Origin of the sequence: Phaeodactylibacter luteus, assembly GCF_007993045.1 — a bacterium.
GTDB lineage: Bacteria > Bacteroidota > Bacteroidia > Chitinophagales > Saprospiraceae > Phaeodactylibacter > Phaeodactylibacter luteus.
Genome location: NZ_VOOR01000005.1, coordinates 1 through 115,343, shown reverse-complemented (window position 1 = coordinate 115,343; position 115,343 = coordinate 1). Strand labels below are relative to the sequence as shown.

The 115,343-nt window shown below is 54.3% G+C and carries 79 protein-coding genes (1 of these 79 running past the window's edge); 40 read left to right on the top strand and 39 right to left on the bottom strand.

Translation table 11 applies throughout. The features are described 5' to 3' along the window. Positions 1-587 carry the beginning of a flotillin family protein gene (locus FRY97_RS03695; RefSeq protein WP_147166081.1) on the bottom strand. Its footprint begins 1,534 nt before the window's first position, so the window shows 587 of its 2,121 coding nt (coding positions 1-587); it begins with the start codon at positions 585-587; its stop codon lies beyond the left edge, outside the window. A 49-nt stretch (positions 588-636) separates the two neighbouring features. After that, the gene (locus FRY97_RS03690) at positions 637-1,275 is read right to left on the bottom strand and encodes an OB-fold-containig protein (protein WP_147166080.1); all 639 of its coding nucleotides are present in this window, start codon (positions 1,273-1,275) and stop codon (positions 637-639) included. A 524-nt stretch (positions 1,276-1,799) separates the two neighbouring features. Here FRY97_RS03690 and FRY97_RS03680 point away from each other — a divergent pair. The 16 genes from FRY97_RS03680 to FRY97_RS03600 all read left to right on the top strand — a co-directional run bounded on the left by FRY97_RS03680 (position 1,800) and on the right by FRY97_RS03600 (position 33,312). Continuing rightward, positions 1,800-3,362, top strand: a complete 1,563-nt coding sequence (locus FRY97_RS03680) for an ATP-binding protein (RefSeq protein WP_170254489.1) — start codon at positions 1,800-1,802, stop codon at positions 3,360-3,362. Between the two features lie 23 nt (positions 3,363-3,385). Next, positions 3,386-5,869 (top strand): DEAD/DEAH box helicase, encoded by a 2,484-nt coding sequence (locus FRY97_RS03675; RefSeq protein WP_147166077.1) that lies wholly within the window; start codon positions 3,386-3,388, stop codon positions 5,867-5,869. 11 nt (positions 5,870-5,880) lie between these two features. Then, complete coding sequence (locus FRY97_RS03670; RefSeq protein ID WP_147166076.1) at positions 5,881-7,341, top strand: DUF3375 domain-containing protein; 1,461 nt, start codon at positions 5,881-5,883, stop codon at positions 7,339-7,341. Continuing rightward, on the top strand, positions 7,338-7,922 hold the full coding sequence (locus FRY97_RS03665; RefSeq protein ID WP_170254488.1) for a DUF4194 domain-containing protein: 585 nt from the start codon (positions 7,338-7,340) through the stop codon (positions 7,920-7,922). Before FRY97_RS03670 ends, FRY97_RS03665 begins: the two co-directional genes overlap by 4 nt. After that, complete coding sequence (locus FRY97_RS03660; RefSeq protein WP_147166074.1) at positions 7,922-11,404, top strand: ATP-binding protein; 3,483 nt, start codon at positions 7,922-7,924, stop codon at positions 11,402-11,404. Before FRY97_RS03665 ends, FRY97_RS03660 begins: the two co-directional genes overlap by 1 nt. Further along, a complete protein-coding gene (locus FRY97_RS03655; RefSeq protein ID WP_147166073.1) occupies positions 11,401-12,594 on the top strand; it encodes a Wadjet anti-phage system protein JetD domain-containing protein in 1,194 nt (397 codons plus the stop codon). The genes FRY97_RS03660 and FRY97_RS03655 overlap by 4 nt, the downstream gene beginning before the upstream one ends. 90 nt (positions 12,595-12,684) lie before the next feature. Beyond that, on the top strand, positions 12,685-14,694 hold the full coding sequence (locus FRY97_RS03650) for a sensor histidine kinase (RefSeq protein WP_147166072.1): 2,010 nt from the start codon (positions 12,685-12,687) through the stop codon (positions 14,692-14,694). Positions 14,695-14,774: 80 nt separating this feature from the next. Continuing rightward, the gene (locus FRY97_RS03645; protein ID WP_147166071.1) at positions 14,775-15,542 is read left to right on the top strand and encodes a LytR/AlgR family response regulator transcription factor; all 768 of its coding nucleotides are present in this window, start codon (positions 14,775-14,777) and stop codon (positions 15,540-15,542) included. A gap of 559 nt (positions 15,543-16,101) precedes the next feature. Further along, complete coding sequence (locus FRY97_RS03635; protein WP_147166069.1) at positions 16,102-18,021, top strand: histidine kinase dimerization/phosphoacceptor domain -containing protein; 1,920 nt, start codon at positions 16,102-16,104, stop codon at positions 18,019-18,021. Between the two features lie 12 nt (positions 18,022-18,033). Beyond that, on the top strand, positions 18,034-18,807 hold the full coding sequence (locus FRY97_RS03630; RefSeq protein WP_147166068.1) for a LytR/AlgR family response regulator transcription factor: 774 nt from the start codon (positions 18,034-18,036) through the stop codon (positions 18,805-18,807). 441 nt (positions 18,808-19,248) lie between these two features. Further along, on the top strand, positions 19,249-25,863 hold the full coding sequence (locus tag FRY97_RS03625) for a T9SS type A sorting domain-containing protein (protein ID WP_147166067.1): 6,615 nt from the start codon (positions 19,249-19,251) through the stop codon (positions 25,861-25,863). Positions 25,864-25,875: 12 nt separating this feature from the next. Beyond that, entirely contained in the window at positions 25,876-28,686 is a 2,811-nt protein-coding gene (locus tag FRY97_RS03620; protein ID WP_147166066.1) for a T9SS type B sorting domain-containing protein, read from the top strand. Beyond that, complete coding sequence (locus FRY97_RS03615) at positions 28,686-29,630, top strand: PorP/SprF family type IX secretion system membrane protein (RefSeq protein WP_147166065.1); 945 nt, start codon at positions 28,686-28,688, stop codon at positions 29,628-29,630. Before FRY97_RS03620 ends, FRY97_RS03615 begins: the two co-directional genes overlap by 1 nt. A 387-nt stretch (positions 29,631-30,017) precedes the next feature. Then, on the top strand, positions 30,018-30,254 hold the full coding sequence (locus FRY97_RS03610; RefSeq protein WP_147166064.1) for a hypothetical protein: 237 nt from the start codon (positions 30,018-30,020) through the stop codon (positions 30,252-30,254). A gap of 10 nt (positions 30,255-30,264) precedes the next feature. After that, positions 30,265-31,113 (top strand): hypothetical protein, encoded by an 849-nt coding sequence (locus FRY97_RS03605; protein ID WP_147166063.1) that lies wholly within the window; start codon positions 30,265-30,267, stop codon positions 31,111-31,113. Positions 31,114-31,380: 267 nt separating this feature from the next. Beyond that, positions 31,381-33,312 carry an OmpA family protein gene (locus tag FRY97_RS03600; protein ID WP_147166062.1) on the top strand — a complete coding sequence of 644 codons (1,932 nt, stop codon included), beginning with the start codon at positions 31,381-31,383 and terminating at the stop codon, positions 33,310-33,312. Between the two features lie 76 nt (positions 33,313-33,388). Here FRY97_RS03600 and FRY97_RS03595 read toward each other — a convergent pair whose 3' ends face one another. Continuing rightward, the gene (locus tag FRY97_RS03595; protein ID WP_147166061.1) at positions 33,389-33,811 is read right to left on the bottom strand and encodes a hypothetical protein; all 423 of its coding nucleotides are present in this window, start codon (positions 33,809-33,811) and stop codon (positions 33,389-33,391) included. 15 nt (positions 33,812-33,826) lie between these two features. Continuing rightward, entirely contained in the window at positions 33,827-36,337 is a 2,511-nt protein-coding gene (locus FRY97_RS03590) for a DUF5686 and carboxypeptidase-like regulatory domain-containing protein (protein WP_147166060.1), read from the bottom strand. A 271-nt stretch (positions 36,338-36,608) separates the two neighbouring features. Between FRY97_RS03590 and FRY97_RS03585 the strand changes: the two genes are divergently transcribed. The 4 genes from FRY97_RS03585 to FRY97_RS03570 all read left to right on the top strand — a co-directional run bounded on the left by FRY97_RS03585 (position 36,609) and on the right by FRY97_RS03570 (position 40,904). Then, positions 36,609-37,211: a ribonuclease HII gene (locus FRY97_RS03585; protein WP_147166059.1), complete on the top strand. Its 603-nt coding sequence runs from the start codon at positions 36,609-36,611 to the stop codon at positions 37,209-37,211. 224 nt (positions 37,212-37,435) lie between these two features. Continuing rightward, positions 37,436-38,338, top strand: coding sequence for a DMT family transporter (locus FRY97_RS03580; RefSeq protein WP_147166058.1), 903 nt, complete (start codon positions 37,436-37,438; stop codon positions 38,336-38,338). Positions 38,339-38,430: 92 nt separating this feature from the next. After that, positions 38,431-39,510 carry an App1 family protein gene (locus tag FRY97_RS03575; RefSeq protein ID WP_170254487.1) on the top strand — a complete coding sequence of 360 codons (1,080 nt, stop codon included), beginning with the start codon at positions 38,431-38,433 and terminating at the stop codon, positions 39,508-39,510. A gap of 65 nt (positions 39,511-39,575) precedes the next feature. Continuing rightward, positions 39,576-40,904 carry an MGH1-like glycoside hydrolase domain-containing protein gene (locus tag FRY97_RS03570; RefSeq protein WP_147166056.1) on the top strand — a complete coding sequence of 443 codons (1,329 nt, stop codon included), beginning with the start codon at positions 39,576-39,578 and terminating at the stop codon, positions 40,902-40,904. A gap of 737 nt (positions 40,905-41,641) precedes the next feature. Here FRY97_RS03570 and polA read toward each other — a convergent pair. From polA to FRY97_RS03550, 4 genes are all read right to left on the bottom strand, one after another. Then, positions 41,642-44,440: a DNA polymerase I gene (gene polA / locus FRY97_RS03565; protein WP_147166055.1), complete on the bottom strand. Its 2,799-nt coding sequence runs from the start codon at positions 44,438-44,440 to the stop codon at positions 41,642-41,644. A gap of 32 nt (positions 44,441-44,472) precedes the next feature. Continuing rightward, positions 44,473-47,574, bottom strand: coding sequence for an efflux RND transporter permease subunit (locus tag FRY97_RS03560; RefSeq protein WP_147166054.1), 3,102 nt, complete (start codon positions 47,572-47,574; stop codon positions 44,473-44,475). Between the two features lie 2 nt (positions 47,575-47,576). Next, a complete protein-coding gene (locus FRY97_RS03555; protein WP_170254486.1) occupies positions 47,577-48,719 on the bottom strand; it encodes an efflux RND transporter periplasmic adaptor subunit in 1,143 nt (380 codons plus the stop codon). 137 nt (positions 48,720-48,856) lie between these two features. Next, positions 48,857-51,283, bottom strand: coding sequence for a PAS domain-containing protein (locus tag FRY97_RS03550; protein ID WP_147166052.1), 2,427 nt, complete (start codon positions 51,281-51,283; stop codon positions 48,857-48,859). A gap of 254 nt (positions 51,284-51,537) precedes the next feature. On the opposite strand from FRY97_RS03550, the gene FRY97_RS03545 reads away from it, so the two are divergent. Beyond that, positions 51,538-51,960, top strand: coding sequence for a molybdenum cofactor biosynthesis protein MoaE (locus tag FRY97_RS03545; protein WP_147166051.1), 423 nt, complete (start codon positions 51,538-51,540; stop codon positions 51,958-51,960). A 167-nt stretch (positions 51,961-52,127) separates the two neighbouring features. Here the strand turns inward: FRY97_RS03545 and FRY97_RS03540 are convergent, their stop codons facing one another. The 10 genes from FRY97_RS03540 to FRY97_RS03495 all read right to left on the bottom strand — a co-directional run bounded on the left by FRY97_RS03540 (position 52,128) and on the right by FRY97_RS03495 (position 62,811). Then, positions 52,128-52,475 (bottom strand): hypothetical protein, encoded by a 348-nt coding sequence (locus tag FRY97_RS03540; RefSeq protein WP_147166050.1) that lies wholly within the window; start codon positions 52,473-52,475, stop codon positions 52,128-52,130. A gap of 13 nt (positions 52,476-52,488) precedes the next feature. Continuing rightward, positions 52,489-53,289: a DUF481 domain-containing protein gene (locus FRY97_RS03535; protein WP_147166049.1), complete on the bottom strand. Its 801-nt coding sequence runs from the start codon at positions 53,287-53,289 to the stop codon at positions 52,489-52,491. Between the two features lie 134 nt (positions 53,290-53,423). Beyond that, complete coding sequence (locus tag FRY97_RS03530) at positions 53,424-54,689, bottom strand: hemolysin family protein (protein ID WP_246141535.1); 1,266 nt, start codon at positions 54,687-54,689, stop codon at positions 53,424-53,426. Positions 54,690-54,724: 35 nt separating this feature from the next. Continuing rightward, on the bottom strand, positions 54,725-55,300 hold the full coding sequence (gene lptC, locus FRY97_RS03525) for an LPS export ABC transporter periplasmic protein LptC (protein ID WP_147166048.1): 576 nt from the start codon (positions 55,298-55,300) through the stop codon (positions 54,725-54,727). Between the two features lie 112 nt (positions 55,301-55,412). Next, positions 55,413-55,721 (bottom strand): DUF4286 family protein, encoded by a 309-nt coding sequence (locus FRY97_RS03520; RefSeq protein ID WP_147166047.1) that lies wholly within the window; start codon positions 55,719-55,721, stop codon positions 55,413-55,415. A gap of 29 nt (positions 55,722-55,750) precedes the next feature. Then, complete coding sequence (gene murA, locus FRY97_RS03515; RefSeq protein WP_147166046.1) at positions 55,751-57,067, bottom strand: UDP-N-acetylglucosamine 1-carboxyvinyltransferase; 1,317 nt, start codon at positions 57,065-57,067, stop codon at positions 55,751-55,753. 133 nt (positions 57,068-57,200) lie between these two features. Then, positions 57,201-57,911 (bottom strand): DUF4290 domain-containing protein, encoded by a 711-nt coding sequence (locus tag FRY97_RS03510; protein ID WP_246141533.1) that lies wholly within the window; start codon positions 57,909-57,911, stop codon positions 57,201-57,203. Between the two features lie 48 nt (positions 57,912-57,959). Then, positions 57,960-59,798: a glutamine--fructose-6-phosphate transaminase (isomerizing) gene (gene glmS / locus FRY97_RS03505; protein WP_147166045.1), complete on the bottom strand. Its 1,839-nt coding sequence runs from the start codon at positions 59,796-59,798 to the stop codon at positions 57,960-57,962. A gap of 387 nt (positions 59,799-60,185) precedes the next feature. Next, positions 60,186-61,562, bottom strand: a complete 1,377-nt coding sequence (locus FRY97_RS03500) for a DUF4270 family protein (RefSeq protein WP_147166044.1) — start codon at positions 61,560-61,562, stop codon at positions 60,186-60,188. A gap of 424 nt (positions 61,563-61,986) precedes the next feature. Continuing rightward, on the bottom strand, positions 61,987-62,811 hold the full coding sequence (locus tag FRY97_RS03495; RefSeq protein WP_147166043.1) for a glycogen/starch synthase: 825 nt from the start codon (positions 62,809-62,811) through the stop codon (positions 61,987-61,989). A 233-nt stretch (positions 62,812-63,044) separates the two neighbouring features. Here FRY97_RS03495 and panC point away from each other — a divergent pair, with 233 nt between their 5' ends. Together panC and panD are read left to right on the top strand one after the other, a co-directional pair. Continuing rightward, positions 63,045-63,899 (top strand): pantoate--beta-alanine ligase, encoded by an 855-nt coding sequence (gene panC / locus FRY97_RS03490; RefSeq protein WP_147166042.1) that lies wholly within the window; start codon positions 63,045-63,047, stop codon positions 63,897-63,899. 203 nt (positions 63,900-64,102) lie between these two features. Beyond that, positions 64,103-64,453, top strand: coding sequence for an aspartate 1-decarboxylase (gene panD, locus FRY97_RS03485; RefSeq protein WP_147166041.1), 351 nt, complete (start codon positions 64,103-64,105; stop codon positions 64,451-64,453). A gap of 31 nt (positions 64,454-64,484) precedes the next feature. Here panD and FRY97_RS03480 read toward each other — a convergent pair whose 3' ends face one another. From FRY97_RS03480 to FRY97_RS03470, 3 genes are all read right to left on the bottom strand, one after another. Next, positions 64,485-66,872 carry an alpha-ketoacid dehydrogenase subunit alpha/beta gene (locus FRY97_RS03480; RefSeq protein ID WP_147166040.1) on the bottom strand — a complete coding sequence of 796 codons (2,388 nt, stop codon included), beginning with the start codon at positions 66,870-66,872 and terminating at the stop codon, positions 64,485-64,487. A gap of 510 nt (positions 66,873-67,382) precedes the next feature. Beyond that, entirely contained in the window at positions 67,383-68,279 is an 897-nt protein-coding gene (locus tag FRY97_RS03475) for a mevalonate kinase family protein (protein ID WP_147166039.1), read from the bottom strand. Next, the gene (locus FRY97_RS03470; RefSeq protein WP_147166038.1) at positions 68,276-69,094 is read right to left on the bottom strand and encodes an inositol monophosphatase family protein; all 819 of its coding nucleotides are present in this window, start codon (positions 69,092-69,094) and stop codon (positions 68,276-68,278) included. The genes FRY97_RS03475 and FRY97_RS03470 overlap by 4 nt, the downstream gene beginning before the upstream one ends. A gap of 525 nt (positions 69,095-69,619) precedes the next feature. On the opposite strand from FRY97_RS03470, the gene FRY97_RS03465 reads away from it, so the two are divergent. From FRY97_RS03465 to argJ, 7 genes are all read left to right on the top strand, one after another. Next, the gene (locus FRY97_RS03465; RefSeq protein WP_147166037.1) at positions 69,620-70,843 is read left to right on the top strand and encodes an ATP-grasp domain-containing protein; all 1,224 of its coding nucleotides are present in this window, start codon (positions 69,620-69,622) and stop codon (positions 70,841-70,843) included. Positions 70,844-70,915: 72 nt separating this feature from the next. Continuing rightward, the gene (locus tag FRY97_RS03460) at positions 70,916-72,877 is read left to right on the top strand and encodes a hypothetical protein (protein WP_147166036.1); all 1,962 of its coding nucleotides are present in this window, start codon (positions 70,916-70,918) and stop codon (positions 72,875-72,877) included. Between the two features lie 23 nt (positions 72,878-72,900). After that, the gene (gene alr / locus FRY97_RS03455; RefSeq protein ID WP_147166035.1) at positions 72,901-74,100 is read left to right on the top strand and encodes an alanine racemase; all 1,200 of its coding nucleotides are present in this window, start codon (positions 72,901-72,903) and stop codon (positions 74,098-74,100) included. 65 nt (positions 74,101-74,165) lie between these two features. Continuing rightward, on the top strand, positions 74,166-74,999 hold the full coding sequence (argB, locus tag FRY97_RS03450) for an acetylglutamate kinase (protein WP_147166034.1): 834 nt from the start codon (positions 74,166-74,168) through the stop codon (positions 74,997-74,999). Further along, complete coding sequence (locus FRY97_RS03445; protein ID WP_147166033.1) at positions 74,990-76,207, top strand: aspartate aminotransferase family protein; 1,218 nt, start codon at positions 74,990-74,992, stop codon at positions 76,205-76,207. The genes argB and FRY97_RS03445 overlap by 10 nt, the downstream gene beginning before the upstream one ends. Before the next feature lie 134 nt (positions 76,208-76,341). Continuing rightward, on the top strand, positions 76,342-77,373 hold the full coding sequence (gene argC, locus FRY97_RS03440; protein ID WP_147166032.1) for an N-acetyl-gamma-glutamyl-phosphate reductase: 1,032 nt from the start codon (positions 76,342-76,344) through the stop codon (positions 77,371-77,373). Positions 77,374-77,463: 90 nt separating this feature from the next. Further along, positions 77,464-78,675, top strand: a complete 1,212-nt coding sequence (gene argJ / locus FRY97_RS03435) for a bifunctional glutamate N-acetyltransferase/amino-acid acetyltransferase ArgJ (protein WP_147166031.1) — start codon at positions 77,464-77,466, stop codon at positions 78,673-78,675. Between the two features lie 508 nt (positions 78,676-79,183). Here argJ and FRY97_RS03430 read toward each other — a convergent pair. Continuing rightward, entirely contained in the window at positions 79,184-79,780 is a 597-nt protein-coding gene (locus FRY97_RS03430) for a DUF1287 domain-containing protein (protein WP_211356802.1), read from the bottom strand. Positions 79,781-80,184: 404 nt separating this feature from the next. Here FRY97_RS03430 and FRY97_RS03425 point away from each other — a divergent pair, with 404 nt between their 5' ends. The 5 genes from FRY97_RS03425 (at position 80,185) to FRY97_RS03405 (ending at position 88,620) form a co-directional block, all read left to right on the top strand. Next, positions 80,185-80,811 carry a sugar-binding protein gene (locus FRY97_RS03425; RefSeq protein ID WP_147166030.1) on the top strand — a complete coding sequence of 209 codons (627 nt, stop codon included), beginning with the start codon at positions 80,185-80,187 and terminating at the stop codon, positions 80,809-80,811. A gap of 125 nt (positions 80,812-80,936) precedes the next feature. Next, on the top strand, positions 80,937-83,183 hold the full coding sequence (locus FRY97_RS03420; RefSeq protein ID WP_147166029.1) for an efflux RND transporter permease subunit: 2,247 nt from the start codon (positions 80,937-80,939) through the stop codon (positions 83,181-83,183). 83 nt (positions 83,184-83,266) lie between these two features. Further along, positions 83,267-85,066 carry an AMP-dependent synthetase/ligase gene (locus tag FRY97_RS03415; RefSeq protein WP_147166028.1) on the top strand — a complete coding sequence of 600 codons (1,800 nt, stop codon included), beginning with the start codon at positions 83,267-83,269 and terminating at the stop codon, positions 85,064-85,066. A 129-nt stretch (positions 85,067-85,195) separates the two neighbouring features. Beyond that, complete coding sequence (locus FRY97_RS03410) at positions 85,196-87,025, top strand: AMP-dependent synthetase/ligase (RefSeq protein WP_147166027.1); 1,830 nt, start codon at positions 85,196-85,198, stop codon at positions 87,023-87,025. 173 nt (positions 87,026-87,198) lie between these two features. Further along, complete coding sequence (locus tag FRY97_RS03405) at positions 87,199-88,620, top strand: MBL fold metallo-hydrolase (protein ID WP_147166026.1); 1,422 nt, start codon at positions 87,199-87,201, stop codon at positions 88,618-88,620. A 101-nt stretch (positions 88,621-88,721) separates the two neighbouring features. On the opposite strand, the gene FRY97_RS03400 is transcribed toward FRY97_RS03405, so the two are convergent. Together FRY97_RS03400 and FRY97_RS03395 are read right to left on the bottom strand one after the other, a co-directional pair. After that, positions 88,722-90,248, bottom strand: a complete 1,527-nt coding sequence (locus tag FRY97_RS03400; RefSeq protein ID WP_147166025.1) for a PorV/PorQ family protein — start codon at positions 90,246-90,248, stop codon at positions 88,722-88,724. Between the two features lie 275 nt (positions 90,249-90,523). After that, entirely contained in the window at positions 90,524-91,843 is a 1,320-nt protein-coding gene (locus tag FRY97_RS03395; RefSeq protein ID WP_147166024.1) for a hypothetical protein, read from the bottom strand. Positions 91,844-92,062: 219 nt separating this feature from the next. Here FRY97_RS03395 and proS point away from each other — a divergent pair, with 219 nt between their 5' ends. Further along, positions 92,063-93,556: a proline--tRNA ligase gene (gene proS / locus FRY97_RS03390; protein WP_147166023.1), complete on the top strand. Its 1,494-nt coding sequence runs from the start codon at positions 92,063-92,065 to the stop codon at positions 93,554-93,556. 60 nt (positions 93,557-93,616) lie between these two features. Here the strand turns inward: proS and FRY97_RS03385 are convergent, their stop codons facing one another. From FRY97_RS03385 to FRY97_RS03340, 10 genes are all read right to left on the bottom strand, one after another. After that, positions 93,617-94,747 carry a site-2 protease family protein gene (locus tag FRY97_RS03385; RefSeq protein ID WP_147166022.1) on the bottom strand — a complete coding sequence of 377 codons (1,131 nt, stop codon included), beginning with the start codon at positions 94,745-94,747 and terminating at the stop codon, positions 93,617-93,619. A 162-nt stretch (positions 94,748-94,909) separates the two neighbouring features. Beyond that, positions 94,910-96,100, bottom strand: coding sequence for an acyl-CoA dehydrogenase (locus FRY97_RS03380; protein WP_147166021.1), 1,191 nt, complete (start codon positions 96,098-96,100; stop codon positions 94,910-94,912). Positions 96,101-96,233: 133 nt separating this feature from the next. Next, positions 96,234-97,154 carry a hypothetical protein gene (locus FRY97_RS03375; RefSeq protein ID WP_147166020.1) on the bottom strand — a complete coding sequence of 307 codons (921 nt, stop codon included), beginning with the start codon at positions 97,152-97,154 and terminating at the stop codon, positions 96,234-96,236. Positions 97,155-97,502: 348 nt separating this feature from the next. Continuing rightward, positions 97,503-98,540, bottom strand: a complete 1,038-nt coding sequence (locus FRY97_RS03370) for a hypothetical protein (RefSeq protein WP_147166019.1) — start codon at positions 98,538-98,540, stop codon at positions 97,503-97,505. Between the two features lie 2 nt (positions 98,541-98,542). Continuing rightward, on the bottom strand, positions 98,543-100,816 hold the full coding sequence (locus FRY97_RS03365; RefSeq protein ID WP_170254485.1) for a T9SS type B sorting domain-containing protein: 2,274 nt from the start codon (positions 100,814-100,816) through the stop codon (positions 98,543-98,545). Between the two features lie 375 nt (positions 100,817-101,191). Then, entirely contained in the window at positions 101,192-101,563 is a 372-nt protein-coding gene (locus FRY97_RS03360; RefSeq protein WP_147166017.1) for a DUF3127 domain-containing protein, read from the bottom strand. A gap of 90 nt (positions 101,564-101,653) precedes the next feature. Then, the gene (gene rsmG / locus FRY97_RS03355) at positions 101,654-102,280 is read right to left on the bottom strand and encodes a 16S rRNA (guanine(527)-N(7))-methyltransferase RsmG (protein ID WP_147166016.1); all 627 of its coding nucleotides are present in this window, start codon (positions 102,278-102,280) and stop codon (positions 101,654-101,656) included. Between the two features lie 21 nt (positions 102,281-102,301). After that, positions 102,302-102,976, bottom strand: a complete 675-nt coding sequence (locus FRY97_RS03350) for an RluA family pseudouridine synthase (RefSeq protein WP_147166015.1) — start codon at positions 102,974-102,976, stop codon at positions 102,302-102,304. Beyond that, entirely contained in the window at positions 102,969-103,934 is a 966-nt protein-coding gene (locus FRY97_RS03345) for a glycosyltransferase family 2 protein (protein WP_147166014.1), read from the bottom strand. The genes FRY97_RS03350 and FRY97_RS03345 overlap by 8 nt, the downstream gene beginning before the upstream one ends. 37 nt (positions 103,935-103,971) lie before the next feature. Next, positions 103,972-105,603: an ArnT family glycosyltransferase gene (locus tag FRY97_RS03340; protein WP_170254484.1), complete on the bottom strand. Its 1,632-nt coding sequence runs from the start codon at positions 105,601-105,603 to the stop codon at positions 103,972-103,974. A 517-nt stretch (positions 105,604-106,120) separates the two neighbouring features. Between FRY97_RS03340 and FRY97_RS03335 the strand changes: the two genes are divergently transcribed. Continuing rightward, positions 106,121-106,342, top strand: coding sequence for a hypothetical protein (locus FRY97_RS03335; RefSeq protein ID WP_147166012.1), 222 nt, complete (start codon positions 106,121-106,123; stop codon positions 106,340-106,342). Between the two features lie 24 nt (positions 106,343-106,366). On the opposite strand, the gene FRY97_RS03330 is transcribed toward FRY97_RS03335, so the two are convergent. The 5 genes from FRY97_RS03330 to FRY97_RS03310 all read right to left on the bottom strand — a co-directional run bounded on the left by FRY97_RS03330 (position 106,367) and on the right by FRY97_RS03310 (position 112,115). Next, complete coding sequence (locus FRY97_RS03330) at positions 106,367-107,161, bottom strand: hypothetical protein (RefSeq protein WP_147166011.1); 795 nt, start codon at positions 107,159-107,161, stop codon at positions 106,367-106,369. Positions 107,162-107,188: 27 nt separating this feature from the next. After that, complete coding sequence (locus FRY97_RS03325) at positions 107,189-107,899, bottom strand: hypothetical protein (RefSeq protein ID WP_147166010.1); 711 nt, start codon at positions 107,897-107,899, stop codon at positions 107,189-107,191. Between the two features lie 1,126 nt (positions 107,900-109,025). Further along, a complete protein-coding gene (locus FRY97_RS03320; protein WP_147166009.1) occupies positions 109,026-109,784 on the bottom strand; it encodes a cyclase family protein in 759 nt (252 codons plus the stop codon). Positions 109,785-109,805: 21 nt separating this feature from the next. Beyond that, on the bottom strand, positions 109,806-110,690 hold the full coding sequence (locus FRY97_RS03315) for an NAD kinase (RefSeq protein WP_147166008.1): 885 nt from the start codon (positions 110,688-110,690) through the stop codon (positions 109,806-109,808). Positions 110,691-110,702: 12 nt separating this feature from the next. Then, positions 110,703-112,115: a POTRA domain-containing protein gene (locus FRY97_RS03310; protein WP_170254483.1), complete on the bottom strand. Its 1,413-nt coding sequence runs from the start codon at positions 112,113-112,115 to the stop codon at positions 110,703-110,705. 376 nt (positions 112,116-112,491) lie between these two features. Between FRY97_RS03310 and FRY97_RS03305 the strand changes: the two genes are divergently transcribed. The 3 genes from FRY97_RS03305 to FRY97_RS03295 all read left to right on the top strand — a co-directional run bounded on the left by FRY97_RS03305 (position 112,492) and on the right by FRY97_RS03295 (position 115,330). Continuing rightward, a complete protein-coding gene (locus FRY97_RS03305) occupies positions 112,492-113,046 on the top strand; it encodes a class I SAM-dependent methyltransferase (RefSeq protein ID WP_147166006.1) in 555 nt (184 codons plus the stop codon). Between the two features lies 1 nt (position 113,047). Then, on the top strand, positions 113,048-113,800 hold the full coding sequence (locus FRY97_RS03300) for a DUF6503 family protein (RefSeq protein ID WP_147166005.1): 753 nt from the start codon (positions 113,048-113,050) through the stop codon (positions 113,798-113,800). A gap of 693 nt (positions 113,801-114,493) precedes the next feature. Beyond that, the gene (locus FRY97_RS03295; RefSeq protein WP_147166004.1) at positions 114,494-115,330 is read left to right on the top strand and encodes an Rpn family recombination-promoting nuclease/putative transposase; all 837 of its coding nucleotides are present in this window, start codon (positions 114,494-114,496) and stop codon (positions 115,328-115,330) included. Positions 115,331-115,343: the final 13 nt, after the last annotated feature.

Sequence of the window (115,343 nt, the reverse complement as noted above, 5' to 3'; positions counted from 1 at the left end):
TTGAGGTAAGAGATATCGGTCTGCTCCAGGTAGTCGATAGAAGCATCTTCGAGTATGTAGCCATTGAGGTTCAGCCCGATGGCATTTTGGATTTCAGAGTTGAATTTTTCCCGGCTGTCGTAGAGCTCTACAAAATCGAACCTTTTGCCCACAGTTTTGATGGCCTCCGAGAATTTAGCTTCGAACAGTTCGCGCAGTGTAGCGATATCGGAAGCCCTTTGACAGCCGATAGACTGCGCGACCTTTTTAATGTCGGCTACCTCCTTGTTGATGCGCACGAAGAAGACCACCTTGGTATCGGCACGGATGTTATCCTTGCAGATGAGGCCGTCCTCTTTCATCCGGCTGATTTCTATGGTCCGTACGGAGAGGTCCATGACCTCGTACATCTGAATGCCGGGTATGACGATGATGCCATTTTCGATAGCGACTTTGGTACCGCCCACACCGGTGCGGATGATGGCTTTGCCCTGCGGCACTTTCTTATACCAGCTGATGAGCATAACGGCGAGCCCGAGGATTACGAGCAGGCTGATGCCGAGTATGGCGAGCCCCACAGGGGCTGCCAGGCTTTGGAGTAAGATCATGTGGAATACATTTTGAGGTTTATTAATGGAGCGGTGCAGCCCGCTTGTTTTAATTCAGAGGCCTGATGAGGTAGTGGCTGCCATCGGCAGCGGCACGGCTGACGATGCCCTTGCTGCCCGCCGGCAGCAGAGGGCTTCCTTCTACCGGTTTGACGTAGATCAGCAGCTCATCTTCTTCAACGATAACTTTGGCCTGCCCCATCTGAGCAGGAGAGGCCGGCAGCAGCAGCTGACACTCCATGCCGGCATAGTCTACAGGCTGTGCCTCCTTCATCAGCTGCTCAAAAAAAGGCAGGAAGGGGGCGGTCAGTACTTTGGCGGCCAGCAGCCCAATAAAGAGGATGGGCAGAGCGGTGGCTAGGGCAAAACCTACCTGATAGCCTCCGATATAGTGGTTGCCGAGTACGGCCAATGCCCATGCAGTAGCTAGTACAATGCTCATGATGAGCATGAAAGGCGCTTTTCCAAAGTTGAAAAAGTGCAGGGCCCCGGCAAACCAGCCGCTCATGCCATCGGCAGAGGCATCGGCGTCGAGGTCGGCGTCCACATCGGCATCCAAGTCTAGGTCAAATGCGCTAAAATCCAGTGCGCCGAGTATGACGGATAGCCAGTAGAGGAGCACCAGGGCCAAGCCAATAGTGTAAGGCAGATTGACGCCTGCCAATGCAGCGTGGAGCAAGTCTTGCATAGGCATAAAATTTTCAGGCTTGTAGGGGCACTATGGCCGCTGCAAGCGAAGTGATGTAATGGTGATGTTGTTGGTGTCGGGGAGGCGCTAGCTGAGCAGCTTTGCTCTTTCCTAACCCTCAATATAAAATTTCGGATAATCCGGTTTCTTACCTCAGTTCCTCCGGATACAGTCTTAAAATGTGTTAAAAACCAGAGATGCTTCGATTTTCCTCGCCGAATCTGGATAAAATTCCGACGAAAAGGCCCCGAAAAGGGCTATCTTTTCTGGCTTTAGGCTGGCATTGGCCTAGCGCTGCGAAGGGGTGGCCGAAGGCCAGACCCAACGCCTGCAGGGCGTGGGGCCGAGCGGATAGCGAGCCCCGCAGCATAGCGGCACCTGCCCACTGGCAGGGGCAGGCCCCATCACGCGAAGCAAGCTGGGCAGGCTCCATCACATTGTGCAGAGGCAGGCAAAAAAACGACAATCTGGTTTGCGCCCGTGCAAATATGTGGTGCTGGATAAGATTGTTTAACTTTACTTTTATGAAGCGATTTTTCAATACGACGGGCTTGTGCAATCCGGAGGATCACTATATGGTGGAGCCTTTCCGGGGAATGTTTAATGAGATTTACCATCTTATAGAAGCCAAGCAATACTTCCTGATCCATGCGCCCCGGCAAACGGGCAAGACGACTTTTCTGCATCAGTTGGCGCACCGGCTGAACCGGGAAGGTAAATACACCGCTGCGGTTTGCTCTCTGGAATCAGCAGGTTATCCCAGTATTTCCGTTTCAGATGCTAATGAGGTTTTTATACAGTCTCTTTATCAAACTGCTCAGGTCTTCCTGAATGGGGCTAAATTGCCACCTAACCCCACTCATTATAAAGCTGGACCGCAGTTATTCCGGCAGTATCTCAGCGATTGGAGTAAAGCTCTTGATCAGCCTTTGGTTTTGTTGGTGGACGAAGTGGACGCACTTTATGATGATGTCCTGATTGCAGTGCTGCGGCAGTTCAGGGACGGTTTTCAGACCCGTCCGCAGGGGTTTCCTCAATCCATCGCCCTTGTGGGGCTGCGGGATATTCGGGAATACCGCACCCGGGCGCGGGCAGACAATCCTTCAATCGGGGCGGGCTCGCCGTTCAATGTGAAAGCTGAATCCTTTTTCCTACCGGTTTTCACCAGAGAAGAAGTCAGAGGTTTATTAAGTCAACATACTGAAGATACCGGCCAGGAATTTTCCGATGCCGTATTCGAAAAAATATACGAATATGCAGCTGGGCAGCCTTGGCTGACCAATGCGCTGGCTAACGAAATCGTTGTCAAAATGCTGCGCAATGACCACAGCAAGGTCATCACGCCAGACATGGTCATCGAAGCCAAAGAGCGCCTCATAGAGCAGCGGCAAACGCATCTGGACAGCCTGGCTGACAAGGTCAGGGAAGAGCGGGTCCGCAAAATTGTAATGAGCATCATTGAAGGCAGCCCCCTAGAATTTGACACGCTGGATGACTCCATCCGCTACTGCCGGGACTTGGGGCTGATCACGCAGAAGAGCCCCATCCGGTTTGCGAATCCGATTTATCGGGAGACCATCACCCGCATGCTCAATTCCCCCTTGCAAGAGAGTTTTCCGGAGGAGATTTCGGAAACAGCCTGGTACCTGGATGAGGAGGGGCGCTTGATGATGGATAAACTGCTAGAGGCCTTCATTGATTTTTACAGATGGAATTCTGAGTCTTGGCTAGAGCGTTTTACTTACAAGGAAGCCGGGCATCAATTGCTGCTCATGGCCTTCCTGCAAAGGGTAGTGAACGGCGGTGGCCGCATTGAGCGGGAAATGGCGGTCGGCAACGGTCGGACCGACCTGGCGGTATTTTGGAGGGATCAGGTTATTCCCATTGAGTTGAAGATTCACTATAATGCTCGCACCCTGCCTGAAGGCTTACGTCAACTCCACCGCTATATGGACAAGCTCGGGCAAGAGCACGGTTATCTGATGATCTTTGAAACCCAACCTTCCACAGAACTGCCCTGGGACGAGCGCATCAGACGAGAGGAGAAAGAATACGAGGGGAAGTCCATCTCGGTATTGTGGCTGTAACAACGCATAAAACAAGCTAGCAAATGGCCAAACAGAAGGCACAAAAGAAGAAAAAGCAGAAAAAGGTAAGCTATTATCGGCAGCCGGAGGAGCTGAGCTTGCGGGATTGGCAAATAAGCCTGCGCAAGCAATTTGGGCCAGAGCAGACCTTTGAGCTGGTCAATGAAGGGGAGCACCCGGTTTGGTCTGACTTCACGGTCATCAACCCGGAGCGGAACAGCCGTTACCGGGTAGCCCTGCGCGGGCAGGAGCCGGGAGTTAACTTCTGCGAGTGCATGGACTTCAAAACGAACGGGCTGGGCACCTGCAAGCACATTGAATGGGCTTTGCACAAGCTCTACCACACTTACGGCAACAAACAGCACTTCCGCAAGCCGCCCCCTGAGCGGCAGTATAGCTCTGTTTACCTGGAATATGGAGAAGAGCGGCGGCTGCGGCTGCGCCTCGGGGGGGAAGAGGCAGAGGCATTGGAAATCCTGAGCAGGGGGTATTTTGATGGCGATGGTGTACTTTATGAGCATGCTTACCTCGAATTCGATCAATTTTTGGAAAAAGCGAAGGCGATATCTTCCACCTTCCGTTGCTACGCAGATGCCCTTGACTTTGTTATTCAGAAGCGGGCCGACGAACAGCGGGGCCGCAGAGCGGCTGCTATCGCCAAGGCTCCGGGCAGCTTGGAGGGCTTGGTGAAGGCGAAGCTCTACCCTTACCAAATGGAAGGGGTGCTGTTTGCGCTCAAAGCGGGGCGCTGCCTCATTGCCGATGAAATGGGGCTGGGCAAAACCATACAAGCGATTGCCGCTGCGGAACTGTACCGCAGAGAGCTTGGCATCGGCAATGTGTACATCATCTGCCCTACTTCCCTGAAGTATCAGTGGCGCTCTGAGATTGAGCGTTTCACGGGCCAAAAAGCGCATGTGGTAGAAGGGCCTGCCCACAAAAGGCGGGAACAGTACGAAGACTTTGGGCACACTTACAAAATCCTCACATACAACGTTGTTGCCCGAGATTACCCCTACCTGAATGCGGCTAATCCAGACTTAGTCATCATTGATGAAGCGCAAAGGATCAAAAACTGGGACACCAAAATTTCCCGGGCGGTAAAGCGGCTGGAAGCGCCTTACCGCATCGCACTTACGGGGACGCCACTGGAGAACAAACTGGAAGACCTGTACTCCATTGTGCAGTTTCTGGACCAATATCTGCTGGGGCCGCTCTATCTGCTGCTTTACCGGCATCAGGTCAAGGATGAGAGCGGGGTGGTACGTGGCTATAAAAACCTGGATGCGATTTATAAAAAACTTAACCACGTGATGATCCGCCGGCGCAAGCGGCAAGTGCTGAAGCAACTCCCTGCCCGGCAAGATCAGCAACTGCTCGTGCCCATGACGCCCCGGCAATTGGAGCTGCACAACAGCTACGATGCAGACGTAGCACAGCTGGTCGCTAAATGGCGGAGAATGGGCTTCCTCAACGAAAAAGACCGCCGCCGCCTGCTGAGCTGCCTCAACCTCATGCGCATGTCGTGCAATAGTACCTATCTGGTCGATCAGCAAACGCGGCACGACACCAAAATTGAAGAGCTCTTTTATATTTTGGAAGAACGCCTGGCCGAGGAAGGCGAAAGCGCCGTCATCTTCAGTCAGTGGGAGCGCATGACCCGCATCGTTGCCCAAGAGCTGGAAGCCCGGGAGATCCCCTTTGCTTACTTGCACGGCGGCATTCCGGGCAGCAAGCGGGGGGAACTGCTCGACCGCTTCCGCGACGACCCTGCCTGCCGGGTATTCCTCTCTACCGACGCTGGCGGTGTGGGCCTCAATTTACAAAAAGCCTCTCTGGTTGTCAATCTGGACCTGCCCTGGAACCCCGCTGTACTGGAACAGCGTATCGGACGGGTTTTCCGAATCGGGCAGGAGCGGCAGGTGCAGGTCATCAATCTGATTGCAGAAGGCACCATAGAGCACCGTTTGGTACAGACCCTGCAGTTCAAGTCTTCACTGGCGGAAGCTGTACTGGATACCGCTCAGGACAGTGTGTTTATGAACGACCGCAAGTTCAAGGACTTCATGGAGGAGCTGGAACGGGTTAAAAACGCCGAGGTGCCAGATTATGGAGCGGCTGAGGCCAGCAGCGACGAAGACTTGGAAAAGGCATCCGTCAGCGGGCCATCCGAAAAAATGGAGCCTGCCGAAGCCGCGCTCGATGCCTGGTGGGAAGATGAAGCCGTGGAGCCCGAAGCGGCGCCTCAACCGAGGCAGGGCCGTTCAACAGGCACAGGGCAGTCTTCTCCCTCTTCCGGAGCGGGGCTGTTGTCTGAAGGGCTCAGCTTCCTCGGGCGGCTTTCACAGACTTTATCTGACGAAAAGGCCACGCAGCGGCTGGTCAATGAAATAGTAGAAAAGGATGAGCAAACCGGGCAGTCTTACCTGAAAATCCCGGTGGAGGATTCTGAGGTAGTTAAGCATGCAGCGAAATTGCTGGGTGGGCTGCTCAGCAAGCTGGGGTAAAAAATACAGCAATGGCAGACCGTTTTTCGAGTATAGAAGAAGTCAGCAGGTTGTTGGAGGGGCATAGCGCTGTACTGCTGCTGCGCAAAATGCATGCGCCGCTGATTGTCGCCTTCCTTTGGCGCGCTTTCCGCGAGGAGCGCCGGCAAGCCTACAGCAGTCAGGAGCTGAACACGCTGCTGTCTGATTTCCTCTTTGCTGCCAATGAAGAGGCCGAAGCAGGGCAGCAGCCCTACCCCCGTACAGCTCGCATCTATCTGGAAGAATGGACCAAAGACGGCTTCTTGCGGCAGTATTACGAAGCAGGCGCGGCGGAAGCCACATTTGAGCTCACCCCCGCAGCGGAACAAGCACTAGTCTGGATAGCAGAGCTGGACAAACGGGAATTCGTGGGCGCGGAGTCCCGGCTTTTGCAACTCTTCAATATGCTGCAGGATTTGACTTACGGCAGCTCTACAGATGCACAGGCCCGCCTGCGTCAGCTGTTGGATCAACGCCTGGCGATTGACCAAGAGATACTAGCTCTGGAAGATGGGCAGATCAGCCGCCTAGACCCTACGCGCATGCGCGAGCGGTTAAAGCTGATTGAAGAAACGGCTGCTAAGCTACTGGCAGACTTCCGTCAGATAGAGGAGAATTTCCGTCAGCTCAATGCTAAAGCCCGGGAAGAGCAGATCAACCGTCAGCACAGCCGGGGGCAAGTACTGGATGAAATTTTTTCGGCACAGGATGCCATCATGGAAACCGATCAGGGCAAAACCTTCACCGCATTTTGGGCATTCCTCATGGATCAGGACCGGCAGGACCGCCTGGACCAAATGGCCACCGAGCTGTTTGAGCAGCCCGAGCTGGAAGCATACCGGGCTTACTCCGTGCTACCCCGCCTCAAGATACTGCTGGTAGAGGCCGGCGAACGTGTAGACCGCACCACCACCCGCCTCATTGAGCAGCTGCGCCGTTTTCTGGCTTCTCATGCTTTTTTGGAGAACCGCCGAGCCGGGCAGGTGATTGAAGAAATTGAACAACTGGCGCTACGCGTTAAGAATAGCCCGCCGCCACACCGCTTTTTTAGCGATATTGCTGGCAAGCCCGGGGTGAACCTTGTCATGGAGCGCCGCCTTTTCCAACCTGCCGATGAGCTTCAGCTGGAAACCGATCGGCCGGTGCCTGGCAATGCCGTGGAGGTATTGGCAGAGGGGCTTTATAATCAGCTCTACATCGACCCCGAAGAACTGAAAGGGAGGATACGCCAATTGCTGCGGGGCAGGCAACAAGTAAGCCTGAAAGAGGTAGTGGGGCACACGCCTGTAGAAAAAGGGCTGAGCGAGGTAGTGGCTTATTTTAGCCTGGCCGCACAATGGGAGCACCGCCAAAAAGCGGTAGTGAATACACAACAGCAGGAAAAGCTGTATTATACCACAGAGGGGCGCACTTATGCAGTAGAGCTCCCCCAAATATTATTTCTGAAATGAGCGGACCAACGGTCAGTGCGGAAATCCGTGCCCCAGCTATTTATTTATTGAAGGGCATCTTGTACCGGGAGCAGCACCTCGATGCCTGGAACCTGCTGCTGAGGTACAGGGAACGCCTGCGTGCCTATTTTGAAGTGCTGGGCCTAGAGCTGATTGTAGAAGAGGGGGATGGCTACGCCTATTTACGGCAACAGCCGGAAGAGGAAGATGCCGAGCTACAGCCTCGCCTCATGACCCGCCGCCGCCTGAGCTATCCGCAGACCCTCCTCATCGTGCTTTTGCGCAAGCGCCTCCTCGAATTCGAGTCGGAAGGCAGCGAAGTCCGCTTGGTGCTCCGCTACAGCGATATTGCAGACATGATGCGGCTCTACTGGGACGACACCGCTACCAATGAGCGCAAGCAGGAGGACAAACTGCGGGCCGATATTAAAAAAATGATCAGCTTTGGTTTTTTGCAGACCGTGAAGGAGGAAGACCGTTACGAAGTGAGCCGTATCCTCAAAGCTTATGTCCCTATTGAAAAGCTGAACGAAATCCTCGAGCAGCTTAAAGCTTATGCCGAAGCCCAAAAAGAACCGTGATGCCACCTCAGAACGAAACGCCAATGCCCGCTGCCGGCTACCGTTTGCAGCGCCTCGAAGTGCTCAATTGGGGGACCTTTGACAAGCATATCTGGGAGATCGCCCCCAATGGGCACAATGCATTGCTCACTGGGGACATCGGCTCCGGGAAATCAACCCTGGTAGATGCGATCACGACCTTGCTGGTGCCCCAACAGAAAATAACCTACAACAAAGCGGCCGGGGCCGAAAGCCGCGAGCGCAGCCTGCTGAGCTATGTGCGCGGCGCTTACAAAAATGAAAAAGTCCAAGCTGCGAGCAAGGGGCGGGACGTTTACCTCCGGCCCGACAACAAGCACCTCACTCTGCTGCTGGCCGTATTTGCCAACGCAGCGCAAAATACATTTGCCACCCTCGCACAGGTGTATTGGATGCAGGACGACAGCGTCAAACGGTTTTTTGTGCTGTCGGAGGAGGCCCTGCGGATCGACCCCGACTTCAGCAACTTCGGGGCGGATATCCGGCAGCTTAAAAGGCAACTGCGCAAGGAGCGGGGCGCGGAGCTGTTCAACAGCTTCAGTGCTTATGCAGACCGCTTCCGGCAGGTCTTTGGCATCCGGCAGCCGGAAGCCCTGGAGCTGTTTTACAAGACGGTCTCCATGAAGTCGGTGGGCAACCTCACGGAGTTTGTCCGGGAGCAGATGCTGGGGCAGACCAACATACAGGAAGATATCGATGAGCTCGTGGTCAAGTATGCCGATTTGACCACTGCCCACCGCTTAGTTGCACAAGCGAGGCAGCAGCGCGACCTCCTGCAGCCGATGATAGCGGAAGCCGATGAGCGGAGGAAAGCCCTTCAACAGATACACCAACTGGAAGCCCTGCTGGAAGAGATACCCGGCTATTTTGCGAAAGCAAAACTCCGCGCGGCTATCCGAGGCATGGAGCGCCTGAATCAAGACTGGGAAACCCTGACAGCGGAAATGCTTGAGGTGCAGCAGCAGGATCAAGCGGCACGGGAGGAGCTGGGCCGGCTGAATGCTGCGCTGAACAACCTGGACATCAACAAGCAGCTTTCCCAAATCCAGTTAAAAATCAGGGAGCTGGAGGCAGAAAGTGAGCGCCGGCGGCAACAGGCGCGCAGGTATGAAGGCCAACTTGCCGAGCTGGGCCGTTTTCTGCCGGGCGGGCATGGGCTGCCGTTGAGCATGCCGGGCACCGTAACTGGCTTTATGGAGCAGCAGCACCGTTTTGCACAGCAACAAGACGAAGCCCTTGGCGCATTGGAGCAGCTACAGGAATCGAGAGACCCCCTGGCTGTACGGATTAGCGAGCACCGTGCGCGGGCGGTAGAACTGGAAAAGGAGCTGCACTCGCTTCGGCAACGGCCTACTCAGATCCCGCAGCACAACCTGCGGCTCCGGCAAAAGCTGCTCACAGGGCTTGATCTTAGAGAAACCGATCTGCCTTTTGCTGGGGAGCTCCTGCAGGTGCTCCCGGAGGAGGCCCGCTGGGAAGGGGCCATAGAGCGGCAGCTCCGCGGGTTTGGGCTCAGCCTGCTCGTGCCTGACCGGCATTATGAGGCGGTCAGCAATTTTCTGGACCGCAACCACCTTGGCGGTAAATTGGTGTACCTGCGCACCTTGCCCCACCGCGATGGAAGCCGCAATGAGCCGGAAGCCAACTCCCTGGTGCACAAAGTGCAGATCAAAGGGGATACCCCGTTTTATGAGTGGCTGGAAACGGAGCTGATCAGGCGGTATGATTACGCCTGCTGCGATACAGTAGCCGAGTTCCGGCGGGCAGCCCGGGCCTTAACACCCGAGGGGCAGAGTAAAGACAGCCGGGTAAAGCATACCAAGGACGACCGCTACGACATCAACGACCGGCGGCAGTTTGTACTTGGCTGGAGCAATAAGCCCAAAATAAAGGCGCTGGAAGAAGAGCTCAGGGAAGTACAGGGGGAGCTGGCCAAAGCAGAAGCAGCGCAGAGGTCGCTGCGCAACACAGAGCGGGCACTAGACGGACAGCGGCGGGCACTTGAGCGGCTGCAGGAGTACTCTTCTTTCGAAGCCCTTGATTTTAAGCCCCTCGTCATCCGCATTGGGCAATTGCAGGAGGAGCAGCAGCGCCTGGAAGCCGGCTCAGAGGAGCTGAAGCACCTGCAGGCTAAGATAACAGAAGCAAAAGCTATTGAAAGGCAGCTGCGCGCTAAGGTTGGCGAACAGCATGAGCAAAGGGGCATACAAAAGAAACAGCTATCCCAACTGCTCAGCTTGATCACATTTTTGCTTCAGCAGATTGGGCTGCCGCCCCTCCCGCTGAGCGCAATAGGCCAAACCGTGTCGAATGAGGTGGCCGCCCGCATATTTGGTGATTGCAAAGCGGTCGTCATCCCCAAAGAGGAGCTTTCTGCACAGTTGCAGCAGCACCTGCCCGAGCTGAGCGGGGAAGAGGACGTTGAGGCCCTGGCCAAGACAGAGCAGCAGCTGAAAGAAAAAATCGAAGGCAACAAAGGGATGATCCGCAAGCTCCGGGACCAGGAAAGCGGCTTGGCGCAGCGCATCGTAAAAAAAATGACCACCTTCAAACAGCACTTCCCCGAGGAAGTCATTGATGTAGATGCAGACATACAGGCTGTGGAGGAGTTCCGCGAGCGCTACGAGCGGCTTAGAAGAGATGACATCCCCCGCCACGAGGAACGTTTCCGGGAGCTGCTGCGCACCAAGACCATCCAAAGCATACTGATGTTCAAGTCTAAGCTGGACAATTTCGAAAAAGATATCGACCGGAAAATCGAGGAGATCAATCAGCACCTCCGGGAGATTGACTACAACCCCGGCCGTTTCATCCGGATTTCCAAAGAGAAAGTCCTCAGCGAGGACATCAGCACGTTCAAACAAGACCTCCGGGCCTGCTTGTCAAATACCTATGGGGATGTAGCGGATGAAGAGCTGTACACGGAGGAGAAGTTTGAGCATGTCAAAAAACTGCTCGACCGATTTGGCGGCCATACAGAAGAAGACAGCCGTTGGACGAAAAAAGTGACCGACGTTAGGCAATGGTATACCTTCGGGGCAGAGGAGCGCTACCGGGAGACGGACGAGCTGCACGAGTATTTTAGCGATTCCTCCGGCAAATCCGGCGGGCAAAAAGAGAAACTGGCGTACACGATTTTGGCCTCTGCCATAGCCTTTCAGTTTGGGCTGGAATGGGGGCGTGCCCGTTCGCGGTCTTTCCGTTTCGTGGTCATTGATGAGGCCTTCGGGCGCGGCTCGGACGAGAGTACGAGGTACGGGCTACAGCTGTTCGAACGGCTCAATTTGCAGCTGCTCATTGTGACGCCCCTGCAAAAAATCAACGTTATCGAAAAGCACATCTCAACGGTCCACTACGTATCCAACCCTGCAGGGCAGGCTTCGATGGTGCGCAATATCAGCATAGAAGAATATCAGGCGGAGAAGGCCGCCCGGGATGAGGCTGCTAAGGCAGATAAGCCATGATAGCCGAGAAAGCAGCCTTGCAGCAGTTGGAGCAGTGGTGGCCTCAGGTGCTTAGTGCCGGATTGGGGAAAGAAGATTTTTTCCCACGCTCCCTGAGCCGTATCGGCAAGCCCAAACCCAAGGAGTGGATAGAGAACTTTGAACAGGTACGCTCTGCTCAGGAGCAATGGCTGAAGCGCAGCCGGCCCAATAAAACCAAGGGCTGGAGCCTGAGCTGGGAAGAGCGGGGCTACCGTAGCATCGGGCGCAACCGCTTCATCCGCAGCATTGATGTGAAAACCCTTGAAGATTATCTGTACCTGCTGAAACGAGAGCAGGTTTATGCTCAGGTAATGGCAGATGCGGCTATGATTTCCGGAGCAATCCCCGAGCTGCAAGATTGGTGCAAAGCCAACCCCCTTGATGTGGAACGCCACCACACCCAATGGAGCTACTTGTTAAAAGTGGCCCGTTATTTCATGGAAGGGCACGAGCCTGGGCGGTACTACATCCGGGAATTGCCCCTTGACATCCCCACCAAGTTTATTGAAAGCCACAAACGGCTGCTCATGAGCCTATTGGACGAAGTGTTGCCCAGCTCTCGCATCGACAGCTCATTTCGTGGGGTACGCCACTTTGAGCAGCGCTATGGGCTGAAGTACCGGCAGCCCATGATACGCCTGCGGCTGATGGACAAAGCCATGGCTGGCCAGCACTTCAGCGGAGTGCAGGACCTGGCCCTCCCGCTTGACGCATTTGCCGAGCTGAAGCTGCCGGTGCGCCGGGCCATCATTTTGGAGAATAAGACCAACTACTCCAACCTGATGAACCTGCTGACGCTCCCTCAGGCCAGGGGCACAATTGGCATCTTCGGCAGCGGATTCGGGATAGGGGCACTGGCCGATGTAGCCTGGCTGTCAGGCATTGAGCTATTCTATTGGGGCGATATTGACGCACACGGGCTGCAGATCCTCTCCCAATTGCGGGCTTACCACCCGCACGTACAGCCTTTCCTAATGGACGTGCAAACACTCAATGCCTTTGCGGCATTCAGCAGGCACGACGCCCCCAAAAGCACAGCTGCGAGCCTGCCAGGCCTCACAGCAACAGAGCTGGCTTTCTTCCATCACCTCAACGAGCATCAAATACGGCTGGAGCAAGAGCACATCCCGCTTGCTTACGTCAGGCCAGCACTTGCTGCGCTGCTGTAGTTTTGCAACATTTGTCTTGTCGCATTACATTGTGGTTGTACACTATTTTTCTTAATTTGTTGAGGATTAGCAAAATGGAAAACCACAGTTATGAAAAGAGCAGGATTAGTAGCCCTGTTTGTCATATTGGCGGCTGGCGCACAGTCACAGGGCAATCTGGACAGCCTACAGCGCGCACTGGCTACAGCAGAGGATACGGGAGAGGAAGCGATGGCCAATCTGGGGCTGGCGAGCTATTACGTTTACCACAACCTCGACAGTGCAGACTATTACATCACGCAGGTGCTGGGCGTGCCTGATGTAGCGCAGTATTTCCCGAAAGGGTACAGCTACCACCTCATGGTAAAAGCCTGGGTACATCAGGGCAAGGGCGAGCTGGAAAAGGCTAGGGAATACATGGAACAGGTGGAAGCGATCCGGAAAACGGCAGGCAGCCGCTACGACCTGTTGGAGCTGCAGATCAACCTTGCTTCAGTGCTGGTGCAGATGAAATCCCCAGATGCCATGGCATACGTAGCAGACTGTCAGGCTGCACTGGATACGGCTCATCAAGCAGACCAAAATGCGTGGCTTTTCCATCAGTATTACAAAGGCCGCATTTATGGCGATCAGGAAGACTACCGGCAAGCAATAGAAGCCTTGTTGGCCTTATTGCGCACGCCCTTTTTAGACATTGCCCCTGGATTGAGGGGGGGAGCTGCCAATACCCTGGGTATTTTCCTGGGCAGGCTGAGCAATCCGGCATTGGCGGTGGAGTATGGCAGGCAGGCTGTGTCCAATACACACACGATGCCCCACGAGCGCCCCCTGTTGCTGCTGAACCTGGCTGGCAGCTTTCTGGACTTAGTGGAGCTGGATTCTGCCCGCCACTACCTTGCGCAAGTAGCGGGGCTGGGCCGGCTGGAGGTGGTCGATTGCATTACTTATCATTATTGCAGAATTGAGCTGGCATCTCTTGAAAGAGATCCTGAAGGCATGTTGGCTGCTGCCCGCGAAGGCCGGGCTTGTTCGGAAAGCGGTTTGCCAGATCCTAAGAACGCCTTTTTATTCGCTCTGGCCGAGGGCGAAGCCTTTTTCCAGCTCGGGGACACCGAGCGCGCAGCCCGGCTGCTGGAGCAGGCCAAAGGGTTGCTAGCTGCCAATGAACAGCTGCAAAATTCAGATTTCCAGAGCAGTGTAGCCCGGCTGGGGCTCCGCTTGCAGCTGGCCAAGGCTGGGCCAGAAGCCTCTGCACTGTTCGAGGATTACAACCGCCTCCGTAAAATGGAGCTGGAAGCGGCTTCGGATGAAAAGCTGAAAGAGGCTTTTGCCCAGTATGAGACAGAGAAAAAGGAGTTGGAAAACCAGGCGCTACAGCGGGAAAACAAATTGCAGGCCACCATCAACCACAATCAGCAGCTAGGGCTTTGGGGGCTAGGGCTGGGGGTGTGCCTGCTGGGCGGGCTGGCTTACATCCTGTACCAGCAGCGGCAGCGGGTACAGGCACAAAAAGATCAGATCGAACTGCTGAACCGCGAGCAGTACCACCGTACTATGAACAACCTGGCTTTCACCAACAGCCTGATGAGCCTTCAGGTGAACCGCTTGGAAGGGCAGCCCGAAGCCCGGCAGGCGCTGAGGGAAGCAGAGTCCCGCCTACATGCGATGTCTGTATTGTACCGGAAGCTCCACGAAGGGGGCGCTCAGGCAGATGTAGGGCTTCGCAGCTATCTGGCGGAGATTGTCGAAGCCATAGAGCAGAGCTTCGGCAGTGCAGAGCTGCCCCTTGCTATCAGTCTGGAATGCCCGGACGATAAGGTAGACGGCGATGCAGCGGTGCGCATTGGGCTTATCATCAACGAGCTGGCGACGAACTCCTGCAAGCACGCATTTGCGGGGCAGCCGGCCCCACGCATCACAGTGCAGCTGAAGGCAGAGGCCCCGGGGGCTTATCAGCTGTTGTACACCGACAACGGTACAGGGCTGCCCGCAGATTTTGAGATCAGCGACAGGCGCTCGACGGGCTTTTTGCTCATCCGCAGTCTGGTACAGCAGCTCAAGGGGCAGTTGTCGGTTTCCAGCGGGGCGGGTATGCGGGTCGCCTGCCAGTTGCAGATGTGATTTTTTTTGCCCGTAAGGGCGCTAAGGCGGGAACCAAAAGCCTCCACTTTGCCATTGCTATAGTACAACTCCAGAAAACCATGAAACCCGTTAAAGTACTTGTTGTTGAGGACGACCTCATCATCGCGGCCAGTTTGGAAGAGCGCTTGCAGCGGCAGGGCTATGAAGTCATTGGCCCGGCAAGCGATAGCGATGCTGCCCTGCGGCTCTTCTACGAAAGCAGGCCAGATATTGCCCTGCTCGATATTGAGCTGAAAGGCAGCCCGCTCGATGGCATTGAGCTATCGAACGCCTTGTACCGTTCCTCACCTTTGCCGATTTTGTTCCTTACAAGCTACGATGAGCGCCGGTTTGTGGAGCGTGCCAAGCAGGCGCCTATGGTACACTACTTGCTCAAATCTGCCCCGCCGGAGCAGCTGCTCATCGCATTGGACACGGCTTTTGCGGCCTTCTACAACCGCCGCCCGGTAGAGGCCCCGCTCAAGCCTTCGCCTCCCTGCCCATTGTATACAGCACAGGAGTACTTTTTTGTCAAACAAGGGCACCGTCATCTGCGGATAGAGATAGCGGACATCCGCTGGGTGGAGTCGATGGGCAGCTTAGTACGGATTGTGACTGACGAGAAAGCGTTCACTTTTTCGGTCAAGCTAAAGAGCTTCCTGGAGCAGGTGCCCCACCCGGACCTTGTGCGCACCCACCGTTCGTGGGTAGCCAACATCAGGCATGTGACGGGCTACAACCGGGGGCAGGTGGAAGTCCGTTTCCGGCAAGGGGCAGAGGCCATCCCCCTCAGCGAGGGCTACAGGGCTGCATTTTTGTCGATGGTGCCAGGCTTGAAGGCTGATTAAGTGGCCAACAGGATGTTGATAACACGGCTTTTGTCAGCCCCACTTTCTCAATGGGCCGCGAAAAAGCGAATAATTGTTATTTTTAGGAATATCCCATTTTATCCCGGGCTGAATGCGGAGCCGTGCAGGCTTCTCACGCAGCAATCAAGAATAGTTTTATAAGCTAACACCAAAACGGGCGCAAACCAGATTGTCGTTTTTTTGCCTGCCCAGCCTGCTTCGCGTGATGGGCCTGCCCCCTCCGAAAGGATAGGGGCCTGCCCCTGCCCGATGGCAGGTGCCGCTATGCTACGGGGCTCGCTATCCGCTCGGCCCCACGCCCTGCAGGCGTCGGGTCTGGCCTTCGGCCACCCCTTCGCAGCGCTAGGCCATTGCCAGGCTAAACACCTGCGACAGTTTGGTTCACGACCGCCAAAACCAACCGGCTGAAGTACCTGGCGTCGTGCCGGTTTCGGGGCCGAGCCTGCCATATGCCTCAGGCAGCGGTACAGCCTATGCCTTGAGGCCTCATTTGCAGTATTGAAGCCTGCTTTTGTGCAAAACGAAAAAAACACCAAACATGCTCAGCTCCTTTCAATTCTATCTTGTATTGTTTTTTTTCCTGCTTGGCAATGGGCTGAACGGGCAAAGCCTGGACAGCTTAAGGCAGCTTGCCGAAGGGGCAGCCGAAAAAGCGTACGGCACGTTGACGGAAGCGGAGGTACAGGACCTGATCTCTTATGCGGATACGCTATTGAGGGTAGATAACGATCAATCTTTAGCGTTTATCCGCAGGGTGCTGCCCCATGCGCGAGCCTTAGGTGATAAAGGCAAGGTTGAAATGCAGGCCATTGTGGTTTATGCTAACGGGCTGCTGGCCGCCAACGAGCTGGATAGCTGTGCCTCCCTATTGGAGTCATCGATCGCCCGGTTTGAGGGGAAGAGCGAGGAGGCATCCTATTTGGGCCACATCGGAAGCCTGTACCAATATTTGGGGTTTGCCTACCGGGATAAAAGCGAATTTGTAAGTGCAGCCGAGCATTTTAATACTGCAGCCGCCTATTTTGACCGCAGCGGCGATCAGCGGAATCAGCTGGCGGCCAAGTACAATCAGGCCAATTTGCTGACCAGGCTGGAGAATTATGAAAGGGCGGAGCAGAGTTATGAGGAGCTGCTTGGAATGACCGAAAACCCAGTCGTTCATGGCGTAGTTTTTTCCAGTTTGGGCATACTGAATATGAAGCAAGGGAAATATTCAGAGGCGCTGGATTTTTTGCTGAAGAGCGAAGGGCTGATTGATTATGCCAATGAGCCGGAGCTCACCTACCTGAACTTAGGGATTGCTTACATGAACCTGGAGCGTTACTCCTTGGCAGAAGGCGCACTGGCACAAGCAGCTGCAATCTGCAAGCAGCGGGGGCTGAAAAGGAGTTTTTTGCTGGTCTGGAACAACTTTGTCAAGCTGTATTACCGATCGGGCGACCTAGGCCGGGCGCGGGAATTCCTGGATTTGGCAGAGGAGCAGGTCTCCCCTTCCAACCTGACGGAGCAAGCAGTGATCTACGAGATGAAAGCCAAAATTTATGAGGCGGAGCAAGACTGGGAGCATGCGCTGGCTTTCTTGAAGCTGAAGCAAATTTACAAGGACAGCATTGAGTCTATGGAAAAACTTGAGGCCATATCGGAGATTGAAGCGAAGTACCAAACCCAGCAGAAAGAGCTCAAAAACCAAGCCCTGCTGCGCGAGAACGAGCTACAGGCTCAGATCAACAGCAATCAGCGCATGGGCCTGGGCGGGCTGGGGCTCGGCGTGCTTGCTTTGAGCGGGCTGTCTCTTTTCCTATACCGGCAACGGCAGCGTATACAGGCGCAAAAATCTGAGATTGAGCTCCTGCACCGCGAGCAGCGCCACCGCATGATGAACAACCTCGTTTTTGCAAACAGCCTGATGAGCCTGCAGGTCCGCCGCTTGAAGGAGCAGCCCGAAGCGCAGCAGGCCGTCCGGGAAGCCGATGCCCGCCTGCGGGCCATGTCCGTTTTGCAGAGCCGCCTCCACCACGATGGGGAAGGGCAAAAAACAGTGGGCATACATGCGTATCTGGAAGAGATCACTACCGCCCTGCAGCGCAGCTTTGGCAGCCCGGACAAGCCCCTGCGCATCCACCTGCACGCACCGGAATCCGAACGGGTGGATGGGGAAGCCGCTATGCGCATCGGGCTCATCGTCAACGAGCTGGCGACAAATTCCTGTAAGCATGCCTTTGCCGGACAGGCTGCCCCTCAGATTGACGTTCGCTTGGAGCCGCAGCCCGATAACCGCTACCGCCTCATCTATACCGATAACGGCAGCGGGCTGCCCGCAGACTTTCAGGTGGACACCAAACAGTCGATGGGGCTGTACCTGATCCATAATTTAGTCAAACAGCTTAACGGCCACATTGCCTTCTCCAACAACGAGGGCACCCGTGTGGAGTGTGAGCTGGATTTGAAAGCCGCTTAAACGGGTAGTACAATGCAGCCGGTACGTCTATTATTGGTAGAGGATGACCTATTCATTGCCGACAACCTCAAAGAAGAGCTGGAGCAGTACGGCTACCGCATAGCTGGCCATGCCACAGACAGCGATCAAGCCTTGGCACTTTTCCGGAAGGAACAGCCCGATATCGCCCTGCTCGACATTGAGCTGAAAGGCAGCCCGCTTGATGGCATTGAGCTGTCTATTGCCTTGAACCAAATCTCCCCCCTGCCCATCCTCTTTCTCACGAGCTACACCCGGCGGGAGTTTCTGGAGCGGGCGAAGCGAGCGCCAGCTATGTACTACGTCCTCAAATCAGCCCCGATCGAGCAGCTGTTGATCAACCTGGATATGGCGCTTGCCGGGTTTTACAGCAGCCAGAATATAGCCCCTGCCCCTCCCGCAGCAGTGGGTGGCGGCTGCGCACTGTATGCTGATAAAGACTTTTTCTTCGTCCGGCAGGGCTACCGGCATGTGCGCGTGGAAGTGGCCGACATCCGCTGGATAGAAGCCAAAGAGCACGCTGTGAAGATTGTGACCGATGCCAAAGCTATTGCCTTTTCTATCCGGCTGAAGAGTTTTCTGGAGCAGGTGCCTCATCCTTCTCTCCTGCGCACCCACCGCTCCTGGGCCGTCAATACCCGTCATGTAGTGGCCTACCACCGCGGCCGCGTGATGGTCCGTTACCGGGAAGGCACACAGGAGATACCGCTGAGCGACAAGTGGCGGGAGCCGTTTTTGAGCGGGCTGCCCAATTTGCGGGCGGATTGACGGGGAAAGATAGGGGGTTGGTGAGGATGCGTTGGCGGTTGAAGCTGAATTTGGGAGGTTTGGTGTAGAACTAAACCCGGGCGTAAATCAACTCATGCCTTAGATGGCATGGTGATGGGATCGGGCTAGCGCTGCGAAGGGGTTTAAGAGCTTTTTGAGATTTTACACTTCGGGCTGCTCTTGCCAAATTTTGTCCTACTCTTCGTTGTTCTTCGGTCACGTAGCTAAGGCTATGCTCCCTCAGAACGCCTCGATCAGGGCAAAATTTGGCTGCGTTCGCTCCAAAAGCAAAATCCCAAAAAGCTCTAAGCCCGATAGGGCCGAGCGGATAGCGAGCCCCGTAGCATAGCGCCCCCTGCCGTTGGGCAGGGGGAGCCCCCACCGTGTTGAGCAGGGCAGGCCCAAAAGGGCAACCTGGTTTGCGCCCCTAAACCCTTTCTGATGAAAAAGCTTCAGTTGTATTGGTGGTTGGTGTTTGGAATGTTAGCGCCGAACACCATTGTCTACGCTCAAACGGGCACCTGTTCCAACCCTCATGAGATCGTGCTAGATGCAAGTGGTAGTGCATATTACGATAGCTACAATTATAACACAGGAAACCTATTTGCCACTCAGCACTGTAGTGGCGACCCTTCCCCAGTCCAAGATTATGTATACCGCTTCACAGCCCCTGAGGAGGGTGTGCTTAAAGTTTCTATGTATCTACCTGTACTCAGGCGCTCTCAAAGTGTAAACGAAGTAATGGTCATTAAGACCAACTGCTCTGCAAGCAACAGCGGTTTGGTTGACTGCCTCCCCTTTTATGGTTTGCGTCATTACCCTATGTCAGCTGGTACGACTTATTATTTAATTGTACAGGGTGGTACAATTCCATTGGAACATTGGATATACGTTGAATTCCTTACGCCATCGGAAGACGGTTGTTATGACCCCTTTATTATCACCGACAACTTATGCACAACGGATGCTGATCCGGTATGCGGTTGTGACGGGCAGACCTACCCCAACGATTGCTATGCTACAGAAGCAGGTGTGGTAAGCACACTGTCCGGCACCTGCCCAGCTATGATGGACAGCTACGCAGCGCCTATCCCCTGCGGTGCCTCTGTTTCCGACCCTTTCTTTGGGAATACTTCTAACAGCACCCTTAACCTTTTTAGCTCTTATGGCTGTCAGCCGGACTGGCTGATGACCGGCCCAGAAGACGTTTATAAACTGGAGACTAGTGGTGGTGATTTTTATGCCTATGTTGGGACAGACGGTCAGGATTTAGATATATTCCTCTTGCGGGTCTCTGGTTTTGGCTTAGAAGATTTGGAATGCGTTGCCTCTGGAAATCAGGTGATCAATACTACTATTGACGAAGGCACTTACTACCTGGTGGTGGATGGCTATCAGGGGGCTAGTGGTAATTATGTGCTGTATGTGGATTGTCCGGAAGGGAGTACCTGTACTGTAGATACTCAGGAAATCTTATGCCAACCCTGGGTCCAAAACTACCTCAACGCCAACTACACCTGCAATGATGATGTATGCGGCAGCATCAACCTCTACACCTCCCCCACCGGCGAGTGCGTGGTGGATTTTGTAGGGGAACAGGCATGTTTGCTCACCGTTTGCCAGAGCCACGAGGTATTCGACCTGGATGGAAACCTTCTTGAGAGCTACGCGAGTGAGTGTGGGTTGGAAGGCCTGGGCTATACGGGCTGGCAACAGGTTTGGAGCTGTGGGCAAGCCTTACCAGGCTGCAACGACAATGTTTCATACACGCTTTACCCTGAGATGCCACAGACTTCTGTATGCACAGGAGAAAGTGTCTGTATACCAATTACTGTGGAGAACTTTAGCAATATTACAGGCTCGTCAATAGGGCTGGAGTGGAACCCAAACGTTTTAAGCTTTGCAACTGTAGAAAACATCAATGCGGAGGTAACAGGGTTGGATATTAATGACTTTGACCTTTCCAATATAGGTAGCGGTATACTCAATATAGTATGGGAATCTGTACCCTGTAATCAGGCTGGCTCCGGCACAGGCATCACGCTTGATGATTGTGCCAGCAACTGTAGACCGACACTTTTTGAAGTTTGCTTTACGGTAGTTGGAGGCGATGGCCAAAGCACATCGTTTGATTTGCTGCCAAACAGTCATACCTATAGAGATGGAATAGGGTGCATTGAAATACCAATCGGAATTCAAGAAGGGGTATTAGAGGCTTGTGGAGAAGGGACTACTTGCCCTGTTGATGCCCAAGAGATTTTATGCCTCGACTGGCTCCAACAATCCCCTCTTGGGGAAGAAGGGGTTAGCTACAATGAACAGGAAGAAATCATTATCCTGATAAACCTTGCGGCAGGAGGAGGTTTTTGGTATTCTTTCTTCGATTGCTCCGGGCAATTGCTTCATGAATGCGCTAGCAGCAACATTAATGACCCAAGTGTAAACTGTGATGTCTACTACAATAGCGTGGTGCAAAATGCTATTGAGCTATTGGGGCCATTCGAGCCCTTTCCCGATTGTACCGGTACAGGGAACGACTGTTTTCAAGTATCTGCAACTATTGTACAGCCAAGTTGTCCGGATCAAAATGATGGCGTGATTACCACCGCAATCTTTGGAGGCACTCCCCCATATACCTATCAGTGGAGCACAGGAGCCGATACGCCCAATTTAACAGGTTTATCACCTGGAAGTTATACGCTTACGGTAACGGATGCGACAGGCTGTGCTCGCTCAACATTTGTTGATATATCTCAGAAGGGAGGGGATGCTATAGCCTTGCCAGATGGCACAGGGGCATCTTATGAAAGTACTATTGCTTTTTCACAGTTTCCACAAGGGGCGATGGTTCAGCATGCCTCGGACATCGTCTATACGAGGCTGGACTTGGAGCATTCTTATTCTGGCGACCTCGATATTGAATTGGTATGCCCCGATGGGGCTTCCGTACATCTATTGGATTATCCATCAGGTACTGGATCTGCAAACTTGGGAGAGCCTTTTGCATCAGGGGCTGTTGATGCGGTTTCTAGTGACCTGACCCAAGGTATTCCTTATGCTTACACTTTCGTGAATTCAGCCTCTCTAGGGACCATTCCACAGTTTGTTGCGGATGCGCCTACCTATACGTACACGACTGTCGTTAGTGAGCAAACAGGGCAAAGCTACTCGTATACAGATACTTATATCCCAAGTGGAGAGTATGAGCCCGTTGAAAGCTATGCTAGCTTGGTAGGATGCCCATTGAACGGAGATTGGACCATACGAGTAACAGATAACCTTTCTCAAGATAACGGCTGGCTTTTTGGTTGGAGCCTGGGACTTGCTACAGGTCAGCAAACAGCGTCCATTACGTTGAACGATATACCCTGTAATGATGGTGCCTACTTTTTAGAGGCTTCTACTTATAGCGTTGAACCTGGGGAAGCGGTCCTACTGAGTTATGGGGTCAATCCTTTGGGAAATAATAATGTGCTACACTTCGGCAACGGGCAGTCTACACCCCTTCAGAACACTGAGGGGGCTGTCGAAGTGGTGTTTGATCACCCTGGAGTCTATCGCCCTTATATTCGAATTGATGGGCAAACTGTTGCCCAGATTGCCATACAGGTCCGTTCGTGTGGCTGGTTTGGGTTTGTCAGGAGCAACAATAACTACAGGGAAGCTAACGAGGATTTGTGTGACCTAGTTTCTGGGGACGGGAGAATGTACTTACCGCCTTCTCTTTCAGATCAGTTTTATTATTGGACTAATTATGAGAATATCCGTGACTTCCCAGTACAAGGGGATGCAGCTACCTTGGAGGCAAGGATAAGGGTGCCACAAAATGAAGGGGGGATATCCTGTTATGATCCACAAATTACAATACATGGAACGGAGGGTAGGGCTACGGCTCGTTGGATGCGGCCCAATTGCTCTTATTACTCAGGCATAGGAGCGGGCAACACCTATTTGGCAGGTAGTAGTACGGATTTGGAAAACCTGACAGCGGATTTCAGTGATTGGCGAATTCTCAAAATTGAACTGGGAGGCCAAACCATTAGTGCATTTATAGATGATGAGCTGCGCTATCAGGTTGCTTATGAAGGGGAGGTTGGAAATGTCATTGGTTTGAGCTTTACCGCAAAGGGCTCATCATCTTTGGATTGGATCAGGCTATATCAGGGTCAAAGTGTGTTGGTTTATGAAGAAGATTTTGATGGCTGTGGCCTAAACGACGATGAGTCTTGTAACTCCTCCCCCTGGAACCCCCAAGCCTGCGCCTCCGGCAACACCCACTTCATCAACGTCATTTACGAAGAGCTGCAGAGCGAGATCGGCGGGCAGCCGCTGCAGGAAGGCGACTGGCTGGGCCTGTTCTACGAGCAGGACGATGGCACGCTGGTCTGTATGGATCAGGCACAGTTTGCAGATCCGGCACAGGAGAACGGTTTCCTGCTGAGGGGCTGCGCAGAATCTAGCCCAGGCGCAGATGACGGCTTTGAACCCGACGAGCCTTTTCAGTTCAAGGTATTCAAGGACGGAGTGGAGTACAGTTCGAGCGCCCTGTCAGTTGCTTTTTGGGCAGAAGGGGGCATCATCCCGCCTATCTTCCCCGATGCCACAAGCCGCTTTATCGGAGATGGCCGGCAGAGTGCCATCCGCTCGATCCGGGATTTTCCCGACATAGAGGACCCGAGCTGCGATACGCCCATCCCCATTTCGTGCGGGCAGTCGCATTCCGGGAACAATACCGATGGGACGGACAATGCCCTCAGCTACAACTGTTTCACCAATGTGGTAGACGGCCCGGAGGTCATCTATGCCTTTACCCTGGATCAAACATCTGATGTGCTCATCACCTTGGGCGGGCTGAGCGATGACTTGGAGCTGCTGCTGCTCGACGAGTGCGACCGGGATCACTGCATAGCGGTGAGCGAACGCACTGGTGCTAGTGCTGAAACCATTTTACAGGAAGATTTAGCTCCCGGTGAATATATTATCGTGGTAGAAGGGTACATTGGTTTTGAAAGCGGCTATACCCTCTCGCTCGATTGCGGCGATTTCCAGCAGGGGGGCTTCAGTTGCCCGCCAGAAGAGATCAGCTGCAATGAAACCATCAACTCGACCACAGCGGATGGCTGTAGCGATGTCAATTTCTACAACTGCTCGGACTCCTACACACCGGGCCGGGAAAAAGTCTATCGCATCCGCTTCGATCAGCCTGAGAATGTGCGGATCACGCTTACGCCCCAAGGCGGCGACTTAGAGCTGTTCCTGCTCGATGCCTTGGATCCTGACCGCTGTATTTATTACAGTACAGAATCGGGCGAAGAAGTGGAGCGCATACTTTTAGACGACAGCGAGATCATCCCCAACCGGGACTATTACATTGTGGTAGATGAATACGGTGGGGATGAAGGCATCGGCTTTCAGCTGCAGGTGGATTGCATACCCGATGGCCCGCCTTGCCCTTGGTGCCCTCCGCCCCCAGGGTTCTGCGATAATGCAACAGAGATTGCCTGCGGGAGCACCGTCAGCGGCCATACCGAAAATGGCGTCTCCAGGGTAGAAAAGTGGGGCGACTGCCCGTCTTTCAACGTTGGGCCGGAGCTGATTTATGTATTTAATAACCCTGTGGCACAGGATGTCCAAATCAATTTGAGCGGCTTCAGCGAGAACCTCAATTTTTACGTCCTGCGCGATCAATGTGCGGTTAGCGCCTGCTACGAAGGGTGGGCTGGCAATAAGTCAGGGCTGATTGCGGAGTCGATCCTCATTACGCCTATGCCGGCCGGGCAATACTATATTGTGGTAGACAGCTACGATGCGCCTAGTGCGTTCGATCTGGAAATCAAGTGCCAAGAGGCCGACAATTGTTTCCAGCTGCAGGTGCCCGTGGGGTATAGCTATATTTCCAGCAACCGCCGCCCAGGCGACCCCACTATTGAGAACGTTTTGCCAACCGGTCAGTTTCAGGGGATGTCCCTTCTGCTTTTGGACGAATGGGGGAATGTGTACGACCCCAATTTCCCGACGCCAAATGCCCCGAATAAAATCAGCACTTGGGACGTCACGCACGGTTACCGTATAGATGTGACCGAGGAAGTTGCGTTAGAGTTCTGCGGTGAAGAAGCGGACCCTCAGGCCATCCGGGATGTGTACGTGCTCAACCAGGGCGGAGCGTTCCACAACAACATCATCGCTTACCCTTTCCAAGAGCCGATGCCTGTAGCCGATGCTTTCGCAGGAGCACCATCCGATGTCCTCTCTACGATTGAGCACATCTATCCGAACCAAGCGTTCCCCAGCGAAACCTACAACCTGCAGTTCCAGTTTGGCATCAACTTCAATATGGAACCTGGAGTGGGATACCGGCTCAAAGTGGCCGAAGATGGCGGCTTTTCTTACCGTAACCAGGACGAGCCCAACCGCTTCGTCTCCAATGGCTGCACCTATTTCCAAACTCCGTTGCGCAATACCATGGAGCGGGCATTCATCCGTGTGCCTCAGCAGGCTGTATCCGCTCTCATGCAGCCGGGAGATGAGCTGGGCTTGTTCAATGAGGCTGGCTTGCTTTGCGGCGCCGGGAAGTACCTTGGAGCCCAACTGATCATCGTCCTGCTTGGAGACGACCCTGCTACCACTTCGCAGGAAGGCTTTGCAGCGGGCGAATGGATGTACGCCCAAACCTGGAGCGCAGCAACCGGCGGAACTCAGCACGTTGCGCTTCAGTTTAGCGGCAGCGAGCCCATCTATGCCCCCAATTACCAATACTGGCTGGAAGGGCTGAGCAACACAAGCGGCACGAAAGCAGGAGCCTCTTTCAACTGGCACCTTTATCCTAATCCTGCCGGAAAACACCTTTTTGTGGAGTGCCAACTGCCCGCAGCGCAGCGCGTGGCAGTGCGCCTTATTGGCGTAGACGGGCAGGTGCTCAGCCAGCAAGAGTGGTTTTTGGACGAAGGGCTCAATCAGCGGCTGATCAGTTTAGCCCAGCTTCCGGATGGCGTGTACTTCGTACAAATGGCGGGAGAGGGCTTCACGGAGGCCAGGAAAATTGTCGTCCAACATTAACGGTTACCCACAATGAGATCTATCCTATATAAATGGGCTTGGGCAGTCTTTGGGCTGTCCTTCCCTCTTATCCTACAAGCGCAATCTTCTGCATTTTGCGGAGGAGGGGCAGCTGTTTCCACTAGTGTCGCCTCCGTATATTTTTTCCAGAACACTCCAATAACGGTCAATGGGGACCCTATCGAGCCCGGCAGCCACATCATAGCCGTATTTGAGAACGATGCCGGGGAATGGGCGTGTGCCGGGGAAGTGCAGTGGTGGGGCAGCAATACCATTCTTACATTGCGGGGGGAGGATGCAGAATACGAAGGGTACGAAGAAGGCGAAGCCCTGAAGTTCTATATACAGTCGCCTGACGGCTGCTTGTACACAGCAGTGGAGGCGGCCTACAACACGGCTCCACCTTACCCGGATGGCGGTTTTTTCACACAGGGCGGACGGAGCCTGGTGGAAAGCCTTTCTGCTGATTTTAACCCGCTGGTTATTTACGGAGTCGTGCGCGATACTTGCGAAGCAGGAACGGGGCAAGCCCGGATTGCAGCGGTAGACGGCAGCACGGCCGGTTTTTCTGTGACCTGGCCCAATGGCAGCAGTGGGCAGCAGGTATCCGGCTTGACGGCGGGGCCCATCACCGCGAGCATCACTACGGCCGAGGGCTGTACAGTGGAACAATTGATTCAAATACCATTTGCTGATTGTCCGCTCTTGACCGCTGGGGCCACGGCCAACGGCAGTCAGGAAGGGAGCACAGGGTGTGTGCCCTTCAATGTGCTGTTCGAAGATGCAACCGTATCGGCAGTCGGCGGGCTGAGCTATGAGTGGGAATTTGGGGACGGTAGTGTCAGCAATGACCCCAACCCGGATTACACCTATGCCCTCCCCGGAACATACACGGCTACCTTAGTCGTTTCGGATGGTTACCAGTCTGACACCACAACGCTTCAGATCACCGCTCTGCCCATCCCTGAAATTGGGGCCGATTATGAGGTTGATTTTTGCGAGCCTGTCGCCTACTTATATGCTTTTGGCGATTTGTCGGAGATAACCATCTTGGAGTGGTCCACTTCCGTTGGCACGTTTGCCGGCCCGGAGCCTGTGGTTCAGTTCCCAAGTGCAGGCGTAACCGAAGTAGTCTTACTGACCGCGTTTAACAATCAGGGCTGCTCCTATCAATTTCAGTTTGAGGTCAATCTGCCAGAAGAATATGATTTAGCAGTAGCGGAAAATACCGTACAGCTGCCTGCCTGCGGTGCCGATGATGGGGTGATCAGCTTAAGCGTAAGCGGAGGGGCAGGGCCCTATCTCTACTCTTGGGCTCATGACGCATCCCTCAATCTGCCGCAAGCAGATGGGCTTGCTCCCGGGGTCTACTCCGTGGTGGTATCCGATGCAAATGGCTGTTTCGTTGATTTTTCTACAGCGCTGGCAGATACCACGAGCCTGCCTGAGCCTGATATTGGGCCAGATCGGAGTTTTTGTGCCGATATGTTGTCCGCTCTTGAGCTGAATGAGGGGTACAGCAGCACGCAGTGGTTTTTTGAGGGGGCTCCTCTTGGGGAAGGAGGGGAAACCTCTTGGCTGCCGCAGCAGAGCGGCACCTACGCAGTGCAAGTTTTCAATGCCGACGGCTGTCAGGGGGAGGCTGCCGCAGAGGTCAGTATTTTTGAGGTGCCCGAAGTGGACTTGGGCGGCTCATTCGGGCTGTGCCCTGGCATGATGTCAACCATAGGCACTAGCTGCTCAGGCTGTACTTATGCATGGAGCAATGGCAGTGAAAGTGCGATGGTCTCAGCTACCGGCGGAAACACCTACGCTGTCACGGTCACCAATGCCGATGGCTGTACAGCAGCAGATAGCCTGGCTGTGGCACTGCTGTTGCAGCCGCAGGCCAATCTTGGTGCAGACCTAGCCGTTTGTCCGGGCGATGTGGCCACGCTGTCGGCAGGCGCTTCCCCGGATGATACCTACAGCTGGTCTACCGGGGCTACCTCTAGCAGCATTGAAGCGGCTGCGCCGGGCGAGTACGGGGTAACAGTTACGAACCCCTCCGGCTGTAGCGCATCAGATACGATACAGCTATCATGGGCTCCAGAAATAACGGCCTCCGTATCAGCTTCTTCAGAACAGCTCTGCCCCGGCGACACCCTAGCGCTGTTTGGCGGCGGTGCCGAAAACGTGTTGTGGCTCGATACCAGCTTTGTCATCTCCTCGCCCAATGAGCCTACTGTGCGTTTACGGCCTGAAACGACGGCTTCCTATGGGCTGATTGCCTACAATGACTGCTTTACGGATACCGCTTTTATTGAGGTAGCAGTGCTGCAACAGAGCGCTTACGCAAGTGAAGACACCTGCATCGCTTATCGCCGGACCGCCGTGCTGCAAGCTTTTGGCGCAGACAGCGCATCCTGGTGGGGGACAAACCGGCAAAAGTTGCTGAGCCAAGGCTTGCGCTACGAGGTATCACCGGATTCCACCTCCCTTTTCCATGTCCGCCTCACAGATAGCCTGGGCTGTATGTATTGGGACTCCGTGCTGGTAGAGATCCTGTTCTTAGACGAGCTCGGCCTTGTCCCGGTCAATATCATTACCCCAAATGGCGATGGGCTCAACGATGTGCTGCAATTTGCCAACCTCACCAAGTTTGACACCTACAGCCTTCAGGTCTTCAACCGGCACGGTATGAAAGTCTTTGACGCCTTCAACTACGAGAACGATTGGGGGGGCACCTACAACGGAGAGCCACTTCCAGACGGCGTATATTATTACATTTTGCGCATTGGCAGCCGAGAAGTCAAAAGCGCGCTCACCATAATCCGAGAGTGATGGTAAAGAAAATAGCCCTTTCCGCCTTGATCAGCCTTTGGGGCGCCTTCCTACTCCAAGCGCAGCAGCTGCCCTTCAGGGATGGTGTTTCAACAGCTGACTTCATCTGGAACCCAGCCATGACGGGGGCGAGCCAGTATATGGAGTTTGGAGGTTTTTTCCGGCGGCAGTGGATGGCTTTTCAGAATGCCCCCACTACGATGATGGCACATATACAATACCCTTTCAAAGGGCAGCGGGCAAGCGTTGGAGGTTGGAGCATGCTAGATGAGGCTGGCCCTATCCGGAATATTCAGCTAGGCGCGGCCTATGCCTACAAGCTCCCGTTGGGGCCATACGGGCAGCTCAGCATTGGGCTGAGCGTAGAGGGGCGGCAGCTACAGTTCGATGGGTTGTCCACTATTGCAGCCGACCCCGGCGACCCGCTCGCGGAAACCAGCCGTAGCTCTGTGTTGAAGCCGGATTTTAGCGCCGGCCTGTTTTATGTATCCAATATTGACATTTATGATTTTCGTGGGGCAGGCGTATTCGCGGGGGTCGGCATACAGCAGCTCAGCCATACGGTAGGCTTTGCCAGGCCAGACGATACCGATGATCTGGCCGCATTATTCACGCCTGCTGCCCATATCAATGGCGTTTTCGGTGCCCGTTTTGTAGAAGGGGATATCTTCATTGAGCCGAGTATATGGGGCAGCTATGTGGGCGGCAGCCCTCTGTTGCTGCAAGGGGGCGTGCAAATGGAAATAGAGGAAACATGCTGGGCCGGTGCCCGCTTCGCTACAGACTACACTTTTTCAGTCAATGCCGGATGGATTTTTACAGCTTCCTGGCTGGGCGACGGCACCCTCAGAGTGGGCCTAACTGGGGATTACAACTTGGGCGAAACCCGCACTTACCGAGGGGCTGGCTTGGGTTTTGTTGCCATTTATCGGTACTGGCTCTGATCAGGTGAGGCTGGCGCAGCAAGCCTATTGTCCGCGCCAATCTGCTGTTTGATGAAGAAGAATGCCCGGGTTATGAGGATGAGTTGCTGCCAAAGCAGATTCTTCTGATTTTAGAATGCGATATGAATTGATGAGGCCAAACGCTGGGCCAGGTTTTCTGCTCACTGCAAAACAAAGCTTCGCCAATGACTGCCCTTTTCAAGCGTGCAAGCTAGGCTGTTGTGTTTTGCCCCCCAGGCTTTATGATGGCTGGGCTAGCGCTGCGAAGGGGTGGCAAGCCCGATAGGGCCGAGCGGATAGCGAGCCCCGTAGCATAGCGCCCCCTGCCGTTGGGCAGGGGGAGCCCCCAATAAAAGGATCAATTTCACTAGCCAAAATAATTGACTCATGCACACCTCCATCATCAAAGTCTACAATGGCCGCTACGGCAAATGGGAAAAAAACGCCAAAGTCACCCTGCACTGGGGCGGGCTGCTCAACTCCGGTTTCAGCAAGGCGGTATACACCAATGCCCAGGGCATAGCAGAAGTGCAGCACGCCTCCACCGGGCCGGCCACCATCTACGTCAATGGCAAAGAGCAGGGGAAAATGCGCGCGCCCGGGACGATTACCGTAACCATATGAGGCCGCTGCTATGTTTGCGTTGCTCAATCAGCTGCAGTATGGGCTGTGGAAACCATGGCGGCCGCTGACGAAGAAGCGGAACGAGACGCTGTACAAGCTCTACAAATGGTTTTGGGCGCTGCCTTGGCTGATCAGGTCGGCCCTGTACATATTGCTGACACCGATACGCTTCCTCAATGCGGTTTATTTCAATGTTTGGGTGCACGGGCTGTGGAGCCTCCGGGATCATCTCAGTGAAATATTCAACCCCAAGCTCAGGGGGATGCGGCATATGAAAGGGCTTAAATATGGCTTTTTCTGGCTGTTTGGGCTACCTCTCAGGCTGGTCAGGCACCTATTTGCAGGTGGGGCCCAATTGCTCGAGGGGCTTATATTTGTTATCGTTGATACGGTGGCCCCCGCTTTGACGATGTACCACGGCACAGCGCGGGAGAGCTCAATAGCGATCACAAAGCCCGGGCAGTGGCTGGTGGGCAGTGGCAACTTTGCGGGCAGCGGTATCTATTTTGCAATTGACAAAAAAGTAGCGGAACATTATGCCGGGGGCAGAGGGGCTGGCGTCTTGGTTTGTGCAAGGGTGACGCTTGGCGCTGTCATCAACCTCAATTACGCCCCGAGGGATATTTACCAATCTACCAAGAGCTCCGGCGACCAAATCACAAAGTGGGGGCAAAGCCAGAAATACACCACGGTAGAATGGTGGAGGCAGGACAGCGGTTGGTGGGAATATTGCCTGCTCAATCAGCGCAATGGCCGGCCCGTCAAAACATGGCGTATCCGTATCCTTTATGTTCAAAACCTTGCTACGGGCAAGAAAGAGCGCATTTGGGGCGGCAAAGCACTTTGGGTGTTCAGGTGATTGCCGTTTTCTCGGGGCTGGGGTGGCCCCAATGTGCAGCTGCAACCTGTAGCGGTTTCTATCGCGATCAGGCCGTAGTGCAAACGGCGGGCGAGGGAGCGCTTGCTGAACAGAAAAGCGGGCATGCTTTCCTCGGCTTTTCATGGGGCAGCCCGCCCCTGATGGCTTTTTCACGCAGAAAAAGGAAAGGCAGTAAGCTTTGGGCTGCCCTTTTGCGTTATCCATACGACAATACTGGACAAAGGCCCTCAACCACAATCAGGCAACATGCGCATTTTTCTGATGATTTTCCTGCTCTCCGCCACCCTGCAAGGGGTGCAAGCCCAAGATTTCCTTACGGAAAAAGACCTCACCGGCAAGCTCCGGAAGCGCTTTGAATCTGCACAGCAGGCCGTGTTCAATGGGCAACAGGGCCATGCCCGGGGCGAGCTCGAAAAGCTGCTCGAAAAAGAGCCCCGCTGCATTGATGCGCAGCTGATGTACGCCGATCTGCTGTTGCAGCAGAGCGAATATGCCGGGGCAGAGTCTGCTTTTGAAAAAGCTTTGCAACTGAGCCCCGGCTACGCGGGCCTTGCCTATGTCTTGGTGGGAGAAGCAGAGGTCGCGCAGCAAAAGTATGCCGAAGCCAAAGCCCACTTGCAAACCTACTTCGATGGAGGCCATTCCACCGCCCGCTGGGCAGCCAAAGCCCGGGCGCTGCTCCAACAGGCTACCTTTGCAGAAAAAGCCGTAGAGGAGCCGGTCCCTTTTGAGCCCAAAGCCCTGCCTGCTGCCATCAATACCGAAAACCCAGAGTACCTTCCCGCACTATCTGCCGATGGGCGCTACCTCGTCTACACCTCGCGCACTACACCCCGCAATGAGGACATCTTCATCAGCGAGTATATCGACGGGCAGTGGCAGCCTGGGCAGCCGGTAGCAGCGCTCAACAGCCCATTTAACGAAAGCAGCCCCAGCCTTTCCGCCGACGGGCAGGCTATGGCATTTGCCCGGGACGGCCGGGACGGCAACTTCGACCTCTACTACGCCCGCAAGCGCAACGGCCGCTGGGAGGCTCCCGCACTGTTGCCCCCGCCGGTCAATACGAGCGCCTTTGAGTCGCAGCCCAGCCTCTCCGCCGATGGCACCATCTTGCTTTTCGTGAGCGACCGGCCCGGCGGGCAGGGGCAGCTCGACATCTGGGCTACCCGCATGCTGCCAGACGGATCGTGGCGGGAGCCCCAAAACCTGGGCACCCCGATCAACACCCCGCTCAATGAGCAGGCGCCCTTTTTCCACCCCGACGGCCGCACCCTCTACTTCATGTCGAAGGGGCACCCTGGCATGGGCAGCTACGACCTCTTCCGCTCGCAGTTGGAGCAAGGGGGCGAATGGTCTAAGCCGCTCAACCTGGGCTACCCCATCAATACGCCCGGCAATGAGGGGGCCCTCACGGTTTCCCTAGACGGGAAAACGGCTTACTTCGATTCTGATCAGGCTGACCCCACCGGGCGCAACCAAGAAATGGGGAATGCCGACCTCTATACTTTCGAGCTATATGAGGCTGCGCGCCCCAATCCGGCTACCTATGTGGAAGCTACGGTAAGGGATGCCCGTACCAAACGCCCCTTGGAGGCTGAGGTGGAAATTACCCGCCTGAGCACCCAAAAAGTGTACGGGCGAAGCCTTACTAATGAAAAGGGGCAGTTCTTGATCGTCTTGCCTATGGAAGACGACTATGCCCTCAGTGTAGACAAGCAGGGCTATTTTTTCCACTCCGCTCACTTCGCCCTTGCCGAGCCCCAAACCCTTACAGAACCTTACCGCCTGCTCATTGAGCTGCAGCCTATCCCTCCCCCTGATACAGCGCCCGATACCACCAACGGGCCTGTGGTACTGCGCAATATCTTTTTCGAGACCGGCTCTGCAGCCTTGCAGCAGGCCTCTATGCCTGAGCTCAAAAAGCTGCAGCAGCTCCTTGTGGAACACCCGCAAATGCGTATCCAAATCAACGGCCACACCGACAACGTGGGCCGGCCGGAGGACAACCTGGCGCTTTCCGAAAACCGGGCAAAAGCCGTTCGAGATTACTTGGCCACACACGGCATCAGCCCTGTCCGCCTACAGTATAAGGGGTTTGGGGAAACCCGCCCCATAGCCGACAACAGCACGCCCGAAGGGCGGGCAAAGAACCGGCGCACTGAGTTTGAAGTGCTCTGACCTACTCCCTTTTGAAAATCAAGGACTTTTGCCCGCCTGTTGTGCCAGCATAGCCGGCAGGGCTCTGGCGAAGCCGCTAAGAAGCGGGGCTGCTGGCAAAGTAGGCGCTTACTTCCAGTTTTTTTGCAAAATCGGCAGGGCTCAACCGGATGAACGAAGGCTGCTCGGGGTTGTGGAAAAAACCAAATTTGAAGATAAAATCTTTATCGCTGAAGAACTCGTCGAGAAAGTCGCCTTCAAAAAACAACAAGTGGCACTCCCCAAACTGAGCCTCGCCCAATTGGCAGACCTGCCCAGGCCTGACAAAGACCACGGTATGGCCCTGCAGGCTGATGTGCTCGGTGTCGAGGTTCATAGCGCCAGAGCCAGCTCTTACGAAAATAATGGTGTAAAAATTGGGCACAAGCGTATCCGCCACAATATCTAGCTCCTCTTCGTTGCAAGCATCTATCAGCAGTTCCTTTCCGTACTTGCGGCGTTCAAATTTAAGCTTCTCCATAGGCGCCCTTAGATTTTAGAAGTAAAAAGCTACGCCCCCGCGCAGCCCAAAGCGCCGCGCCTGCGGGTTGTCGAGGTAGCTGAGGCGCCATACCGCTTCAATCTGGAACACCTTCAGGATGTTTTCTATGCCTACGCTCGCCTCCATATAAGGGCGTTTGTCGGGCGCCCGGAAGCCCGGGTAAGTATTTTCCGTAGTCGGCTCAAAAAGGTTGAGGCGGTTGGCGTCCCGGTTGGCTTGCGAAATAGAGCCCATCACCGCCTTGAAGGTCGCATAAGAGCGGAAGTTGAGTTTCCGCAACAGCGGTATGCGGTTCAGGAAAAAACCATCGAAGTGGTGCTCGAGCAGCAGGCTGGCATAAGTATCGCTGGCAAATTCATAGCGGGTCATCATATTGAAAATATCACGGCCCACCAGGTAGCCCTCGTTGCCGGGGTGCACCTCTGTAAGCAGGAAGGGGACAGTGCCAAAGACCTTGCCGGCATTGAGGCGGTAAGATAGCCACCCGACAGGGTTCATATAGAAATAGTGGCGGTAGCTGAGGTTGACCTTATGGTAGGTATACTGCCCGCCAAGCAGGCCATCTACCCCAAGGGTGTACTGCAGCTCTACGATCGGGTAGCGGGACCCAAAGCTCGTTTGGTTGTAATTGCCAGCAAGCAGCATTTCGTCCTTAGCATAGCGGGCCTTAAAAATCAGCTCAGTGGTGCGGATGGTCGTATCGAGGTCGGACAAGGAGCTGGGGTCAGACAAATAGGCATAGTTGAAGCCCCGTCCATCGGAAAAGATGCTGCCGTAGGGGTCCATCTCCCGGTGCAGGAAGGTGATGCGGTTGGAAAAGCCGTTCTTCCAGTAGCGTTCGTAATACCCTTTGGCTTCCTGTACCCGGATGAGCTTCTGCAGTAAATCTCTTCGGAACACCCCGGTAAACAGGTCGCCCTGCACAAACTCCTCGCTGTTCTCGCTGTTCAGGCTGATGTCGTTGGTGTAAGCTGCCCCAGCCACAATCCTAGGCTGCCGCTGAATGATCCATTCTCCGTTGGCCCCGTATTTAAAAGCCTCATCCTTGAGCCCATAGGCCAGGAAACCGCCAAGGCGGAGGTCTTCGCTGAACGCCTTGGTCGTACGGGCACCGATACGGAAGCGGTTCCCTTCTACGGGGTTGAAACTGTAGGCTGATGCATAAGGGCCTATTTCAATTTTGCCCAGCTGAAAGTACCCCACAAAAATGGTCTCGAAGACCTCCACATAGGTCTTGAATATTGGCAGGTTCTGTATGCTGTCTACCATAGTATACACCTGCTGCTCCGTTTGGGAAAGCGACTCGTGCCGGGCCGCCTGCCAGAAGGAGTCGCTCTCTACGGTGACTTCTTCAGCCAGGTAAAACTCGTCGTTCTCGATATAAGCCTGCTTAGTGCCCGCCTGATTGAGGCGGATGCCCCGGAAGGTCTCTGTGCGGCGGGCGATCATGCCCGGGGCTTTTTCACTTGGCGTAAAATCGACCACCAGCTTTTTCTTAGCCGGTGCCCAATAGCCGCCGACCGGCTCAAACTCCTCGTGGATAATAATGCGGCTAACGAGGTTGATGTTCACATCGGGCACCATGCGCATATCCACCCGCTGTACTGCAAAGGAGGTATCTGCTACCCAAAAGTCGCCGTAAAAAGTAGGCTCCTGCTTCCGCTTAGGCTTGAACTTGAGCTTATAGCTCCAGTGCCCATTCATCATGGTGCTGTCGATGATGTAATACTCATAATAGCCCAGCCCAGATTTGGAAAAGGGGCTGGCAAAGGGCTTGTCCAGCACGTATATCCAATCGTCGTATACGCTGTACTCTTGGTAAATGCGCTTGACATACTCTATAAAGGTCTGATTGTTGGTGCCGGTAGCCCGTTGGGCGTGGATGATGCGCTTGGGCTTTCCAGCCCCTTTGACATGGTAGACATCAGCCAGCACTTCGTTGATGTAAACAGGCAGGAAAGGCTTTTCGTCAGAGGTGCTGTCGATGTTCTCAAATACAAAGGCAAAAGGTTTAAGGAGCTTGCTGTTCTGTAGCTTGGGGTCTATGTTCTCCAGGTCGAGTTCAATCTTGGCATAGCTCTCGTAAGCAAATGACTCCCGGCCGGTCATGCGGTTGTCCTCTTTGTGCTCAATGATACCGCGCACAATAGCATTGGCGGGGTTCTCTCCGGCTATCACGACCACTTCTTCCAGTTCGAGGGCAGAGCCGCCCAAGAAGAAATTGACCGTTTGGGTATCAAGCTGAGGGTTCAGCACCTTGCTCAGCGGCTCGTAGCCGATGGCACTAGCAGTGAGGGAATCCCTGAGCTGAGCCGTCTGCAGCTCAAAGTAGCCGTCTACGTCGGTGGAAACCCCCGTCGTAGTGCCACTGAAATATACATTGCAAAAGGGGATGCCTTCCTTGGTATCCCGGTCCTGTACTTGTCCGCGCACCACTTGTTGTGCCCGGCCAAGGGCAGGTAGCAAGAACAAGGCTGTGAGTAAGAAAACGAGGTTGTGCTTCATGTGTCATGGCTGTGCCTTCAGCAGGGGCTGCCTGCCGGGGCGGGGCTTGTGTTTTTCAAAATACACCTGAGGAGCCAAGCCCTCCGGTAGTTTTCGGGTATATATGGCCAGGGTGCCGGTAATAAAACGTACAAAGGGCCCGGGTTGTGTGTAAGGGATGCTATGTTAGCATCCAAACCGTTATTTGGCAAAGCGGGCAGCAATCAAGGGGTGGTTATAGATTGCGAATACCAAGCTATATATTTACCCCGACTAATTCAACGCTTGAAGCATGTTATTACCCCATTTGGAGGCTGGCAGACGGGAAGCAGGGTGCGACGAGGCCGGCAGGGGCTGCCTGGCTGGCCCCGTCTTTGCTGCTGCGGTCGTCCTCCCGCCCGGTTTTGCCCACCCTTTGCTCAATGATTCCAAGAAATTGAGCGAAAAGCAGCGCTATGCTGCACGTGCGGTGGTAGAACAAGAAGCGCTCGCCTGGGCGGTGGCAGAAGTAAGCCCCGCCGAAATCGATGAAGTCAACATCCTGAACGCTTCCTTCCTGGCCATGCACCGGGCTATTGACCGCCTGAGCCTTGCCCCACAGGCGCTGCTGATTGATGGCAACCGGTTCAAGCCTTACCCGGAGGTGCCCCACCATTGTATCATCAAAGGCGATGGGAAGTTCCTCTCTATCGCGGCGGCTTCCATCCTGGCCAAGACTTACCGCGATGACTATATGATGCAGCTGCATGAAGCTTACCCCTATTACTGCTGGAGCCAGAATAAAGGCTACCCTACCCGTGCCCACCGGCTGGCTATTCAGGAGCATGGGGCTTCCCCTCACCACCGAAGGTCTTTCCGCCTGCTGCCTGGCACGGCACAGGGGAGTTTGTTTTGATTGGGCACCCCGCTTTTTGGGGCCTTAACGCTGGCACAGGAGCTGTGGACATCCAAAACGTCATAATGCTTATGCGCTTCCGGGCCTGTCCGAGCTCCCCCCTGAGCGGGTTTCAGGGCTTTAGCCCCGTAGGGGCGGCACCATTACCCGTCCTATAAAATTGCAAAACCAGCTGGGAAACAGCCCGGCTTGCGTACCTTTGCCCCCTTGAAAAACAACTTCACATGCAAGCAGAAAAAAGGGCGTACCTCGAGCTGCACATCGCAGTTTTCCTGTTTGGGTTCACCGCTATACTTGGCGATTTGATACAGTTGTCCGCCCTTGTCATGGTCTGGTGGCGGGTCCTGATTACCAGCTTCAGCCTCTTGTTTCTGATACGGGCAGGGAAGGCGTTACGCAAAATGCCCCGGCCACTGCTCTACCGGTTTATGGGGATAGGGGTCATCGTAGCCCTGCACTGGGTAGCATTTTACGGGGCGATCAAGCTCTCCAATGCCTCGATCACGCTGATCTGTATGGCCACGACCTCCTTTTTCACCTCCCTGCTGGAGCCCTTCATAATGAAGCAGCGGATACGCTGGTACGAGATGCTGCTGGGCCTAGTGATCATCCCCGGCATGGCGCTTATTGTCAACAGCACCGAAGCGACGATGAACACAGGCATCTTGGTGGGCCTGCTCTCAGCTTTTCTGGCTGCTTTTTTTGCCACCCTCAACAAAAAGTACATCGGCCAGACCGATGAGCTGACAACTACCTTCGTAGAACTGGGCAGTGCCTGGCTTTTCCTTTGCCTGGTGCTGCCGGCCTATATTTGGCAGAGCGCAACGCCGGTACAAATCCTGCCCCTTTCTGGCATGGACTGGTTCTACCTCGTGGTGCTTTCCCTATTGTGTACTACTCTAGCCTATGTGCTTGCGCTGCGCGCGCTGCGCCACCTCACTGCATTTGCGTCCAACCTGACCGTCAACCTAGAGCCGGTGTACGGGATTGCCCTGGCCTGGCTGCTGCTGAATGAGAACGAGGAGCTGGCCCCCGGCTTTTATGCGGGCGTAGGCATCATCCTCTTGGCGGTATTCAGTTACCCGCTCATCCGTCGATGGCGCCGCAAGAGGGGCTTGCCCACATAGCGGCAAATGGGGAGGGGCCTGATTTTAGAGCGCAGCCCTCCTTATCTACTTGTGTTTTTGTAACTTCCCTACCGGATTAAAACACAATGCCTTTGAAGCGCTCGATGCTGCGGACGCTGAAACGAATTGACCGGTGGGTGGCCCGCATCAACCGGACGGTAAAGGAATGGCTGGGGCTAAAGCCCAACTGGCCAGTGCTCATCTTGCCCTACCGGGGCTATGTGTCCGGGCGGCGGCTGGTGCTCCGGGGGCGGGTCCTTAAAGACCGCCGTATCCTCAAAGATGAGGTCAACTCCAGCTGGCGGGCGCTCATGAACAACTACAAGCGCTTCAATAGCCGGGAGGTGTCCGGCGCGGCGGTCCACATCAATGCAGATGGGCACACCCTGGAGGCTGTGACCGATGAGGAGGGCTACTTCATCATTGATACACAGCTGCCCTCAGCCTTCCCCTCCGGCGGGCCTCAATGGAAACGCATACAGCTTGAGCTGCATGCCACTCCAAACCGGCAGGTGCATGCCACGGCCAACGGCAAGGTATTGGCCCCTGGGCCGGAAGCAGAGTTTGGCTGCATCAGCGATATCGACGATACGGTACTGAAAACTGATGTCACCTCTCTGCTCAAGCTGCGGGTATTGTACCATACTTTGTTGAAGACTGCCCCGCTCCGGCAGTCGTTCAATCAAGCGGCCCCCTTTTTCCAAGGGCTGCGCAATGGCATGGCCGGGCGGCCTGTCAACCCTTTTTTTTATGTCTCAAATAGCCCATGGAACCTGTATGACTTGCTGGAGGAGTTCCTTTCGCTCAACGAGCTGCCGGACGGCCCTATACTGCTGCGCGATTTTGGGCTGCCTTATCAGGAGCACCCCGAAGGCTACCTGGGCCATAAGCACAGCAGCATCCTCAATATCCTGGAGACTTACCCTAGCCTTCCCTTTGTCCTCATTGGAGACAGCGGAGAACGGGACCCCTACATTTATGAAGCGGTGGCAAGGAGCCATCCGGGACGGATTAAAGCGATATACATACGTGATGTGCGTTCTATCAGCCGTGCCCGTAGGCTGAAGCGGTTCATTGCCGAAACCGGCGCAGATATACAGCTGGTACAAAACTACAGGGAGGCTGCCCTGCATGCCGTCAGGCATGGGCTCATGCTGCCGGCTGGGCAATAATAGCCTGGTATGGTGCCACCTTGCCCTGCAAGTGTTATTTTTACAGGCAAACCCAAATTGCAAATATGGATATTGACCCTCAGCAGCTCAGGGAGCAGGCCATTGCCGTACTCGATAACAACTGGAATGGACGGTTTACCAAGCCTGCCCCAAGCCTTTATCCCCACCAATGGAATTGGGATGCCGGCTTTATTGCAATTGGCAACGCGCACCACAACTTGGAGCGGGCTATGGCCGACCTGCGCCACCTCTTCAGCGGGCAATGGGCCAATGGGATGCTGCCGCAGATCGTTTTTGGGGACGACCCCAACGCGCGCTACTTCCCCGGGCCTGATTTTTGGCAAGGGCACCGCTCTGCCCATGCCCCACAGCGCCCTGCCACCTCGGGCATCAGCATGCCGCCGGTGCATGGGTTTGTGCTGTGGCGGCTTTATGAGCTGGCCGCCGATAAAAGCGCAGCACGGGCTTTCCTGAAGGAGATGTACCCCAAGGTGATGGCCCTGCACCGTTACCTCTATACCTACCGCGACCCCCACGAGGAGGGGCTCGTCTACATCCGCCACCCCTGGGAGGGCGGTACCGATAATTCCCCTATCTGGGATGCTGCCTTGGCACGAATGGCCATCGACCCCGATGCGCTGCCTCCGTACGAGCGCAAAGACCTCCAAAACCCCAAAGCAGCGGCCCACCGCCCTACTCAACAGGACTACGACCGCTATGTGTACCTTGTCGACTTGTTCCGCAAATGCGACTATGAGGACGATGCGATCTTCAAGGCTTGCCCCTTCCTGATTCAAGACCCTCTGTTCAATGGGGTGCTTTCTTGGTCGAATGAGGCCCTTATCCAAATCGGCAGCCTGCTCGGGGAAGACATTGCGGAGCCTTTGCAATGGCACGAGCTCACCATCTGGGCTATGAACGACAAACTGTGGGACGAGGAACGGGGGCTGTACAATGCCTATGACCTCTACCACGATGAGCTCATCCCTGTGCATACATCTTCTGGCTTGATGCCCCTCTGTGGGCAGGTGCCCGATCAGGAGCAGGCGGAGCGGATGCTGCAGGTACTAGAAAGCTCGATGTTTGGGGGGACAGACCAAGGCATATGGCTATGCCCGACGTACAGCTTGCTGGCGCAAGATGTGGATTACCAAAAGTATTGGCGGGGCCCGGTCTGGATCAACTTGAACTGGCTGTTGTACCAAGGGCTGATGCGGTATGATATGGCCGATATGGCCCAAAGGGTAAAGCAGCACAGCCTTGATCTGATGGCCCGGTCCGGTTTTTATGAGTACTTCGACCCCCGGGTGGATACGCCTGGGGAGCAGGGCTGTGGCACAGACCGTTTTTCTTGGTCGGCTGCTTTGTGCATAGACTGGCTGGCGGAGGGCTAAGCCACTGTGGAGGCCGTCAAAGGTATTGGCTTCTGCTGCCAGTCTTTGGCAGGCGTGCCTTGCCTGTTTTTTTTCAAGGCGCTCTGGGCGCAAACCAGATTGTCGTTTTTCTGGATGGGGCCTGCCCCTGCCAACGGGCAGGTGCCGCTATGCTGCGGGGCTCGCTGTCCGCTCGGCCCTAACGGGCTTGCCACCCCTTCGCAGCGCTAGGCCAATGCCAGGCTAAAGCTAGAAAAACATAAACACCTGCGACATTTTGGTTTACGCCCGGCGCTCTTTTGGTGCACATATTTTCTTGAGCTGCTGTAGCAAGGGCCTATCGCCCGAACAGGGGAGCGGCAGTGATGTGGAGCCCCTTGGCCCGCAGGGCTGAGGAAGCATCCGAAGGGCGGAACGTAACGCCCCGCCTCAGAGGAGCTGCCGAGGGCGGGGGCCGCCCAAAGACTTTAGAGCGAAAACCCTTTCCGCTTTTGTGCATAAAAAGCGGGACTTGGCTAAGCTCCGGTTTTCGGGTCTCGGCTAATCAAAAAATGGCTAGTGCCTTAAGCCATAAATCTCTGATACTTAAGTTGAAGTTATTTTCCGGCTAATCAAGGCGAAGGTTCGCGGCTTTAGCCCAAGCTAAAGGAGCGGTTCTTTAACGAAGAGTAGGCGGAAAAGAACGAAACTTGGGGGGTCAAGGGTTTATGGCTTGAGGCACTAATTTCCGACTAGAAGGCCAAAATCCCAACACGCTATTAATGCGCTTCCCTCCAATTGGCACCTATGCCCATCTCTACGAGTATCGGCACTTTGAGGCCGGGCATGGCATTGACCATTTTGTCCTCGATGATAGGCATGATGGTTTCGAGCTCGTCCTTGTGAGCGTCGAATACGAGTTCGTCATGCACCTGCAAAATCAATTTGGACTTGAACTTCCGCTGTTCGAACTCGCGGTTGATGTTGACCATAGCGATTTTGATCAGGTCTGCAGCAGTGCCTTGGATGGGGGTATTGATGGCGTTGCGCTCAGCATGGCTGCGGAGCACTCCGTTGCGGGAGTTGATATCGCGCAAGTGGCGGCGCCGCCCCATTAAGGTTTTGACGAAGCCTTGGTTTCTAGCTTGCTCGACGGTTTGGTCCATATAGCCTTTGAGGCCAGGGTAGCGGTCGAAATACTGGTCGATGAGCGCTTTGGCCTCGCTGCGCTTGATGCCAAGCTGCTGAGAGAGGTTGGTGGCGCCTGCACCGTAGATGAGTGCGAAGTTGACCGTTTTGGCCCGGTAGCGGTGCTCGCGGGTCACGGCGTCATAGTCCACATTGAATACGCGGGCTGCGGTAGCGCGGTGTACATCTTTGCCAGACTGAAAAGCTTCGAGCATGGCTTCATCCCCGCTCATTTCCGCGATAAGGCGGAGCTCAATTTGGGAATAGTCAGCAGCGAGGAGGACGTAGTCTTCATCCCGAGGGATGAAGGCTTCTCGTACTTTAGCCCCTTCCGGGGTACGGATAGGGATATTTTGCAGGTTGGGGTTGTTGGAGCTGAGGCGGCCGGTAGCAGTCAGTGCTTGGTTGAAGGAGCTGTGGATGCGGCCGGTGCGTGGGTTGATGAGCTTGGGCAAGGCATCAACATAGGTAGACTTCAGCTTGGTGAGCCCACGGTAATCGAGGATTTTATCCACGATGGGATACTCTGCTGCCAGTTCGGCCAGTTTTTCTTCGCTGGTGGAATATTGGCCAGACTTAGTTTTTTTGAACCGGTAGGGCAGCTCCATTTTATCGAAGAGGATTTCGCCCACCTGTTTTGGGGAAGCGACATTGAAGGTTTCGCCTGCCATTTCGTGCACCTCTTTTTCGAGGGCATCAATTTGCCCGCTCAGTTCTATGCTGTAGGCATTCAGGAAGCCTGCGTCGATGCGGATGCCTTCGTACTCCATATTGACGATGGCGCGGACAAGAGGGGCTTCGATATCCCGGTAAAGGGCATCAAACCCTTCTTCTTTGATTTTTGGTGCGAGGTATTCTTTGAGCTGAAGGGTGATATCCGCATCCTCTGCGGCATAGTCCAGTACATCGGCAGGGAGCAGGTCGCGCATATTTTTTTGCCCTTTGCCCTTCTTGCCGATCAGGGCCTCTATGGCTACGGGCTGGTACTTGAGGTAAGTCTCCGCCATGTAGTCCATGCCATGGCGCAGCTCCGGCTCAAGCAGGTAGTGGGCGATCATGGTATCGAAATAAGGTCCTTTGACATCGATACCGTAATGGCGCAGGATAAGGGCATCGTACTTTAAGTTTTGGGCGATTTTTTCCTTGCTCTCATCCTCGAATACAGCTTTGAACTGCTGTACAGTGCGAGTGGCAGCTTCGAAGCCGGCCGGTACAGGCACGTAATATGCCTCGTGGGGTGCCATAGAAAAAGACATGCCTACCAGTTCGGCCTGTGTTGCATCCAAACCTGTGGTTTCTGTATCAAAGCAGAAAGCCGGTGCATCCATAAGTTTTTGGAGCAAGGCTGCTATCTGTTCCTCTTTTTCGGCCAAAAAGTACTGATGCTCCGTGTTGGCCAAGTTTTTGTTGGCTACAGAATGGGCTGGGGGTGCGGAGGAGCTTTCCTTTGGCTGCTCCGTTGGGGCCTGGGGTGCAAACAAGTCGCCTTGTGCGCCAGCTTCGGGCGCTCCATCTTCGCCCAAGATCTGACGGGCGATGCTCCGGAACTCGAGCTCTCTGAAAAGATCGGCCAGGCGGTCCTTGTCAGGGGGGTCAATTTGGAATTGTGCAGCATCAAACTGTATGGGGGCTTCTGTATCGATGATGGCCAGTTTTTTGGACAATAGGGCTTGTTCGCGGTGTTCTTCTAAACGTTCGCGCTGTTTGCCCTTGAGCTTGTCGGCCTGCTCCACTAGGTTCTCCACAGAACCGAACTCTGCCAAGAGCTTAGCAGCGGTCTTAGGGCCGATGCCCGGCACGCCGGGGATGTTGTCTACACTATCGCCCTGCAGCCCAAGCATATCGATGACCTGCTCTACGCGCGCTACTTTCCATTTGTCCAAAATTTCCGGCACGCCCATGATATCGACGCCATTGCCTTGGCGGGAAGGGCGGTAAAGGAAGATGTTGTCGGAAACGAGCTGCCCGAAGTCTTTATCGGGTGTGACCATGTACACGGTGAAGCCCTCTTTCTCGGCCTGTTTGGCCAAGGTACCGATGACGTCATCGGCCTCATACCCATCAACGGTTACGATAGGGATGTGAAAAGCTTTGACGATGGCTTCGATATAAGGTATGGCAACGACAATATCCTCCGGCTGTGCCTCCCGGTTGGCTTTGTAGGGCTCGTACATTTCGTGCCGGAAAGTGGGGGTGGAAAGGTCAAAGGCCACAGCAATATGCGAAGGCTTATGCTCCTGCATGAGGTCCCATAGGGTACGGGTAAAACCCATGACCGCAGAGGTGTTCACCCCTTTGGAGTTGATGAGGGGGCGGTTGATAAAGGCAAAATGGGCGCGGTATACTAGCGCGTGGCCATCTAGAAGGAATAGTTTTTTTTCTGCTGACATGCCGTTCAAGGTTCAGTTTGTGGGGTCCGTGGTCAGGATGCGGCAGAAGCTTCTTCTTCTGCCTCAAGTATGGCTTGCTCCCGCTTTATCCGGTTGGATTCCTTGCTCGAAAGGTAGGAATAAATGGCGGGAATCACGTAGAGCGTGAGGACGGTGGCGAAGACCAGCCCCCCAATCACTGCAATGCCCATAGAAACCCGGCTCTCGGAGCCGGCACCGAGGGCAAGGGCGATGGGCAGTACGCCCAGTATAGTGGAAAGGCTTGTCATCAAAATAGGCCGGAAGCGGGCTTCGGCCGCTTCTTTGATGGCTTCCATACGGCTCAGGCCGGCCTCTTTGCGCTGATTGGCGAACTCGACAATGAGGATGCCGTTTTTGGCGACCAGCCCAATAAGCATGATGATACCGATCTGGCTAAAGATGTTGAGGGTCTGTCCATACATCATGAGCGACAATACAGCCCCCGCAATAGCCAGGGGAACGGTGAACATGATGATGAAGGGGTCTACGAAGCTCTCGAACTGTGCAGCCAATACCAGATAAATGAGCAGTAGCGCCAGGCCGAAAGCAAAGAGGAGGCTGGATGAGCTCTCGGCAAAATCGCGCGAGGTACCGGTCAGGGTAGTATAGAACCCAGAATCCAGTACTTCTGCTGCAATCTGGTCCATAGCTTCAATGCCATCGCCTATGGTCTTATCTCCGGCCAGCCCGGCGGAAACAGTAGCGGAGGCAAAGCGGTTGAAGCGGTAGAGGGTAGGCGGTGTGGTCTGCTCCCGGAAGCTCACCAGGTTGTCCATCTGTATCATCTCGCCCCGCTCGTTCCGCACGTAGAGCGAGCGGAGGTCGACCGGCTCGTCCCGCCCGGAGCGCTGAATCTGGCCAATAACCTGGTACTGCTTCCCGTCTTTGATAAAGTAGCCGAAGCGCTGCCCACTGAGCCCCAGCTGTAGGGTACGTGCGATATCCAGAACGGATACGCCCAAGTCCCGGGCTTTTTGCCGGTTGATCTCGATGTTCAGCTCAGGCTTATTGAACTTCAGGTCGACATCGACAATACTAAAGGTAGGGTCTTGGCGGACCGCCTCTACAAACCGGGGCAGGTTTTCCTTCAGGGACTCGAAGTTAGGGGCTTGCAGCACATACTGTACCGGAAGCCCTCCCCGGCGGTTGCCAATACTCTGCTCTTGGCTGAGGTAGGTCACGGCCCCAGTCAGCTTACTGACCTCGGGCTGCATGGCATTAAGGATTTCCTGCTGCCCGCGCTCCCGCTCACCGGCAGGGCTGAGCACAGAAAAAGCAAAGCCAGAGTTGACGGACGTGGAAGCACCAAAGCCTGGAGAGGTAACAGAGATGACCCCTTCGCTCTCTGGGGCCTCTTTCATCATCACGCGCACCAGCTCATTCATGTAAGCGTCCATGTACTCGAAGGTGGCCCCTTCTGGCGCACGGGCAAAGGCACGGATACGGCCCCGGTCTTCCAAGGGGGCAAGCTCCTGTGGCAAGCCTCCGCCTATGGAGTAGATGGCCCAGCCTGAAATGCCCATGACGACGACAGCCAGCCAACGGAAGCGCATAAAACCATTGAGCGTGGACCGGTACCCTTTGGTCAGCCCCACAAAAAATGGCTCCGTCACCCGGTAAAACCAAAGGGGGCGTTCCCGCTTTTTAAGGATCTTGCTGGCCAGCATGGGCGTGAGCGTGAGGGCCACAAAGGAAGATATGACCACGGCACCTGCAATGACAATGCCAAATTCCCGGAACAAACGCCCGGTCAGGCCTTGTAGGAAAATCACGGGCATAAATACCGCTACAAGGGCGACTGTAGTCGCAATAACCGCGAAGAAGATCTCTTCGGAGCCCTTCAGGGCAGCCTGCAGGAGCGTCATACCACTCTCTATCTTGGCGTAGATGTTCTCTAGTACGACCACTGCATCATCTACGACCAGGCCAATGGCCAGGACGACGCCCAATAGGGTCAGTACATTAATGGAGAAATTGGCTGCGTACATGATGAAGAAAGCCCCAACGAGAGCAATGGGGATGACGACGACCGGGACGAGGGTGGTGCGCCAGTCGCGCAGGAAGAGGAAGATGATCATGACCACCAGGCCGAAGGCTACGTAGATGGTCTGTTCTACTTCATCTATAGAATCTCTGATGAACTGTGTTTTATCGAAGCCGATGCCCAGCTTGATGTCTTCGGGCAAGTCTTTTTTGATCTGCTCCAAGCGGCGGTAGAACTCGTCCGCTATCTCAATATTATTTGCCCCTGGCTGTGGCACAATGGCATTGCCGACCATAGGTACTGCATCCCGTTTCAGGACAGTCCGGAGGTTTTCCGGCCCGAGCTCTGCATAGCCGATGTCCCGGAAACGGACCAAGCGCCCTCCCTCTTCCCGTATGATCAAGTCGTTGAACTCCACAGCTGAGGTCAGCCGCCCCTGCGTGCGCACGGTCAGTTCAGTGGTAGCGCCTTCTACGCTTCCCGATGGAAGTTCGATGTTCTCCCTTTCCAGGGCTTGCTGCACATCGAGTGGCGTGAGGCCATACGCAGCCAGGCGGTCGGGATCGATCCACATGCGCATAGCGTAGCGTTTGCTCCCCCAGATGCGGATTTCGCTCACACCCTTTATGGTCTGCAGCCGTTCTTTAAAAACATTTTCGGCAATATCGGTCAGCTCCAGCAGGGAGCGCTGATCACTCCGGATATTGAGGAAGATGATGGGGTCGCTATCTGCATCTGCTTTGGAAACGATGGGCGGGTCTGTATCAGCAGGCAGGGAGCGGACCACCTGGGAAACCTTATCGCGCACATCATTGGCGGCAGTTTCCAGGTCTATTTCCAAGTCAAATTCTACGGTAAGGGTAGAGCGGCCATCGCGGCTAACGGAGGTAATGGAGCGGATGCCGGCTATACCATTGACGGCCTCTTCTATAGGCTCTGTGATCTGCGACTCGATGATATCCGCATTGGCCCCTACGTAATTGGTAGAAATGGTGATGATAGGCGGGTCTACGCTAGGGTATTCCCGTATGCCCAGGTAGGTCAGGCCGATAAGGCCAAAGAGGATAATGACAATAGAGAAAACCGAGGCCAGTACGGGCCGGCGTATGCTTATGGAAGACAGGCTCATGGCTATGGGTTGATCTTGGTAATGGTGATGGGGGTGCCGGGCTTCAGCTGTAGTATGCCACTGGTGATGACGGTATCCCCTGGCTCAAGGCCCTCCGTGATCTGAATGTCCCGTTCCCGGCGTATGCCTGTTTTGACCACTACGGGGGTGGCGGCACCATTCCTGGCTACCATCACCTTTTTCTCGTTGATTTCTGGTATGATGGCTTCGGTAGGCACGGTTATAGCGCCATCGAAGGAGGCCAGCTCCACCTGTACGTTGGCAAAAGCGCCGGGCAAGATAGCCCCATCTGCATTTGGGGCGCTAGCCTTGTACCTGAGGGTACGCGTTGCTGCGTTGATATTGGGCTCCCGGGCTTGTACGGTGGCGGTGAAGGCTTCTTCGACCCCATCAAGGCGGAATTCGATTTTTGAACCTGGCTTTACGGCAGTGCTGTACTTTTCCGGTACGTCAAACTCTAGCTTGATCGGATTGGTGCTCACGAGGCTGACCACAGCTGTGCCCGGAGAGAGGTAGCTGCCTTCCGAGACCATCCGCAGGCCTAGCTTTCCGGCAAAAGGGGCCCGGACGACCCGCTTTTCCAGCTGTGCATCCACAAGGGCGATATCTGCTTCCACTTTTTCTACTTCAGCCGCGGCTACCTCATAATCCTGCAGGCTGACGCCTTCCTTTTCGTAGAGCGCCTGGAGCCGTTCTGCGATTTTTCCATTGAGGTTGCGCTGTACGACCAAGCGCTCGCGCTCTGCTTGCAGCTCGTCTTTGTCAAGCTCCAACAGCACCTGCCCTTTTTTGCAGTATTCGCCTTCGCGGAAGAGGATGCGCGTAATTTTGCCAGGTACCTCAGCAGTGATGGCCACCTCCTCATTGGGCACCGTAGAACCATTCACGGCAATAGCGTCGCGCAGGGGCGCTGCCCGGGCGATCATCGCTTCTACAGGCAAAATATCGGCAGGAGCTGCACCGGCAGGGGCTGCGGTTGTTTCTTTTTTTGGAGCTGGCTCGTCCTGGCCAGTGAACCGGCCCTGCAGGAGGATGGCAGCGGCGATGACAGCAGCTGCACCAAGTAGGGCGAGGGCTCGAGTTGATTTTTTCGTCATGGTAAAACAGGCGTTCAGATAGTCAATAGGCAGTAGTGATACAAGCAAAGGCGCTTCACTGCGCTTTTCCCAGGTAGGCAGGCCAAGCGCAAATTGCAAGTAGATACAGATAGTAACCCGCCTGCAAGGCCGAAGGTTTGGGCTGTGGCGCAATCTTCCCGACAGCATTGGATTTCCTGGCGCTTCTAAACCTTCAAAGTGAAAAAGACAGTGGTGCCTTCTCCTATCTCAGATTCCATCCATATGCGGCCAAAGTGCAGCTCGACAATTTTTTTGCAATGGGTAAGCCCTATGCCTGTGCCCTCGTATGCGGTACGGCTGTGCAAGCGCTGAAAAATTTTAAAAACCCGTTCCAGGCTCTCCTTGGCTATGCCGATCCCGTTATCGCTTACGCTAAATTTCCAATAGCCCGGTATCCGCTCAGCGCCGATCCGGATAACTGGGCTGCGCCCTGGGCTACGGAACTTGATGCCGTTCCCGATCAGGTTCTGGAACAGCAGCCGCAGCTCCAGTTCATACCCAGTAAGGCTGGGCAGGTCTCCCACAATCAGAACGGTATCGGTATCCCGGATAAGCCCTCCCAAGTCTTGCTCTACCTGTTGCAACAATTGGGGCAAGACGACTGTCGAGGCCACACGATTGCTCCCCAAGCGGCTATAATCCAGCAGGCTGTCTATCAATTGGCTCATCCGCTTAGCGGCATCTGTCATATAGTAAAGGTACTCCCGGCCATCTTCATCCAAGAGCTCATGGTAACGACGGTGCAGCAGGCCCGCAAAGCTGCTGATGGTGCGCAGGGGCTCCTGCAAATCGTGGGAAGCCACATAAGAGAATTGTTCGAGCTCGCTGTAGCGGGTGGTCAGCTCCTCCGACTTCCGCTTCATCTCCTCCATCTCTTTTTGCAGCGTAATGTCCTGAGCCATGCCATACCATACCGTTGAGCCATCGGAGCGCTGCTCCGGGCGGGCGGAAATACCCAGCCAAATCGTGGAGCCGCTTTCGTGCTGAAAGCGGAAGTCGGCCTGTAGCCGCCGCCCACGGGAAGCTGACTTTAAGATTTCACGCTTCAGTTCCTCTCGGTCTTCCGGGTTGATGAGATCGAACAGGGCATAAGGGTCTTTACTGATACGGGCGGGGGTGAGCCCTTTCCTGATTTTCCGGATGCCCTCACTGATAAAGGGCAGAGAGAAAGTACCATCTGTTTTTTGCTCAATCTGGAAAATAGCTCCCGGCACGTTGGCCGTAAGGCGCTGCAAGCGCAGCTCGCTCTCCAGTAGTTCGCGCCGGCTGCGGATATGCTCAAGGATATTGGCAAATACTTGTGCAGACAATTGCAAGAATTCTAGCTCTGCACCAGAATAGTGATGATAGCTCTCCACTGAGTCTAGCCCCATAAAGCCTATGCATTGGGTTTGATGCTGCATAGGCACAGCCAACAGGCTTTTGATGCCTTGTGGCTCCAATATATCGCGTAGCCCGCCTTCCGGCAAGGCGGGCACATTGGGAATGTGCATCGGCAGGCCGGCCAAGTGGTGCTCCAGCCAATCGGGCACCGCCTCCAACGGCACATCTTGCAGGTTTTCTATTTCTGGGGACACCCCATCTGCGCACCACTCATAGAGGTTGGAAGTGGTGCCTGCCTCAAAGTCATAATCAAAAATATAAACCCGGCCTGCCCCAACCATACGGCCTATTTCGCCTAGTGCTTGGTCTATCCCCGCGCCCACATCCTCCATCGGCATGTTGATGAACCGTGCAGTAATCTGCCTGAGCTGCTCCTGCATTTTGGCCTGTTGGTCCAGCTCAGCTGCCGCAGACTTTTGTGCGCTCACATCTAGGATCAGGGTGTCCCAAACGATACTGCCATCGGGCTGCGACCGGGGTATGCCCCGCCCTTCCAGCCACTTCACTTCTGTACCGACTCTGATGCGCCAGCTGTGGTTCCAGAAGGTTTTCAGTTGGGCAGAATGTTGGATAGATTTTTTGAAGCCTTCCACATCTTCCGGCACAACAGTCTGCCACAACTGGCCGAGCCAGTCATCTGCCAGGCGTTCCTCTGTTATCCCCCAGATCACGCCCCCTCCCCTGCTCATATACAGCAGCTCGTCCGTGCCATCGGTATTGAGCCGGTAACGAAGTATGACTCCGGTATCCTGATCAAAAAGGCTTTCCAATAAGCTTTTGGATACCCTTAGCTCCTGCTCTGCGGTCACATCCTGGTGCCCGCCAAGCATGCGCAGGGGCACTCCCTTTTCGTCTCTAAGTGCAATACCGTAGCAGCGTATCCAACGGTAAGCGCCATCGCGGTGCAGGTAGCGGACCTCCTCTTTGAGCGGATGGGCAGCGTCCTGAAGGTGTTGCTGCACCGCAGCGTACAACCGCTGATAGTCTTCGGGGTGGACCAAGTCCTTCCATGCCTCCGGGCTATGGGGCATCTGGGCAGGGTCATAGCCCAGCGTTTCCCAAAAACGGGCATCCATCCACTCGTGCTCAGGCTGTTGGAGGTCCCAATACCAAATGCCATCGGGGGCCGATTGCTCGATGAAACGGCGTACCGCTCCGTCTGATAGCACCTTTTCGTAGAGTTCCCGCTCCAAGTAATGTTTTTCCATGATGTCAGTTCTAATACCAAATAGGAAAGCCGCGCAAGCCTGAGGGCCTATATAAAGGGGCAGGCTCGAAACGTAGTCTATGCTGCCGTGTACCGGTAATGGGAAATCAAGGTGAGAAAAGCGCTGATAAACAGGATGCTCCTGCTTGACAGAAATACAAAGTTAAGTAACTTTAGATATCCCAAAAGAAAGGAAACCGTTATTTCTGCTCCCCCGAAAGCCTTTGGGGCAATCCTAAAAAACAAAAACTTGCAATGATGGAAATTGATATACAGCTGCTAGATACTCCCCTGGACGTGGCCCGCTGTACCGGCTTCGTGGCTAATGATGAGGCCGGGGCAATCAATGTATTTGTAGGGACTGTACGCCGCCAGACTCAGGGCAAACCGGTAATCCGGCTGGAGTTTGAGGCTTATGAACCTATGGCCATTGCAGAAATGAGGAAAATCGCTGAAGCAATCGGGCAGCGCTGGCCAGCGCTGAAGGTTTCCTTTCACCATCGCACCGGTACCCTCCAAATTGGAGAGGTTGCCGTGGTCATTGCCGTGGCAACGCCTCACCGGAAGGCGTCGTTCGAAGCTTGTGAGTATGCGATCGATACCCTCAAACAGACCGTCCCCATCTGGAAAAAGGAGGTTTTTGAAGATGGAGAGGTATGGGTGGCCGCGCACCCTTGAGCAGACTGCCTCGCCGTAGGCATCTGTGCAGCGAGCTGCGATAGCGCTCTGTGGGCCTCCGCGTGCTCACTGCCCCCGTGGCCACACAGGCACAACAGCAACAAGACACGGAGAAACACGGAGGGCTTTTGTGCAGCGGTAAGCCGCAAGCCAGGTTTTCTTGCCAATTAGCAAGAAATGTCCATAATATCCTGTCGGGACTGATCGAGCGCAGCATCATAAGCGTCTCGCTGCCCGGGCAAAATGCAGGGTTCTGCATCTTCCAATGCATCTACGTAATTCAGCAATGCCTGCCGGTAAGCCTCACAATTGGCTGTGGTAGGATCGTTGGCATAAGCATTGACTGTCTCGCTGATGGCTTGTAGCTCATCAGCCAGCTCTACAGAAAAATCATAGTTGTCACCACAAGGCCCGTTGGGGCCGGGGGCATCGTCATCGCTCCCGCCACAGGCAGAGAACAGGCCAAAAGACAACAGTAAAGCGATTAGCGGGAACTTGGTTTTTGAGGTCAACATGTGATATTAGGTTTTAAAGTGAAAAAGTAAATCCGTTCTTGAAATTGAGTACGGTGTTCGCGACGGGCACCGGCGGCTTAGCATCGTATACCAGCTGAAAGTAGGCCCGGAAAGACAGGTACTTCGTTACCCGAAAGGAAAGGCTGGTCTCCGAGGAGACCCTAAAGTCGCTCCAGTTCTCAAAATTGGGCTGCAGGTAAGTCACATGTGTCAGGGCGAAGGCTTCTCCGGCTTCAAAATGCCCCGACAGGTAGGTGCTCAGCCGGTTGTCAAACAAACTGGCCGGCACCCGCTCCGGCTCTGCGCCCCGGAAGATATTTACCGACTGCTCGTGCTCGTACATATAAAGTGCGCCAAAGAAGAGGGCGGCAGTGTCCGATTCCAATAAGCGTAAGCGAGGCCCTGTACCAGAAAGCAAACGGCGGGTGATCTGTTGCACATCGTCGAGCTGCATCTGCCCAAATACCTCCCAAGTCAGGAATGGCGAAAGCACCCTGTTGTAGCGGATATGTGCAAAGGTATTATTGGCGAGCTGGCGCGGGGGCCCGTCGTCTTCAAGGTCATCGAACTGTGAGAAATTATGGGCGCCAAGGGCCAGGAAGCGGTTGCGGCCCTGCTGATACTGTAGGCGCAGGCGTGCGCCAAGGCGCAAGGTCTGTCCGGCACCGTTGCGAGTGAGCCCAAAATCAAAACCAGCCTCGGCCAATAAGCCTTCGGCATTTGCGGGCCTTTGCTTCTCTGTGTTCACCACCTGTGCAGCGGCTGAGTGCTGCACGCACCATACAAGCAGCAGTATGCAGATGTGTTTATACATATTTTGAATTAGTAAATGGAAGGAGCAGCCCGTCAGCAGCTTGGCTGAATATAGCGCACAAGGCAGTGCATTGCTCCGCCTCCGGTCAGAGCTTGCTAAGACAATTGGAGCTAAAATATAAAAAAACGAGAAGACTAAGGCTCATCCTCCTGATTATCAACCCTTTTCACCAGCCTTACGGTTTCAATTTTGGTGTCACTTACCATTTCAATCGTCACATCGTAAGCAGAGAAGCGGATTTGCTCCCCGTGCTCAGGGATGGTGCCTGTGGTGGTGACAATACAGCCCGACAAGGTGTGGTAATCGCCATCGGGCAGCCCAAGCCCATATTTTTCATTGAGGTAGTCAATCTCGAGCCGGCCAGAGAAGATATACTCCTGGCCCTCCTCCACTACCACTTCTACATACTCCTCCTGATCGTGCTCGTCTTCGATCTCGCCAAAAATCTCCTCCAGTATGTCTTCCATAGTGATGAGGCCTGAGATGCCGCCAAATTCGTCGACTACCATCGCGATATTGACCCGGTCGCGGATAAAGCGGTTGAGGAGGTCCGTGACCCTCATGGCTTCCGGCACGTAGGGAAGGTCGAGGATCAGCTGATTGATGGACCGGGGCCGTTTGAACAGCTGTTGGTGGTGAGCATACCCCAAGACATTGTCGATATCTTCCTTCACGATGATGATGCGGCTCAGCTTAGTCTCCCGGAAGCGTTGCTCCAGCTCTTCAACAGATGCATTGACATCGATGTGCTCAATTTCCGGGCGGGGGATCATGCACTCTCTCGCTCTGACATCCCTAAGGTTCAGGGCTTTGCCAAACAGCTCTTTGTCAATGTCTTCCTCTTCGTCGGTTTGGGTATTGAGGATAAAGTTTTCCAAGTCGTGGCGGGTAAAGGCATTGTCTACTTCCTCGACAGGGGTGCGCAATAGGCGGAGGAGCTGATTGGAAAGGCGGGTCATGAGCCAGGAAGGGGGCATGAGCAGCCACTTGAGGCCTTGCAGGGGCACAGCCATAAAGTAGAGGACTTCGTCTGCAAATAGGCGGAACAGCGTTTTGGGGAGGAATTCTCCAAAAATAAGCACGACCACGGTGATGATGAGAGTTTCGACAAGCAATAGCAAGAGGGGGTTCTCGGCAAAAGGGGGCCAAAGCAGCAAAGTCGGCTCAATGAGCTTGGTCATGAGGGTAGTAAAGACAACAAGAGCGATGTTGTTGCCCACGAGCATCGTCCCCAAGAAACCGGCCGGGTCTTCATAAAACCCAGAGATGATCCCTCCACGGCGGGCGCTTTTCTTTTTTTTGAGCTCTACCCGGAGCTTATTGGCAGAAACGAAGGCAATCTCTGTCCCCGAAAACAAGGCAGAAAAAAGCAGGAACAGTATGATGAGCCCAATCAACATAACTTTCTCATTTGGCGGCAGCCAGAGGTAAAACGCTATTCCTCTGTCCGCCCTGCCCCAGGTTGGTCTACTTTTATCCGCCCCTCAATCGCATTGATGCGGGAGTAGGAAAAATCCTGGTCAGCTTCAAATCCGTGCCCATAGATGACTTCATCTGGGCGGGTAATGACTACAAACTTCTTCGAATATATCTTGCCGCGGCGCTCGTCCCAAAACAATTCTTCTGTCTCCAAGGTATCCCCTTCTACACTCTTCCAGACTACACTGTCACGTACAACAACTTCTGCCTTATTCTCCAGGCGAAGCCCGTAGAGGGCGGTCAGTTGGGAAGTGATTGCCCCATCAGCATCAAAAAAATCTACATTCACCCCATCTGGGAACTCTTGCTGTGGCTCGGCCCGGTCCAGGTGGTAAAGCATCGTTGGGCCAGTGACCCTGACCCTGACCTGTGCAGAATCGCTGTACAAGATTTCTACGTTGTGGGCAGCTTCTACCTGTGTGCTGAACTGATCGCTCATCGCCTCAATTTCAGCCATGTTGTTTTTGCAGCTGACGAGCAGCAATGCGATACACCCAACAAACCCTATTTTTTCTACCATACCTCTAAACATACACTTAGGTCTTGCCCCTCTCTAGGGAGAAAGCTGCAACAAAGATAAGCCCCTGCCTACAAAGATACACCCCCTTTGCCAGCAGGGCCGTTAAAGCCAGGTTAAGCCTGCTTTAAACGACCTCCATGAGCGTCCGGAAGGCCACGTACTTGCCCTTGTAGCGGTCGGCCACATCTTTTTGCAGGTGGTAGGCGTGCTTCTCCTGGTACAACTGGAAGGTGGCCATATTGGGGGAAATGTACTGAACGGCATAAGTGATGCCGTCTTCTTCATCTACACCAAGCAGGCGGCACATTTTATGCTCAATGAACATCCCTGTGTCCATTACAGCAGGCACGTGCACACGCTTCATCCAACGCAGCCAGTCCTGATGGATTTCATGCTCTACCTTTATGGTAACGTTGTATACGATCTTGCTCATATTATCTTTTGATTTATGCTGTGGAGCGCTCACCCCTCAATACGGCGGATTTCAGCCCCTAGCGACCGCAAGCGGCCATCGATGTTCTCGTAGCCACGGTCAATTTGGTGGATATTGTGGATAACGCTCCGCCCATTGGCCGATAAGGCCGCAATCAGGAGGGAGACGCCGGCGCGGATATCGGGGGAAGACATGGAAATGCCCCGCAGCTGATGTTTGCGCCCTAAGCCGATCACGGTAGCCCGGTGAGGGTCGCAAAGGATGATCTGTGCGCCCATATCGATGAGCTTGTCTACGAAGAAAAGCCGGCTTTCGAACATCTTTTGGTGGATGAGCACACTGCCTTTGGCCTGAGTCGCCAGTACCAGCATGATGCTCATCAGGTCAGGGGTGAAGCCTGGCCAGGGCGCATCGTATATGGTCATGATAGAGCCATCGATGAAAGTCTGTATCTCGTATTCTTCCTGTGCCGGGATACGGATATCATCCCCGCTGAACTCCAGCTTTACGCCCATGCGTTCGAACATACGGGGGATGATCCCCAGCTGATCAATACGGGCGTCCTTGATGGTCAGTTCTGATTGTGTCATTGCTGCCAGGCCGATAAAAGAGCCAATTTCAATCATATCGGGCAGCAGCCGGTGGGTTGCCCCTCCCAGCCGGCTCACCCCTTCTATGGTCAGCAGGTTGGAGCCTATGCCAGAAATCTTCGCCCCCATGCTTACCAGCATACGGCACAACTGCTGTACATAAGGCTCACATGCGGCGTTATAGATTTGGGTAACCCCTTCTGCCAGCACGGCAGCCATAAGGACGTTGGCTGTGCCCGTCACGGAAATTTCATCCATCAGGAGGTAGGCCCCCTTCAGCCGGCTGGCCTTTACCGCGTACTGCCGCTGTTCCGGCTCATAATTGAACACAGCGCCCAGGGCTTGCAGCCCGGTGAAGTGTGTATCGAGGCGGCGGCGGCCGATCTTATCCCCTCCGGGCTGAGGCAGGAAAGCCTGCCCAAAGCGAGCCAACAAGGGCGCAATGAGCATAACAGAGCCCCGGATGCGGCTGGCATCCCTCCGGAAAGCTTCCGTTTGGAAAAAGCTAAGGTCAACAGACTTGGCTTCGAAACGGTAGGTGCCGGGAGCGAGCCGCTCAACGCTTACCCCCAGGCCCGCTAAAAGCTCAAGGAGGCGGTTGACGTCTAAAATATCGGGCAGGTTGGAAATGGTTACCGGCTCTTCTGTCAGCAGGGTCGCACACAGCACCTGCAGCGCCTCGTTCTTAGCACCTTGCGGTACGACAGCGCCGCTCAATGGCTTTCCGCCAATCACTTCAAAAGCGTCTAGGGACATAGCTTGGGTTTTGTTGCCGCAAAGGTAAGGTGGCTGTAGCGCCTGCGAAAAGAACAGGGCAGAAATTATGAAGCCCTGCCCGATAAGGAGGCGGGCAGGGCTTCGTAGGGGGGCCGTCAGGGCGGTGCAAGGGTTATCGTTTGCGGCGGTAGCTGCCTCGCCCGCCGCCACGCTGACGGCTGTTGTTGCTGCTCCCGCGCTTGCCAGTAGCCCGGCGGCGGTTGTTATTGTTATTGTTGCTGTGGTGATGGCTACCGCCCTGAGTGTTGTTGTTGGTCAGGTTCTCGATAGACTCATTCTCTGACATGCTCAGCTCGCCACCAGAAAGGGATTCTAAGTCGCCTTTGATGACCTCGTCGCTCACGTAGTGCTCTTTATTCCAAGTACGGTAAGCCAGCTTCATGTAAGAGCCAATAGTAGAAACAAAGCCTTCCCGTTTTGGCCCTTCTTCCATTTCACGGGCTTTTTTGATCAGCACCTGTACATTGTGGCCATAGTGGCGATAGCGGGCTTCCATCACGGGATAGGGTACCTGATCCGGCTTTTTGCGTTTTTCATCCTCGGTGGGAGGGTCGCCGTAGGGGTAGTCTACATCAAGGTCATAGTCTGCAATGCGGAATACGTGTTTCCAGAGGCGCTCCCGGTAGTCTTCAATACTGCGGCTCTGCGGGTGCATCATCTGCATCATATCGATGATTTTCTCAATGACAGCTTGGCGCATCTCGCGGCTTTCCAGCTCTTTTGCGTAAGCAATCATCTTCTGCACGTTGCGGCCATATTCCGGTATGATGAGGTTCTCACGGTTCGAGTTATACTCCATCCCAATGTGGACAGGATCGTTCATATGTTATCTAGCTTAAGTGAACGCGCTCTTTTAACAGAGCGCTTTTTTTTATTCGACAGTTACAGACTTAGCCAAATTTCTAGGCTGGTCTACGTTGCAGCCCCTCATTACCGCTATGTGGTAAGAAAGCAGCTGCAAGGGGATGACGGAGAGCAGCGGCGTGAGCGGCTCCTCCGTATCAGGGATTTCTATGGTGTAATCCGCCATCTTGCTGATGGCTTCATCGCCTTCGGTAACGACCGCGATGACCATGCCCTTCCGGGCTTTTACTTCCTGAATGTTGCTAACGATTTTTTCGTAGGCGCTCTTGTTCGTTGCGATCACGATGACGGGCATTTCCTCATCGATCAGCGCGATAGGCCCATGCTTCATTTCAGCTGCAGGGTAGCCTTCTGCATGAATATAGGAAATTTCCTTGAGCTTCAGGGCGCCCTCTAGCGCTACAGGGAAGTTGAAACCGCGCCCTAGGTAAAGGGCATTATGGCGGTCCTTAATTTCATTGGCAATATACTTAATTTGCTCTTCGTGCTGAAGAACTTTCTCAATTTTGCCGGGAATGTTCTGCAATTCGGTAATCAGCTTGTGGAAATAGGAGTTGGGGATGCGCCCCCGCTTGTACCCCAGGCTGATCGCCATCATAGTCAACAGTACCACCTGCCCGGTAAAAGCTTTGGTGGAAGCGACGCCGATTTCGGGCCCTGCATGTATATAGGACCCTGCATCTGTGAGGCGCGATATAGAAGAGCCGACTACATTGACCACGCCATAAATCATTGCGCCTTTGGCTTTGGCCATTTCCAGCGCAGCTAGCGTATCTGCGGTTTCGCCAGATTGGGAAAGGGCAATCACCACATCGCCTTCCTGTATGATAGGGTTGCGGTAGCGCAGCTCCGAAGCGTACTCCACCTCTACAGGTATACGCGCCAAGTCTTCAAATAGGTATTCGCCTATGAGCCCTGCGTGCCAAGATGTGCCGCAGGCCGCGATGATAAAGCGGCGGGCATTGGTTATGGTTTTATCGTACTCCTCTACACCGCCCAAGCGGATATAAGGCGACTCGTGGCTGAGGCGGCCCCGCATACAGTCTGCGACCGTCTCGGGCTGTTGGTGTATCTCTTTGAGCATGAAATGCTCATATCCGCTTTTTTCCAGCTCCTCGATTTTCATATCGAGCTCCTGCACAAAGGGGGTCTGCACCCGGTTGCTGATCGTCTTGATCTGCAGGTCGCCATTGCGGTGCACCACAGCGATCTCTTCGTCATTCATGTAAATGACCCGCTTGGTATGCCCAGCGAGGGGCGTGGCATCTGAAGCCAGGAAGTACTCATCTTCGCCTACGCCAATCACCAAAGGGCTGGCTTTTCGGGCAGCAACAAGCTTATCGGGGTCGTTTTTGTCCATCAGCACTATAGCATACGCACCGACTACCCTTCCAAGAGCGATGCGGACCGCCTCTTCCAACGGCAGGTCGCCCTGCTGCTGAATCTCTTCGATCAGATGAACGAGCACCTCCGTGTCTGTTTGGCTGTGGAAAATGTGCCCTTCTTTTTCCAAGGCACTCTTGAGCGGGCTGTAGTTCTCGATTATCCCATTATGGACCATCACGAGCCGCCCGTTGCCTGAACGGTGGGGGTGAGCATTGATATCGTCTGGCTCTCCGTGGGTCGCCCATCGGGTATGGCCTATGCCCACGGTGCTCTCCTGCTTCTGCCCTTCAATAAAGCCTTCCAGCTCAGACACTTTCCCCTTGCGCTTGTAGACGCTCAGCTCTCCGTTCATCAGTGCGATGCCCGCGCTATCATATCCACGGTACTCCAGCAATTTAAGCCCATTGATAAGGATAGGACAAGCCTGACGGGGTCCGATATAAGCAACAATTCCACACATTTGTTTTCAGTTTCGTCTATTGAAAATGGGTTTGCTCGGGCAATGCCCGAAAGGGCAAGTACAGCCACGTAAATCTCAGTTGTGTTCGTCGTGCTTGTTTTGTACTGCTAATACCGCACAGGCTGCCTTCAGCCTTTGTGTACTGGCAAGCCAGTAATGCGCGCGGAGGTTTTTCAATCAGGTAAGTAGTTGAGGCTTTTTCAGTGGCTCGGCCAAGACGTTGAGCTCAGCGCCATACTGTATCGGAGCTTGACGGGCTTTCCGCCGTACCTGGCTTCAACGAGCCCAGCCTGCATAAGGTTGCCACAAGGTACAAACTTTAAGCAGGCCAGAGAAGTTTTGGCTTTCTTTATCCTTTTGGACGTCAGGAATGTCTGGCCCACCGCGCTACAGCCGGGTAAAGGTCACCCGGAGGGTAGCCGGATACTCCGGGTGGCTGCCTCCGCAGAGAGTAGCCCGCTCGGCGGTTTCAGCCCGCTTGACTTCTGAAACGTCATTATTGAAAATAGGGATGAAGTAGAACTCGTCCGACGCTTCTCCTTCGATGACCATCTGTACATAATTTGAAATAGACATGCGGTAGTGGAGCACCCCCTCCTCATTGGTTTCCGGCACACCGCCGAAAAACTCGGCCAGCTGAAGGTTTCTACTATCTGCTACGATGACATCGTCAATAAAGACCTCTTCCCCATCACTATCCGTAGTCAGGAGCACCAGCTGCATAGCATGCTCGAATGTAGTGTCCCCTTCTTCCAGATCGGCTACGTAAACATCGAGCTCTGCCTGATTGATGGCCACATCAGAAAGCGAGCTCAGGTCCGGCAGCTTCATCTTGCCACGGGCTCCGGCCATCCCCTGCACATAAAACACTTCGTCGTCAGCCACACCATTGGCTACAGCATCTGCCACAGGGGTGCCCGTGAAGTCGTGCTCAAATTCTGCATACTGCACCACATCAGGGGAGTTGAAATTATAAAGCTGCCGGCGGGGCGTATCCGAGGAGTCCCTATAATACAAATGTATGCCCGCCCTGACAGACAACAGGGTGATGCCCAGCATGCCCTCGTTCTCTGAAGTGCTTTCCAGGTGGAAGCCCGGGAAAGCGCTCAAGAATATATCCGTATCCGTGTAAGCCATAGAGTCGGCGAAGAAGTGGCTCACCAAGGAGTCGGCAAAAGAAAGGGGCAAAGGCACTCTGAGGTGCGGGAAGCTTGTTGTATCCGGCTCTGTGCCTAGGTAGTCAACATACTCCAGGCTATCTTGCGTTGCCGTAAAGGCATAGTCTGTCAAAGGCATGGGGTCGAAAGCCGCTTTGCGCCCAGACTCATATTCTGCGTCCTCGTCCAATAGCTCCTGCAGGTTGAAGACCCCCATGGAGAAGGGCTCTCCTTCTGTTTTGCCATAAAAGGCAGAAAGCGTATAAGGGAGCACTAGCACGACAGAGTCGATGCTGTTCAGGTCTTCGAATACCGGCGTGCCGCTAGGCAGGAACTGCATATTGATGGCAGCAGCCGAGCGGCCGAAGACCGGGTCGTTCATTTTCCCAAACAGAAAGCGGTCGAGCTGAAGGCTGGCAAAAGGGGAGTAGGTGAGCAATGGCTCGCTCAGCTCTGTATCTGCCCTGAGGGTAAATGTATCCGTAAAGCCAATATCTGCACGGTCTTCGTCGAGCAGGCCGGCCCCAACGATAGTGGGGTCTGAACAGGCAGCATAAAGAAGGGCTATGGTAAGGGCCGAAAGGCCAAAGACAGACTTAAGGTTCATAAGATTTTCCGTAGTGGATTGGTGAGTAAGTATCCATGTTGCACTAAGACTAATATCGGGGCCTCACCCTTTGGGGCACATTGGCCAAATCCCATCCTGCACTTCGTCGCTCTCCCGCCTGCCAAAGCCTTGTGAGGCGGCCAGGCCAGCTACTAAGCTTAGGCTATGTGATTCAAGAACGGGCATCTTTCACCTTCTTCTTGAATATACCGCACTTGGTTCAGAACGGAATTGGGGCACCTTCGCGCCAAAAGCGAATCCTCAATATAGATTAAAGAGCGCTGCCTTAGCCATAACGTTGGCTCTGTTGCCAGTTTTATTATGCTGAAACCAGCTGCGCCCGGCTGTCAAAAACAGGCGGGCGCAAACGAGCCAAGCACTTCAAAGACAAAAGGGAGCGCCCAGGAAAGCCCTAGCCGGGGCATTATTTGCCTTCGACCTCCTCTTCTGTGAGGTTTTCGTAAAACTCCATATAAGCAGAGCCAAAGCCCTCCTCCCCTTGGTATTCAAGGACGGGCTTGTCTGCGCTGCTTACCGCATCGGCCACCCCTTCGTCGGCGGCTTCGCTGCCAAGCACTACCCCGTCAGCAAAAGCAATAGCACCTTCGTGCAAGCGCACTTTGCCATCGCTGACATAAGCCTGCAGATCGTCTTCTGTCAGGTTATTAATGGACGCTTTTGCTGCAAACGCATCGGAAAAAGCCGCTTCCGGAGAGCCTGCATAGGCAGAGTAGACCACCTTGGCGTTTTGGAAGAGCGGCTCATTCTTGTATGCGGTTTTCAAGTACAGCGGCACAAGGCTTGTCATCCAGCCATGGCAGTGCACCACATCAGGCGCCCATCCAAATTTCTTGACCGTTTCAATTACCCCTTTGCAGAAAAAGACCATCCGGTCGGGATTGTCCTCGAACGGCTTGCCGTCCTCGTCCGTAAAGATATGCTTGCGCTTGAAGAAGTCTTCATTGTCCAGGAAATAGACCTGCATGCGGGCTTCGGGCAGGGAAGCCACTTTGATGATCAGCGGATAGTCATCATCATCCACTATGATATTCATGCCAGAAAGGCGCACGACTTCGTGCAGACGGTGCCTACGCTCGTTGATGGTACCGAACCGGGGCATCAGCACCCGGATTTCCATGCCATTTTCCTGAATATATTGGGGGAGTTTTCTGGCTATCTGAGACACTTCCGTGAGTGCCGTATAAGGATGCATCTCCTGCGTAACAATCAGCACCTTCTTCTTACTCATATGCGATAAATATTTAGAAAAAACACGATGTCACCGAGGGTTCAATGAACAAGTTTGCAAATTTAACAAAAAAATGCCGATTTTACTGAATTCGCCCGGTGCTTAATGCGCTGTTAACAAAAACGTATATATTAGCGCTTTGGTTGACACTCAGGCTCTAAAGCCGCCCAGCCAGCTTGCCCAGCTGTTGTTGGGCCCTGCTTTGGCCTTTCAAACCGGCAGCTCACTACCTTATGTACTTATTCAAAAAGGCAAGCGATTTACAAACGTACCTGCAGCCCTACCGGTCCCGCAACCGCACTGTTGCATTTGTGCCTACCATGGGCGCGCTACACCAAGGCCATTTGTCGCTGATAGCAGCGGCAGCACAAGCCGCACAATGCACGGTATGCAGCATTTTCGTCAACCCTACCCAATTTAACGAAGCCAGCGACCTGCAGCAGTACCCCCGGCTGCCAGAGCAGGACCTCGAGCTGCTGCACAACAGCGGCTGCCAAGCGGTCTTTATGCCCGAAGTAGAAGAGGTGTACCCTGCTGAAGAGGAAGTGCCCGTGCCAGATATCGACTTTGGCCACTTGGCTGCCGTCATGGAGGGGGAGTTCCGCCCCGGGCATTTTGCCGGGGTAGCTCAGGTGGTCAACCGCTTGTTGAGCTTGGTGCAGCCCGACCTGCTTTTCTTAGGGCAGAAAGATTACCAACAGCTACAAATCGTTAAATCCATGGTCAAACAGCTCCAACTGCCTGTAGAAGTAGTGGGCGCGCCCACGGTGAGGGAAGCAGATGGGCTGGCCATGAGCTCCCGCAACCTGCGGCTCAGCAAAGGACAGCGGCAGAGCGCCCTCGCAATATATGGCGTGCTTCAGCAGCTCCCGCAATGGGCAGCCAATGGTCTTACTGTGGCTGAGGCCCAGCAAAAAGCACTGGCCGCACTATCCAATGCCGGCCTGCGGCCGGAGTACGTTGAGATCGCAGCTCCTGATACCCTACAGCCGCTTTCGGGCTTTGTGCCTGGCAACGAAGCCGTGGCTTGCATAGCGGCTTGGGCCGGGCCGGTCCGCCTCATTGACAACATGCTTTTTACAGTATGAGCGCCCCCCTTTCTTTTACCCTGGCAGGAAGAAAAAAACACTCCCCTCCACTCCGCCTTTCAGAACCTTACGTAATTTTGTATTGTTCTTGTGGTTGTTTTTCGGGCCCCTCCACTGGCACTTCCAAAGCAGCGGCCTTATTTCCAAATTTTATGCCGGAGAAAGGGCTCAGCTAAAAGCCGCTCCCATATCATCAATAACCTATGCTGATCCAAAGGTTCAAATCTAAAATTCACCGCGCGACCATCACCCAGGCCGACCTCAACTATGTAGGCAGCATCACCATTGATGAAGACCTGATGGAGGCCGCAGGCCTAATCGACGGCGAGAAGGTGCAAGTGGTGAACAACAACAACGGCGAGCGTCTAGAGACCTATGTCATCACCGGCGAGCGGGGCTCAGGCGTCATTTGCCTCAATGGGGCAGCCGCTCGGCGGGCGCAAGTTGGCGACACCGTGATCATCATCGCTTATGCTTGGATGGAAGAAGCCGAAGCAAGAGCTTTTCAGCCCAAGGTCGTCTTCCCTGTAGATGGCAACCTCCTCCCTGCTTAGGGCAGGCCAGGAACGCCTAGCCTATTATTATTCAGAACCGCCCGGGCTCTGCCTCTTGCAGCAGCCCGAAGATAACCTCATAGACGTCCTCCGGGTTGGGCTTGCTGAAGTAATCCCCGTCTGTACCGTAAGGTGGGCGGTGCGCTTTCGCAGTGATGGTAACCGGCGGGCTGTCGAGCCATCGGTAACCGCCCTGCTCCTCTAACACTTTTTGCAATAGGTAGGCCGATGCCCCACCGGGCACATCTTCGTCCAACACCGCCAGCCGGTTCGTTTTCTTTAAAGAATCTACCGTGCGGTGCTCCAAATCAAAAGGCAACAGGCTCTGTGCGTCGATCAGCTCTACACTTATCCCGTCTTCAGCCAGCATAGCGCAAGCCCGTTCTGCAATACGAACACAGGAGCCGTAGGTCAGCAGGGTAACGTCTGCCCCTTCTTGCAGGACCTCAGGCACGCCCACAGGGACGGTGAAAGAGGAGAGGTTGGATGGCAGCTTTTCTTTCAGGCGGTAGCCGTTCAGACATTCTATGATGAGCCCGGGATCATCTGATTGCAGCAAGGTATTATAAAAGCCTACAGCTTGCACCATATTGCGGGGCACTAGCACGTACATCCCGCGCAGAGCCCCCAAGAGTATGCTCATCGGTGAGCCGGAGTGCCAGATGCCCTCAAGCCGGTGCCCACGTGTACGGATAATGGCCGGTGCCGCCTGTTGGTTGTTGCTCCGGTAGCGCAAGGTGGCGAGGTCATCAGACAAGGGGGAAAGCCCGTAGATGAGATAATCCAGGTACTGAATCTCCGCAATAGGGCGCAGCCCCCGCATTGCCATCCCAATCGCGTAGCCCATGATGGTCCATTCCCGTATGCCCGTGTCAAAAATCCTGGGCTCGCCGTGCTTCCCCTGCAAGTTGGCAAAACCCTGATTGACATCGCCTATCTGCCCTACGTCTTCTCCAAAGGCAAGGAGCTGGGAATGCCGGCTCATCGCCTGGTCAAAAAAGCGGTTCAGCACTTCGTACCCGTTCAGGGTAGGGGAACTTTCATCATAAACAGGCGGCACCACAGGCACCCGCAACGCTGATCGGCTCGTCTCGCTATAAAGGTGGGTGTGGTAACGGCCATGCATCGTTTGCTCCACTTCGCCCAGAAAATCCATCAGCTCGGCCCGGTAGGCAGACTGTAGCTTGCGCGTAGCAAAAAGCATGCGCCGGATCAGGCTCACGATGTCCGCGCGCACGGGGTTGATGAGGGCGTTCAGCTCCTCCGAGATCGCCTGGGCACGGCTGCTGCCCGCCTCTTCGGCTAAAGAGGCGAATGTTGCTTTCATAGCCTTCCACACCTGCTGTAGGGGCTGATTGTAGCGCTTCCAAGCTTTGCTCCGGGCTTTCTTTACCACTTCCTGCGCCTGCTCCTCCAGCTCTTGCAGGGATTTGGCATCAGCCAACCCTTCTTCAAGCAGGTATTTCCGAAACTGCACGTTGCAGTCGTACTCCGCCTCCCAGGCTAGGCGTTCTTTTGATTTATACCGCTCATGGGAGCCTGAAGTGGAGTGCCCTTGGGGCTGTGTGAGCTCATCTACATGCACAAGGGCAGGGCGGTGGGCGGCACGTGCCGCCGCCACGCTTTCCGCATAGGCAGCACAAAGCCTTGGGTAGTCCCAGCCAGGGACATGGAAAATGCCGATGCCATTGGTAGCCGGCTCCGCTTCGAAACCGGAAAGCACTTTGCTCACGCTGCCTTTGGTCGTTTGGTATGATTTGGGGACAGATATGCCGTACCCGTCGTCGGCAACAGTGATGATGAGCGGCACCTGCTGAACGCCGGCGGCGTTGACCGTCTCCCAAAAAGCGCCCTCCGAAGTGGAGGCATCCCCAATGCTGCAGAACACCACCTCCTGCCCGCCTTCGGAAAACCCGGAAGGGTTGACGCCTTCCATTTCCCGGTACTTTTTGGAAGCCATAGCCAGGCCTATCCCCCTGGCCATCTGCCCGCCGGTGGTTGAAATATCAGAGCTCAGATTGTAGCGTATGGTATGGTCGAGCCAGCCGCCTTTCCCATCGATAAGAGGGGTAGCATGGTGGTTGTTCATCTGACGGCCGCCAGAGAAAGGGTCATTATCCGCATCGGCATACAGCTGAGCGAACAGGTCTTCCGGTGTGCAGAGGCCTAGGGCCAGCAATAGGGTGTGCCCGCGGTAGTAGTCTGAGCGAAAATCCCCTTTGCGGAAAGTTTTGGCCATGGCGACCTGAAAAAGCTCCTTCCCGTCGTCAGATACCCCAAACTTGGCCTTGCCCGTGAGGACCTCTCGGCGGATGGCTATGCTTACCTGCCTGCTCAGGCAGCAGATATAGTAATCGTGAAGGGCCTCCTGCGCTGTAGGGGCCGTAGCTGATCCGGGGGAGTTTGCTGTTGCTTTCAAAGGCTGTCGCTTTAAAGATTCGAAAAGAGCTAAATAACAGGACAGGCCGGCCAGGGTGCAGTGCGCAAGTGCGTAACGGCCCCAACGGGGCTAGGCCAGCACTTTTTTCTGAGCCTGCACATCTGGCCCTAAAGGACATGGAGAGGCAGATGCGCCTCTTATAATCAGGTGTGATTCAATGGCTTGGGCGTTGCTAATATACGGTTAACTTAGGAGAAATCTTAGTTTTACCCAGTGGGGCAGTTGCCCGCTCCGATGTGCAACTGCGGGGCAGCTTCCCCGCATTGGCTGGTTTTGCACAACAAATGCCAACCCATACCGCTTGAGCTCAAAAAGAAAATTCCTATCTTTGTGCAACTGCCGCATAATTCTGTACCGGCGCTTTCTGAAAAGAAGCCTGCCATTTTTTCGCGGCTACATGAAAAAACTTCTATTCAAATTAGGTTTGCCTACGTCATCACACTGGGTTAGTATGAAAACAACGGGGGCTGTGCCGCAGAGGTGCAGCCCCTAAATTTTTGGCAGCAGGGCCACCCCTTCTCTGACGGGCACTGCATCTGGGCCTGTAGCATAGCCCAATATGAACCCGCCGCCGCCTGCGCCGCATAGCTTCAGCCGATAGCCGGCTTGAGCTGACAGCCCCTGCTCCCACAAGCCTTGAAATGCCTCCGGGATGAAATCCCGAAAATACAACCATTGAAGAGCTGAAATCTGGCCTATGCTCTCCAAGAGCCCAGCTGTGTCCTTTGACAGGTAAGCAGCTATAGCTGCCCGTGTCGCCGGGATAAGCTCCTCTTTAGCCATCGCAGCAAATGCTGCCTGCCCACAGCGCTCCAAAAACAGGCGCACCCAAGGGGCTGTGCTGCGGCTGATGCCCGTATCTATCAGAAAAAACAAGCCGCTCTCCCGTTTAGGGGGGGCTACCACTGCCACTGCTGCACCTTCAAGCAGCACCGTCTGCTCTAGGTAACAAATCAGCGGGTCCGTGCCTGAGCTCTCCCCATGGAAAAAGCTTTCCATCTGCGCCAACATCGCCCGCAGCGGCCCCAGCCCGCGGGCCTTTATGCCGCTTGCCGCACCATAGCGCTTCAGCACGGCTGCACATAGCGCCCCTGAACTGCCAGCCCCGTAACCTACTGGGATGTTGGATTCGAAAGACAGACCAGAGGCCGCCTCCTCGCAAAACCGGCTGGTGTCTAAGTTGGCCAGCAGGCCGCTCGTCTTGCTCAAATGATGCAGGTGCGCTGCAAAAGGCATCAGCTGATAAGCTGGCTCTGCTGACCCCTCAGCAGACCAGAGGCCATAGAAGCGGTCCAGTGGCGTAGCCAGCGCTTGGCTCCCTTTCAAGATGACGTGCTCGCCGAACAGCAGCAGCTTACCGGGCGTGGATGAAGAAGGTCTGTTCATGAAATGTGAGCGTGAGTTTCTTTAATGAGTGCCCCCTTGTATGTAGCCGGGCAGATGAGGTAGCCTTTGTTGCCCGCAGGCGGGTCAATGCCAAATTGTACCGGGCTGCCATCCAGATAGCTGTGGCTGTACCCCAGCTCCTCCACAATGACTTTTTCCCCCAACAAATCCCAATAAGGGATACGGGGCGAAAGGAAAATGTTTACATCGAGTTTGCCCTCGGCCATGAGCAGGGTGCGCCGGGCATCCGTACGCAGTATGTTCTCCTCCCTGCCACCAAGGGCCAAGTACAGGCCTCTGTACTTATCGCCCCGGTAGCGCATAGGGTGGGCAAAGCACAGGTCATGACGGGCTTTCACAACAGGAGCAGGGATGCGCTCTGCCCCACTGCCCCCCCTCTCCCAGTACGCGCCCCCTCCTTTTACAGCATACAGCATCACTTCTATATCCGGGTGGTAGACCAGCCCCGCCACCAAGCCTTCAGAAGGGTCGTAAAAGGCGGCCTGATGCGAGAACCCCTTCTGGTAATCGATAAAATAGCTCGTCCCGTCCAGCTCATCTGCGATCAGGTAAGCCTTGCCCCGGTCGATCGTCCGCTTAGGGGATTCCTCGCTGTAAAGGGCCACCCCGGGCAGCGCTTTGGGAAGGGTCTGTTGCAGCATATCGGAGATCGCCAGATCAACATCCGTCACCCGGGAACGGTCCGGTTTCGTGTACACCTGATACCCCCCGCTCAAGTTGGCCATCATCAATGCCCCTGCTTTCCGGGCGCTCTGTTTCATGTAAGTCAAAATGCGCTCTTTGTTCATAAGCATAAATATACCGCCTATTGGCACAACTCCGAAAGGAATACACCTTCAGCTGCGTTTGATTAAAAAATAGTCAGCCAGTGCGCACAAATGCGCCAAAACCTTTGTTTTGCTTAAAGTATTGTTCTTTTAAATCACATTTTACTTGCAAACGTGCCATAAAACAGCAACAACTCCGTATTTTCGTGATTTATTTTAGAGGCAACTATACCCTCGGTGCCGAGCTGAACACGGTACCAAGCCGCTGATCCACCCGGGCGCAGGCTATTCGTTTCTTTTGGGCCTGCCCCTGCACAATGCGGTGGGGCCTACCCCTGCCTAACAGCAGGGGTCGCTATGCTGCGGGGCTCGCTGCCCGCTCGGCCCCTCGCCCTACAGGCGTCGGGTCTGGCCTTCAGCCACCCCTTCGCAGCGCTAGTCCGATTCCAGCCTAAAAGCATAACCCCCTGCGGCATTTTGGTTTACGCCCGATTGGCCCCTGACATAAAATTTTACATTGAATTACTCAAATAAAAACTGATCCGACACCTTATGGCTAACCGATTTGCCCTTATTGGCTGGAGCTTGCCTGTCATCGAAAGCATGCAGAAAGCCGGGCTCCCCTATGTCGTCGTCTCCTTCCCCGACTTTGAAAGCTACGCTAAAACCCATGAAATACCCTTTGTAGGGTACCACCTTGACGAATTCGGCTCCCACTCCAACTCCGTTGGCTTGGCAGAGCTACTCCGCCCTTTTGATGTGGATGTAGCCGTCCCCCTTTACGAAGAGACGGTAGAGTGGGCAGGGGCCCTCAACTCCATCTACCGCAATGACCCCCGCGTGCTCAACCGGGCTTTCCTGTTCCGGAATAAAGCGATGATGAAGCGCAAGGCGCTGCTCGGCGGGCTGAGGGTCGGCCTGTTCGAGGAAGTGCACAGCTTGGAACAGGTGCATAAATTCTTAGACCGGCTCAATGAAGCGGAGCTGCAACTCGAAGGCGAAGACGATGCCTGGTTCCACGCCAAGCCTTTTGCAGCAGCAGGCACCGTCGGGCACCACTTCATCAAGTCGCGGGAAGATATTGACCGCAAGATGAGCATCAAGGATTTCCCTTGCTTAGTAGAAAGCCACCTGCAAGGGCAGGAATTCTCTTGCGAGGCTTTTATCCATAAAGGGAAAATCCGCTTTCTGAATATCACGGAGTATGTTAAGCTGGGCTATTCCAACTTCATCCCCGCCGGGCCCGAGCTGGAGGCCAAGCGCGAGCTGATCCACAATGAGGTCCAAAAGCTGGTAGACATCTTTGGCATCGAATACGGCATGATCCACCCCGAGTGGTTTGTGAGCGAGGATGGCAAACAGATCAACTTCGGTGAAGTGGCCTGCCGCATCCCTGGCGGCCATATCCTCGAGCTTTGCGGGCAGGCCTACGGTTTTGACGCCCTGCTGGCTTTCGTGGTCAGCCACGACCCCAATATGACGGAAGAGGAGCTAGACCGCTACTTCCCGCCCCGCGGCTACATGCCCCCTAAGCATTTTGGCAATGTCATGGTTTTCCCTAAAGCTGCGCAGATCAGCCGCCTGGAAATCCCTGAAGAGCTGCTGGAAGAGCCGTACTACCTCGACAACAATCTCACCCAGCCCCTTGGGCCTCAGAAAATCAATGCCCGGGAAGGCTTCGGCAACCACTTTGGCACGGTAAACTTTGCAGGGGAAGATCCCGCAAGGATACGCGAACTGCTCAAGCATTACGAAGACGTCCCTTTTTATGTATAACCCTAATGCCCCAAAGCTGCTGCTGCTAGCAGCTTTGGAAGCACAAACGCACCAAAACGAACAGTACCGCCTATGGCATTAACCTTGAGCGAACGGGAAGCACGATTGTACGAAAGCCTTGCGGCCTTCGAGCATGCGCCTTTATTCGCACGGGAGGAGAAGCGCAAGCGCCTCCTCAGCCAAGCCGATCTTCTGGCACAAGACGCAGCAGGCATGGCACACCTGTATGAAAACATTGCCGCAATACACCGTTCTGGGCTGTTCGCTGGCACCCCTTGGGAAGACCCTTCCCGCCTTGTGCCAGGCCTTGTAGCCGGCACCCTGCTCTCTGGCCCGGCGGGGAGCACTTTAGAAATGTTGAGCGAGCTGAGGATGCTAGCAGTAGCCGAAGGGCGGCTCGCATTGCCCGGGTGCCCTCCGGAGGCCGCCCGGCATTTCCTGCGGCAAGTGCTCGTTTACGGTTTCGAATATGCTTTCAGTACAGAGGAGCTCTCAGAAAACGAACGTTACACCCGTACAGAAGTCCGCAAGGTAAGCCTGCTTTTTGACTTGCTGAAACAGCACCTGCCGCTCCCCTCTCTCCTGCCCTACTTGAAGGAAGAGATCGAAACCATCATAGCACACCGGCCGGTGGTGGTCACACGCATCAAGCGTATCCTGGAACAGCTGCAGCACCTGCCGCCCGACCTGTTGGACGGCCCACTGCGTGCTTATGTAGAAGCATTGTTCGCCCCAACCCCGCTGGCACAGAAGGCTGGCACAGCTCATTATTATGCGGAGCAGCTCCCCCACCTCCCGGATGCGGCGCTAGAACAGGAAGCACAAGCCCTAAGCCAACAAATGTTGGATACCGGCCTCGTATCTACTTTTCAGCTGGCATTCCTGCAATATGCCGCTAGAGAGCGCACAGCGCTTGTCCCTATTGCCTTAGCGCTCAATGCGCACGGCAGGGCAGACTACGAGCGGCACCAAGCGTTTGTGCACCAGCTTATCCTCAGCTTTTTGGTGCCAGGCAACAAGCAGGGCGTCTATGGGCTCGCCCGTACCCTGCAGCGCAATCTGTTTTCCCAAAAGACGGTATGGCACGCCTTCAGCCGTTTGGTCAAAGCTAGGCTGCACCCGGTCATCCGGGAGCGTTTGGAGGAAGGCAACCTTAGCCCCTTTGCGCTCACAGCAGAGCAGGCCCTGATTGGCGGCACCCTATGTGTGCTGGGGCAGCCGCTCGGGGTAAGGCAAGGGAACAACCCCACTTGCCAATCGGCCCGGGGCATCAGCATGTGGAGCCGGCATGCGCCGGGCAAGCTGATCAACCTATTGATCGATACCGCCACAACCAATAATGCCGTTTTCCGCTACGAGGGCGAACTGATAGAGTCCGCTGGCGTGCAAGAAGGGCTGACAACTGCCTTCGACTTCAAACTGGACCCCGTAAGCATCGTCTTGGTGCCCCACCTCGATAAGGTATACAATGAGATGATGAAACGGGCAAGCCTAAAACACCCCGGAAAAGACCCACACGCCTCGGTCAACCCGGCCTTTTACGGCCACTGGATACAAACGGGCTTCAAGTCCGTTTACAACCCGCTGCTCTACGGCATTGAGAACTACGAGGAGTTTATCCGTATCTTTTATGCTGCATTCCACCCGGAATACAACGGTGGGCACCACTTGATCTATCCGGTGCCGGCGGGTATTTTCATCACCGATTCTGGCGCCAATATGCTGGGCTTTCATGCCATTTCGCTACTGCGTATAGAACAGGCTCCCGACGGAGAGTGGCGGGCTTACTTTTTCAACCCCAACAGCCAGGGCAAACAAGACTGGGGGCAGCGCATCACACCTACGGTCTCCGGGCATGGAGAACGGCATGGGGAATCTTCCCTGCCCGCCGCCCAATTTGCAGCTCGGGTGTACGCCTACCATTTCAATCAGCTCCGGCTGGGCGACAAGCCCGGCAAGGTGCCCACAGCTACCGTTGCACACATTACTCAGCTCGCTAAGGAAAGCTGGGGGCGGAAATACCAATGGCTATAGCTACAAATACAACGTTGAATCCAATGACCAAAAAACAGGCCCACCACTTCGAACCTTTCTTGCGCAATGTCCGGCATACTTCACGGATAGAGCTCAGCCAGTCTTCACTGAAAAAGAACATCAACTTCCTGCGCAGGAAAATTGGGCCAGAGGCCCGCCTATCTTGCGTGGTCAAAGCCAATGCTTACGGCCACGGCATCCCACAGATGGTGACCATGCTTTGCCGGATGGGGGTGAACCACATCTCTGTTGCCTCTGCCTACGAAGCAGAAGAGGTGCTGGAATACCGCAGCGCAGGCACCGATATCATGATTATGGGCATACTGTACGACCGGGACATCGAGTGGGCCATAGCCCATGATATCGAGTTCTATGTCTTCAACTATGACCGCCTGCCCCTGGTGCTGGAAAAGTGCAAGAAGCTGGCCAAGAAAGCCAGGGTGCATGTTGAGGTAGAGACCGGAACCAACCGGACGGGCATGACTGAGCCTTACTTTAAAAAAGCCTTGACCTTCCTGAAGCGCAATAAGGAGTACATTACCTTTCAGGGGCTGTGTACGCATTTAGCCGGCGCAGAGTCTATCAGCAGCAACTTTAGGACCGAGCAGCAGAAAAAACGCTATGAAGGATACCTTTCGGAATGCCGCAAGCGGAAATTCATGCCCATTTACCGGCATATCGCCTGCTCTGCCAGCGCACTTGTGATGCCAGAGACGCGTTACGATTTGGTACGGGTGGGCGTCGCTACCTATGGCTTTTGGCCCAGCCCAGATGTGTATTACCAGCACCTTCAGCAGGCCGGGAAGCTGAAGGACACTCCTATGAGCCGCATCATCAGCTGGAAAACGGACGTCATGGATATCAAGCATGTGCCCAAAGGGGACTTCATAGGCTACGGCACTTCTTTTCAGGCCACCCGAAATATGACCGTGGCTGTAGTGCCGGTCGGGTACTGCAACGGCTACCCAAGAGGGCAGTCCAACCGGGGGCATGTACTGATCAAAGGGAGGAAAGCCCCCATCACGGGCCTCATCAACATGAACCTCTTCATGGCCGATGTCAGTGATATACCTGGCGTACAGCCCGGGGAGGAGGTGGTCCTGCTCGGCAAACAAAAGAACAACACGATCAATGTCAGCTCTTTTACCAACTATGTACAGCTGCTGAACAACGAGATGCTCAGCCGCCTGCCGGCTGCCATCCCAAGAAAAATCGTAAAGTAAACTTACGTTGTGCTGCAGCGCCGCCTATGGGGCTGCAGCACAATTATTCATTCACACAAAACGCAATGAACGCAACCGAAAACAAACCGCTGGCACTCATCAAGTACGGCGGCAATGCTATGCTCAACGAGGGCCTCAAGCAGGCTGTCGTCAACAATATCAAGCAGCTGACCGAAAGAGGGGTGCAAACCGTACTTGTGCACGGAGGCGGCCCATTCATCAAACGGGCGCTCGATATGGCCGGCATCGCCTCTGAATTCATAGGCGGGCACCGAAAGACCACGCCCGAAGCGCTGAAGTATATAGAAATGGCCCTCAAAGGGGAAGTAAACAGCAGCTTGGTCAACCTCCTTAACGCATCTGGGCTGAAAGCCGTTGGGCTATCCGGCAAGGACGGCGCTATGGCCATAGCCCGGAAGCGCTACCACCTTGCCCAAGAAAACGGACAGGATGTAAAGCACGACCTGGGCCAGGTGGGCGATGTCGAATCTATAGATACCACCCTGCCCCGTACCCTCCTGCAACACGGCTTCCTGCCCGTCATCACCTGCATCGCCTCTGATAAAAAGGGGAACGATTACAATATCAACGCAGATATGTTTGCCGGCGCATTAGCCGGCGCTCTCGCTGCAGATGATTATCTTGTGCTTACTGATGTAGACGGCTTGCTACGAGACCTCAACGACCCAGCCTCTATCATACGGGAGTTGCCGCTTTCGGAACTGCCCAGCCTGATGGGGACCGTCATTAAAGGGGGCATGATCCCCAAATTGGAGTCTTGTGAGGCTGCGCTCCGGGGCGGTGCCCGCCGGGCCCGCATCGTCAATGGCACTCAACCGGACACCATAGCCAAGGCCGTCCTTTCCTCTCATTCAACCGGAACAGAAATATGCTTGTAGAAGAAAAAACCACCAACCAGGCCTTGTACCAGGCCGACCGCCAATATTATCTGCCCACCTTCAACCGCATCCCCTTGGCGTTCAAACGGGCGCAGGGGGCCAGGATGTGGGATGTCGAAGGCAAGGAATACCTCGATGCCCTTGCCGGGATTGCCGTCTGCAACCTCGGCCACTGCCACCCCAAGGTGGTCAAAGCGGTACAAGAGCAAGCCGCTCAGCTGATGCACATTTCTAACTTCTTCGTCAGCGAGCCGCAGGTTGCCCTTTCGGAAAAGCTCGTCCAAAGCTCTGGCCTGGACCGCGTATTCTTCTCCAATAGCGGGGCGGAATCCGTTGAAGGGGCAATCAAAATTGCACGGAAGTATGCTTTCACCAAAGGGCGGGGCGGGCACATCATCAGTATGCAGGGCTCTTTCCACGGCCGTACGCTGGCCACCATCGCTACTGGCAAGGAGAAAATGCAGCGGGGCTTCGGCCCTATGCCAGCGGGCTTCCATAAGGTGCCGTTCAATGACATAGAGGCTGTCCGTGCCCTGGCCAGCCACGATGTGGCCGCCATTATCCTGGAGCCGGTGCAAGGGGAAGGCGGCATCAACGTTGCAAAGCCTTGCTACCTGCGCGCACTGAGAGAGCTCTGTGACCAAGAAGATATTGTGCTCATTTTTGATGAAATACAATGTGGCATAGGCCGCACCGGAGAGCTGTTTGCCAAAGACCACTACGAGGTACAGCCCGATATCATGACCTTGGCCAAAGGCTTGGGCAGCGGCCTGCCCGTCGGGGCGATCCTAAGCAATGAAAAAGTGAGCAGCGCCATAGAATTTGGCGACCATGGCACCACATTTGGCGGCAACCCTATGGCTTGCGCGGCCGGGCTGGCCACACTTAATGCCATAGAAGAAGAAGACCTCTTGCGCCAGACTTCGCGCAAAGGCTTCTGGCTGAAAAATATGCTGCAGGACCGCCTCGGGGGCCACCCTAAGCTGAAAGCCATCCGGGGCCTGGGCCTTATGATCGGGGTAGAGTTCGACTTCCCCACCAAGCCGCTGGTCCTCGAAATGATCAAACACGGCGTTATCGCCAATGCCACAGCTGATCATGTGCTGCGCATGGTGCCGCCCCTCGTGATTACTTACGAGGAGCTCGAACACCTGGCAGATACGATCGTCAAGTGCATCGGGCTGATGGAAGAAAGGGGCGAGCTGTAACCCCCCTGCTCATGCCCATCCTCAAAACATTAAACTTGATACACCGGGCCTGTGCAGCGGGAAGGAAAGAGCCATTTTAACCCTAAAATGACCCCCGGCGCATCAAGTCTATTACCAATCAACAGCTGAACGCAATGATAAAAACAGCGATTGTTGGCGCCACCGGCTATACCGGGTCTGAGCTGGTGCGCCTTCTGTACAACCACCCGGATGTCTCCCTGAACATGATCACTTCTGAGAGCAGGAAAGGGGAGCCCTTCTCGGCGGTCCACCCCCACTTCGAAGGGCTAGTGGATATCACCTTGCAGGGCGCGGATGCTGTGCTCGAAGAAGAACTCGATATGGTCTTCCTGGCCTTGCCCCACGGGGTGTCCATGGAATATGTAAAGCAATACGAGCAAGCTGCTTTCAATATAGTGGACCTGTCCGGCGACTTCCGCCTCTCCGGGCCTCAGGTATACGAATCTTGGTACCAAAAGCCACATACCTTCCCATCTGGGTTTCAAGGGGCAGTGTACGGGCTGCCTGAGCTGCATGCCAATGCGATTTCAAAAGCATCGCTTGTCGCCAACCCCGGCTGCTACCCTACAAGCGCTATACTCGGGCTGGCCCCCTTGGCCCATGCCGGCCTGATCGACCCTGCCAGTATCATCATCGACGCCAAATCGGGCATCACTGGTGCGGGCATCAAAGCTAAGCCCACAACTCACTATTCCAATGTGAACGATAATTTTAAAGCCTATGGGCTGAAGTCGCACCGACATACCATAGAGATACAGGAACAGCTCGGCTGGCTGCACCATTCGGAGCTCACGGTGCAGTTCACGCCTCATCTCCTGCCTGTCGACCGGGGCATATTGTCTACCATATACGCTGCTCCCATCAAACCCGTGTCGGAAAAACAATTAAAGGGCCTGTACGCCGACTTCTACAGGCATGCTCCTTTTGTGCGCTTGCGCAAAACTCCTCCTACCCTGAAGGACGTGCGCGGCACCAACTTCTGCGACATCTTCATCACTTTCGACGAGCGCACGGGCCGCATCATTACGCTGTCTGCTATCGACAACCTCGTCAAAGGGGCAGCGGGGCAGGCTATGCAAAACATGAACCTGCAATTTGGGCTCCCCCAAGACAGAGGCTTTGTCTCTCTCCCGCTCAACCCTTGAGGCAGGCCTAAATCGCTAACTTTTGATTTTCAAAACAAAAACACTCCAGATAAACGCTAAAACCAGACCAACAATTACCAAGCATACACCATGATTAGAAACTTAACCACCGTACGTGGCATCAAATGCTGGGGCGCACACATTGGCATCAAATCCATGCGGCGCGACCTGGCCATAATCCATTCTGAAGTACCGGCAAGCGCAGCTTGCACGTTTACCCGCAACCGGGTGGTCGCTGAGCCGATCAAAGTATCCCGGGAGCATATCAGGGACGGCAAAGCGCAGGTCATCATTTGCAATGCGGGAAATGCCAACGCTTGTACTGGCGATCAGGGCAGGAAAGGGGCCGAGGCGATGGCTCAGGCTGCTGCGGAGAAGCTGGGCATTGCCAAGGAAGATGTCCTCGTGGCCTCTACCGGACTGATCGGGGAGCCTTTCCCTACGGAGGATGTCGTCCGCGGCATCAAAGAGAATATGGACAAAATCTCCGGCGATGCCAAAGCCGGCTCTTTTGCAGCCAATGCTATCCTGACTACAGACACCTTTGCCAAAGAAGGGTTTATGGATTTTGAGCTCGATGGGAAGGCCATCAATATAGCTGGCATTGCTAAGGGGTCTGGCATGATACACCCCAATATGGGCACTATGCTCGGCTTTATCGTATCCGATGTAGCCATCGAGCCGGCTTTGCTCGACAAAGCCGTGAAAGCATGTGTGGACCTCTCTTTCAACATGATTACGGTAGACGGGGATACTTCTACCAATGACATGGTTGCCGTGCTTTGCAATGGGCTGGCAGGCAACACAACTATAGCTTCCGAAAAAGACAAGGGGTACAAGCTCTTCCGGCAAAAGCTGGAAGATATGATGATCCACCTGGCCAAGCTTATTATTTCCGATGGAGAAGGGGCCTCAAAGTTTGTAGAGTACGAGGTAGCAGGAGCGCCAAGCGATAAAACCGCACGGCAGCTCGTGCGTGCCATTTCGGACTCCACCCTCGTCAAAGCCGCTATGTTTGGGCGCGACCCCAACTGGGGGCGCATCATCTGTGCTGCCGGCAATGCCGGTGTGCCATTTGATTATACCCATGTAGACCTCTTCTTGGGCGATAATGAGAAGATGGTGCAAGTGCTGGACAAAGGGCAGCCGGTCGCATTTGACCGCAACCGGGTAAAAAGGCTGCTGCGGGAGTCTAACCTTAGGGTGAAATTGGACATGAACGAAGGCGAAGGCCAGGGCCGGGGCTGGGGCGCCGACTTGACCACTGATTATGTGATGTTCAACTCTGTGTATACGACTTAAGGGGGGCGTTGTCTGCCAAATTGGTCAGGCAATTGTCCTTAATGGAAAAAAGGACTAGTGCCTCAAGCCATATACTTCTGATACTTAAGTTGAAGTTATTTTCCGGCTTATCAAGGCGAAGGTTCGCGACTTTAGCCCGAGCTAAAGGAGCGGTTCTTTAACGAAGAGCAGGCGGAAAAGAACGAAACTTGGGGTGGCAAGGGTTTATGGCTTGAGGCACTAGTGCCTCAAGTCATATGCTTCTGATACTTAAGTTGAAGTTATTTTCCGGCTAATCAAGGCGAAGGTTCGCGACTTTAGCCCGAGCTAAAGGAGCGGTTCTTTAACGAAGAGCAGGCGGAAAAGAACGAAACTTGGGGTGGCAAGGGTTTATGGCTTGAGGCACTAGCGATGCGGAGGGGTGGCAAGCCCGCAGGGCCGAGCGGATAGCGAGCCCCGCAGCGTAGCGGCCCCGCCCTCAGGCGGGAGAGGCCCCTAAAAATCAGCCCTTGCAGTGCTAAAGGAGGGGTCAGCCGCCAAACCGGTAGTGCCCGATGATGGGGAATTCGAACAGCACATCGTCCTCGTTTTGCCCGCCTCCGATATTATGGATGATCAGCGGCCGCCCGGCATGGCTCACATTCGGGCCGACGATGCCGATATGGGTGAGCCCGCCTGAAAGCTGCCAGCATACGACATCTCCAGGCTGATAGTCTGCAGCAGATTGTGAAGTGGAGAGGCTGGCCCCTTGCCGTTTGAAGTATGTCATCAGGTTGGGCACCCGCCGGTGGTCAATATTAGGATCTGGACGGTTAAGGCCCCACTTTTGTGGGTACTGGCTGAAATTGCGCCGCATATCTTCGTGCACAAGCTGCTGCAAGTCAATCCCTACCTTGCGGTAAGCACGGACGACTACATCTGTGCATACCCCTTTGTGCGCAGGGACATCCCCCATGGGGTAATCGATGGAGAAGTAAGCTGGGTCATACTGTACTTGCTGGGCCGTGAGGCCCAGTGCTGCGTCTGCCAGTTCGTCGAAGAAAGATACAGCTGTAGGCGGCGCAGTTTGATGGCGGCCCGGAAAAACGGATGACAGCAAAAGGAAGAGGAAGGCTTGGGGCATCATGGGCTTGGGTTTAAAAGTTGATGGAAAGCGTGATATGCAGTTGGCTCCAAGGGGCTCTTGTGTGGGCGCAAAACAGATTATCGTTTTTTTAGCCTGCACAGCTTGCTTCGCGTGATGGGCCTGCCCCCTCCGCAAGGATAGGGGCCTGCCCCTGCCAGCAGGCAGGTGCCGCTATGCTCCGGGGCTCGCTGCCCGCTCGGCCCTACCGGGCGTACCCCCCTTCGCAGCGCTAGGCCAAGGCCAGGCTGAAGCCCGGAAAACATAAACGCCTGCTTGAATTTGGTTTACGCCCTTTTCATAGGTACTAAACTCCTGCAGGCCTATGGAATATTGCCTAAGCCTTACAAAACCTGTACCCATTGTGCCTGAGCCTTGTGCGGGAAACCGTACCTTTCTGAAAAAAGATGGCGCTACCTATCTACACTGTGCCCCCTACGAAAGGGGCCGACATACCACAAGCCGAATGGAGAGATGCACCTGTATTGGCCGATTTTTGCTCCCCATGGGTTGAGGGAGCAGACCCTGCTACCGTTTTCCAGGCTCTGCACAGCCCTACCGATTTTTTCTTCAGGTTTGAAGTCAAGTCTTCCCCTCTGTACATTTACCGGGGCGAAGGCACCAAATTTGATGTGCTGCGCTCAGAGCGGGTAGAGATTTTTTTCCGGCAGGACCCCGGGCTCAAGCGCTATTTTGGGCTGGAGATGGACCCCGAAGGAAGGGTATACGATTATCAATCCAGCTATTACCGGCAATCGGACCCCAGCTGGGGATGGCCAGAAGGGCACTTATCGCTCTGGCCTCAGGTACATGCTGAGGGCTATACCCTTTCCGGGCGCATCAGCAAAGCCTCCCTGCTGGCACTGGGCCTGCTGCGGGATGGGCAATGGCTGGAGGCTGGGCTCTACCGTGGGCACTGCACCCGCCTAGATGGGAGCGAGGCCGTATTTCAATGGTACCCTTGGGTAGACCCCCAGACAGAAAAGCCCGATTTTCATGTCCCCTCCTCGTTCGGGCGGCTACAGCTCCTTTAGCCGCCTTGGCGTGGGGCAATTTTTACGCTCCCCCAACAAACCAAAGAAGAGCCTTTGGGTTATACCCTCGTCCGCTTGGCGTACCTTTGCGCCCCAATATCATAACCTGACGAGCAAACCCAAACATGAAGAGCAATTTGCGCATCATCTCTGTCGTGACCTTCCTGCTGCTGGCAGCAGCAAGCGGCTACTATGTCACCCAGCTGAAGTTTTCCTTTGACTTCGAGCAGTTCTTTCCGGAAGGGGATGAAGACCTGGAGTTCTTCCGGGACTTCATCGAAAATTTTGAAGGGGATGACAACTTTCTGCTCGTTGCCGTAAGGCGGGAGGGGGGCGTTTTCGAACAAGGCTTCCTCGAGCGCTTTCATGGTTTTTCCCTTGATGCCCGCAACCTGCCTTATGTCACGGAGAGCCAATCACTGACGAAGTTCTCCTACCCGCTGCGCACCCCTTTTGCCATTACCACTATACCGGCCATCCACATTGATCAGCCAGAGCGGTACGCAGCAGACCGAGAGCGCATCCTCAATGACGAGCGCTTTGTGCACAACCTCATTTCTGCCGATGGGGAGACGTTGGTCGTGTTCCTAAAGACCAAGCCCAGCATACAGTTAGACGAGGCCCGGGAACTGATGGCTGCGCTGGAGGAAATGGTGAACGAGCAGTACCAGTTTGCGGAGTACCACTACCTGGGCCGCCCGTTTTTTCAACAGGAGCTGGTGGATATGCAAAAGCGGGAGATTACGGTCTCTGCCATCGTATCCGGCATTCTGGTCTCCCTCATCATGTTCTTCATTTTCCGGAAGCCTTGGGGGATTTTTGTGGCCCTCATTTCTATCGGGCTGGGCATGCTGCTGTTTATGGGCCTGCTGGGCGCGAGCGGCAGGGAGCTTAATGCCATGGCTGCTCTCTACCCGGTACTGATGATCATAGTAGGCACTTCGGACGTAGTCCACATCATGTCCAAATACATAGATGAGCTGCGCAAAGGGGAGCCGCAAGACCGGGCGATTGTGACGACCATCAAGGAGATTGGGCTGGCCACGCTGCTGACATCCATCACTACGGCTATTGGGTTTGCCTCTCTGCTCACGAGCAAGGTGGGCCCCATACGCGACTTCGGCATCAATGCGGCTATTGGGGTGATTGTCGCTTACGTCACCGTAATTTTCTTCACCACAGCGGTCCTTTCCTGGTTCCGTGCCGACCAGATCATGAAGATGGGCAGAGGGCAAGCCTTCTGGGAGAAATCAATGTCCTGGGCCTACCAGTTTACCCTCCGCCGGCCAACAGGTATCGCATTGGGGGCTGTAGCCACCCTTGGCCTCGCCCTGTGGGGTATTTCCCTTATCACCACCAACTATGGCATCATCAATAATATGCCGAGGGGAGAAAAGATTACCGAAGATTTCCGCTTTTTTGAAAAGCACCTGACCGGTTTCCGCCCAATGGAGATAGCTGTATTTGCCAAAAATGGGCATCAGGCAACCGATTGGGAAGTGATCCGCGAGATTGCAAAAGTGGAGAACTACCTCAAGCAATACCCTTACGTGCAGGCTGTAGGCTCTGTAACGGCCGTTTACAAAAGCATCAATCAGATGATGGCAGGCAACAGCCCGGAAGCCTACCGTATGCCGGAGTCTGAGCAGCAGTATGAGCGTTATCAGCGCATGGCCCGGCAGGTCCCTAAGCTCAACGTAAATGTATTGCTCAGCGAGGATGGCACCAAAGCGCGCATCACCTCCCGCATACAGGATATCGGAGCAGACAGCATCAAGGCTATGGGCGAACGGATGGACCGATGGATTGTGGCCAATACAGATACCAGTGCAGTGGCATTTCAGCGCACGGGGACTGGCCTGATCATCGACAAAAACGCAGAGTATGTTCGCCGGGACCTCCTCTACGGGCTGGGCATGGCCGTAGTGATTGTCAGTTTCCTGATGGCCCTGTTGTTCCGCAACGTTAAAATGCTGCTCATCTCTTTGGTGCCCAATATTTTCCCGCTCATCTTGGCCGGTGCCCTACTTGGCTTTCTAGGCATAGAGCTGGAAGCCGGCGTCTCTATCGTTTTTGCCGTCATTTTCGGTATTGCAGTTGACGACACCATCCACTTCCTCAGCAAGTACAAGCTGGCCAAGGGTAAGGGGCTCAGCCGGGAAGAAGCTATGAAAATCACCTTTACAGAAACGGGCAAGGCTATTGTCCTCACCTCGGTCATCCTTTTCTTCGGCTTTTTGGTCATGCTCTTCTCCATCCACCCCCCAAGCGTGACCATCGGGCTGCTGATCAGCCTGACCCTCGTTAGCGCACTGGTCAGCGACTTGCTCCTTATCCCATTGATGATCAGGTGGATGATGAAGGCCGAATAACAACATTCCCGGCTGGCAGCGGGTGTTCTTGCAGGCAATTGCTTATTTTCACACGGGCACTGCCCAACTGAACCCCCTATGCAATGGATTTTCAACGGCTATTCGACATCCTGCCCTATCAGCAGCGTTGCTTCCCCAACAAGCGTGCCCTGGCCATCCGGCAGGGGGTCGCTTGGCAATTTTACAGCACAGCGGAGGCCATAAGGCTTACCCAAAGGCTCAGTGCCGGCTGGCTACACCTAGGCCTCAGAAAAGGGGACCGTGTCGCCATCTTAGCCGAGCGGGCCAGCCCCCGGTGGCTCCTGATCGATATCAGCCTTATGCAGGCGGGCTTTATCCCAGTCCCTATCCACAGCAGCTGCCTGGCCGAAGAGCTGAGGTACATCCTCAAAGAATCCGGTGCCCGCTATGCCGTTGCCGCCAACCGGGAAGCCTTGGAAAAGGTCTTGGCGGAGCGTGCGCAGCTGCCGGCTCTGGAGGAAGCGTACTGCCTGCAAGAGCTCCCAGACTACCCGGGATGGGAAGACCTGCAGCGGGAGCCTACCCCGGCTCAGCAAGAGCAGCTCCAGGTGCTGAAAGCCGCCATTCACGAAGACGACCTGGCCACCATTGTCTATACTTCCGGTACAGCAGGGGAGCCCAAAGGGGTCATGCTCTCCCACGCCAATATTGTCAGCAACATCAAGGCGGTCATCAGTTTAGTACCAGTAGACCGGACAAAGCGGGCGCTCAGTTTCCTTCCGCCCAGCCACATCTTTGAGCGCATGGCCAACTATGCCTACCTTGCCAGTGGCGCTAGCATTTATTATAGCCATAACCCTGAAGAGACCCGCCTGCTGCTCCGGAGCATAAAGCCTCACTTCTTCACGGCTGTGCCCCGCTTGCTGGAGCGTGCATACGACAGCATTTTGGAGCGCATCGGGCAGCTGCCGGCCCCTATGCGCTGGCTGGGCCTTTGGGCGGTACGCACCGGCGAGCAGTATAAAGACAAAGGGGCACAGCCGGCTTTTTACGCTCTGCAGCTGGCGCTTGCCCGCCTCTTGGTGCTGCGCCGATGGCGCCGCCTCCTCGGCGGCCGGGTACAGGGTGTACTAGTGGGCGCAGCTGCACTGCAGCCACGGCTGGGCAGGTTGTTTTCGGCGGCTGGCATACCGATACGAGAAGGATACGGCATGACAGAAACCTCCCCGGTCATCTCCTTCAACCGCTTCGAACCAGGAGGGGCAAGGTTTGGCACCGTGGGCATTCCACTGCCCGGAGTAGAAGTCCGCATTGGCCAACATGAAGAAGGGCCGGAAGGGGAAATCCAAGTCAAAGGGCCGGGTGTCATGCTGGGGTACTACCAAAGGCCAGAAGCCACGCAGGAAGCGTTTACCCCAGACGGATGGCTGCGCACCGGCGACCGCGGCCAGATGGTCCACAAACGATTTTTGCAAATTACTGGGCGGCAAAAAGACCTCTTCAAAACCTCCAACGGCAAATACATTGCCCCAGAAGAGATAGAGGCCCTGCTCCGGCTCTGCCCCTATATTGAAGACTGCCTGGCCATTGGCGCACGCCGCCCTTTCGTATCTGCCCTGCTCCTGCCACAATTCGAATTGCTGTACCAATGGGCACAGGAAGAGCAAATACATTGGACCGCCCCACAGTATATGGTGCACAATCCTAAGGTCATGGATTTTTTGCGGCAGCAGGTACGGGAGGCCAACCGCCACCTCCCTGCTTACAAACAGGTTGGGAACATCCACCTGCTGTATGAGCCTTGGACAGCAGCCTCTGGCACGCTTACCCCTACCCTCAAGCTTAGGCGGGAATGGCTGGCCGAAAAACACCAAAAGGATATTGACCGGATCTACGAACAAGGTGCAGACTTGAGAGGTTAACGGTTCAATGCGTTAGATTTCTTGGTGAACTGCCATATTGTTGATATTTTGTTTGGCTCAAACTTTCTTGCCAATATACAGTATTCATTTCCAGGCCTAAGCCTGATTAACCAAATTGCAACTAAACCTATGGAGCGTCCTACCAGGCTTTTTGATTTTGTGCGCTATCAACTCGCTCACCACCCGTTAGAACGGGCTTACGGAGGGCGCAAAGACGGAAACTGGGCTTACCTGAGCACAGCAGAAGTCATTCGGCAGGCGGAAGAGCTCAGCGCGGGCCTGCTCAAGCTGGGGGTAAAGCCCGGTGATAAAATCGCGCTCGCGGTCTACCAAAACCGGCCGGAGTGGGTAGTGACCGACCTGGCCATCCAACAGATTGGCGCCATCAACGTGCCGGTCTACCCTACCATCAGCCCTAGCGATTATGAGTACATCTTCAATGATGCTGCTGTAAAGTTCTGTTTCGTAGGGAGCGGGGATTTGTATGATAAAGTGAACAAGGCCAAAGCTAATGTAGCTTCCCTCGAGCAAATATTCACCTTTGAGGAGCAGCCCGGCACTACGCATTGGGAGACGCTCTTTACCAAAGATGGGGTGGCCGAGATTGCGGGCATGAGCGAGCAAGTGAGCCCTAAAGACCTGGCCACCATCATTTATACCTCAGGCACTACCGGAGAGCCCAAAGGGGTCATGCTTTCGCATCATAATATCGTCTCCAACGTCATGGACGTCATGGAGCTGATGCCCGTACATGCCGGGCATAAAGTGCTGAGCTTCCTGCCCCTTTGCCATATCTTCGAAAGGGCGGCCCTCTATGCCTATACTTACTTAGGAGTGGAGATACACTTTACCGGCACCGACAACTTGGGCGGGGAAGACGGAGACCTCCGTGCTGTAGCTCCACACTTTTTCACTACGGTGCCACGGCTGCTGGAGAAGGTCTATGAGAAAATTTACAACAAAGGGCTGGAACTTACCGGGGTCAAAAAGAGCCTGTTCTTCTGGGCGCTCAGCCTAACCAATGACTTTGAGTACGACAAGCCTTACTCCGGGCTGGCTGGGCTGAAACGGAGCATAGCCGATAAGCTCATCTTCAGCAAATGGCGGGAAGCTCTGGGCGGTAACGTACGCGGCATCCTTACTGGCGCAGCGCCCTGCCCCCTCAAAATGGCTAAGGTCTTCTCGGCAGCGGGCATCCCTATACGCGAAGGCTATGGCCTGACAGAGACCTCGCCCGGGCTGGCCGTAGGGCGCTATACGCCGGGCGGCGCTATGCTCGGGGCCGTGGGCCCTGCGCTCCGCAGCGTGCGCCTCAAAATTGACAGCAGCGATGGCGTGTATGGGGAAGGCGAAGGGGAAGTCCTTGCGCACGGCCCTAACGTCATGATGGGGTACTACAACAAGCCTGAAGCCACCGCTGAGGTCTTCAAGGACATAGATGGCGAGCGGTGGTTCCGGACCGGAGATGTAGGCCGATTGCTCAAAGGGCCAGGCGGAGAGTTCTTCTTGCAGATCACAGACCGCAAAAAGGAACTGCTAAAAACTTCTGGCGGCAAATATGTTGCACCTGCCCCTATCGAAAACAAGCTCAAAGAAGATTTCCTCATCGAGCAGGTGATGGTCGTCGGGGAACAGCGCAAATTCGTTTCTGCTATCATCCTTCCAGCAGAGGAGGCCCTGCACGACTGGTGCAACCGGCACGAAGTGCCCTGGAACGGGCTAGCTGACGCCATCAACCACCCTAAGGTCATTGCCAAGTACCAGTCTATCATTGATAAGTACAACCCCAACTTCAGCAAAATTGAACAGGTCAAAAAGTTCTGCCTGCTGCCCGTAACCTGGGAGCCCGTGAGGGCAGATGGGACCGATGCCGAGCTCACGCCTACTATGAAGCTCAAGCGGCGGGTCATCCGGGACAAGTACCAGGAGCAGATTGCCTCGATCTATTCGGCATCTTGAATGCGCGGTAGTTGACTTAGAGTGCGCATCAACTGCGGGGCGGGTTTACCGGCCCCGCAGTTTGCGTTTTATGCCCAGCCTGCATTGTGACCTAACTCACTGTGCCGCTCCTCAAAACCCTGCATCTTTGCACTGAACAATTGATTTGACCACCATTACTAAACTATTTCAGCATGTTCTTTCAGCACGTTTATGATAAAACCCTGGCACAGGCCAGCTATGTAGTTGGCTGCCAAAAAGCAGGTGTTGCGCTCGTTATCGACCCCAAGCGCGATGTTGACACTTACCTCGATATTGCCAAAGCTAACGGCTTCAAAATTACGCACGTTGCAGAAACGCACATCCACGCCGACTTCCTCTCCGGCGCACGGGAGCTGGCCGCCCTGACTGGTGCAGACCTCTACCTCTCTGATGAAGGCGGGGAAGGCTGGGAATACGAATTCCCTCATATTGGCCTTAAGGATGGCAGCGAATTTATGGTCGGCAACCTGAAAATAGAGGTGATGCATACGCCAGGGCATACCCCGGAGAGCATCAGCTTCCTGCTGACCGATACGCCTGCAAGCCCTGAGCCTGTGATGTTCTTTACGGGCGACTTCGTGTTCGTGGGCGATATTGGCCGCCCTGATCTGCTCGAGGAAGCAGCCGGGCTCGCTGGGACCAAAGAAGCAGGTGCCATTGAAATGTACAACTCTGTAGAGCGCTTCCGCAAACTCCCTGACCACATTCAGGTCTGGCCGGGCCACGGTGCAGGCTCTGCATGCGGCAAAGCCTTGGGCGCAGTGCCTAGCACAACCGTAGGCTATGAGAAAATCCGAAACTGGGCACTGCAGTACGAAGACGACCGCCCAGGCTTCATCAACTTCCTGCTTGAAGATCAGCCGGAGCCGCCCAAGTACTTCGCTATGATGAAAAAGCTGAACAAGGTAGACCGCCCGCTCCTGACGGAAGTACCTACTTTGAAGCAGCTCAGTGGCGAAGAGCTGAAAGCCGCACTCAATGAAGGGCTGAATGTAGTAGATACTCGGCAAAAAGCTGATTTCGCAAAAGGATACATCCCTGGCACGCTCAATATTCAGCACAACAACGCTTTCCCAACCTGGATGGGCTGGTTCATGTCTTACGACAAACCCTTCGTGCTCATCGCAGAAGAAGAGCAGCACGACGAGCTGGTCCGTATGCTGATGCGCATTGGCCTGGACAATATCGCCGGCTATGTGCCTAATGTAAAGGTCTGGGAAGACATGGGCAACGAACTGGAGACGGGCAACGTGATTTCCATCAATGAGGTAAAAGACCTGATGAAAAAGGAAGGCACTCAGGTAGTCGACCTGCGCGGTGCAGCCGAATACAAAGCAGGCCACATCAAAGGGGCGGACAACGTTTTCGTGGGCACCCTTGAGAAAAACCTGGATAAAGTGAGCCAAGAACAGGAAGTAGTCATTCACTGCAAGACCGGCGACCGGGCTGCAATCGGCTACTCAGTACTGGCCAAGCACGGTTTCAAAAACATCAAGAACTACTCCAACGGCTATGAGGAGTGGGTAGGTGCCGGCAACGAAGTTGTTGCGGAAAGCGAAGTCGCTGTAGGATAATCAGGCCCGCAGTTCAAACTTGGCTTAAAACCAAAAAAAGCCCGTCAGCCAGCCTCTTGGGGCCAGCTCGACGGGCTTTTTTATGCATTTATACGGACTTCTTAGAACCGAAAGCCAATCGTCAGGACAATCTCGCTCAGGTTTACCTGCTGCTCTACCAGCTGTTCTGGCGCATCAAAGGTCTGATAGGGCGTATAAAAACGCTCGTTCATTTGCCGGCGGTAAGCCAGGTCTGCAAAGAACGTTTTTTGGCGCAAGCCTGCCCCAAAGCTTATGGCACTGTTCAGGGTATCATCTCCTTTGAGCGGAGACTGCTGCAGGCTATAGCCTGCCCTTAAACGGATCTGATCAAAGCCATACTCTCCGCCCAGGCGCAAGTTCCAAGCCTCAGCCAGCTCATCCTGTATAGTGGCGTTCACCTCCCGTTCTGCATCGCCAAAGCCGTCGTACTGGAAACGGTTGTTGCCATAGTTCAGGTACTCCAGCTCAGCCGAAAGGAAGCCGCCGCGCACCACCCGCACCTGTGTATCACTGCCCGGCGCTACCGGCTTCAGCTCCCCTCCACTGATGATAAAGCCTGCACTTCCGATCAGCCGCCACGGTGTCCGCAACCGGTATTCGAAACTGCCATCGGGCGATTCCGATATAAACTCAAACTCTTCTTCGTTCTCGGTATAGTTATAGCCCATGCTGGCAGTGTACACATCATCGAGGCGCATAAAGGTTGGAGTGTGGACAGCCAGCCCCAAGCGAAGGACTTGCGTAGCGCGGAAAATAGCCCCCAGCTTCAGGTTCACCCCTGTACCGGAAGTGGATAAAAACTCATTGTAAGACAAAGCATTGAAAAATGGCACGCTGCCCTCCTCGCCTGGCCCACGGTCAATTTCCCGATACTCCTTTTCCACCTCATAGCGCACAATTGGCACGCCTACGGTAGCCCCGATCAGCAAGCGCTCACGGAAGTTGCCCGCAAGGGAAAAGACCAGCTCATTGATAGCCCCTCGGGTAAAAACATCCTGGCTTTTAAAGAAAGCCGAGTCTGGAGCCAGCCCGAAGTCAGAGTAGTAAAGCCCATCAGGCGGATTGCTCTCGTAAAGCGCACCTACGTCAATTGCCAGGCCTGATTCAAAATCGGAAATGCCGGCCTCGCTGTTGGCCTGCTCCTGAAACCGGTTGACAATAGAGCCTACAGAAGTACCGCCGTAGTAAAAATCTTGATGATAATTGGCTAAACGGTTGACGCCTATGCCAAAATTGATCGTACGCCAGTCCCGGTTAGGGTTGGCATTGGCAAAAACGACCCCGAAGGTGTTCAGGTTGAAATTGGTGCGGTTTTCTTCAAAAGCATCCGCGCCGTCATCATTGAGCAAGACCGAGCTGGAGTTTGCATGGTATACTCCTGGCGAGATGACAAACTCCGACATACGGTACCAGCCCAGCCCAGCCGGGTTGGTGCTCAGCACAGAAAAATCCGAGCCCAAAGCGCCCAACGCGCCGCCGGTACCTATAGAGCGGGCTGTGCCGCCCACAGAAAAGGATGAAAAACGCAAGGCATCGCTAAAGTTTTGCCCGTGAACCACGGCAGCAAGCGATAAGCCCAAAAGCAGAGAAAGGGTTCTGTACATCATAGATATATGGTTTTTCAGCGGTGCCACTGAAATGCAGGTTATTAATAGTTAAAGGTACTCAAAGAGGGTTGTGTTGACGCTAGCGTTGAAAAACGCTGCAGAGCAGGAATAAAACAGGGGTGGAAAATGACTTCCCCACCCCTGTTTTCAATTTGTTAGCGCGTGTTGGGATTTTGGTCTTCTAGTCGAAAACTAGTGCCTCCAGCCATAAACCCCTGACACCCCAAGTTTCGCTCTTAAACTAAAGCCAACGTGACGGTGTGCTGCCCACTAGCTTAGTTGCCACGGCTACGGCTGCTTGATGAGCGGCTGCTGCCACTGCTCCGGCTTGGGGAGCTGCTCCGTGAAGGAGAGGAATAGCTCCTGCTCGGGCTGCTGCTCCGGCTTGGAGAATAACTCCGGCTTGGAGAGCTGCTACGCGGTGTAAAGGAGCGGCTCGGGCTCGTGCTTCGGCTCGGGCTCGTGCTACGCGGCGTGTACGTCCGGTTGGTACGGCTTGAGCTATCGTAGGAGCGGCTTGGTGCAGTCCGGCTCGAACGAGAATTGCTATCGTAAGACCGAGGGGTATAACCACTGCCGCTGCGCCGGTCATCATAAGACCTGCTGCTCCGTGGTGAACGGTAATCTGTGCGCGGGGACGTCCGGCTCGAACGGTCAGTCCTTGGCGTAGCCGTAATACTGCTGCGCGAGGGCGTCACCGTAGTTGAAGGCGCACGGTCATAAGTACGGCTACGGGTATACGTACTGCGGGCGACATCCGCTCTAGGGTTTTGGTCATTGACCAAGCCTGGGGACGAAGTGCTGCCCGTGCGGTCGCGGCCGGATTTAGGGCTATTCAGGGTAACGTCTTTGGCCGGCTCATTGCGGTTGTTATTGTCTGCCAATGGGATATCCCGCTTGGCTTGGCTTGGCCGGTTGACAGACCCATTGGTCCGTGGGCCATAGTAAGTACCCCGCCCACCGTTATCGTTGTTGTTATTGACCGTTACGTTGTTGTAGTTGTTGTAGACAAAGCCATTGCCCCAAGTTGGCGCGCAGAAGAAGGGGTCGTTCCAGCGGTTCCAACTGTTCCAGCCCCAAGGGCTGTTCCAACGGTTCCAGCTGTTCCAGCCCCATGGGCTGCCACCCCATGCCCAGGGGTCGTTCCAAAAGGGATTGCCAAAGCCAAAGCCAATATTTACGGAAACGCGCGGGCCCCAACCCCATGAATTCCAACGGTTCCAGCGGTTCCAACGGTTCCAGCCCCATGGGCTGTCATATATCAGTACCGTAGATACCGGGTTGAAGAAGGGGTCGTAGTAGGCATTGTCCACATACACCGGATCGAAGTAGCCAAACCCCGCGTAGGGGCGGTGGAAGCGGCGAATCCGGGACGTATAGTAATAGTCGTAATAGTCATCGTCATATTCCCGGTATTCGTCAGCGTAGCGGTTGTTGACATAGTCGTCGCCCGAATAGGAATTGTTGCCATAATCATAGTAGGCGCCATCCGTATCGGGGTTGTAGTATAAATCATCGTACTGTGCTACAGCTGCTGTACTCCCAATGAGGAAGAACAAAGCAAGCAGCAAAGCCGATTTTGGATAGGTTTTCATAAAATCTGTTTTTGACGTAATAACCGTGACTCTCTTACTTTCACAACATCCAATTTATTACTTTTGTGCCTAATTTTTAGTTAAAGACTCTTTAAAAGGCGATTTCTGCCTGTTAAACCAAGGCTTTCCGGCCCTTAACAGTTGTTAAAGCCGGTTTTTATGGCCTGGATATCATGAACAATCAACCGCCCAGCCCGGGCGCATAAATTTACCCCGCTTATGGCCAAAGCAATCACCAAGCGTACTGAGAACTACTCGCAGTGGTATCTGGACATCGTAAAGCGTGCCGGCCTTGCCGACCACTCACAGGTCAAGGGCTGCATGGTTATCAAACCGACCGGCTTTGCCGTTTGGGAAAACATGAAAGATCAGCTCGACCGCATGTTCAAAGAGACTGGCCATGTCAACGCTTACTTCCCGCTGTTCATCCCTAAGAGCTTCCTGAGCCGGGAAGCGGCTCATGTTGAAGGGTTCGCCAAGGAGTGTGCCGTGGTAACCCATCACCGCCTTATGAACGACCCCAACGGAGGGGGTGTCGTTGTAGACCCCTCTGCGAAGCTCGAAGAAGAGCTGATCGTACGGCCTACTTCAGAAACCATCATCTGGGATACTTACCGGGACTGGATCAACTCCTACCGGGACCTCCCGCTGCTCATCAATCAATGGGCCAACGTGGTACGCTGGGAGATGCGCACCCGCCTGTTTATGCGCACTGCAGAGTTCCTTTGGCAGGAAGGGCACACCGCTCACGCTACCCGGGAAGAAGCAATGGAAGAGTCTCTGCGCATGCAGCAAGTCTATGCCGACTTTGCTGAGCAGTACATGGCTATGCCGGTTATCAGAGGCGTAAAAACTGCCAACGAGCGGTTTGCCGGTGCCGATGAGACCTACACCATTGAATCGCTCATGCAAGATGGCAAAGCGCTGCAGGCCGGCACTTCACATTTCCTTGGCCAAAATTTCGCCAAAGCTTTTGATGTGAAGTTCCTCAACAAAGAGAATCAGCAGGAGTATGTCTGGGCTACTTCTTGGGGCGTTTCTACCCGCCTCATCGGTGGGCTGATCATGACCCACTCTGACGACGACGGGCTCGTCATCCCGCCAAAGCTGGCGCCTACTCAGGTGGTCATCGTGCCTATCCCAAAGCCCGGGCCTGAGATTGCAGAGGTAGCCGAAAAACTCATGCAAGCCCTGCGCGCACAAGGCATCCGGGTCAAGTTTGACGACGACGAGAAGAACCGCCCCGGCTTCAAGTTTGCAGAGCACGAGCTCAAAGGTATTCCGGTACGGATCGGCATCGGCAAACGCGACCTTGAAAAAGGGCAGGTGGAAATCGCCCGCCGTGACACCAAGGAAAAGCAATTCGTCCCTATCGACGGGGCAGCGGCTTTTGCCGCTCAGCTTTTAGACGACATACAGCAGAACCTGCTGCAGAAGGCGACTAAATTCCGGGACGACAACATCACCCGGGCTGATCATTTTGATGACTTCAAGGCTATTGTCAACGCAACACGCCCTGATCAGACTGAATCCTGGGGTGGCGGCTTTATTTCTGCTCATTGGGATGGCACTACTGAGACCGAGCTCAAGATAAAAGAGCTGACCAAGGCGACTATCCGTTGCATCCCGCTCGATAATGAGCAGGAAGAGGGGCGGTGTATCCTCACAGGAAAACCCTCCAATCAGCGGGTACTCTTTGCGAAGGCCTACTAAGATACGATTAGTGAATCTTCAGACAGGGTTGGTTGAGCGTGCTCGGCCAGCCCTGTTTTTTTACTTGTCCATGAGTTTGAGGAAGGTGCGCAGCCCGTCTTCGTCTACCATGCCTACAAGCTGGCCCTTTTCGTATACCGGCAGGACACCCGCCTGCCTCGCATAGACCTTGCCGTACACCTCATCCAGCGCATCATACAGCAGCAGCCCCCCTGAGACAACAGCCGCTATTTCTCCAACCGCTTTTCCGCGGTCTGTTGTTTTGGCTTTCGCCAAATTCACCAGTGTACGCTCACTCAGTGCACCACAGAGGTTGTGCCATTGGTCAAAAACCAGAAAACTGCGCTCCGCACCATGTTGCATCCGGTCTAATACTTCGCCCAAAGGCTGCCAGGCATAAACCGGTGTAAAGCCCCGGCGCACTACATCGGCCACTTTGTGGGTAGACAGCAAGCGGTCAAAGCGGACCATTTTGTATTCATTTGCCGCCATGACAAAAACAAAAATACCGACGACTGCTGTGATGATGCTCAACTGCCACAGGCCCAGTGCAACGATCGCTACCGCAAAAGCCTGGCCCACATATGTGGCCAGGCGAGTGGCCCGCAGCCGCCCCATGCGGATGGAGAGCAAAGCACGCAGCACCCGCCCACCGTCCATCGGGAAGGCGGGCATCATATTGAACAGGGCCAATATGATATTCAGGAAAATGAGGCCGAACACGAAGTAATCCCAGCCGGAGAGCCCGATATTGAAGGCATTGCTGGCAGGGTAAAAAATGCTTAGGAAAAAGTTGTAAAGCTGGGAGCGCCCATTGGCAGATATAAACACGGGCTGTACCGCTAAGAGCATGCTGATGAACAAATTGACCATAGGGCCGGCGAGGGCGACCATAAACTCATGACGGGGGTCGTCAGGAAGCCGGTCGAGCCGGGCCACTCCGCCTATTGGGGAGAGGATGATATCCCGCGTTTGCACTCCATACCGCCTCGCGGTAAGGGCGTGGCCGAACTCATGCAGCACCACACAGAAAAAAATAGCCAATACGAAAGCCATCATCCAGCCGATCGCCTCCCAGTCCCATGCTTCGCTGAGCCCTTTGATGAGGACCCACACAAAGATGAGCAGGAAGGTCCAGTGTACTTGTACCGGAATTCCAAAAACGCGGGCAATCTGAAGGGCTCCTTTCATATTATTGAGGCTGTAGGTAGGGGCAACATGCCGTTTATAACGCGGTTGGGGCAGGTTAAGTTGCTGTGCCCGGCTAATGGCATAGCGGCTTTTTTGATAAACAAAGAGCACCTCCCGCTATGGAAGATGCTCTTTGCGTAGGACATGGTGTGGACAGGCTGGTTAAACGCCCTGCTCCTGCATATTGTCGCGGAAGATGGGCAAGTACAGCTGCCCTTTTAGGATGCCGCGGGAAATCACGATCCGCTGCACCTCCGATGTACCTTCATAGATCTGTGTGATTTTGGCATCCCGCATCAGGCGCTCCACATGGTACTCTTTGACAAAGCCATAGCCTCCATGTACCTGCACCGCCTCAACCGTATGCCTCATGGCCACCTCAGAAGCGTAGAGCTTGGCCATAGAGCTGGCCATGTCATAATCCATACTATTGTCTTTCAGCCAAGCAGAACGGTAGACCATTAGTTTGGCGGCCTCAATTTCGGTAGCCATATCCGCTAACTTGAAGGCTATAGCCTGATGTTTGCTAATGGGCTTGCCAAAAGCTTCCCGCTCTTTGGAGTAGGCCAGCGCCAGCTCATAAGCGCCCCCCGCTATGCCTAGGGCTTGGGCCGCAATGCCAATACGGCCGCCAGAAAGGGTTTTCATCGCAAATTTAAAACCAAAGCCGTCTTCACCTATGCGGTTTTCTTTGGGCACCTTCACATCCGTATACATAATGGTATGGGTATCCGAGGAGCGGATGCCCAGCTTATCTTCTTTAGCCCCCACGGTCACCCCTTGCCAATCTGCTTCTACGATCAAGCAATTGATGCCTTTATGCCCTTTCTCAGCGTCGGTCTGGGCCATGACCAAGTGCACGCTCGAGCTGCCGCCATTCGTGATCCAGTTTTTGGTGCCATTGAGCAGGTAGTGGTCGCCCATATCTACCGCAGTAGTACGCTGCATGGTAGCATCGCTGCCAGCCTCCGGCTCCGAAAGGCAGAATGAGCCGATCCACTCGCCGCTAGCCAGTTTGGGCAGGTATTTTGCCTTCTGTGCTTCTGAGCCAAACGTCTCAATGCCCCAGCAGACCAATGAATTGTTGACAGACATAATGACAGAGCAAGAGTTGTCTACCTTCGATATCTCTTCCATAGCCAAGACATAAGACATGGTATCCATACCGCCCCCGCCGTATTCCGGGGAGACCATCATGCCCAGGAAGCCAAGCTCTCCCATCCGGCGGATCTGCTCCTTGGGAAACTCCTGCTTGCTGTCGCGCTCAATTACGCCGGGCTTAAGTTCTTTTTGGGCAAACTCCCGGGCAGCCTCCTGCACGGCGAGCTGTTCTTCGGTCAATTCAAAAAACATGCTTATTTGGATTTTATTTGGTCTGGGCAGAATAACCCATCAACAGATTAAAAATTACATCATACAACTTCAGCGAAAATACGCTTTTTTGGTGAGATTTGAAAATTATTAGGCCGCGCGCCCGCTGAAGCTCCTAGTAAAAGCTAGGGCCTGCCCGCTGCCCTTCCCCCCCTATCGCAAACTCCAGCCCGAGCTGTAGGGCGATATGATGCTGGCTCCTTTGGTTCTCTTCCCCACTCCTGCCCTGGCCAAGGTCCATAAGGTCATAAAACACCTGCCCCTGTGCAAAAACCCTCCCATGGGAGAAGAGCTTGCGCGAAAGCCGTACCCCCGCTGTAGGCCCTACGTGGAAACTCCTCCCGCCCACATCTTCCGGCAGCAGCACCCGGCTGTCCTCTGCCAAGTCTTGCAGTGCAATCAGCTGTGTAGCGGTAAACTCATTTTCCAGTGCAATGCGCTCTAGTTCATTGGTCAGGAACTGGAAGAAGCCGGCTTCGCTTTCATTGCGCTGAAAGCTCCAGTCCATCCCTGCACGCAGCCCGAGGAAGACCTCATAATCGAAAGCCCTGTCGATGCTGCCGCCACCTGCGCTATAGGGCGTACGCAATATGCTGTAGCGATAGTCGAGGTACACATTAGCCCCGCTCCCTCCTTCCTTGAAATAGCCGGGCCCTACGCCCAGCTCCAATACTTGTGGCTGCAGGGCAAGATCGGAAGACTCGCCAAAGCTGTACCGGAGATAAAATGCAGCGACTGTTTTGTTGTAGCCATTGCGGCCAAACGCTTCGCCCATTTCCAATTCGCTCATTGGAGCGTCCATACCTTGCAGCAGGGCCTCCAGGGAGGCGCCAAGCTTGACGAGGTTCCACATGGCTTGAAAATGGGGGTTGGCCGAGAGGGGCGCACGGTCGTCCATAGCAAAAACGGCATTCATCTTGATGCCGAAATCCAGCTGCGCATCTTCCAAGGGGATGATGTACCGGTTGCCAGACTGTGCCTGCAGCGCCAGCCCCAAGCCGAGTACAAGGATATTAAGTAGTAGTTTTTTCTTCATAAGTATGTAGTTGTCTGAACGGTGCAATTTATTGATCCTGCAGCGCCAGGGGCGCAAAACAGATTGTCGTTTTTTGGGGCCTGACCCTGCCTGCTTTGCGGGATGGGGGCCTGCCCCTGCCCAACGGCAGGTGCCGCTATGCTACGGGGCTCGCTACCCGCTCGGCCCCTCGCCCTACAGGCGTCGGGTCTGGCCTTCAGCCACCCCTTCGCAGCGCTAGGCCAATGCCAGGCTATAGCCCGAAAAGCATCAACACCTGCGGCACTTTGGCTGACGCCCTGCGCCGGGGGGCATTGCAAGGTTAAAGAAGCGCTTTGCTCCCCAATACACTGACCCGGCGCATCAAGCCTATTTTCTTCTCCGGCTGCCCGGCCGGTCTCTCCAGCCAAAGCCTGTACGCCACCTGATGCCTAAGTGAGCGTATGAAAGCAGCATAGGCTCTGTCCCTTTCACAATCGTATGCCGAGAGCGGGCTAAGTCTGCCCCTGCGACAATAGAGAAGCCCCCACCGAAGTTGACCGGCACTGCTACACGCGCAAACCAGCCTATAGCCGGCACGGTGCGCGGGTCGCTGAATTTTCCAAACAGTATGCCTTGCAGGGCTTCCGCCACCTGATCTGTGATGTCCTCTACCGGAGCCAGCAGCCCTCCTTCCATTAGGCTGTCCAGCCGCTCGCTGATGAACAGGACACTGCCCAGATTGACCATCGGGGAGGGGTCGGCAGTAAGGCGGATCCCCCCAGTGAGCTCTGCATCCACTGTGATTTGTTTCCTTTTGCCAAAGGCCAGCAGGGGCTCATCCCCCAAAAAGAGCTGCTTAAAGTGTATGTAGGCTTCCGCATCATAGCGGTTGTCGAAAAAAGGCCGTGGCCGGCCAGCATCTGCAGCTGCAATCAGCGCCAAGTGCTCTGCCAGGGCTTCGGCTTCGCCCTGCACCGCCAGCCGTATAGAAGTGAGCTGATTGTCCAGCTTCCTGCTCTCTGGCCTATCGATAAAGCGGGGGTCGGAGACAGCAACGCTTGCGCCAATGAACCGGTAGCGCACAAAGAAACGCGCCATATTCACATTGCGCCGCATTTCCTGTTCCAACTGCTGCTGTACATCGATGCGCAGCCCCGGGAACAAGTTTTTCAGCCACCTTGGGGCATCGAGGTCAAAAAATGCGAACGCACTGTCTACCTCTGCATCCGTGATCTCAAGCTCTGAGAAGCCGACCATTTCCGACAGCTCCCCCCGGAAGCGGGCATTGGACTTGCCGACTGTCGTTTCCATGCCAAATTCAAAGGCCTGCCCGTGGGCGGCAAAACAGGCGCACAAACCAATGACAGCCAAGAGCCAAGGCCGCCAATACTTCTGGCAAGAGTAGGTAAAGGTTTCCTCCTTCATAATCATCGGCTTAAGTGTACAAGCCCGGCCAGCTCCCGTACAAACCCGTTCGGGTATTGGACCAGCGCCTGATAGGTGTAGGTTCCTGTATTTAGGGGCTCCCCATTTCGGGTGCCGTCCCAGCCATAACGCTCATCGCTCAGTGGCACTCCTTCGGCCTCAAAGATCAGCCCGCCCCAACGGTCAAATACCCGCAGGTAGGCCATCAGCTCTCCGGAGCCATTGTCTGAATAGAGAGTGAACCGGTCGTTGATGCCGTTCCCGTCCGGTGAAAAAGCAGAGGGGGCATAGACCTCCCCAACCACTACGGTCAGGGGCAGGGCAGCGGATGCACGGCAGCCCCGCTCATCTTCGACAATGACCCGGATATCCATATTGCGGTTAGCGATGAAGCTGACGGCTGGCCCGCCGGTGTCGATTTCTCCAGGCACCCATTGGTAGCGGGCTACAGCGCCCACTGTGGTAGCTACAAGGCTGACCGGCGTGGTGGGCCTGACCGTGATAGGTGCATAGTTCAACGCTACGCCAAGGGTATCGGGCGGTATGATGTCTATCTCAAAACGCTGCACACAGTCTAACGCATCTCTTATGACGACCTCGTACGGGCCGTAATCCAGGTTCCGGAAGCGGTCGGCCAGCGTATACGTTTCACCCCCATCGATGGAAAATATAGCTTGACGTTCTTCGCTGTGCAAGACGATTTCAAGGGCACCTTTATCGCCCGGGCAGTAAGGCTGATCGATCAGCAGCTGCACTTCTGGGCCATTGGGCTCTGGCACAGCCACTTCCCAGGCTAGGGTGCAGCCCAAGCTGTCTGTAACCGTAATGGGGAAAACCCCTCCGGTAGCGGTAGCAAGCACGAGCCCATCCCCCTCTGGCCAGCTGTACCGATAAGCTTCAGGGCTAAAGAATGCATAGGCCGTGTCGCAAGTTTCCTCTAGGAAAAGTTCCGGTTCTGGCAAGGCGTTCGCCATCACTTCGAGCCCGGTTTTAGCCACACAGCCCTCGCTATCTGTAGCTTCTACGCGGTAAGTACCGGCCTGAAAAGCCTGAAAACCAGGCAAAAAGGCAAAGGGCAGCGGCGCTTCCTGAGGGCTGAACCACTGAATGCTCTCATAATCTGCCGCATTTTCCGTAAGGAGGAAAATGGTGTCGCCCAGGCAGCCTTCCGTTTGCTCCACTATGGGGGAAGGGGGCGTCAGAATGTCCAGCTGCAAAGTATCAGTGTCCTCACAGCCTTGTTCGTTGAAGGCGTGCAGTATATACTGCCCAGAATCGGCTGCCTCAAGCACCGGGATGATCAGCAGGGAGTCGCCGGCCCCGCCCCCGGGCAAGGTCCAAAAATGGCCCTGCCCGCCTTCCCCGGCAAGGAGCAAGGGGGTATCCGCACAGCGCACAAGGTCTTCGCCGGCCTCCGCAAATTGGGGGTTGTCTAGCAGAAACGAGTCCTGCAGCAGGCAGCACTCATCAGCAGCCGTGAAATAGTACCAGCCTTCCTGCCCCTGCAGCGGCAAGGTGGCATCCGGAGACAGGGCGACCGTATCCCCCTCCTCATTGGCCCAGCTCACCTGAAAGCCGGGCTGAAAGCAGCCTTCAGGGATTTCGGCCCCCAGCTGAATCTGCCCAACCACGCAATCAGCTATGGCCACTGGCTCAAACTGACAGTCGGATACCGGCTCCGGGCAGTGGATGTAGGTGGCAAACTCTGTAGAAGCATTATTGGGGTCACTGTATACGCTGTACTCCACACGCAGCCCTATAGCGCAAAACGGAGCCACCCCAGACAGCCTGCCGACACCGGACAGGGTCTGCAGGTTGCCTGTGAGCGCAAAAGGCGGCTGCCCGAGGGCTTCCAGCCATAGCTCCATCTCAGCAACGGTAGCGACCCCAGACACGGCCAGGCTGTCGTTGAGGCTAAGGGCAAAACCTTCCGTACACGTTGCGCAAGCGCCGAATGTCAGCGTATTGATGTCCTTTGTAGAGTTGTCGGGGAGTATGGCTTGGACCTTTACGCGGTCTACTTGCTGCCCGCCAAAGGCATTCACATCAATCCAATAACGGTAAGCCTGCATTTCGGTATCAAAGAATTGGGTGTAGACCAGCGTGTCTCTGTTTTGCGAGGTCGCTTGGTTGTTACCGTCCTGAGGGTCTACATAAGGCGTGGCGCAATCTTCGAGCACGATGGGCTGTGCCAAAACGAAGTGGGGCCCCATCCCCAAGAAGGAGAGGGCCAGAGCGAAGATGAGGTGAGTAGCGGGTACCGCGTAGCGTGCCATTGACGAATAATTCTTTTTGACGTTTGCACCAGGCATACGGCAGCAGTGCGGCCTGATGGCTGTCTGTCGTCTTTTTATCCTGCAGTAATTGATCCTGCTCTGGGAGCAAATGCTCTCCGGGCAGATAAATGGCGTGCTCTGCGCAGCCTTATTGGGCTGGCTGAAGTGTGAAGATTATGACTGCTGCGTATGCGTAAAGCGGTAGTGATCAAGGCTTATACACAAACTCAAGTTACAAAAGTACAGCTTTTTGAGCAAGCGGCTGTATTTGAGGGAAGGTATTTGGCCGAAAGGCAACAGTAAGGGGGCAAACGGCACAGGCAGAGCAGGGGATGCCCCTGCTCTGCCTGTTGTGCTCATCAGCAAGCTGTTGGATTAAAATGGCAAATCGTCGTCAGCCTGTGTAGCCGGCTCATCATCGGCACTAGGGAAGGGGTCGTCAGAAGGCATGCTTCCGCCTGTTGCAGATGGGGGCGCAGCGGCTCCACCCTGCTCAACACGCCAAGCATTGAGGTTGGTAAAGTACTTGCCGTTCCACTCCCGGCCGCGCAGGTCAAAATGAACCTTGATGATCTGCCCTTCCTCGAAGGGGTCAACGAGCGCGCAGCGGTCTTGCACCAGCTGGAATTTTACAAACTGCGGATAATTCCCTTCAGTCTCAATGACGAACTCACGGGCTTGGAAAGAGTCTGTTTTTTGCTCTGTATCAAACTTCTTATGGAGCTTTCCTTCTACTTCAAATGACATAGTGGCTATGGTTTCTTGTTGCGATTGCCAAATGTACAAAAAGGCAAAAGGCTGAAAAAGTTTTTCTTAAGATTAGCCGGGCAGAGAGGCTCAACGCTGTACATAGATGACGTACTTCTCCATGTAGTATTCCAAGGGGAAGTAGTCCGTCAGCGGAAATTGCTCCACATAGGCGCCTTTGCCAAGGGCTTTGATCTCCCCTCTGAGGTTGCCCCCTTTCAAGGTCAGCAGGCCATTGGGCAGGGCGTGGCGCTCCTCGTGGCTAAGCAAGCGGGCGCTCCAAGGCACGAGTTTGTCCAAGCTGGCTACTGCCCGGCAGACGACAAAGTCGAAGCGCCCTTTCAGCTCCTCAGCCCGAAGGTGCATCGGCTTCACGTTTTTGAGGCCCAGGGCAGCCACTATTTCTTCTACGACAAGGATTTTTTTCCGGGTGCCATCGATCAGGGTAAAGTTGACTTCCGGGTAAAGGATAGCAAGCGGGATGCCTGGCAGCCCGCCACCGGTGCCCAAATCCAAAATGTTAGCACCGCTACGGAACTTCACCACCTTGGCAATGCCTAGAGAATGGAGGATGTGATGAGGGTAGAGGTTTTCTATATCCTTGCGAGAGATGACGTTGATTTTGTCGTTCCACTCTTCGTACAGCGGGCCGAGCTGTTCGAATTTGGCGCGCTGATCGTCGGTCAGCTTAGGGAAGTATTCCAGTATTTTTTCCATACGGTCTTAAAGGTCTTGGGGTTAAATTTGGAAAGCAGACCAGACAGGGTCTCCTTCAGGCAGAGGTGCAATGATGAGCTCGCGCTGCCCGGAGACCGGGTGGCGGAATGCCAGCTTCCAAGCGTGCAAGTGAATAGACCGGTCAGGGTTGTTTCGGCGGAAGCCATATTTGACATCCCCTTTGATAGGAGAGCCGATAGCCGCCAGCTGTGCACGGATTTGGTGGTGCCGGCCGGTGTGCAGCCGGATTTCCAGCAGGTGATAGTGCTCGCTGCTTTGCAGGTAGCGGTAAGACAGCTCTGCCTTTTTGCTGTTCCGGTCTTTTTCCGCTGCTATCATGGCTTGGTTTTTCCGCCCATCCTTTCGCAGGTAATGGATCAGCCTACCTTCGTCTTGTTCTGGGCGCACGGCCACAGCGGCCAGGTATACCTTCTCTACTTCCCGGTTGCGGAACTGTTCGTTCAGCGCAGCCAGGGCGCCTTCTGTACGGGCGAACAATACCGCACCGCTTGCCGGCCGGTCGAGCCGATGTATCAGCCCGAGCTTGCTCTTGCAATAGCTTTGCCCAAACACGGCCATAGACTTATCGCCAGTTTTATCGGAAACGACAGGCAGCCCCGCCGGTTTGTTGAAAGCGATCAGTTGGTTGTTCTTGTATAAGACGAGCCCGCCTATATCTAGTTCCTCCTTATGCATGCGTTGTTTTTTGCTGTTCGATGCCGCCTTTGGTGATGCGGCGGATTTTGTACGGGCGTTTTTGCTGCGACTCGTAGTACGTCCGCATTTGTATTTCAGCTACCAGCCCGATGGTAATGAACTGAATGCCCCCCAAGACCAGCAGCAGGCCCAAGATCAAAAGCGGCTTGCCCCAGATGTCCTGCCCCAATAGCTTTAGAGCGCCCAGGTACAGGTTGATCAGCAGGCCTCCGCCCAGCAGCAATAGGCCAGTGTTGCCGAACAGGTGCATAGGGCGCTGCAGGTACTGCTTGAAGAAAAGCATGAGCAATAAATCGCTTACGACCTTGAAAGTCCGGTTCAGCCCATATTTAGATTGCCCAAACTCCCGAGCATGATGCTTCACTGGGACTTGCACAATTTTTGCGCCTTCCAGGTGGGCCAATACAGGGATAAAACGGTGCAGCTCCCCATAAATGCCTAGGTCTTTAGCGAGCTCGGCTCTGAATACCCGGAGCGCGCAGCCGTAATCGCGCAGGTGCACGCCAGAAGAATTCCGGATGATATAGTTGGCAATCCAGCTGGGGATTTTCCGGAGTACCATGCCATCCTTTCGGTTGGCGCGCTCTCCAGCCACCATATCGTAGTCCCCTTCTTCCGCCATTTTGAGCATGGCCGGTATATCAGAAGGGTCGTTCTGCAGGTCGCCATCCATAGTAGCAATGAACTCGCCTTCCGCGGCTTCAATGCCGGCCATAAGGGCAGCACTCTGCCCATAGTTTTTCCTAAACGCCACAACCTTGAGCCGTGGATGGCTGATGCCGTACAGGGCTTTAAGGGTACCATCGGTGGAGCCATCGTCCACGTACACGATTTCGTAATCAATCCCCTCCAGAGCTGCCGTCAGCCGGTCCACCAGTGGTTGAATGTTGAGCTCCTCGTTGTAAACCGTTACTACGGCAGATAATTTTAGCGACATAATTCAAATTCTAATGCAAGCCAGCGCGCGCTGCACTTTAATCGTATTCGACAGGTTCTGGTATAGCTGTTTTAGGGATAGGCGCTTTGAACCGTACAATACGGTATACCTTTTTCCCGTGCCTCATCTGAAGCGTCCCATCAGTCTCATATTCCAAGCTGGGATAGGCCTGAGGATCAATGACATAATAGGCAGAAGTATCGATGGGGCCATAATCTACGGGGATGACCGCCCCGCGCTCCAAGGTCATCTGAAAGGACGTCATCGGCTGCCATTCGCTTTGCGCAAACATACGAAGGTCTTTTCCTTCGTAAGCCCGGGCTACCCGTATAGCATCGAGGCGGGCATCGTTGCCAAAGTCATTGGCGTCGCGGTCGGGCAGCACAAACCAGTTGAATGCCAGGCGGACGGCCAAGAGCGCAACCGCTACAGTGAGCAGGCGGGCTTCCCGGAAGCGCCAGGCCCCGTAGGCCAAGCCAGACAGCAGTGCAAAGATGAGCAAAGTTTTGGGCCAAAGCCAAGGAGTGCCCGAAAGCCGGCTTAAAAAGAGCGGCGCCAAGGCAGCCAGCGGCAATACCAGACAGCAGCCCAGCAGCACCATATCGATCACCTGCTTTTGCCACGTGGCTTCCTCTGTATATTCGTTATAAAGGTACAGCAGTACCATGAACAGCAAGGGGATGAGCATGAATACGTACCGGGGGTGTACCTTGGGTGCCGTCCAGTAGACGATGATGTTGAGCAAGAATACCAGCATGGCAAATGCGGTAAAGCGGTGCTGCCATATTTTCGCCCAAGCGCCCCGCTTGAGCAGGAAAACCGCCAAAAGCCCCCATGGCATAAAGTGATAAACCAGCAGCTCAAATGGGTAAGTGAGGAGGTGCAAAACTGTAAACCAAAATGGATAGCGCCCAGCAGTGCGCTTTGCTGACTCATTGAGCAGCACCTGAGCTAATGCATCCAAACTGTTGTACTGCACATAGGCTGCATAATACGCCCCGGTAATGGCCAGGAAAATCAGCCCGCCCAATAGGTGCGGCCAACGGAACAGCCGGTACCATTCGCGGCGGTAAGCCAGCCAGCCTAGCACTGTAGCGCCCTGAAATACTACTGCAGGAAGCCCTTTCATGAGGAAGCCTACAGCAGCAAGGGCATACGACCACCCAAATGCCTGTGCCCACCTGCCTTTTTCCGAAAGGTGGAAAAACAACATGAAGGACAGGAAGGTCAGCCAAGAGTAGCTGATATCGATCAGCCCGAGAAAAGAGTCATAGAACAAAATACGCCCGCAGGTCAGGAACGCCAAGGCCGAAAGGGCTGCCAGATCGCGGCTGAAGTGCTGCCGGGCGAAATAATAAATCGTACTGATGTAAACCAACAAAAAGGCTACCGTGGGGATGCGTATCGACCATTCGTCCATTTCGCCGGTAAGGCTAAACACCCCAAGCAGCATCCAATTGTAAACCGGCGGCTTTTTATAGTAGAAGTCGCCGTGCAGCATGGGGGCTATATAATTATCAGAGAGCTGCATCTCGAGCGCTACCCATGCGCGCAGCGCTTCGTCGTCAATGAGGGTAAGCAAGCCCAGATTGATCAGGAGTGCAGGCGCGAGCAGGGCCAGCGCCAAAAAATAAAGTGCCTTGCGGTAACGGTTGATGTTGATACCCAATTGGATAGCGTTTGATTTCCGGGCCCAAAAGTACAGGAAAAATCGCAAAGCTCCGCTATACCTTTGCATAGGGGACAAGTACTGGCTGCACTGCAGCCCAAGCCCCTGACTGGCCCTGCTCGCCTTCGCTGTGCCTAAGGCGAGACACACGACAAACTGGTTAGCAGCTCAACGCTACGGCATGGTTTATGTGCCCAACTGGGCATCCGTCATTGGAGTAAACCCGGACAGCCACAGGCTATATTGCCACTCATTTGGGGCCTGCCCCTGCCTTCTGGCAGGGGCCGCTATGCTTCGGGGCTCGCTCCTCGCTCGGCCCTATCGGGCTTGCACCCCTGCGCAGCGCTAGTCCAATTCCACTCCCTAAAGCCGGAGAGCCGAAACGCCTGCGACATTTTGGTTTGCTCCCGTTCAAAAAGTTATTCTGGCAATCAGGACGAAAGCCTTGGGCAGGCGATGCTCCATTATTGAGAAAGCTGATGCGGTCATTCAGTATTATCAGAAAAACGGCTACCGAATGAAGTACGATGAATACCGGAAAGCTGGCTACTGCATAGACAGTGGCGCAATTGAATCCGCAATCAGCACGGTAGTCCAGCAACGCTGTAAATTAGTAGGCCAACGCTGGACGCAGAGTGTAACTGCTGTATTAAATTTGCGGGCAGCCTTCAAGAGCGGAAAACAGGATGGCATACGGCGGATTATTAACGCTCAAATGGACCATCCATGGACTGCATGAGCGACAATTTGGTTTGCGCCCTCATCACTTGACCCTAGCATAGCCAGATGCTTGGGTGTAAGCTAAAAAGCGGAATTGCTCACCGCCCTCTTGCAAGTCAGCAATTTCGAATGTACCTCTAAGCACAGTTAAATGTACAAGCGCATTAAGCCCGGGAATATCTGCGAAATCTGCTTTTTGAAAAGCGTAACTACCGCTATCCTCTACATGGATATAAGCATACAGCTTTTCCTCGTGGTCTTCGGCTAGCCTAGGATTTTCCCATGGGGAATATTCAATGATAAGGTAGACGCCATTCTCATTGTCATCATCTGCATTCCACTGTATCGTAAAACCATCCTCTAAATCAGGGATGCCCATTTCTACTACCTCAAGGATATCGGGTATGTAAACAGTACTGTTGACTGGGTTTTCCCTAGCATCTATTTCCTGCCCCTTTGCCAAGAGCTTCACTTCAACCTCCCGGCCAAATAAAGATTTGTACTCCGGGGCGCGGTTTTTGCGAAAACCTCCTGGGACTCCCAATGGCAATTCATGCTCCCCAACCGATACAGCCTCATAAGAACAGCCTACCTCCGTACCCTCATAGCAAATGCCCAGAGCACTTGCACGATTATTCTCGTCCCACATATCAGCGAAAAAATTAGCCTGCGTGTTCGCCACTGTAGCAGATATCTTGATGTCCTCATTCGTCAGTTTGAAATATAAATCTATCAGCGCTAAATCCTCAGTAGCTCTTTCGATCACAGGTAGCTCCTTCATCTCCTCACAAGAGGAAAAGAAAATGGCAAGGAGTAAGAAAAAATTAATATTTTTCATGTCGCTTTTTTTTAACTGTAGATAAAATTATAAACAATCGGTGGTGTACATGATTGGCTCATAAAAGACTAGTGGTGCTTTTATGCATGCATCGCTAAAATAGTAGTTCAAGTCTAAATCCTCAATCAATATTTTTGAGACCGCCCTGACTATATAGCGATCGTCGAATATTCCATAAATATCATTTGAACAATTGCAATCATCCGTATTTTCGAACGTTGGTGACCTCACATACAATGAGAAACGATATTCAGCTGCTCCATAATTTGATGGGATATGCGGATCTGGACACATCTCGAAAACATAATCACCTCCTATTTCAATAGCTGATACAGGCATTTCACGGATTTTACTTTCACACCCTAAAGACTCTCCAAACCTAAATTCCTCCAAGTACCTTGCTTGATCAGCACATTGACCACTTACCTCTAGCAAGAAGCCCCATTTACTGCCGGTGACAGCGAGCCCTCCTGCCGAGTTTAACTCTCTTAACATATCGCAATTTACAATACTCTCAATTGGACCAGGAGTCGCATAGGCTATATGAGCAGGGTTTTCAGGTATATTGCATGTGAAACCAGATGTACTAATATTTCCCGTAGGGAATGCAGGCGATTGGAGGGTGATAGCCTTTCTTTCATTCCTCGAGTCATCTGTATAACACTCTTCCTGACATCCGGGATAAATAATTAAAGCGGAAAGGGCCAAATAGAGCACCCCTGACTGAATGTACTTCATATCGTAATGGTTTAAGGTGAAAAAATCAAATTTTACATCATCTTGGCTTAACAAATGCCTTTAACCTGAAGTCTAAAAGCTTGCTTTGGAGCGATTCAATATTAAAAACCAATAACTTATGACCACCTGCTGTACCAGAATGACCGGTAGGATTCTGCCGAAGCCACTAAATTTGAGTTTAGCGAGCTAGATAAAAACGGGCGTAAACCAGATTGTCTTTTTTAGGCCGGCCCCTGCCTTCTGGCAGGGGCCGCTATGCTTCGGGGCTTGCTCGGCCCTATCGGGCTTGCACCCCTGCGCAGCGCTAGTCCAATTCCACTCCCTAAAGCCGGAGAGCCGAAACGCCTGCGACATTTTGGTTTGCGCCCATAAAAACTTAGTGAGGAAACCAAGTGCATAAAGCGTTGATTTTACAGAACAAACGAGCACCTCTAAACAGCACCCTATTCGTTAGCTCAACCAAGCGGAATTCTTGGGCTACAGAGGGATTTGCGATCCATACAAATCCGAAAAAAGCCTGACTACAGCTATATAATTTGATTTTCTATCTATCTATGATTTAAAATTACCCCCCCCCTGCTGACATTTCCAAATTTTAATGCTTTTTTTTAAAAAAAATGTAGTTGGTACCGACATAGTGATCCAGGGACGCGTGGCACAATGGGCTGCCACTCCCCTGTAGCATATTGCCTCCAGCCAGATAACAGCAACCGAGCCGCGCCCAGATTGCTGCTGCCCCCGAATCACCGACTGAATCTGTAGCGCACCGCCTAGTACTTTCCCCATTTCTGCCCCCTGCTGCTTCAGGAACCTTGCCCTCCCAATGGCACCATCTTAAACATATATCTCAGCCACAGGCCATATTGCCACTCATTTGGGGCCTGCCCCTGCCTTCTGGCAGGGGCCGCTATGCTTCGGGGCTCGCTCCTCGCTCGGCCCTATCGGGCTTGCACCCCTGCGCAGCGCTAGTCCGGTGACAGCATAAACCTCATTCCGGCTGACGTTCCATCCCTTCTCCGATATCTGCCGTACAGGCAGTAGGATGACAGCTTGTGATACCGCCCCTGCAAGAGGCAGGCCCTCCCTAAGCTTAAATGATTGGCCAGCCTACTGAGGTGTCCCTTTTTCAGGCGGGCTGAAGGGCATAGAGTACAGGTTTGCTGGGGCTCGCATCTACCTCAAAGCTCGCGATCTGCAAGTTCAACAAATAGTACCCGTCACGGATAGCATTATTTACATAAATCAGCTCCGATATCGTACACATTGTACGGGGCTGCTCGGGGTACTGCCAGAAAGCCCGATGACCAAGCAGTTTCCCGCCATCCTCTTCACGGTCGATAGAAGGGAGGTCGACAAGCAAGTGCTCCACCCCTCTCTCCACAAGGTAGGCGATGGCCTCGTGATGGAAGTAAGGCGGGTTTGCGCCAGAGTGGTTGGTCAACATTTTCAGGTCATCATTAGGCAAGGTGCGCAGGACGAGTGCCGGAGTAAGCGGCTCGCCCTCTAGCAAGCCTTCCAATTGACTGCGAAGGACAACCCGGTCTCCTCCATCTATTTTGGCCGGGAATAGGCTCAGCAAGCGGGCCGGCCAATGGAACTGCCGGAGGCATTGGTTGATGGTGTGCCCTTCTCGGGAAATGTGGCCCACGCACTCGGTATGCGTGCCATTGCCGTGAGGGTTGAGGCGGATATTTTTAAAGTTGACGGCCCCGCCTTGGCTGGTATCCCCCACAAAATCGCCCACTACTACTGGGCTGACTTCCATGGGCGGTGCATAAAAACAGTTGACCGTTTGCAGGCCGGCTTTGAGCGGGATGGCGATATCCAATGGCTCGGTAAGGTTGGCTCGGTAAGGCTGCCCGCCGAGTTCTAGTAAGGCATACATAGGCGTAGGGTTGAATTTGGGTTAGACATTCCGGCTATCGGTGCCCCAAGCCAGTTTAGAGCGGATGGTATCCATGAAAGTTACATCGTGCAACTGTACTAGCCGGATGCTGAAATCGTTTTTCCGCACGCCCAGCTGATGCGCGGCGGTGATGGTCTCAAAGCGGGAGTCCAGGGTACAGAGGAAATTCTCGGCCCGCCCTTCAATCTCAAAACTGATGATAGAATCATCGGCAATGACGATCGGCCGCACATTGAGGTTGTGCGGGGCAACGGGGGTAAGGACAAAATTTCCGGAGTTGGGGAATATGATAGGCCCCCCACAGCTCAAGGAATACCCCGTTGAGCCGGTAGGCGTAGCCACGATGATGCCATCTGCCCAATAAGAATTCAAATAGGCACCGTTGATGAAGGTATGAATGGTGATCATGGAAGAGGTATCCCGCTTGAGCAGGGTAATGTCATTCAGCGCAAAGCGGATTTCTCCGAATATAGGGAGGTTAGACTCCAGATACAACAGGGTGCGCTCCTCTATGGTGTACATGCCCCGCCTCAGCAGGCGCACGGCTTCCGTGATGCGTTTTTTTTCGATACTGGCCAGAAAGCCAAGCCGGCCTAAGTTGAGCCCCACAATGGGCACGCCGCTGTCGCGGATGTGGGTGGTGGAAGCCAGTATTGTGCCATCGCCGCCCAGGGTAATAAAAAAATCAAACTTTTGGGTGGCCAGGTCCAGGTAGCCTTCGAACACCCCTACTTCAACAGGGAAAACAATAGCCCCTTTGAGCTGCTCCAAGTAAGGGGCATAGACGAAGGGGGTCATCCCTTCTTCGTGCAGGGCATCGAAAAGGTGCTGAATGTGGCGCGCATCTTTTTCTTTGAAGACCTTGCTGTAAACGACTACCTGCATGTCAGTGCCGGATTAAATATTCATGCTAAAATGTAAAAATAGCCCTTTTTCGAGCAAATCGTTCAGGCTATACTCAATCCGCACCACTTTATCATAATAAAATACGGCTTCCAGCCCCAGCCCACCGCCCCAGAGCAGCCGGTTGCTGAAAGGGTTGTCTGCCCGATTGTGAGGGCTGTTGACAAAAGCCAGATCGTTATTGAGCGCCAGCTGTAGGCGCACCGGCATGCTGCGCAGGGCCTGCATGGGCATCAGCTTGCCGAAGTTGAAATCAAAAGACCAGAACCGGAAGCGAAGGGCTGTTTTCAGCAGCCCCAGGTCCAGCCCGTCAACGATATAGTACTCCCAGCCGTGTAGGGTGTAGTTGCCAAAGCCCAGCGCGCGGTTTTCCCGGTAAGGCTGCGGGCTGCGGATAACCGAATATTTGGCGCGGGCCTCCGCTCCAAAGCTCCAGCGCTGCCCCATAGGGAAATAATGCCCATAGCCCCCGTAAACCGTCAGGCCTGAGCGCTGCCCGAACACCCCGAGCCCGTCCTTGACAGCGGCCGCGAAAGCAAAATTGCCCGACCAAGGGTACGCGGCTGCATCCCGGTTTTCGTATACATACTGATAGGCTAGACGGAAAGACCGCAGGCGGCTCCGCCCCTCCAGGAGGTAGTCTGGATTGAGCTCTTCCGTTACCTCTGCCCCGACCCGGGTATCCCGGTACTCGAGCTCCAGACGGTGGGTGCCGAAAATATCAGGCCGGTAGGCCAGCCCCAGGCTGCCGGAAAAATGCCGGTACAAGAAGCCATCTTCTTTGCGGAAGAAAACCTGTTTGCCCTCTCGCGTAGCATAGTTGACCTCCCGGTTGGCCCAGTAGCCAGCATCCACCCACGCGCCCAGGGTTTTGGAACGGTTGAGGTAGGGCCGCTCATAAAATAGAGAATACTTACGCGTATAGCCATACTTTATCGTAGACTTGAGCTTGTCGCGGTGGCCCGAGACATTGATATGGGCAAAATGAAGCCCGTAGTTCGTGCGGTCTAAAGCACGCCCCTGATCTACCCACCACACATTGAAATTGCGGTCGGCCAGCTCAAAAATAGGCACCGGGAAGATGTACCAGCCTTCTTCCACCGTGACGAGCAGGTGCACCCGGTTGGTACTGCCTTCCCATTCCTTGTACGTAATTTTCGCCCGGTTGAACAGCCCCGTGTTCATAATGACCTCCTCGCAGCGGCTGATGCGGGCCGACAGTTCGCCCAATGGGATAGTATCCCCTTCCTGTATCAGCATCTCGCGCCGGATGACTGCAGCCTTGGTGCGCTTGTTGCCAGAGATGCTGATCTCATCGATCAACACCCCTCCCTCGGCTGAGCGCCCCCAGAGCGCACAACAGAGCCCCAGCCCAAAGAGCAACAATATAGCCGGCCGAAATGGCATAAACAGGGTGTTTGGGTTAACAATGCAATACAACAATAACAGGCTGTGCCAACCCACGCAAGTTAAGGCCTTCATGCTGTATCGCCCAACAAATGAGCGCTTGCCATGCCAAAGAATCGCCGGGGGGGGCAATTGTTGCCAAACCAAGCAGCACGCTGCCCACAGCCTACAGCTGCCGGGCAGCAGGCAGCAGCAAATTAGAGAGTCTGCCAAAAAGCTTGTATTTTGGCAGCTGTGAACACCTGACCTAATCAGCAACAAAGCGCGGTTTTCCTGTGCGATATGCCAAAAGCTAAGGTTACAGGCACTATAACAACGGCGGACAATCAGCCCGGCCTTTCCGGCTCCTTCCGCCTGCGACTTTTAACACAATCTGATGGGAAGAATAGAATTTTTGAGAGAAGGGCTGCGCAATCTGCAGACTGTTGGCACACTCACCCGAAGCTCACGGCAGTTGTGCAAGGGCATGATCAAACACATCGACTTCGGCACCGCCAGGGTCATTGTTGAGCTTGGCGCAGGCGACGGGGTCATTACCGAGCATATCTTAGCCAGAATGCACCCGGACGCAAAATTGCTCGCCTTTGAAGTCAATGCCAAGTTTTGTGAGCAGATGCGCCAAATCAATGACGACCGCCTCATCGTCATCGAGGACTCCGCAGAGTACATTGCCCGGTACCTCAAGGAAGCAGGCGCTGACTTTGCAGACTATATCGTCTCCGCTATACCTTTCGTTTCCCTGCCCAAAGAAGTCGGGCAGTTGATTGTTGGCAAAGCGCACGATAGCCTGCGCAAGAACGGGCGCTACATTCAGGTCCATTACTCCTTGATCATGAAGAGCCTGTACACCTCTGTATTTGGCAATGTGAACATCAATTTTGTCCCTTTCAACGTGCCGCCGGCCTTTGTGATGGTGTGCCAAAAAGTATAGCATGAGACCTCTGGGCTATTTCCTGCTGTCCGCTCTGCTGTGGATATCCTCCTACGGCTGCGATGCTCCTGAAGGAGGACAGGCTGCCGAGCGTGTCTTGCCTGCCCCTCAGGAAGTGCTGAGGAAAAGCCTGGCTTTCCACGACCCTGCCGAACAATGGCCGCAGGCACGGCTAAAGCTTACCCTTGCCGAGCCCCGCATTGGCTTTGCCGAGCGCGTCAGCCGGGTGCAGCTCGATCAACAGCGTGGCCGCTTCGAGCTGCTGCGCGAGTACGATGGGCTGCCGGTCGCCCGTATCCTTACTAAAGACAGCTGCTACAGCCTCATAAACGGGCAACCGGTAACCGATACAGCCCTGATCAACCAATACCGCCTGCAATGCGAGCGCACCCTCGGCTATCAAGGCTTTTACGAGCTCCTCACCGGCTTGCCAATGACTTTGTTCACACCTGATGTCGCACTCGGCCCCGATACCCGTGCCCTTCCCTTTGCCGGCTCCCCATGCTACGAAATCAGCGCACGGCTCAACAACCCTGTCATCAGCGAAGACTGGGTCTTCTATTTTGATCAGGCCACCTTTCAGCTACGGGGCTTTGGATACGCAGCAGCGGAGGGCGGAGAATACCTGGAGATCGACGGGCTTGCCCACATACAGCAAATGCAGCTGCCCCGCATGCGGCACTGGTACAGCCGGGCCGACAGTGCTTACTTGGGCTCTGATATACTGATCGATGTCAGCAGCCTACCTGAATAAGAGGATGGGCACCCCCGCTAAGTTTGGGCTTGTGCCAATTTCAGGGTAGCCCCTAGTGGTCTGTCAGGGCTAAAACTAGGGGTTGCCTGCGGCGACTTTTGAGGCTACTCTTCGTTGGACAACCCCTTACGTAGCGCTGCTATGCGCGGGAACATCCGCCTTGATTAGCCTCAAAATTCGCTCCCACTCAACCCATAAATTAACACTTGACAGACCACTAGATACTGCCGGGAGCATAGAAAGAAGGTAGCCCAAACCAGATTATCGTTTTTTTGGGGGCCTGCCCCTGCCAGCGGGCAGGTGCCGCTATGCTCCGGGGCTCGCTGTCCGCTCGGCCCTATCGGGCCTGCCGCCCCTTCGCAGCGCTAGGCCAATGCCAAGAGATGGCACTCCCCCCACCGGGCAACCGCACTGGCCTACCGGCAGGCTGTTTTTTTCTATTGGCAAGCAGACAGCATTGTGGCCTTTTTGTATATTGTAGCATAGTCTGAGCTACAGCATGGCGCACCGGCGCTGCAAGCAGGTAGGCTCAGCCTAAGGCAGAGTGGGAAAAAGAACGACAAATTGGGGGGGGAAGTGCGTGTATTAGCGAGTTGCAGGCAAGCAAGTAAAACAACAAAAAACTGTAGACATAAAACTCAAAATTGGCTATATTTGAAAACCATAGTTAGATGTGTTTTTAAATAAATGATTATGAGTGCTTTAGAAGATAAGTACATAAATCCTTTAACTGATTTCGGGTTCAAGAAGCTATTTGGTACTGAGCCAAACAAAGTCTTATTGATAGATTTCTTGAATCAGATTCTTCCCCAAAGACATAAGATTAAGGATTTGTCCTATTCCCGGAATGAACAAATGGGATTAAATGAATTGGATCGAAAAGCTGTATTTGACCTTTATTGTATAGGCGAGTCAGGAGAGCGATTTATAGTAGAAATTCAAAAAGCGAAACAAAATTACTTTAAAGACAGGAGTATTTATTATTCATCATTTCCGATCCAAGAACAAGCAAAAAAAGGAGAGTGGAACTATAGATTAGAACCGGTATATACTGTAGGAATTTTAGACTTTGTATTTGACGATCATAAATCAGATAATGAATTGCTTCATATTGTCGAGTTAAAAAACCAGAAATGTGAAGTGTTTTATGATAAACTGAAATTCATTTATATAGAATTACCAAAATTTAAAAAGAGTGAAGAAGAATTAGAGAGTCATTTTGACAAATGGCTATATGTATTCAAGCATTTATCAGATTTACAAGACCGCCCCAAAAGGTTACAAGATAAAATATTCGAGAGATTATTTGAGGCTGCTGAAATAGCCAAATTTACACCCGAAGAAAGAGAAGCCTATGAAGAGAGTTTAAAACATTATAGGGATTTGAAAAATGTAGTAGATACATCAAGAGAAGAGGGAATCGAAGAAGGTATAAAAGAAGTAGCTAAAAGAATGAAAGCAAAAGGAATGTCGAACTCTGAGATATCAGAATTGACAGGATTGAGTGAAAATCAAATTGATGAACTATAAGAAAGCCTGCCTG

Excerpts from the sequence above, each read along its gene's own strand:
- FRY97_RS03690 (WP_147166080.1), bottom strand. The coding sequence starts at position 1,275 with ATGCAAGACTTGCTCCACGCTGCATTGGCAGGCGTCAATCTGCCTTAC.
- FRY97_RS03680 (WP_170254489.1), top strand. The coding sequence starts at position 1,800 with ATGAAGCGATTTTTCAATACGACGGGCTTGTGCAATCCGGAGGATCAC.
- FRY97_RS03675 (WP_147166077.1), top strand. The coding sequence starts at position 3,386 with ATGGCCAAACAGAAGGCACAAAAGAAGAAAAAGCAGAAAAAGGTAAGC.
- FRY97_RS03670 (WP_147166076.1), top strand. The coding sequence starts at position 5,881 with ATGGCAGACCGTTTTTCGAGTATAGAAGAAGTCAGCAGGTTGTTGGAG.
- FRY97_RS03665 (WP_170254488.1), top strand. The coding sequence starts at position 7,338 with ATGAGCGGACCAACGGTCAGTGCGGAAATCCGTGCCCCAGCTATTTAT.
- FRY97_RS03660 (WP_147166074.1), top strand. The coding sequence starts at position 7,922 with ATGCCACCTCAGAACGAAACGCCAATGCCCGCTGCCGGCTACCGTTTG.
- FRY97_RS03655 (WP_147166073.1), top strand. The coding sequence starts at position 11,401 with ATGATAGCCGAGAAAGCAGCCTTGCAGCAGTTGGAGCAGTGGTGGCCT.
- FRY97_RS03650 (WP_147166072.1), top strand. The coding sequence starts at position 12,685 with ATGAAAAGAGCAGGATTAGTAGCCCTGTTTGTCATATTGGCGGCTGGC.
- FRY97_RS03645 (WP_147166071.1), top strand. The coding sequence starts at position 14,775 with ATGAAACCCGTTAAAGTACTTGTTGTTGAGGACGACCTCATCATCGCG.
- FRY97_RS03635 (WP_147166069.1), top strand. The coding sequence starts at position 16,102 with ATGCTCAGCTCCTTTCAATTCTATCTTGTATTGTTTTTTTTCCTGCTT.
- FRY97_RS03630 (WP_147166068.1), top strand. The coding sequence starts at position 18,034 with ATGCAGCCGGTACGTCTATTATTGGTAGAGGATGACCTATTCATTGCC.
- FRY97_RS03625 (WP_147166067.1), top strand. The coding sequence starts at position 19,249 with ATGAAAAAGCTTCAGTTGTATTGGTGGTTGGTGTTTGGAATGTTAGCG.
- FRY97_RS03620 (WP_147166066.1), top strand. The coding sequence starts at position 25,876 with ATGAGATCTATCCTATATAAATGGGCTTGGGCAGTCTTTGGGCTGTCC.
- FRY97_RS03615 (WP_147166065.1), top strand. The coding sequence starts at position 28,686 with ATGGTAAAGAAAATAGCCCTTTCCGCCTTGATCAGCCTTTGGGGCGCC.
- FRY97_RS03610 (WP_147166064.1), top strand. The coding sequence starts at position 30,018 with ATGCACACCTCCATCATCAAAGTCTACAATGGCCGCTACGGCAAATGG.
- FRY97_RS03605 (WP_147166063.1), top strand. The coding sequence starts at position 30,265 with ATGTTTGCGTTGCTCAATCAGCTGCAGTATGGGCTGTGGAAACCATGG.
- FRY97_RS03600 (WP_147166062.1), top strand. The coding sequence starts at position 31,381 with ATGCGCATTTTTCTGATGATTTTCCTGCTCTCCGCCACCCTGCAAGGG.
- FRY97_RS03595 (WP_147166061.1), bottom strand. The coding sequence starts at position 33,811 with ATGGAGAAGCTTAAATTTGAACGCCGCAAGTACGGAAAGGAACTGCTG.
- FRY97_RS03590 (WP_147166060.1), bottom strand. The coding sequence starts at position 36,337 with ATGAAGCACAACCTCGTTTTCTTACTCACAGCCTTGTTCTTGCTACCT.
- FRY97_RS03585 (WP_147166059.1), top strand. The coding sequence starts at position 36,609 with ATGTTATTACCCCATTTGGAGGCTGGCAGACGGGAAGCAGGGTGCGAC.
- FRY97_RS03580 (WP_147166058.1), top strand. The coding sequence starts at position 37,436 with ATGCAAGCAGAAAAAAGGGCGTACCTCGAGCTGCACATCGCAGTTTTC.
- FRY97_RS03570 (WP_147166056.1), top strand. The coding sequence starts at position 39,576 with ATGGATATTGACCCTCAGCAGCTCAGGGAGCAGGCCATTGCCGTACTC.
- polA (WP_147166055.1), bottom strand. The coding sequence starts at position 44,440 with ATGTCAGCAGAAAAAAAACTATTCCTTCTAGATGGCCACGCGCTAGTA.
- FRY97_RS03560 (WP_147166054.1), bottom strand. The coding sequence starts at position 47,574 with ATGAGCCTGTCTTCCATAAGCATACGCCGGCCCGTACTGGCCTCGGTT.
- FRY97_RS03550 (WP_147166052.1), bottom strand. The coding sequence starts at position 51,283 with ATGGAAAAACATTACTTGGAGCGGGAACTCTACGAAAAGGTGCTATCA.
- FRY97_RS03545 (WP_147166051.1), top strand. The coding sequence starts at position 51,538 with ATGATGGAAATTGATATACAGCTGCTAGATACTCCCCTGGACGTGGCC.
- FRY97_RS03540 (WP_147166050.1), bottom strand. The coding sequence starts at position 52,475 with ATGTTGACCTCAAAAACCAAGTTCCCGCTAATCGCTTTACTGTTGTCT.
- FRY97_RS03535 (WP_147166049.1), bottom strand. The coding sequence starts at position 53,289 with ATGTATAAACACATCTGCATACTGCTGCTTGTATGGTGCGTGCAGCAC.
- FRY97_RS03530 (WP_246141535.1), bottom strand. The coding sequence starts at position 54,689 with ATGTTGATTGGGCTCATCATACTGTTCCTGCTTTTTTCTGCCTTGTTT.
- lptC (WP_147166048.1), bottom strand. The coding sequence starts at position 55,300 with ATGTTTAGAGGTATGGTAGAAAAAATAGGGTTTGTTGGGTGTATCGCA.
- FRY97_RS03520 (WP_147166047.1), bottom strand. The coding sequence starts at position 55,721 with ATGAGCAAGATCGTATACAACGTTACCATAAAGGTAGAGCATGAAATC.
- murA (WP_147166046.1), bottom strand. The coding sequence starts at position 57,067 with ATGTCCCTAGACGCTTTTGAAGTGATTGGCGGAAAGCCATTGAGCGGC.
- FRY97_RS03510 (WP_246141533.1), bottom strand. The coding sequence starts at position 57,911 with ATGAACGATCCTGTCCACATTGGGATGGAGTATAACTCGAACCGTGAG.
- glmS (WP_147166045.1), bottom strand. The coding sequence starts at position 59,798 with ATGTGTGGAATTGTTGCTTATATCGGACCCCGTCAGGCTTGTCCTATC.
- FRY97_RS03500 (WP_147166044.1), bottom strand. The coding sequence starts at position 61,562 with ATGAACCTTAAGTCTGTCTTTGGCCTTTCGGCCCTTACCATAGCCCTT.
- FRY97_RS03495 (WP_147166043.1), bottom strand. The coding sequence starts at position 62,811 with ATGAGTAAGAAGAAGGTGCTGATTGTTACGCAGGAGATGCATCCTTAT.
- panC (WP_147166042.1), top strand. The coding sequence starts at position 63,045 with ATGTACTTATTCAAAAAGGCAAGCGATTTACAAACGTACCTGCAGCCC.
- panD (WP_147166041.1), top strand. The coding sequence starts at position 64,103 with ATGCTGATCCAAAGGTTCAAATCTAAAATTCACCGCGCGACCATCACC.
- FRY97_RS03475 (WP_147166039.1), bottom strand. The coding sequence starts at position 68,279 with ATGAACAGACCTTCTTCATCCACGCCCGGTAAGCTGCTGCTGTTCGGC.
- FRY97_RS03470 (WP_147166038.1), bottom strand. The coding sequence starts at position 69,094 with ATGCTTATGAACAAAGAGCGCATTTTGACTTACATGAAACAGAGCGCC.
- FRY97_RS03465 (WP_147166037.1), top strand. The coding sequence starts at position 69,620 with ATGGCTAACCGATTTGCCCTTATTGGCTGGAGCTTGCCTGTCATCGAA.
- FRY97_RS03460 (WP_147166036.1), top strand. The coding sequence starts at position 70,916 with ATGGCATTAACCTTGAGCGAACGGGAAGCACGATTGTACGAAAGCCTT.
- alr (WP_147166035.1), top strand. The coding sequence starts at position 72,901 with ATGACCAAAAAACAGGCCCACCACTTCGAACCTTTCTTGCGCAATGTC.
- argB (WP_147166034.1), top strand. The coding sequence starts at position 74,166 with ATGAACGCAACCGAAAACAAACCGCTGGCACTCATCAAGTACGGCGGC.
- FRY97_RS03445 (WP_147166033.1), top strand. The coding sequence starts at position 74,990 with ATGCTTGTAGAAGAAAAAACCACCAACCAGGCCTTGTACCAGGCCGAC.
- argC (WP_147166032.1), top strand. The coding sequence starts at position 76,342 with ATGATAAAAACAGCGATTGTTGGCGCCACCGGCTATACCGGGTCTGAG.
- argJ (WP_147166031.1), top strand. The coding sequence starts at position 77,464 with ATGATTAGAAACTTAACCACCGTACGTGGCATCAAATGCTGGGGCGCA.
- FRY97_RS03430 (WP_211356802.1), bottom strand. The coding sequence starts at position 79,780 with ATGATGCCCCAAGCCTTCCTCTTCCTTTTGCTGTCATCCGTTTTTCCG.
- FRY97_RS03425 (WP_147166030.1), top strand. The coding sequence starts at position 80,185 with ATGGCGCTACCTATCTACACTGTGCCCCCTACGAAAGGGGCCGACATA.
- FRY97_RS03420 (WP_147166029.1), top strand. The coding sequence starts at position 80,937 with ATGAAGAGCAATTTGCGCATCATCTCTGTCGTGACCTTCCTGCTGCTG.
- FRY97_RS03415 (WP_147166028.1), top strand. The coding sequence starts at position 83,267 with ATGGATTTTCAACGGCTATTCGACATCCTGCCCTATCAGCAGCGTTGC.
- FRY97_RS03410 (WP_147166027.1), top strand. The coding sequence starts at position 85,196 with ATGGAGCGTCCTACCAGGCTTTTTGATTTTGTGCGCTATCAACTCGCT.
- FRY97_RS03405 (WP_147166026.1), top strand. The coding sequence starts at position 87,199 with ATGTTCTTTCAGCACGTTTATGATAAAACCCTGGCACAGGCCAGCTAT.
- FRY97_RS03400 (WP_147166025.1), bottom strand. The coding sequence starts at position 90,248 with ATGATGTACAGAACCCTTTCTCTGCTTTTGGGCTTATCGCTTGCTGCC.
- FRY97_RS03395 (WP_147166024.1), bottom strand. The coding sequence starts at position 91,843 with ATGAAAACCTATCCAAAATCGGCTTTGCTGCTTGCTTTGTTCTTCCTC.
- proS (WP_147166023.1), top strand. The coding sequence starts at position 92,063 with ATGGCCAAAGCAATCACCAAGCGTACTGAGAACTACTCGCAGTGGTAT.
- FRY97_RS03385 (WP_147166022.1), bottom strand. The coding sequence starts at position 94,747 with ATGAAAGGAGCCCTTCAGATTGCCCGCGTTTTTGGAATTCCGGTACAA.
- FRY97_RS03380 (WP_147166021.1), bottom strand. The coding sequence starts at position 96,100 with ATGTTTTTTGAATTGACCGAAGAACAGCTCGCCGTGCAGGAGGCTGCC.
- FRY97_RS03375 (WP_147166020.1), bottom strand. The coding sequence starts at position 97,154 with ATGAAGAAAAAACTACTACTTAATATCCTTGTACTCGGCTTGGGGCTG.
- FRY97_RS03370 (WP_147166019.1), bottom strand. The coding sequence starts at position 98,540 with ATGAAGGAGGAAACCTTTACCTACTCTTGCCAGAAGTATTGGCGGCCT.
- FRY97_RS03365 (WP_170254485.1), bottom strand. The coding sequence starts at position 100,816 with ATGGCACGCTACGCGGTACCCGCTACTCACCTCATCTTCGCTCTGGCC.
- FRY97_RS03360 (WP_147166017.1), bottom strand. The coding sequence starts at position 101,563 with ATGTCATTTGAAGTAGAAGGAAAGCTCCATAAGAAGTTTGATACAGAG.
- rsmG (WP_147166016.1), bottom strand. The coding sequence starts at position 102,280 with ATGGAAAAAATACTGGAATACTTCCCTAAGCTGACCGACGATCAGCGC.
- FRY97_RS03350 (WP_147166015.1), bottom strand. The coding sequence starts at position 102,976 with ATGCATAAGGAGGAACTAGATATAGGCGGGCTCGTCTTATACAAGAAC.
- FRY97_RS03345 (WP_147166014.1), bottom strand. The coding sequence starts at position 103,934 with ATGTCGCTAAAATTATCTGCCGTAGTAACGGTTTACAACGAGGAGCTC.
- FRY97_RS03335 (WP_147166012.1), top strand. The coding sequence starts at position 106,121 with ATGAAGTACGATGAATACCGGAAAGCTGGCTACTGCATAGACAGTGGC.
- FRY97_RS03330 (WP_147166011.1), bottom strand. The coding sequence starts at position 107,161 with ATGAAAAATATTAATTTTTTCTTACTCCTTGCCATTTTCTTTTCCTCT.
- FRY97_RS03325 (WP_147166010.1), bottom strand. The coding sequence starts at position 107,899 with ATGAAGTACATTCAGTCAGGGGTGCTCTATTTGGCCCTTTCCGCTTTA.
- FRY97_RS03320 (WP_147166009.1), bottom strand. The coding sequence starts at position 109,784 with ATGTATGCCTTACTAGAACTCGGCGGGCAGCCTTACCGAGCCAACCTT.
- FRY97_RS03315 (WP_147166008.1), bottom strand. The coding sequence starts at position 110,690 with ATGCAGGTAGTCGTTTACAGCAAGGTCTTCAAAGAAAAAGATGCGCGC.
- FRY97_RS03310 (WP_170254483.1), bottom strand. The coding sequence starts at position 112,115 with ATGCCATTTCGGCCGGCTATATTGTTGCTCTTTGGGCTGGGGCTCTGT.
- FRY97_RS03305 (WP_147166006.1), top strand. The coding sequence starts at position 112,492 with ATGGGAAGAATAGAATTTTTGAGAGAAGGGCTGCGCAATCTGCAGACT.
- FRY97_RS03300 (WP_147166005.1), top strand. The coding sequence starts at position 113,048 with ATGAGACCTCTGGGCTATTTCCTGCTGTCCGCTCTGCTGTGGATATCC.
- FRY97_RS03295 (WP_147166004.1), top strand. The coding sequence starts at position 114,494 with ATGAGTGCTTTAGAAGATAAGTACATAAATCCTTTAACTGATTTCGGG.